The following is an 82841-nucleotide window of genomic DNA, read 5'->3' as shown; positions in this document are numbered from 1 at the left end:
TCATAGGTGAAGCTGCTGTTTCCGCGGGAATTGTCTCTGCACCTATGGTTATAGTCGTTGCGATTACAGGCGTCGCCTCTTTTACGATTCCACGGTATCCGGCAGCAATCGCGATGCGTATGCTTCGTTTTCCAATGATTCTGCTTGCCGGGACACTAGGGATGCTTGGAATTATGCTTGGGACCATCACAATAATTATCCACTTATGTACGCTTCATTCCTTTGGTGTACCGTATCTTAGACCAGTAGCTCCGTTAAAAAGTAGTGAGTTAGAGGATGTGCTTACACGTTCCCCATGGTGGAAGCTGAATCCAAGAACTCAATCAACAGGGGAATACAATAAATATCGACAATCCAATGGGCAGATGCCTGATCCGACTAGTAGGGGTAAAGAGTAGCAAATCTTTTATGTATTGAGGTGATACGGAATGATTGAAAAAGGAAGGATTAGCGCTTTGCAGATGGCCATCACGATCTATCCGACGATTATGGCAACGGCTATTCTCTTAGTGCCGGCCATTACGGGTAAATTCGCAAAACAAGACATGTGGTTATCGCCAATTTGGGCCTCTTTCGCGGGTTTTCTTTCTGTCTATATTGCACAACAATTGAATAGGCGCTATCCGGGGCAAACAGTCATCCAATATAGCGAGAGAATTTTAGGATGGATTCCAGGAAAAATTATCGGGTTTGTTTTCCTATTCTTTTATTTACATACAAATGGAATCGTATTAAGGGAGTACGGGGAATTTGTCGTTGGGAATTTTATGACAAAAACCCCAATGGTCGTTGTAATTGGAAGCATGGTACTAGTCTGTTCCTTTTCCATACACGGCGGACTTAAAGTAATAGCGAGAAGTGCAGAATTTCTTGTTCCGGTGGTTATTATATTGCTTCTAGTCATCGTTATATTACTTATCCCGGATTTAGAACCTAAGAATTTATATCCTGTCATGGAGAAAGGAATTATGCCTTCTCTGATGGGAGCTGTTGTTCCATCAAGTTGGTTTACCGAATTCTTTCTCATCTCTTTCTTACTCCCATTTTTAGATAAAAAAGAAAAAGGATTGAAATGGGGCATGATCTCGGTGTTTGCTGTGATGCTTACTATGGTGGTAACCAATTTGTTTTCTCTTTTTTTATTTGGCAACATTACAGCTACTTTTACTTATCCAGTCATGAGTGCTGCCCGGTATATAAACCTAGCCGATTTTCTCCAACACCTTGACTCTATAGTGATGGCGATTTAGGTCTCTGGTACGTTTATCAAAATTTCAGTCTTCTATTATGCCATTGTAATTGGTACTGCTCAATGGTTAAATTTATCTGATTACCGGCCAATCGTTTTTCCGCTTGGTTTCCTATTAGTTCTAGTCAGCATTTGGTCGGCCCCGAATTTACAGGAACTCACTCATTCATTGAGCACTACTTGGCCTTTTTATGCCATATTCATTCAAACGATTATACCAATTGTATTGTTGTTACTTGCTGTTCTGTGTAAAAAAACTTCTAAAAAGCCCAACTAATCAGCTGTGTGCCTGAAAGGGGAAAATGATGAATACTATTTCTTTAACGAAAGCAGTAAAACTAATGCTCACTTTTTCAATTTGTTCATCTACCCTCTTGCTTGCAGGCTGCTGGGATCGAGTAGAAATCAATAACATAGGAATTGTTTTGGCAGCAGGACTTGATAAAACAGCTGAGGATAAGATAGTGCTTTCTGTACAAATAGCTATTCCTGAAGCGATGGGAGGAGGACAAATGGGGGGTGGTCAAGGTGGAGGAGGTAAAACGATGATCGTTGAAAAAGCAACGGGTACTACAATTTTCGATGCCATGTCACTTCTTCAGGAAAAATTTTCCCGCCGTATTTTCTGGGGACATAACCAGGTAATCATCATAGGCGAAAAACTAGCTAAAGAAGGGATTCAGAAGCACATTGATTTTTTCGCACGTTCCCCAGATCCACCAATTAGGGCATATACATTTGTCACTGACGGTAAAGCCATAGATGTTTTGAAAGATAATCCTGATTTAGAGAAAAGTTCAGCAGAGTTTGCAAGAGACCTAGCAAACTTAAAAGTGGGAATGAGTGTAACCGTGAAAGACTTGTTGCAGATGTTAAGTAGCGAGGCGGGAGCGGCGGCACTTCCTTTGATAGAGGTAGGTCAGATAGGTGGTTTAAGTGTGAACGGGACGGCAGTTTTTAAAAAAGATAAAATGGTAGGGGTAATCGACGATAAAGTAACAAGGGGATTATTATGGGTAAGAAATGAAATCGAATTATCCGCCGTAACCGTTAAGCCAAAAGGTGCTAAAGACCATATTTCATTCAATCTCCTTCGTTCCCGTACGAAGCTAATTCCTAAAATTGAGAACGGAAACTGGAAAATGACGGTTAAAATTGTGACGGAAGATGATGTAGTGGATAACGAAACAAAATTAAATCTTATGAATCCAAGGATTGTGAAAAAGCTTGAAAGGCAATTAGAACAAGAAATTGAACAACGAATTCGAATAATGCTTGAACAACTTCAAAATGAGATGGAAACAGACATTTTGGGTTTTGCAGAGGCGTTTCACCGTCAATATCCAGATCAGTGGTCAAATGTAAAGGATCATTGGGGCGAGAAATTTCCAGAAATAGAGGTTGAAATCAAAAGTAAAGCTTATATAAGGAGACCAGGAATGTCTACTTCACCGCAAGGAGTACCGGAAAAAGAGGTGATAGGAAATTGAGGTGGGCATTTGTGTTCGGTATAACCGTAGTTGCTATTCTCATGACGCTATATGAATGGCAAAAAATGAATAAGAATCAGAAGAAGGAAAAAAGGGCCTTTGTGACATTGACCATGGCAGGATGGCTGCTAGCCGTCCTTCTCGTTTTCTTTCCGGATATGCCAGGACCTACTCACTTGATGGATATGATTTTTAAGCCCTTAGGCAAGCTTTTGGAAAAGTAATGTTAAAAGGGAGAAATAAATTTTGTTTGAAAGAGAGAATGGAAGCATATAAATGGACTACAAAAGTACCTGACTATCCAGAAATTCGAATGCTTGCTGTTGACAAGGACTGGAGAGGGAAGGGAATAGGGAGATCTTATAATGTAATCGAGCATCTGGAATGATATGCTCTCTTAAAAAGTGATTTATTTATATTGTTGGGGTTGAAATCTCGCTTCTTCAAAATTTATGGAACTTAATTCATCAGCATTTATTAGAATCAAACAAGCAATGCTACTTTGAGCAAAAATTTCCACCTGATCTCCAAACTAATGTAGTAATGTTGCTTCCAATTCTTTATCGCATCTAATGATTCCTAAAATATTTGTTTTTGAAAGCATATTCGCCCAGTTCAACAAGAGAATTGGATTGATTGACTGTCCGTCTTGGCTTTCTGCCGGCTGGTAGGTTAGTCGGCCTAAAGTTGTTTTACGATTCAGAGGCAAAGGGAAAAATAATAAAAAAGGAGCCAAAGCTCCTATCCATGATTTCGGGAGACACTAAGTGAGCTAAAGGGTGATAAGGATTCCACGTCCAGCTTAAGCTTCTACTATTCCATAAACCCTTCCACTAACTCATAACACCTCTCTTCTGTCACTCGTGCTTGTGTACTGACATATTCTAATGATGCCATCGTTCCACCTTCAAATTTCAAGGAATTCTCTTTTGCGACTTCATCTCGGTAGGTTAACCATTTACGTTGTTCTTCTCTTAAACTCTCGAATTTACTAGTGGACAGTTGGTTCTCAAGCGCCCCATAGATTTCATTTAATGCAGTATCCCACCTTTTGAAGGTTTCCCCCTTAGCCTGGGTCATTTCGACTTGTGTTCCAGTTTCTAATGCTTTATCAAATTCCGTTAAACCTTTTTGGATATTATTAAGTTTTTTCAAATATTTTTCCCTTTCACCTGCTGCTTTGTCGCTTTCCACTTTTACCGGCTCTGCTTTTTCTTTGTCCGTATTCGTGACTTCTTCCTTACCTGCAGTCACTTCACTATTCACAATTTCTGCATTGTCGATTGATTTTTTTTCTGTATCCACATCTTCTGCCTTTTCACTTATAGCGATGTTATTTTTCGGTATTTCTTCTATATTCACAGCTTCTTCCTTCTCACTTGCATTCGTACCGCTTTCCGCTGCTACTTCTTTTTTTGAGTTCATATCTTCTTTTTTATCCGTATCTTCTTCTCTGCCCAAATCTTCTTCTTTGCCCGTAGCTTTTTCTTTGTCCGTATCTTTTTCTTTATTTGCGGCCAATTCACTTTCCGCCTGATTGATATATTGTTCTGCTTCAACTTTTATTCCTTTTGCTAGTGTATCTCCTTTTAGAAGGTTCTTTGCTTTCGTTACAGCAACTTTCCAATCAGTACCGTCAATGGCTTCTTTCACTTGATTTAAAGCTTTGATATTTTCATACAGTGTTCTTGCCTCTTTATCTTCCGGCTTTTCCTCTAATGCTAATTCGAGAGACTTTAACGCTTTTTCATATTCCCCGTTTTCTATCTCTGAAGTTGCGTCTTTCATCGCGTTCGCATAGGCGCTAGTGCCACATCCCGCTAATAACAGAAAGATGGCGAACATTAATACTGCTAATTTCTTCATATATATTCCTCCCCATGTCTTTCCTTTTAGACCAATTCCTTTTCCATCCCATTCAATGGTAAGCGGACCATGACCGTCGTTCCCCTCCCATACTCACTTTGCACTTCTATCGTTCCCCCATGCTTCATCACAATATTTCGGGTAATGGCTAATCCAAGCCCTGTCCCCACTGATTTTTCATCCACTTTGTAAAAGGAATCCAATATATAATTTAATTTATCCTGCTGGACCCCAATGCCTTGATCTAGGATCTTCAGGACCACCATATCTCCCTGTAAGTATTGAAATATTTGAATGTCACTCCCACTTTTAGAAAACTTGATGGCGTTATCCAATAGATTGATTAACACTTGTCTGATCTTGTCGCCGTCCGCATTGATTAAAACAGGCATACACTCTAGCTTGATCTGTACGTTTTTCTCGGAAGCCTTTTTCTGGAGCTGGAATGAAACTTCCTTAATGAGCGTATCGAATTCCACCACGGTTCGAACAAATGTGACGCGGTTTGACTCATACCTGGAGAAGTCCAATAGGTCTTCGACTAGATTCATTAGGCGTTCCGATTCACTGTTAATCATCTGCAAGCCAAATTCTGTTTCTTCTTTCGACAAGCCATCCGGTAACCGCATTGTCTCGGCCCATCCCTTTATCCCCGTCAAAGGCGTACGAAGCTCATGGGAAATCGAAGAGATGAAATCATTTTTCATTCGTTCCGTTTTCACAATTTCTTCCGCCATATAATTCAGAGTTCTGGCCATTTCCCCAATTTCATAAGGGAAATCTTCTTTGATCCTTTGTTCGAAATGACCCTTTGACATTTCTTCTGTAACATGAATAATTTCATTGACCGGTTTTACAATGGAATCAGTCAGGTGAAGGCTAATAAGAAAGACAATGAGTGCAACACCTAAGCTAATCAATAATCCGTATTCAAGCAGACTTGTAATGACCTCCTGGACCAACGTCAACGAAGAGACATAACGGAGGATTCCCACGATTTGTCCATCTAAGATCAAAGGTGTGTAGACGGCCAAAACACTCTGTCCTAGTTCCTCTTTCTTGTAGATGGTTTTATATGAAAAGACATCAGGATCTAATTTGTAGCTTTGTTCTTCGTAGTAGCCTGTGGACGATTGTATAAGTTCACCATCCACATTTAATAGCTGCAATTCCGCTCCGTCATATTGATAGTTTTTAATCACCAGGTCGCTGTAATCCTCAAGACTCCCATAATGGAGTTCATTTCCCTTTTCCCAAAAAGGATCAACGGCTTTGACATGGTTTTGAAACGTATTGGCTATTCCTTGGTAATAGTATTTTGTCAACGCGACCCCAAACACCGCCATGACTAAGCTTAATGTCAAGATGATGATGATTGTGAAATAAAGGATGACTTTACGTTTCATGGTCTAACTCTTCCATAGATATCCATGTCCCCACTCTGTACATAAATAGAGAGGGGAAGAGGGATTGGACTCAATTTTCTGACGAATGCGTCGAATATTGACGTCGACTACTTTTAAATCGCCTACATAATTTTCTCCCCATACTTCATCTAACAACTCGTCCCTAGTATAGACCCGGTTCGGGTGAAACATTAAAAAATGGAGGATTGAGTATTCAGTTGGGGTGAGTTTGATCTCTTTTCCTGAGCAGACAAAGTTTTTGTTTCTTGAATCTAACTGAAACGGACCGGATACAAGCTGTTCAGTGTTTTCCAATGAAACTTGGTCGTTTAGGTTGATTCTCCGCAAGAGCGAGAACATTCTGGCTTCCAACTCCACCATACTGAAGGGCTTGAACAAGTAGTCATCGGCTCCTAACACTAGTCCCTCCACCTTGTCCTTCTCTTGCGTTCTTGCTGTCAGCATAATGATGCCCACCGTCTGATTTACCTTCCGGATCTCTTGACAGACTTCAAACCCGTCCATCCCCGGAAGCATGAGATCAAGTAAGACGATATCGAATGCTTCGCTTTGGAAGTACGCCAATGCCTCTTCTCCGGTTTCCGCTTCCCTGACATCATATCCTCTCTTTTTCAAATTCAAGCAGACAAAGCTGCGTATGGATAGCTCATCTTCAACAACAAGGATTCTATTCATTTTCTCCCTCCTTAAAACTCATTTTCTAGCAAATGGAACTGGTCAAAAGGAAAAGATTCCATTTCCTTACTATCCGTATAAAAAGTGGTATTCTTGGTTTCCTTCAAAACTATTTTTGAGGAATTTATGGATTCTTTATTGGCCCATTTCACCTCAAACACTAGCTGGTGGTTCGAAACCGATAATAATTGAATGCCATTCTTGATTTTTTTCACGGTAACTTTCCCATACCAGGCAGGAGGAATCTCTATGTAAAACCTACGTACGCGGTCGGTCAATCGTTCCTCAATCTTTTTTGAAGCTCCATCTATCGCATAAGTGGAGTAAAATTCGATAAAGGGGATGTCCCCGAAGGCAGCATCTTCCCAACCTTTTGGGATATACATCCCTCCCACTTCCGTTATTCCGTCTTGATTGATATCTTTGCTATACAGCATGTAATCTTTATAGGATTCATTCCCAACTGTCACGAATTCTCCATCATGATAGGCTACGATTTCCGTTAGCATGGAATGAACGCCAATTGTACTATCGATAAATAAAGCCCTTTTCCCATCTCTTAATTTCCCACTGACGATCTTCTCATGAAAGGCAAACGCATCTAGGCTTACGGCTGAGCGAGGCTTTAATGTTCCTTTTTCATAGTCCAGGAACTCTGCATTGAACCATTCTCTTCTTTCCCCAACGATAAGCAGGACATCCTTTTTTTCATCTCCATCGTAGTCGGCAATGTCTATTGCGTCGTAACTTCGATTGATGACGTTCTTTAATTCTGTCCTGTCCCATTGATAAATGAAGAGCTGCTTCTCCGTTTCGAATTCAGAGATTCCTAACCCAATGACCACTTCCTTTACTCCATCTTTATCCAGATCTTGAAGCCCAAAATAATCGAGCGTGTGATAGTCCGTTTCTATATTTGTAATCTCCGACCACTTCTCACCCTTTTCCTGGAGAACCAGTAAATGCACTTGTTTGCTTCCCTTTAAACTTTTGTATAGAATACATGCTTCTTGCTTTCCATCATTGTTGATATCTTCCAGATAAATGGACTGTTTCCTCACGCCTTGTTTTGGTGTCATAAACTCTGTACTGGATGGTAAAAGTTGATTTAATGTATTATTTAATGCAATTTGTTGCACATCTTGTGGATGAGGGGATTCAATTAACTCATTGGGAGATTTTCCAATGTCACAACCCGATAATAAAATTCCAACTGCAATATACATGCCTAACTTCCCTTTCCCTCTGTAATCCACGTATTACACTCCTATCTTCTAACCCCATGATTTTAAACAGAACTTTCGTTTGAACCACCTCATTATATAAATCCTTCTCTATGAAAGAGTTACAAAAAAGTTACAATATGAATTTATCAAACTTTGTAAGAAAAGATCACTTAAGTATTACTCTAGTGACCTTTATTGTCACCAGACGAGGTTTAGGAGATTTTTTTGTTAAGCTATCAGTCCTAAAGTTTACCACAACGCTAGCATACTATTAAAGAAGCCACGGAAAATTGAAGCTTTAGTCAACCATTTTTCCACTTCGTATTCTGTAACTTTTTTGTAACTACTTTACTAGTACCCCCTGTATATAATGGCGAAGTAGATAAGGAGCATCATCAAACAATAGTAGGAAAATAAAAAAAAGCAGGTGGAGAAATGTGCGGATTTGTAGGATGTTTATATAATGAGTCTAATACTCAGAATAAATTAAAAGAAGAAAAAATAGTGGAAATGAATGAAACCATCATGCATAGAGGCCCCGATGATGAAGGCTATTACTTCAATGAATATGTGAACTTTGGTTTTAGAAGATTAAGTATAATAGATGTTCCTAATGGCAGTCAGCCTCTTTCTTATGAAAATGATAGATATTGGATTGTATTTAATGGAGAAATATATAATTATGTCGAACTTAAAGCAGAATTGATTGACTGCGGACACACCTTCAACACGGATACCGATACCGAAGTGATCCTTGCACTTTATAGCCGAATAAAAGAGGAAACGGCTGGAAAATTACGCGGCATGTTTTCCTTTGTCATCTGGGACAAGCAAGAAGAGAGACTGTATGGGGCAAGGGATCAGTTTGGCATTAAGCCCTTCTTTTATAGTGAACAAAAGGATATAACTTATTTCGCTTCTGAAAAGAAATCATTATTAAAGGCTCTTGAAGACGACGAGTTGGATATTATTTCCTTGCAGCAGTTTCTAAGTTTTCAATACGTACCGGAGCCGAATACACTTACCAAGTCGATAAAAAAACTATCCCCTGGTCATTATTTCACGCAAAAGCCTGGAGAAAAGATGAAGATCCTCCCTTATTGGCAGCCTAAATTCCAGCCATCTCACCTGGAAGATTCCAAGCTGATAGAAGGAATTCAGGATGCATTAATCGAATCTGTAAATGTTCACATGAGAAGTGACGTACCTATTGGGGCCTTCCTTTCTGGAGGAATTGATTCGTCCTTTATCGTTTCTCTAGCTAAAGAATTGAATCCAAAGATTAAAACCTTTTCAGTTGGCTTTGAAAATAAAGGATACAGTGAAATTGATGTTGCCAAAGAAACCGCACATGTGCTGGATGTAGAAAATATATCCTATCTAATCAGTCCAGAAGAATTTAAAAAGGAGTTACCTAGAATCATTTGGCATATGGATGATCCACTAGCGGATCCTGCTGCCGTTCCTTTGTATTTCCTGTCCAGGGAAGCAAGAAAGCATGTGAAGGTCGCTCTTTCCGGAGAAGGAGCAGACGAATTATTTGGGGGATATAATATATATAGGGAACCCCAGTCATTACAGCCATTTTCCTATATACCGTCTCCCTTAAAAGCGCTATTAAAGGTTCTTGCTAATGGAATCCCTGATGGGGTCAGAGGTAAAAGCTTTATTGAGAGGGGCACCACACCCCTTCAAAAACGGTATATCGGCAATGCTAATATTTTTAATGAAAAAGAAAAGGAACTTTTATTGGTTCATTATCTATCTCAAGCAGGAAACGAAAAAGTAACGAATCTTCTATACTCAGATTCCATACTCTATGATGATGTCACAAAAATGCAATACATTGATGTTCAAACCTGGCTGAAGGGAGACATCTTATTAAAAGCAGATAAAATGTCGATGGCTAATTCGTTAGAAGTAAGAGTGCCTTTCCTGGACAAACATGTTTTTAATGTTGCCTCTAAACTAACCAGCCGACAAAAAATAAGAAATGGTCAAACTAAGTTCCTTCTACGGGAAGCAGCAAAGGGGATCGTTCCAAGACACGTATGGAATAGAAAGAAACTCGGTTTTCCAGTGCCTATTCGACACTGGCTGAGAAATGAGCTTTATGACTGGGCTATTCAGTTAATCCACGAGAGCCAAACAGATTACCTATTTAACAAGGAAAAAGTCCTTACATTACTTGCTGATCATGTTATGGAAAAGAGAGATAACAGTCGAAAGCTATGGTCCATCTTCACATTCATGATTTGGCATCAAATTTATGTAGAGAAAATATATCAGTTTGATAACTATATAGAATGCAAAGAAAAACGGACCCTTATGACAACTTAAAAGGAACGAGCTTCATTCTTACTAGAATTTTGCTAATTTTTAAACAAAACAAGGAATCAACCATGCTATCGATAGGAGAATTGCTGGTTCCTTGTTAGCCTACCTGAAACCTACTTATTCAAGGGCCAAAATATAGTCCGTCTAAAAGATGTGGGTTTATTAGACATACTTATCCAAAAACGGTCAAAATCGCACGGTAAAAGAAACTGATTTAAAGTAAAACCCTGCTCCTAATATAACTATGCATATTTCCCAATGTTTTTAATGGTGCAATCATCATTGCAGGCTTTTCTATGACAGCCTCACTTTTTTCAGTTACCATTTTACTTGTGACATTAGCTAAAGACGAGGATGCGATATGCTTCTCACCAAAACCACCACAACTTAAATGGAAGTTGTGGTGGTTTTGGTTAATCCCGGAATAAGTTCATAGAAAATTTATAAATAAATAAAAACAATTAGAGCTTATTTTCACTGGGGATTAGTAGGTTCTGAGTAAATTCAACAATCTCCTCTAGCTAATATTTGATAATAGGTCTTTCGAAAGAATCATAAGTGGTGCCTTCAAATGAAAGGCAAGGGTATGTTCCATGAAGGTTATGTGTATGGAGAAACGAAAGTCCTAACAGATGTAAATCAACTTGATTTTGAGACTACTGGAAAGACCGAAATTAGTAGAGGATGGAAGGATCTCTTTAATATTCCAATGAGCGATGAAAAAGAGTCGAAGATTGACGACACACAAGCCCTTCCAAGGCTCCAAAAAGATGAAAACGTAGAAGGGAGATGAAAGAAGGCGTTACAAGCCCTCCTAAACCTTATACAGAGGGACAACTCATTCCAATGATGAAAACATGCGGAAAAACCGTTGAGAATGAAGAAGAAATTTAAATTCTAAAAAAGATAGAGGGTCTTGATACAGAAGCAACCCGAAGTGGCATCATTGGCAGTCATTTAAAAACAGGAAAGCAAACTTATCCTTTGGTCGTTGATATTCAATTTTAAACAGGAGAATTTGCGAATAGAAATATAAACTTTGCTCCATATCTGAAACCGAGAGCTATGGTATTAATGCATTGATTTTGTGCAAAAATGCTTCACTTACTATTAATTTTTCTTCCACTAAACTGCCCCGATAGTTCAATAAGAAAAAGCTGCCTTAAAGAAAGCTCCTATCTTCAGCTAACGCACCCGTTAGTTCATTAAGACTTTTCGTAGAGTTGACACAAACTGTGACGTTAGATAATCCCTGAAATTACGTATTGTTTTTACTTTTAGTTACGAAACGAATAATGATAATGAATATAAATATCGTTACACCGAGCAAAAAAATCGGAAAGAACGCTGTATTGATGAAATGTCTATATATCCATGTATCATACATTAAATTCACCTCAGTTTTTATAAAAGTCCATACTTTATAAAGAGAAAACTACCTGCGACATAAAAGAGAAATACAAATATGTAAATTAAAAAAACTATTATCAGGATAGGGAGTCGTTTTATATTTTTCATCATTTTAATATTTTGGCTCTTACAATTGATGGTTATTCAAGAAACGAACTAATAGCTGACAGTACGAATAAACCAGGACACAAAAAAGTAACTATCCCGGCCAAAGATAGTTACTGATCCGAAAGGAAATATAAAATGTTCTAATTAAAGTATATGTTAGCAAAGGACAGGAGGTTCCGATAATTTAATGTCTATTCCAATAAACCATGACACAAAAAAAGCAACTATTCTAGGATAAAAAATAGTTGCTACTCTCCGAAAAGATAAAAGGATAAACCACATTATAAGTATATGTTGGCGAAGGACAGGTGGTTCCGATTAATAATTTTATGCCCCAATCCGAATACACTGTGCTTGTAGAACTATCCTGCCCCTGCTACATAAGAAAAAGCGATCCTTCTTATTGAAGAAACGCCACCTTTTAGCTGAACAAAGTTACGTTTTATAATTCAGCTTAATTTTTGCCCAACGAAAACCCATTAAACAACTTTCCACCATATGGTTCCAAGACCTTATTAACTAATTGCACAACTTTATTTTTGTCTTATATAAAACATCAAAGGCTTCAACAAAATGCTCAGCGAATTTCTGGTCATATTGTTTTAATGAACGTACTATCCATTTAGAAGTACCAATCCATTGAAGGTTTGTTCTTAAATAAAATTCGCTAACAAGTTCAGCTAATGTGTTAGCAATAAATATTTCTTCATCTCTATTTGTACAGCCTATTAAATCGTCTAGTGCATCAGTTATAAAATAACGCTTTGTTTTAATGGTTTCATCTGACCATTTCATTGGACCCTGCTCTAATACTCCTTTTGCCTCTTTTTTTATGGATTCCATTATTCTGTCATCTTTTAAAATAATTCCTTCTGAAACCATTCTGGGCATAGAAGGTCTTGCTCTTTCGTAATCACTTTCAAAAAAATGCTAATACGAGGTTAGATTATTTACAAAAACCTCTATAGCCCAACTAAAGGCAATTAATGACTCTCTGTAAGGTGAACTAAGGTTTTTATCAAAAACAACAATATCAAGGTCCGATGTTTCTGTTGCTTCACCTCGAACGACACTCCCAGCTAATAGAGCTCCTTGGCAATTTGGAAAATGCTTAAAGATAAACTATTGTGCTGCTTCAATTGGGGTTAACCTCTTAAAATCCTCCATTATCTTCACCTCTGAAGACGAATTTTCAGATACTATTTATTCATTTCGATTTTAAGACGAAGATACCTCTAAAGAGATGATCCTTCATCAATCGTTAGTTCATTACTGTTTTTTCCATAACCCACCTGAACAAGGAATAAAGCCACAAGTTTCATAAAAGATTTTATGTTTGGGATCATACGTTAAGGTAACAATTTCTAAACCATACCGTCCAGACTCTCTTAATAATTCTCTTACTAACTCCACACCAATTCCCATTTTTTGATAATCAGGATGAACAATAATGTCTTCCATATAACCATGTTCTAATCCCGTGCCTGCAACATAACCAAATGCTATAAGTTTATTATTTTCGTTTCTTACTCCAGCCCAAAAGTTACATCGTTTAAATAAGGTTGGAAAATCTTTGTCTCGTCTTCCCCATCCAACAAGTTCTCTTAATTCAGGTATTTCATGATTCAATATTGGCATGTTTATTATGACTTTATAATTCATAGTTCCCCTTTTCCTCATCTAAATTAGAATTCAAGGTACTAAATTCTATAGGATGAAGTCTAATTCCTTGTTGAACTAAACTGCCCCTTTAGTTGCATAACAAAAAGGTTGCTTCAGCAACCTCCCTTATTGAAGTAAGTAAAGTACCTGTTAGTTCAAGAATTATAAGCTCTTTTTATCGTGCCTTTGATGGCTTTTTTGCCATAATGAACGATAAAATTGCAAAACAAATTAAAAAGACAGAGAGAATCCCATAAGCCGCCCCTTCAAACCCCCTTATGTTTACGTAACCAATGTAAAATAGAATAATAGCAGCTATAACTGTTAAGACTCCTGGTACAATTCGCACAAATAGGGGAAGGTTTATTTTTTTAAACCACCACGTAACTAACAATATAATTACTCCAATCACAATAGCTACAAGAAATGGTACAAAAATCATTATTTGCCTCACCACCTTTTTATTGAATTAATGAAGTTTAATAAATGCTCTTTTAATCATTACTTTATATGTCTATTTAACTTTAGCATAACCACTGATAAATTGGGTGATGTTTCCATTTTATTGTTGGACAATCCTGCCCCGTTAGTGCCATAAGAAAAAGGCTGCCTCAGCAACCCCTGTTATTGAGCTAAAGCACCCGTTAGTTTAAGTACAGTCCTTCACAATCTGCTTCTTTTATCAACCCAAAAACATTGCAAAAATTAGTAAAACCTATTTCTATTTATTGCTTAATTTAGTTTATTAGATATGTTTTCCATAATATCAACGCTCATTGAACCACTATAATTATTCTGAACAAGTCCTTTACTGTCAATAAAAAAGGTAGTAGGAATATTAAATACTGGATAAAGTTCATTTACCTTATTCTTTGAGTCAAGAAGAATTGGGAATGTAATATGATTTTTTTTGACAAAACCTTTGACATCTGAATAAGTATCGATATTGACTGCCAAAATCACAACATCTTTACCCTGTTTTTTGTGAAATTTTTCGATTTCTGGCATTTCAACCTTGCAAGGTTTACACCAGGTTGCCCAAAAGTTCAGTATTACCTTTTTCCCTTTAAACTCAGAAAGTGTTACTGTTTCTCCAGATAGTGTCTTTAATTCAAAATCAGGGGCGATGGAACCCATTTTAAAACTCCTAAAATTGGCTGTTTCTTGACTCGTATTTTCGGGTTCTATCTTGTTTTCCATTGCTTTGACAATCGCTACTGTAAATAAAGTAATTAACAGAACTGCTGCAATCACTTTTTTCATCGTTAAGAACCCTCCTAATGGAATTAACGTTTAATTCAATTAAAACCCTGTAAAGCCTCTAAATATGTTATTTGTTAGAAATGAAGTAATAATAGTCATCCAATCAAAAAATAGAACAAAGCCCATAATAATTGTTAAATATCCACCAAATTGGACTATACTTCGATTGTATTTTTTGATCCACGCCGACCTGCCAATAAAGAATGACATAATAAAGAACGGAATAGAAAACCCAAGTATATAAGCAGTCATATATAATAAGCCCTGACCAGTATATAAACCAAGGGACATAACAGCACCTAATATTGGTCCTATGCAAGGAGTCCAGCCAGCTGCATATCCTAGTCCGATTAAAACAGATCCTAAATAACCTGATGGACGATTTTTAAATGATATTTTCTTATCAACCATCAAGAATTTTAGTTTTAAAAAACCTACAATAATCAAACCGAAAAATATTATTAAAATTGCAGCTAATTGCCTAATTAAGTCACTATACTGATAAAAAAGGCTATAAAGATAGGTTGTCGATAACCCTAAAACCACAAAAATAATAGAAAAACCAACCAAAAAGAATAAGGTATGTAGCATTGCTTTTTGATTAAATTTCTTTTTTTCATCTTTTAAGTCAGTAACTGAAACACCAGTAATATACGATAAAAATGCAGGATATAAGGGCAGACAACACGGTGATATAAAGGATAAAACTCCTGCACCAAAAGCAATAAAAACATTCAAGGAACTCATTTTTTTCTCCTAATCCTTTTTATCCTTATTTTAACACTTATGGTTAAATAACGTTATTCATTTAATGATGTCGTGTTAAACTAACCTGCCCCTTTAGTTTAAGTACATTTTTTCACAATCTCAATAGTGTAGAGCCTTTTTAGACACAATCCAATCACCTACAAAATAGAGGTCATAATGTCCATATGACTTGTACCGGAATGCTTATCGTTGTAAATACGCATTATCCTGATGCTCCCCCTATATAAGGTAATGAAGGTAGGTTGCTACTTATATCTAACTGATACAGCTGATACAGATAAGCTATTGATATGTATAGAGGTCCTTGGTGGTGCTCAGAGGTACAGTGATGGTGAATCATATGTTCTATCATTATGCTTCAATGAGTGAACCAGCAGTGACTGTGAGGTGCAGTCTGTTGTGTATCCCTACCAATGATAGATGATATGTCTAATGCGTTATGTCGTTATGCTTATGATGGTTGATGTATCATGCTATGAGTAAGCAAGGAGCATGACGTTATGATGATAGGTAGTTCAATCGATGATGGATACAACATAGAGAGCACAAGAAGAGAAGCATATCAAGCAGGTCAAGGTAAACAATGTTTACCCTCCATTGATAGAAGATTCAGTTACAAATCCGCAGGGATCCAAATGAGTTCGAGGAAAGACTTAAAGGTACGCCCTACCACTTTCATAAAAAATCACTTTTTTACCTATAATAACGTGTGAAGTGTCGTTCACACTACAGGACCCAAAACGCGGCTTGACCGTGAACTTTAAAAATCTAATCTTTACATTTTCAAAGGAAAAAACATATAAAAATATGTTATATTATGGAACAACAAAGAAGGAGGAATTGTTCAATGAAATACCATTATAATTTTATAATTGATGGAAAGCTCATCGAAGTTGAGGAAAGAAATTATGAACGTGCTGAGCAGCGTGCTAAAGAAATTCTGGCAGAAATGAATCAAATAAAAACCAAAAAATAAAAGTCTAATCGAGACTAAAAATCTTGGTTAGACTTTTATTTTTGCTTTTTTTAATTTCCCCCTGCTTCTATGGAGAATTTCACGAGTTTTTCTTTCATTTACAGGATTTTGTTCAATGATGAGTATACATCAGGGGTCACTGTTGCTACCTTAAAATTAGGTAATCATTATTCTGTTGGTGATTATGGGTTGAAAATCAGATATTGTGATGTAGGAGGAACAAAAGGTACTGTTTGGACAAGTGTAGATGCTTCATGTGAAGTTTCTGATTCAAAAGCTGAAAAAGTAGGTTATGATATGAATGCTGTAGGAACTTATAAATAAATGGTAAACTTAATAATGGCTATATAGTTCTTACTAGTTATCTCCAACTTACTTCTTTAAAGAAAACTAGTAAAGTTGCTCGTGTTTATCAAAGATACACATATAGAGATTAAATTTTTTTATGGGGTTGAATTAAAATGAATGTATCGTCTTCTTATTTTATATTTGGTTTAATAAACATGATTTTAATGATTGGAGCTATACCAGCTATCATATACGCTTTATATTTATTACGAAAAATTTCAAAAAAATAAAGTAAAAAAGGAAGAGGGACTTTTGTAGTTCCTCTTCCTTTTTTGTGCCTTTGTTTCTTCAGCAAATTACATTAAGAAAAATTTCAAAACATTTCCTATTATTGTAATTTTATTTCCGTAATCCCCCAACAAACAAGGTGTTAAAGGTACTTCGTAAAACGTATCAATGACGGTAAATTGAGAGCTCGTGTCGATGCTAATGATGCAGGTGTTACAGCATCTGCTATTACTAGTTGGTTCACTACTGTATATAACAAAGTAATATCTATGGGCTACCTTCGGGTAGATCTCTTTTTATTTGTCTTAATGAACTAATGCACCCGTTAGTTCATTAAGAAAATCAACAACATCCTTTAACAGAGGCATTCTTATAAAAGATTTTTACAGGTCCTTGGATTCTTCTTCTGCCAGAATCTCTCTCTTTTTCGTCACGGACCATAGTGTCTGTCCGATCACCATCGTAATCGCAAACATCACCGCGTAAAAACTACGTTGGTCTTCGTAGTAGTGCAGGTAATGGCCTTGCAAGGAATTCACCAGGCTTAACACCAATTCTCCTAGAAAATAATACACCAGGAACGAACCCAATACCTTGCATGCTGAGAACATGATTTTTCCCATTATGTCATCCCCCTTACGTTGGAATAAAAAGAACTCTTTGCCATTTTCACTATATTCCCTATAATACCTTTTATTAGAAAAAAAGAAGGGAGCTCTCCTTGTTCTTGAAAACTAACGAAAAATAATGTGATAGAGAATAAAATTACGATTTTATAATAGGAGGTGTCCAAGTTAATTCTATATCTGTGAAATAATCAACCGTGAGTATAATAAAATAGTAATTGTCTAAGATAGCCATTTTTATCATATCGCAAACGGGTCTTCTTCAACTAACCTGCCCCGAAAAGATGACAGGGTATCTTGTTGGAACCTAGGCAGTCCATGGCCGGGGGAATTCATTTTCCTTTTTTAAAGGAATCGAAATCATATTAAAGAAACTAATTTTAGATCTAGAACATTTGAAAGACATTAGCTAAAACTGAACAGGGATTTATGGTGTGAAGGTATTAAGTAATTCTGTTCGAAATATCGGAGGGAATTCACACCAGAATGTAGAATAGGTGAATTAAGAGTGATATCAGTGTGAAGGGAATGTGAATCATGAAAATTAAGGAAATATTGGACGACCTATTGATAACAGGAAATACCATAGCCAAGATTGCAAAAGAGAAAGTTCGTATTGGTGAGAAGAAGTTAAAAGAAGCTTTACACAATGCTGGATACGAGTATCGAAACTCTGGTCAAAAGGGCTGGTACTATATAGGTGAAGGGGAAGAACCTCTTTATACATCAGTGTTTGAGTTCATCAAATCAAATAATAGTCACCCTAAGGTGAAACAGATTACACCTATACGTGCATTCAACGTGAATCAAAGTTCACACGACACGAAAAAGGGTTCACATCCTATTCCCCTCAATGTGAATAGCGCACGAACTCAAGATAAAAGTTCGATTCACACGGAATTCACACCAGAAGAAAGAGCGATTCTTAGAGATTTAATAAGAGGATATGTTCTTAACGACCAGCAAGATAGTCATAACGATGACTTGTATCAAAGGGTAGTGACTTTAGAAAAAGGCAAAAAGGTACGGAAGACGATTGTCATAAATGAGGAGGTTGGTGCTTTGCTGGATAGCTTCGCAGACCAACAGAAATTCAATAAATCCGATCTTATTGAAATTGCTATCCTCGATTTGGTTAAAAAGTACAAATAAAAGCCCTTCTCCAATACATGCTGCTACTTTCTTAGAATACTTGGGGCATCGATGGTTTTCTTTTTCTTTATTCTACCTGATTTCAATAGAATTAGAAAAAGACAGCCGGGGATGGCTGCCTTTTCGGGTGAGGGAGGGAAGTAAAGATAGGTAAAGAAATTACTCGTGAGGTTCTAAAAAAGAACGGAAAAGGACCATATAACCAGAGAATAATAAAAGAAGAACTATTGAAAATCAAGTTTCTTTTTTATGTTTTTCGTATATTTATGTTATAATGTGGAATATATAAAAAAGACGAGATGCACTAACATCTCGCCTTAGTAACCAATCCAAAGTGGGTCGGTTGCTCCTAAATTTTGCGCTTTTTAGAAGGCCGCCCGTGCTTTTTGGACAGAGAACGGGTGGTTTTCTTTTGGACTTTTTTAGCAGGAAGCAAGCTAAATAAATAAACAACTGTCGAATTGGCAACTGTTTTAGCCACTTCCACTAGTACGTCTTTTAGAATATCCATTGCGGTCACCTCCCTTCACTCTTAGATATAAGAGATAGGGTTAGGGCAACCTCCCACCCGGCCAGTTACATACGGTAATTATACCATATTTATGTAGAAACGAGGCGGATGTTTGCTAAAACTTACATAATAATGGTTCATATACACACACATACTAATTCAATTACCAAGTCTCTAATAATATGAAATGTAGGTGTAAATGTAATAGGAAAACTCAAACAAACTTTTTTTAATGTCCAGTTAATTGACCAATGAACTCAACATCATCAACCTTCCATCCTTGCTCTTTCACAAAAATGAGCGAAGTTTTAACGATAACCGTGTCGGTTGCAGCCACATTGTTAAATTCCGTAGTGAGTTTAAATTCATTAAAAAATTCAGCTTCCGTTTTAGAGGTCTGATATTCAAATGGCTTCAGGCCCACCATGGACGACTTCACCGATTCTTCCGAATCTGGAAGTTCTGTTCCGGAAGGATGGGTCGCTTTGAATCCTTGATCGGTCATGAATGGTTCAACTTTTTTATACCGTTCGGCAGTAGTTTGATAGGTGAAAAAACTCTCCAGAAACTGGCGGTTCACCTTTAAAGCATCCGTGTTTTGGATGGAGGATAGGGACTGAATCTGCTCTTCATAGTTCCCCTGGTTGGCTCTGACTTCCTGTAGCTGTGAACGCAAACTGAAAACGTACATAATAATCAAAGCAGCAATGATGAATACTATCATTAAAAGCAAGGAATTTTTCTTTTGGGTTGGCTCCATGCCCTGCACCTCCATTTCTAGATCCGTCTAAAACCTAGGAAGGGATATAAGTTTTTCCATTCTTCAACGGACGAATAAGAAGTTCCACCACTGCTATTGGCATTGATAAATTGACCATTCCCCACATACATGCCAACGTGCGAAGCCCCTGGCTTATAGGTGGAGAAAAAAACGAAGTCACCCGGCTTTATATGTTCCTCTGAAACCGGCTTTGTTTTGTTGTACTGCGATTGAGCTGTCCCGTACATATCCACGCCGACCTGTGCAAAAGCATATTCCAACAGCCCACTGCAGTCAAACCCTCCTGCTGCTGGTGTCCTGCCTCCCCATACATAGGGTCTGCCGAGGTACTGTTTCATGATGTTATGAACTTCCTCTACATCAAAAGATTGCGAACCGTCCCCCATGACAACCACGCTTCCATTTCCAACCTTGTAATATTGCATGACATGGTCCACATAATTCACATCACCGTAACGGCCCCACCCTTCCCTAGCAGCCATCCTATGACTAAACTGGGTGGCTACTTCCTTGGAATAGCCTCCACGCTCCAATGCGTATCGGATAAATCCATCTCCAAAGTTGTAACTTTGCAAAGCTAGGTTTACATCACCTTTGGCTTGCTTCATCACTTCTGCAAAATTTTTCACGCCTACCTGAATGGAATACTCCGGGTCGGTAATGGCACCGGGTGGGAGCCCGATTGATTCGGAAGATTGCATCACATCCAATTCACGTCCACCTGATTCCTGTTGAATCATGGCTAGGATAATATTTACATATTCGCCAACTCCATTTTGTTCCGCATATTTCCGGATTAACGGCTCGTATCGCATGACTTCAGAAGACACCTGCGCTGTTCCCCCTTCCCCTTCAGACATACCTGATTCAAGCTGGTTCTCACCGCCCAAGCTGATTGAAGTGAACAAGGCAAATCCGAAGAGCGATGTAAGGAGGAGAAGGATGCCTGCAATGATCCAAGATAAAGGGTTTTTGAGAATGGCAATGGTTCCTGCGGCCTTTGCACCTTTCTTTAAAACGCCTTGCATAGGAACTCCTTTCTAAAAAGAGATTCTGACAAAACAATGAGTGTGTATGTTCACAAACATACCAGTCATGATAACTACTCACTTCTCTCAAATTTTCATTTTCGATCCTTTTTGGTCTCCTTGGCTTTGGGTTTCCTGCCCTCCGAACGTTTGACGGATACGGAAGGTGATAATTTAGCTTTTCTAGCATCAATCTTCTTTTGGATTTCCCATTGCGTTAGGTGTTTGACTGGTTCTCTTGAAGCTGCTGCTTCTTGTTTGCTTTCCATTTTTGTGGCTGGATTACGATGCGGAGAAGTTTGCTTTACAGGCTCATGTAATCCCTCTGTCCGTTGACTGGAAAGCTTAGGTTGTTCTGCCTTTCTAGTTGAATTGGGCGGGTTCGCACCCGGCTTCCTGGCTCCCGAAACTGTACGTTCAGAACTTCGTGAAGGGTGTCCACTAACTGGTCTCTATGCCTGTTGCCCCTTCACCCTTTTCACTTTTATAATCCTTTAAATCCACAATGGCTGCTCCTGCATTTCGTGAAGCTGATCGGTTGGCCATTCCTGTATTCAAACCCCTTGTTGTATGGATTGACCCTTTTCCGATTGCTTGTTGCCCTAGATTTCTCCCTACACCTGGTTTTTGAGGTGTATTCTCGCCAACCACTTTTCGGTGTTCTGACCTTCCACTGTTTACTATGGGTGGATGCGTAAAGGTCTTTCGGCCTGTACCTTCTTTTTTCGACTGATATTCTTCTAGACGCTTTTTATTTTGATGGCTTCTATAAGCTTTGGCGACCATTCTTTTGGCTCCCTTGAATCCTGTTTCACCAGCATCCCCCATCTTATCAAGTGTATTGGTTGTTGCTCTCTCGACAACTTGCTGACCTTGAATCATACCACCAGAAGCAACCTCAAAGATTTCGGAACGGTATTTGAACCACCCCCAAATGGTCATGCAGATAAGAAAGACAACAAAGACATACCCTTCTACACCATTCGTCACTTTTACTGATTCGTAAAGCAAGGTGACAAGTCCAGTAATGACGGCAATCAACAGGACTAATCCTGCTTTCAAAAGTAATACGCCCACAAGCTTCTTCCCGTGATTTAAGGCAGTTTCACTATAAGAAGGGATGACGGAAAGAACTAATGGAATGGCTGTGAAAATGACTAAAGCCAGGAACCATACCTGAAGCAAAAACTTAAAGATCCCTAATAACAAGATTGGAATGCTGAGTGCAATGGTGGAGAGAATTGTGACAATCAAGTATCCGAACCGTTCACCACTAAAACTGGCAGACATTTGTTTGTTATCAAAGTTGGAAACCTCATCACTGACAATAATCTTTCTTTGCTCTTTGCCTTCTTCAGTATGAGGCTTGATTTCCAAAAGTTTATTTACCCGGTTTGGATCCTCGTTTATTACATCAGATACTTTCGTTGAACCATAATTCAAGAGTAAATATGGACGCTTCACCATTAAGTTAAATAGTTGATTTTCCAACACCGCAGCTCCTTCTTTGGAATCATAGGCAGCGTTGCTGTCAAACTCATCAGAACTGACCAAAACGTTTGCAGAGCTTGCAATCCCTTCGAGCTCCGCCCCCCGATCATTCAGCCATTTAATGTTTCCCGTTGCATCTGAATAAAACCAAAAAGTAATAACCATGATAGACATGGCACCAAGGATTGATTTCACCGCATGGCCGACTTGTTGATTGACAAGGTAACGCCAGGCAGCTGTTCCCCCAACTAAAATGACAAACAAGGATAAAAACGTTCCAGACATGATCTCATAGATTCGTTTGCTCATAATTCCAGCTTCATCCACAATGCTGCTAATTAAATCAAAGGACATCAGCTGGTTAACTGAATATAAAGTAAAACTGGCAATCGTTTTATTAAATCCCCACATTCCTTGATTAATGGCATGTAACGCATTATCGCCAGCTTCCGTAATACCGTCACCGATATCTGCTTCCATCTGATAATGATAGAGAGGATATTCCTTACTTTCCAAAGTCACACGGCCCACTGTTTCCTCTTTTTTCGGAACAGTAGGGGCCGCATCTTCTGCATTGGACGACGTTGGCAGGAGAAGAACCAACAGCACTAAACAAAAGCCTAAGCCTTGTTTAAGGGTTTGCATCCAATCCCTCCTTATTTGCAGTTAATGCACGCTTCCCGGTCAAGCTTCTCTGATATATCTTCACGGACGATATCCAAACTTTCGCTGGTATCAACTTTCCATTCATCACCTTTTTTACGAAGGACAATATTATCCTCTACTGAATTTTCACCATTCGGATTTTTAAAATCGGTAAAAACATAATATCGTTCTAAATCTTCATCGAAATAGATTTCATAGCGAATATCTTCATACTTTATTCCGGACTCTTTTTGTTTTGTAGTTTTATGAATTTCATAAGAGCCTTCCTCATAAAGCAACTCTTGTTCACGATTATAATCCCGATCAAAATTTGCTTTTTCCCACTCGTAAGCTAGTTTCGAAATATCTTCAGAAGTTGCTGCGCTTTGATTACAACCGGTTAAAAGTGACATCAAAGCAATAAAAGAGATGAATATTCTTTTCACATGAACGCCTCCTCGGTCTCTGCTCTACCACGATCACTTTCTTTTGTATTGAAGGCGCTGATCCACTCATCAAACAAGACATCCGTCTGAATCTTGGCCGTTCGCCCGTACATATCCTCTATGATGCATTGGCCTTCCGAAAGGTTTTTCAGCATATCCCGGTTGGCCTTGTTATCTTCCATCCCAAGGAATTCAATGATGTTTCCAGCTTCCTCGGTTGTTTTCGCTTTAAAAGCAAACTTCGTGCCTATATTTTCTTTGATTTGCGGCTTGTTGTATTCATACGTGGACTGTGTGACGATATAAACGGCAGAACGTAAGGAACGTCCTGTACGGAGTAATTCATTGATTAGGCGATCCCCTGCACCCGTATTCATGAGCATCCATGCTTCCTCAAACACCGTCATCTTGACGACCGAATCATCGCGCGCGAATTTCGTTGCGAACTTGGCCAGTGGCTGCATGAGGGCAACGGCAATGTGTTCATCCCTCGTGGCCGCCCTTTCGCCTTCGTCCGGCAGGTTTAAGTTTTGAATCTGCAGGATATTCACTTGTTCATCAAGGCTGATTCCGACAACATCCCCTTCAGAAAACATCAGTTTTGCAACCCCGTTTGTTCCAATCTCATAAAGTAGATCTCCCACATTTTTAATGTCTTGATCATCGGCTGCCTGCAAATAACGTACGACTTTCAGAAGGCCAGGCTTCTCTTCCTGTTGAAGGACATGACGAACCCCTTTATAAATGGCCGTTTTTACATTCCTTTCATTCGATTGAAGCTCCGATAAGTATTCAAGCACGCTAACGGCTGCATCCTGCGCCTCCTCCCCTTCAAGGAAAGTAAGTGGATCAAGCTTTCCAGCATCCTTCTTCTCGCTTGATAGAGTGATATAGTTGAAACTCTCAATTAATTCTTGAAAGAAGGGGGCGGTACGCTTCATTTCAGGCGTAAGGGCTTGCTTGAACTTCTTTTCCACCTCGTCCTTCGGGTCTGTCATCAGGACCTTCGCTCCGAAAAAGACGGCATTTAATAAGATATCTTTTAGTAGATATGATTTCCCCATCCCTGTCGGTCCCGAGATGGTCACATGCGGAGAGGAATACTTGGATCCCTTTAAGCCTAGGTGGGCTAGGAACGGATGGTAAAAGACGAGAGAGGGAGAGCTTTCCATGCTTTCCCCATCATGCGATAAATTCTTGCCGAGATAGAACCCTACGGTATTTCCGATTTTTCGTGTAAGGGAGAAAAGGGATTCGGCAAAAGATTCAGGCGTGAGGATCTGCTCCCAATCCCCTGCTATAATCTTGGCTGCTGGTAACGATTGATGGAATAAAAGGAGTTGGTCGGCAAGTGGCTGCACCAGTTCAATTTGCTGATCCTTAAAATCTGATTTGAGCCTTCTGGCTCGTTTTCGGACTTCTTCTTTTGTTGGACCATATACAACAAAGTGGATGTGCGTTCTAAGAAGTGGTTTTCCTTGGTTTTTAATTTCATTTTCCAGTTCATGCAGGAGTTCACGTCCCGTATTGATTAAACTGTCATCATCCTCATTCGCTTCGATCAATTGAGCGTCCTGATCGCGAAATCTCTTTTTTATGGTATTGGTTTGGTTCTCATTCTCTTTTTTCCTTTTGTAAATGGTCCGCATATTGACTTCTACTGGGAAATGATAGGACTGAAAAAAGTAAGCCCACTCCTTATGGCTTAGATCAACAGGAAATTCTGAAACAGGAAGGAAAGCACACCATGATTCATCATCCAGTTGACTGATATGGAGATACCCGGCTTTCCCTGGATCGAGAATGCCTTCCGTAAGGCTGTAGACACTTCCGTCACCGTCAGGCTGTTTCTGGCCCCTTACGAACTGATGACGGATGATATAACGTAATTCCTTCTCTTTCACCCTGAAGGCCCCTAGATAATGATTCAAGGTCGTAAAGGCATCTTCCTCGGATTCCTCGAACATACTGGCTGTAAGGTCGTCCACCTCATGCCCTCCAAAACCGGCAAGCTTTTGCAAATAACGGTTCATGCTCTTAAAGGATGAAGTAAACGTGCGGATGATACTTTCATCCAGCTCCCTTTTCTTTAACTTCACGCCTACAAAAAATTTGTATTCAACGACATTTCTAGCTTCTTCACGCAAGATTTCTTTTGCCCGTTCCGCATAGTATTTTCCTGTTTCTGCATATTTTCCTTCATATTGTTGTTGCAGGCTTTCCATACGCTTATCAATATCCACAGGTATCGGCACGATTTTATAGTCAATTTCCTCAAAGGCAGCCATTTGCCAAGCGAGCCTTTGAAGTCGGTTCACCAGATGATTTTCCGCTTCCTGCTCATTCACGCCTACTGTATTCTCATGTACCCGATAATAAGACCAAGCCTCCATCTCATGCGTATAGATCACATTGTCTTTATAAGAATGAATCGGAAATTGGATCACGGGATCACCCCCTTATTGGAATCGCTCGTATGACTGTGCTTTCTTCATCTGTGGTTGGTAAACGGGTTTATGGCTGCTGTAACTAAATCGTTTAGTATACAAATATCGGAAGTACCCAATAAAGAAACGATCAAGTCGTTTACCATCCAATTTGCTTCGACAGATTGCGCCTGCGATCATCCAAGGCAACACGGCATAAAAAGCCAGCTGCAACGTCGTTGGAAGGACTCGGTTGATGCTCCCTCTGAAAAGAAAGAAGACACTGAAAAGCACGAGGGCAACCATGATTTGCCTAATCTCAATCCCTTTGGAAAAGACGAGGGATTTTTCATTTTTTCCAATTTTCCAAATTTTTAAGGGATATTTAAAGAATTTCCGGTAGCTATAAGCAGCTGACCTCATGAAAGCCCTCCACTTTTCACTTGATTCCAAATGGCATTGGCCATGCTTTCGAATTCACCCGGATTAGAGACAATCACATAGCAACGACCGCAAAGATGAAGCTAGAGAAGAACATGCCCCAACGTTGGGATATGAAAGCTCGAACAATCATGACAACCATAACAATGAACAAGACCGCTGCGACCTGGGACGACACGTAATCTGTAAGACCTGTAATATCTGGCATGAAAATCATCCTCCTTTAGTGTGTTTTAATTCATGAACATAAAATTTATTATTTTGCTTGCTCACAACAAGGGTAAACGGGTGTTTCGATTGTAGCCCCGTATTCGCCTCTTGTAAGAGGACCAGCGTCTTCACGATGTATTGCCCTTTTCTCTCCCCGTCATAGACCACAAAGCCTTCCAGGCCCTTATACTCGTATAGGTCTTTAAGAGATTCGGGGGTTTCCATGAGATACGACATTTCCTCAGTTGAATTCGTCGTATAAGAAGTGAAAAATTGTGTCGCGAACTGCTGAAGTTCACTCTCTACCTCAGTATTCTTGTCTGACTGATCGGTTTTATCGGCAATGGCCGTCAACCGAGTATCATTCGGAAGAGCTTGATAGTATGGCTGTTCCATTACGTTAAAGGAGTTCCCGTCTGTCCCAAGCCGAACGACAATCATTTGCTGTTTCTTGCCTAGCGATTCATCTTTCCTAGTGGTCTTTTCTTCTTTCACGACCTCTACTTTGCCGTTTTTGTTTTTCTTCTTCACTTCCACCTGTTCTTTTTTCTCGACGATCTTGAAAAGTTCATATTCTATACGATACACATAACTGGCCGCTGCTTCCGAAATATCTTTCACATCATATAAACTAGCACTCTTCAAAACTCGTTTCCCTTTAAACTCCGAAAGGTTTTCCAACTGTCCAACTTCTAACCCTTCTGCAAGAAAGCTTTGGAGTGCCTTGGATCGTTCTTCTCGCTTCTTTTCATCATCGGGTACGTTGATATAAGTTTCAATAAACTGTCTGGAATAATCTTCACCAGCCGGTGAATTGGCGAAACCCACTTCATTCAGGCTCGCGATTTGCGCCGCGGCTTTATCTTGGTATCCATTAACCTTCTCGTTCAGGAAGCCTGTCCGGGACCATGATAGAAAGGTCAAAAAGATCACCCCTAAAAGTACAACCCAAAATATAAAGCTAAAGATCATTCGTCCATTAAATCGCGACGACTTGAGTCGCCTATCATCTTTCATCACTTTCTTGCGCCCTCGGTCTGCATTGTTCTTCACCCCATGCTTGAGCGTATCAAGAAGCTTCATTTGGTGGAATCCCCCCTAATTCTAGTGCGTTTCGAACATAGACTCGTCGGAAATAGGTATCACCCATATTTTCTTCTACCATTTTACGATTGATGAAAATTTCACCGATTTGCAAATTCTTGATCTCGCTCGGATTCGCCTTGAACCGTTCTACATCCCGAACCGTCCCCATGGTTGCTTCATAACGGATACGGGGATATTTTTTTTCGATTTGCTGCGTGATTTCCTGGTCGGAATACGTACCAAAAACTTGGGCGATCCGTTCGGCGTCTTTGGAGGAATTGACACGGCCTGTTGCGATAATATTGCAGTTTGAAATGATTTGCTCCGTCATGATTGGGTCAATGGCATCAATATCAGACAACGTTTGGGTGGAGATAATGCATTCAAAGCCAGCAGAACGTGATTTATTGACGATATCAACGATCCTGCGGTCACCATAGGCAGAAAACTCATCATACACTCCAAAAATCGATTTACGCCCTTGGGCTTGTCTATAAGCTACCAAACTATTTACATCCAAAATGATCATTTTTCCAATCTTTTTAATGTATTCGGCATATCGGCTTCCTGAAATGCTGAAAATGACCACGTCGTTATGATCCGTAATTTTTTGAAGATCAATGCCGTTCTCCCTTTCTACAAATAAATGACCAAGATCGGATTCTAGGAGCTCACCCAGTTGCATTTTCAATCGTGTCAGGCATCCCTCCACAATTTCTTCCGGAAATTCGTCATCTAACACCTTTTTTATACGCTGCATGCCCTCTTCAAGCTTTGTGACGTATCGCTTCCGCTTTTCTACAACCATTTTTTTGACTGTTTCCTTCTTTGGTTCTGCATTGGCTATAAAACCGCTTAAATCGTCGTCCGTTGTAAAAGCCGACTGCCTTTCGACGATGACTTCTTCCTCTACTTCAACCTTGAACTCTTCTTCGATTTCTACTTGGCTGCTATGTTCCCTGAAAAATTCGCTCCTGTTTTTATAATTGGTTAATTCCACAATCGTCTTGATGTCCCTTGGAACCCCTGCCTCATCAATCAACTTGACGACCAATTGCAAATAACGGGAAGCAATATCGGTATAGTAAGCCCCATCCCCTTCATTCGAAAAGCTAAAAAGTGACATGAGCTTATCCCGTGTTTCGGTTGGGGTACCATTCTTGATCGGATTGTACGTGAGATCGTCCATTTCAGAAAATAGATACACCTTCCTGCCATAGGCTTCGCATAAGGCCTTAAATTCAAGCATCGACTTTCTTTCGCCCTTCCCATCCATGAAAATAACCGGTTTTTCCTGTTGCAAAGCCGCTTCCATTAGGGAGGCAATCAACGTAGTCTTTCCAGTACCGGTTCCTCCTGTTGCTAGCATGTGATAATTGAGTTCTTTTGAATGAAGCGTCACACGCTCTTTAAAATCGGAGTACCCGACAAACACTTCTTTGGACGGTTTATGTCGGTACTGTTTCTGCTTCTTATTCAAGAACTTCCCTCGTTTTTTGCGGAAAGCCTTATATTTCTGCTCTTCCTTTTGCCTCTTCACCTCACCAGATTTGGTGGTCACTCGCTTTTTCCAAAAGTATTTGGCGAAGATAAAAAATCCAAATGAGAAGAGAAAGGCTAAACCGAGTAAAACAAGATAGGAAGTACTGGTCACGGCAATGGTATCCCCCTGATTGAGGAATCTTTCCAAAACATCTGACATATAAGGAATGTTCATGTCTGAAATCAATCCAAAATAACTGAGGAGTCGCCCTGTTTGAAATTGCCAAAACAAAAGGATGACCCCGGCTACAAGGATAACGTAGGAGATCCAATCTCGCTTAAAGAGGGTAAGGATCGCAAAAATCAGCATTCCAAGCATGGCCGGAAGAAAAAACAAGACTCCAATTATGCCGATTAATCCATAAATCACTAGATCGCCAACGATCTGATCGGTTTCAGTCTGCTTCGGCTCTCCCTGACTTTCCATCGGTTCCAACCGGCAACACCTCTTCCCAACGTTCTTCCAAAATGATAGAAGGTACATTACGCACAGTAATCTTGCTGGCATTAATCAACCGCTGTTTGGCCTGATTGATCACATTATGAATTTTTACGTCATTCGCAAAATAGATCACCTGATCGTAGGAGTAAAGCTGATGGTCCTGTCGTCCACCGGAAAGCATGTCATCAAACATCTTAAACTTGTAATCATAACGCTTACGATCTTTCTTGTTCAATTCCAGCTCAACCCAAGTGGTTGTCACATTCCCATCTGTTCCTTTAAAAAAGAAAACGGCATCTGGTATGCGGTCTCGATTATCATTGTATGCCTTCAATTTACTTCGATTATCTCCTTCTCCTATCATAGAAAAACGAATTTCTCTCTCTGTCCGATATTTAAAGTCAACGGCCTGTTTTTCCGATTGTAGTTCGTAAAAAAGGATCAAGTCGGTAATAAGAAGATCATGCTGCATGGTGTAGATCGTTGCCTTATTTGGAACGGTTACATGGACATTCGTTAATTTCCTGGCCTCAATCGTTCCAAGATAAACCCCTACTTTATGTGCAATACGTTCATGCTTGACAAACTTTTGGCCTTCTAATTTTCGTAGCCTGCGATAAACACGGTGAATGTTCGGCTCCCTGAATTTCAACATGATTTGTTTGGCCGTCACCATACCATTCCTCAAAATAAACGATAAATACTCCAAATCTTTCTCTTTCAATGAAGTGTACTTTAGCAATACCAAAAATATCATCCTCTTCTAGAAAATATAGGAACCACTCTCCCTCTTGAAGTTTACCAAAATTGTTACTATTTTCATAAATAAAACCGCGAGTAAAACCACAAAAAAAATAAAAGATTGAAGTATTTTCAGGCCCAGCCAAAACACGACATCTAAGAAAAATCCATAACACAGTTATGCTCTTATTTAGTCAACAACCACAATAAGAATGGATTAAAAATGTATGTTTATACAATCCTTTAAAATAATATTACCCTTATTAAACCCTCTACATTAATCTCTCATTCCTACCATTTCTCCACTTTCTTATTCCTTTGACCTTGAACTAGATCTTGAACTTTTTTATTTTTGAACTTGGTATTTGACCTTGAACTAAATCACTTGAACTTAATTCATATCTCTTCAACTACCTAACTATCACTCCTCCCCATTATCTAAAATCTAACCTGACCACCCCAATCACACTTTGAATGCCTCCGCCTTTATTTGAGTAGCAGAAGACCTCGGCTATGTTTACGTAGTATGGGCGAGGTCTTCTGCAGGAAACGAGAATAAACAGGAGGTGTTCAGCCCTTGTGTGATTGGGGTGGTCGTCATTTTAGACCGCAAATAACAAAGAGATTCATTACCCCTCTATTTACGTATATGAATCTATATTATTTGCTATTTTTTTACTTATTTTCAGTCTACTAGACGTACATTTGTTTGGCAATGTTTGTAAAGATAATTGATTAAAAATTACCATATTATTGGGAAATCACTTGTGTATTATCGCCTACATGGAATTAAAATCTAATACTAAACTCACCTGCTCATGAAACAAAATAAGGACTTACGATGCCTAGTTTCGATTTCTTAACCAAAACAAATAAATATTACTGGAGATCTAAGATTAACAGATGAAGTCTCAAAAAAAACCATACTTAAATCACCCATATGTATAAAATATCGCATGAAAATAATAACTAACAGTTAACTAGACGTCTACTACTCTCCCCCCATAATGCTTTGATTACCCATTCAAACACCATTACATTCCCTAATAAAACAAGAATAATCATCAACTTTCACACCCTATCCCCTCGAAAAACAATAAGAATAAGGAGGAACAGTAATTGTTAAAGACCCCACAAGCAGGATACTATAGATATGTATTGGCAGACTGGCTTATTATTTTCAAGAGGTCATCTTATCCGGCGGAGAAGCTCCGGAACTATATATTATGTCCACTTCATGGCTAAACAATTCGGCCTCCAATGTGGGTATTGGAAGGGTTGCAGTAAATTGATTCGGATGGGGCAGCAATTCCGCAAACGTCAGCTGAGATTGGCGAATGCGATCCCTACGTAATAGCAACAAGTTTTGGAATAGCATGGAACGGCTTGCTAGTTTGGTGACTGCCCCGCGCCCTCGGCCAATCGTAAACTTTTTCAGTTTACTAGAGTGCTTGCAGACCTCTTTTAGCGTGGATAGGGGAATCCCAAAGGTTTCTGCAAGGTTTTTCAAAGAAGCCTCCAAAAACGGCTTTTCAGGGCTTGTATGGGTATCCAGGTAGGCAATGATGTCCTCTTCCCACTCCTTATAATGGGATCGCACTCGTTCTTCCCGAGGCTTTTTGAATTTATACCAGCCTTCCCTTCCCTTGAATTTAGCTTGTCCATCTGTCCAAAGCTCGAGTAAGCCTTCCACATATGTACGTTTTACCCCTTTATATTTTCCTGAATAAGCACTCTTCAGGATTCGTTCAAATTCTCTTTTCTTAAGGGGGTGTTCCAGGTTGCTGTTGAATTGATCCAGTTCATCATAGGCTTCCTCGATTGGCCGTTCACTCGCATAATTGGCAAGTGCAAGTGTCATGAGCGCATTATTGCGGCTGGAGCCGTAATGCCCCTTCTCGATGTGTGTAGCCCTAATAAGCGCACGATACCAGTCCGAAGATGTTTGATCGATTGCTGGTGCATTCTTGTTGTAGACCACACGCAGGAAGTTCCTATTCTCCTGTTCTTCATACTGTTTGGACCAGGTAAGCAATTGGCTTGTATTTGCAGGCTGGTCATAGAAATCCAGTACATTGTCTTCTCTTGGGATGCGGTAGAAGCCGAAAGGGATACATCCGGTATCGACCGGTACATACTTCTTAAGCGCTTTTCGAATATTTTCCGACAGGCGTTCGGCCACTCTTAAAGCCTTGTATTCTTGGTTTTTGTTTATATGAAAGGGAGTTTCCAGAACAAAGAAGACCTGGAATCCCCTTGGCGTTTCCAGCAGGAGATTTGGCCTTGGCAATCCCAATTCCTCACATCCAAGATAAAGAGCGTACAGATCCACATCCTTTGAATCTATATCAAGTCCTATAACATGGATTTGTTTTAGGTTTTCACGCTGATGCCCCTTGATGATGCGGTTTTTGAAATCATAGTATGTACCACCTCGGTAGGTATTGGGTGTCCAGTGTGACAGGTTTTGATACTTTTCCTGAAGCGTTTCGTAAGAGGTCACGACGTAGCCTTTTCCCTCCACAAGTTCGGCCTTGGATGGGGATACGAAGACCACACCTTTATGATTCTTAGATTCGCTCATAGCTTTCTCGTATGCAACCACCCTGCTTATAGGTTGGCGTGTACCCCTTCTTTTGTATAGAAGCAAGCCATCATGAGTCATAAATTGCATGATTTCTATGATTGAATGAAAGCCTCTTTTACGATTTTCTGCCAATGGAGTTCCCATGATTTGCACCTTCCTCCTAATACTTGAATACAAACAGCTAAAGTTAAAATAAATTGCCCCGATTTCCACTTCTTGCAATGAACTTTTTGTTGAATAAAGTATATCGAACTCGACTTTTGAAAAATCGTGCTCTCTAAGGGAAATGCACCAAAATTAAAAAGGCCCTTGAGGCTTAGAGCCCCAAGGGATAGAAAAAAAAATTAAATTTTTTTATTATGCAGGTTACGCTCGCTTTTTGCACCAAAAAGGCCAATAATGAACCAATTGTGCACATATATCAAATTGAATAGGTTACTGAAAAAACCAGTCATATTAAGCATCGTGAACGTAAAACCAAAAAATGTTCCAAACAGGTTACGCTCACCTTTATGGTCTTGTGGTGCACTTTTGGTATACAGGTTCCGCTCAATCTCTAAATATTCCTTCAAAAAGTGAGTGCAATTTTAAGGTGAAGAAAAAGAAAATCTTTGCTGAATAGTTGTTTAACCAACATTTATCCTTCCTACACAGGTTCCGCTCACTTTGTCTCCGAAAATATAGGTTTGGTGCATTTCTATCACGGGATAGTGCACAGGTTCCGCTCGAATTCATTGCATTGGTGCAAATTATACTCAATATGCCCCAAAAAGATTTCAAGGTGGCATTTTCTAAGAATTCATGGTCACTAAAAAATGTGCTACATATAGGGCATATGTGGTGCATTTCATCTATGAAATGGTACACAGGTTCCGCTCACATCTAGAATGATGGTGCATTTTGAAAGCTCAATTTGAAAGAAATCGTGCTAATAGTGAAGTGACTGACCATTCCTCCTTGTTTTAAAGAGTTTAGCTGTGCAGCATTCCTTATTATTGGAGGTATGGAAGGAATTAGACTGGAACTGGTGCATTTGCACCATTAATTCGAAACCTGTGTAGTAAATGGTGCATTTACTCTTCGAAATGTGGTCCACTCTTGATATAATGATAAAAAAGTGGTGCATTTTAGATGAAAAGGTTCTAATCTTTCCACCCAAGGATTCCCTGCAATAGAGAGGATGGGGTTGTTGTTGAGGTATCAGGACATACATGATCGTATGATTTTGAACTATGAGTTTCTTAAAATTTCTATTTTTGAAGAAACAAAGATTTTATTTGAAGATCGTCCTTATATTTTGGACAAATGGAGACAGGAAGCCTATCGTATGACGGAGGAAGAGATAAAAAATCAGGTTCCGGGCTTTACCATGGGACCAAGCTTCAGGGCCTTATTTTCCTTGTTCACTCAAACGTTATACTTCGAAAAACTTATAACAAAAGAAATGATAAAAAAGGCCGTGGAAAGTTATCAGGATACAATCAAGGTCATATTGGCCGGACATTTCATACACGAATTCCCGATGGACGAGATAAAACGCAGTGCGAACGAGGAGAAAATAAGTGAGGCCTTGAGCCGTCACTATATCTATTCAAGCATGGATATTGATTATCATTTAATGAGAGACATCGTGACAAAGAAAAAGGACTTTAAAAAAGGAGAGGCTGGTCTCTTGGCAACCGAGATTATAGACAACCGTGGACACGTTAGAGGATTAGCTGAAATACGGCCCCCAGAATCCCAGAATGCTGAGCTAGCCTCCGATCAGCAGGAAATGTGGCTTGAACTGATAGAATCCACTATAAACTCATTGGATGAAATGACCGCCGACCTCTTTGACTTAATTACATATTTATGGATGGTCTCGCCCAAGTCCATTGACGGGTATATTGAGTTTCATAGCAATGATGCCTTACAGCTTAGGAACCTGAAGAAACGGACTGCACAAGGACGGGAACTGGACTTCCGTGAGGAAGATCGCTTCAATATCATGAAACGGGTGGCTGCACTTTCAAGTATTTGGATCTCTCTGGGCAATCAACAGGTAAAGGTGATCAACACCCAGGATATTCAGGACAATGAACTTTATGAATTCAAGGATTTCCAGAGAATGTTCGAAATCGGAAAAATCCGTGTTGCTTATGATAAAAAAACCGGGGAAGCGAAAGGGATATATGCCGTACAGGTAAAGCCATCCCCTATTCTTACCCCTTATTTAGATGGACCAAATCGCACACTTGGCTTGTTGGATTTAAAAGTGTTTCAGTATAGCCACTACACACAGCGCGAACACAAGCGATTGACCCGTTACCTAAATCTACAGTGGAAAATCAGGACCATCAGAAGGTCCTTGCATCAACCGTTTAAGGTCTCTACCCTGTTGAAAATAATGGATATATCCAGTCGATATAACGGGGTGCAAAAAAGGGATAAGTTTGAAAACGTTTTGGATGAATTGCAAAAGGACAGCGTGATCAGTAGCTGGAGCTACACCGAAGAGATCGAGGAGGAACAAGTTGGAAAAAAAGGATGGTTTCAAGGCTATTGGACCAAATTGAATGTGCTTATTCTACCCACAGACATTGTCGTTAAAGAGAACCAGAAAAAAATGATGATTGATTCAAACCGCTTGGTGAATGAGGAAATTATTGAACGGATGAATCAGATAAGTCACGAAAATTCGATTTCAGAAGACCTTTTTTTCTCCCAGGACTTTTCACTAGATGAGTTGGCCCCTGCACTTGAAATGGAAGACTCATTTGAGGTTCCACCCAAAGTGACGTCCGTGATCACCAATAGCCTACCCAAAACAGAGCAGCAGGCGTTTCATTTTGGGCCGGAAAAGGAATTGGCGCTTTCTCCTGAGACGATGAGAGAGATGATGGACTCTCAAAATATGAGTATCCGGCAGACTGCTGAGGAAATCGGCATTTCCCACTCTACCTTTTCACGATACCTCAGAAAGGAAAATAAGCGTCAAAACAATAAGAACGATGAAAAAATGCTTAATTGGATAAAAGAAAAATCCAAACGACAAAACTCTAATTGATTAATCGTTAGAGTTTTGTCGTTTTGTTTACTTCCTACATCGGAACGGGGAATTTTCACTTGCATGCATTTTGCATTCAAATTTGACAGTTGCATACAAAAAGCATACAATTAGATTAGATTTCAATGAAAATAAATGAAACCGAGGAGGAATCTATTAAAAATGGGTAGATTTGTATCAGTTGATGTTGGTAATGATGCGGTGAAAGGATTCTTGGGAAGTATTGAAAATCGTGTATACATACCGAACGTCATTGCAGAAGTGCAAGATCGGGAAATTGTGGAGATGGAAAAAAACATATTGAATGGATTACATGTGGAGATTACTTCTTCCGCCTTGAAAAATAAAAACGGAAGTTTTGCTGTCGGAAAGTTAGCATCCAAGTATCCAAATAATGACGAATTAACGCCAGATCAAGATAAATCCGAGAGTGACCAACCTGTCATCATGCTATTGACAACCCTTGCTTATGATGCCGTGGAACAATTCCCTGAAGAAGATGGTGTAATTGAAGCCACTTATTATTTATCAACAGGATTGCCCCTGGATGAAACTAAACAAGGAAAAGCCAAAGACTTCCGAAAAAAGCTGAAAAACTCCCAACATGAAGTGAAATTCTTGAAAACCCCTTCCCTAGAAGGTAAAATTGTTCGGATTAAATTCGAACAAATCCTTGTGAATACGGAAGGATTCGCAGCGTTTGTGGATTTAACTACAAATGATGACGGTTCTACCAAAAACGAGGAACTCATGGGAAAAACAATACTCATCAACGATATTGGGGGCTTATCAACGGACTCGGCCATCATCACCGATGAAGCTGAAGTGGATAATGAATACAGCAATGGAATAAAAAGAGGTGTATCCACCTACTTGGATAACATTATCAAGAAAGTCTATTCCAAATACAAATACACCATTAAAAGTAGACGCACACTCGTAGAAATCATCACAAATGAACAGCCTGATGAACAATATCATATCTGGGTTAATGGGAATAGGGTCTCCATCAAGGATATCATAGATGAAGAATTATCCGTCTTGGCAAAAGAAGAATATAAATTAATTAAAGATATGTGGCGGAATGTTCCGGACATAAGACTGGCCTATCAAATTGGGGGCGGATCCTTGGTGTTAAAACCTTACTTGAATGCTCTGAATCAAGCCGACAAAAACTACCCTCTCCGTTTCGTTTCCGAAGATGACAGCGTATGGATGATTACACGAGCCTATTTTAAAATTTTGCTTATGTATTTACAAAGTAAAGGGATATCTACACAAAACGTGGCAGCTACAAAAGAGTGATATAAATCCATGGAACAATTTGAGCCTGGAAAAACCATCTCTTTTCGCTTACCCTCTGATACCCCTTTACATGTCAGTGAGTATTTAATAAGCAGGAAAAAGGAATTAGGCAGGAAATTCAGTAGTGAAATAGCTCCGATCTTTGTTAAGGCTGTTTCGCAAAAAGCCTTGGGGAATACAGATAGCGATCAAATCACCATTAGCTTGCCCGAAGGTTTGACAGCTGAACAAAAGGAATGGATGAACCACCCTAATACAAAAGCATTGATTGGTCAACTTCTTTATCAGGTAGTGACCAAGCCTACTAAAGCCTTTGAATTTAATCAGCCTCTAGAAAATAAGCAAGAAGAAAAAACCGCATTTAAAGCAAATGCAGCGATTCAAAAATTCGCACAAAAAACATTCTTAGATTTTGACGACGACGACTAACCCCATCCTTTGATGGGGTTTTTCCTGATATAGACAAAATCAGTCAAAATCAGAGAAAGGACATTGCTTATTGAAAGTCAAATACATATAGAGCACAAACAACTTGTATTCTCCAATTATTGTGTGACTCAAATGGTTAGAATGTTGCCTCTCCCCCAAAGTTGCAGCAAACGAAACTCTTTATAGACCATTTGTGTTCTGTAAGCTATATATAGTCTATAAATTTTAACAGGATTTAAGCTACAGATGGTGAGTTCAAGGCTCAATCTACCCCTGCTCCAAAACTGACTATAACTTCCTCCTTAAATAAAGGATAATAGAAAATGGCTATCTTATCATTCTTTTTTATTTTGTTATTCGTTACTAGTCTTGTATAATATTATTAGTAATGTGGTCCATTTGTATTTTATGTTCCACATATAAGCTATAATTTAGAGGCTACAACTACTCCATATATTAGCTAAATCTAGATAGGTAGTTTTCAAGTTTCAAAACAATGCATCTTATCTAACTAAAGAAAAGGAACTTATAGAGCACATATACTCTATAATCTACAAATGGTCTATAAACTATTGCTATATATAGCCTACATAAACTCGAATCCATAACTAGACCGTTTTTTTAATCATATTCTTTTTACTATTTAACTGTTACTTCAAATACAACAGTTACTACTGTAGACCATTTATGTTTTGTATTCTACATATAGACCATAATATGAGGCAATATCTACACCATATATTCCTTGTTCCTACCATAAGAAAAGAAACTTAGAGGGCACATATACTCTATATTCCATAAATGGTCTATAAAGGATCACCATATATGGCCTATATGAATCTGGAACCACAGTTAGATAATTTTATTAACCTTTTCTTTCATTTATTTAACTGCTACTTCAATTGTAAAAGTTGCTACTGTAGACCATTTGTGTTTTGTATTCTACATATAGACTATAATCCAGAGGCTACATTTCAATACTAAAAACCAATTTTCCAGGCAAGAGTTTTCGAGGCTACAATCAACGGTCATTTTCTTACTTAATTAGAAAAAGGATATAGAGCACGTATACTCTCTAATTCACAAATAATCTACATAAAAAGAGCAACTTATTATTCTTTCTATTACTACCGGTAAAACCGTTATATATGTAGACCATTTGTGCTTTGTGTTCTACATATAGTTCATTATTTAGAGACTTTTAATAAATAAGACGAAAAAAATAAATTTAGGGGGTTCAAAAATGTCAGAAGAAACCTTTTGGAAAATTAGCGATTTTGTAGAAACGTTAAAAACACATCTGAACAATCAAAATATACATATTAATACAGTGGACGGATGGTTTAAACGGTTAGAGAAAGAACGCCTCCATTATATAAATCGTACTCTAGAAACCAATGAAAAGGTGTACGATGAATTAGATTTAAAAATCGCAATGTTTATAAAGAAGAGAAGGGAAGAGAAGTGGGCCTTATCAGCGATTTCAAATGATCTCTCAAACTTTTTTGAGTTAAGACCATTCCCTGTAAAAAAAGAGAAACCTGCTCCATATGTAGACAATATGGAGACTTTGAAAAAACAGATAACAGATGAAGTAAAGAGAACCTTTGAAGAAATGGCTACCGCAAAGGTCGAAGAGTTGAAAAGCCAATATGAACAGTTACTGAACGGCTTGCCCAAACCACCATCTATAGAAGAAAGGAAGAACCAAAGCTTTCAAGCGATGGTAATCCAGAGAAAGATTGAAAGTTCACTGGAAGAGGAGGCGAACCAGGCATGGTCCAACTTGCCTGAGGATCAACGCCTTAAGAGGGTGGGTTTTTTTAGAAAGGACATAGATTTGGAGAAAAAGGATCAGTTTATCCGTACTTATATCAATGACCGTTTTGTGGAACGGTTGAAAAAAGAAATGGAACTTGATAAGTAATTAATGGATGGACATACTTCTATAAATAACCGTACATTTACGTTAAGAGTTCATTCCCGTTTTTTCATGTATGGATGAAATTGGAATACCCTTGAATCAATCACAATCATTAAGACCTTAATAAGGTCTTTTTTTATTATCATTTACACTTAAAGGGTTATCCCAGTCTTTTGCGTTCGTTACCCACCAAATCTAGCCATACGGTTTGCTAAGGGCTTTGAATATGAATTATAGAAGTGCTACTGTTACCTATCAATTAACTCGAGGATAGACTATAGTTCTTGTAGGAGAATAACGAGAGATTTAAGTAATTTCTGATTTTTTTATAAATAGTGAGTATATAAGAAGTTTACCTAATATAATCCGCGATGTAGTAAAAGATTATTTATTTGCACTAATAGATACACATTCAGTCAACAGGCATTAGCAGCAACCCAACAAGAATTAGCTTTAGCTCAACAACGACGTTTAGCCTGTCAACGAGCATTAGCTTTAGCTCAACAACAATTAGAAAAATGCCAGGCAGAATTAAGACAAAAAAGGGTTAACGAGAATTTGAAGGAGAATATGCGTTGTTTTAAATGTGGATGTAATCCTTGTGTATGTTGCAATCCTTGTGAATGTTGCTAGGAGAAAAACATTTTATAATGATTAATCCAATCCTTTTGTTAGACTAGATTTGTAAAAAAGTATATTACATGAATACTCTATACAAATAGTTAACATAAAGCCCCTTACTAGAAGTTCTAACACTAATAAAAAAGGTAATTCAGCTGAATTACCTTTTTTTACGTTAAAGAAATACCTTTAAAGAAGACGCCTATGGTTTCTTTGTTCACTTTCTGAAAAGTCGAGCAAAGAAGCCCTTTTTTTGTTTATCCAGGTTAGTATCCGGATTCTCGTTGGCTGCTGCTATTAATTGTTTAGCTTCCTTTGCTGCCCTATTGGATTCATCCAGTTCTTTATCGCGTTCTATACTTCACCTATTATTTGTTGGATACCTGAGATAACAAACTCTTTATTAAAAGTTTCTTGGTTATCCAGCTGTTCCTTCATTTGTTTATTTTCTTCCCTAAGTGCCGCCATTTCTTCACGTATGGCTTTTAAATGGATTCCTAAAAAGCAGAAAATTCGCGAGATTACTCTTCCCCTAAACTAATTGGCGTAAATTCTTTAACCCATTTATAAATGGTAACTTCTGATACGCCATATTCGCTGCTTAAATCTTTGACCGGATTACCCGAGTGATAAAGATCTACAATAGTCTTCTTGAATTCATTATTATATTTTATACCTGTATTCTTACGTTCCAAAACGGACATATCCTCTCAAAAATCATTGTAAGGACTTAACTAAAATGTGTCCATGAAACCATACTAACTCCAAGTTTTGTAGATATATTATGGTTTAACTTACTTAGCCTTTATATAAGCTTTATCAAAAGTTCTTATACTCATTTTTAATTAATTCTTATACTTTTTTACATTGACTGTAAAAAGTTACTATAATAAATTAAAAACATAAAATAGTTTTCGTAATATTCAATATACTTCTTTAGTTAATTCTTATACTTCTTTATATTGATATAAAAAAGTGAATATTTAAAATTTGTAAATAATCAAAAGGATGTGGTTTTATCTATTACATGTGAAGGGGTGAGGGTTAGGATGAATATGCCGCCGGGAACGAGGAAAGTTTTACAGGCAATTTGGAAGAGTAAAAAGCCAAATTCTAAAGCTGAAATAGTGCGGGCAACAGGTTTTAGTTTAGCGACGGTAACAGAACATGTCGAAACACTAGTTAGGAGTAACCTGATAATCGAAGTAGAGATGGGTAATTCTACTGGGGGAAGAAGACCAAGACTCTTAGCGTTCAACCATGAAGCTGGATACATAATTGGAATTGATTTGGAGTCAACCCATGTTCAGGTCGGAATAACAGATTTGAACTGTAGTGTTGTATCATCAAAAGCTAGTGATATAGACGTAGCAGCAGGACCTGCAGCAGTACTTGACCATATTAAAGAAATGATCTATTCCTTACTTGACGAAAGTAACATAGAGATTTCCAGAATCAAAGGAATTGGCATGGGAGTACCGGGACCGGTGGAATATAGCACTGGTTTGCCTGCATCACTTCCTATCATGCCAGGTTGGGATCGCTACCCAATTCTTCAGTTCTTGTCCCAACACTTTGATTGTGCATGCTATGTTGACAATAATGTCTATACGAGGGCACTCGGGGAGCGTACTGTTGAGGGAGTTTCCGGAATCAATAATCTGATTTTTCTGAAGATTGGGAACGGAATCGGCGCAGGAATTATATGCAATGGTCAGATTTATCGTGGATCTACTGAGTGTGCAGGTGATGTTGGGCACATAAACATTGGACAGGATTTGCTTTGTTATTGCGGGAATCGGGGTTGCTTAGAAACAATTGCTGGCGGTAGAGCGATTGTACGAAGAGCGGAGGAAATTGCTAGGAATGGCCAAAGTGAGATACTTGCAAAAATAATGGCGACCAAAGGGAAGATAAGCCTGGAGGATTTTAATCGTGCAGTACGAGAATCAGATCCAAGTGCTGTTGAACTAATCCGGGAATGTGGTTTTCAAATTGGAAATGTAATAGCTGGTCTCATTAATTTCTTTAATCCTTCTCTAGTTTGTATAGGGGGTAGAGTGTCTGAGGTTGGTGATGTACTTTTGGCATCTATAAGGCAAGCTATCTATCACCGTTCATTGCCATTGTCTACACGTAATCTAATAATACAGCCTTCAATATTGGGTGAAAAAGGTGGAATAATAGGCGCTGCGGTTTTAACAGTGGATAAAATAATCGACGATTCACTTAAGAAAACCAAAGAGGGTATCTTTTCTTTTTGAATATTTTAGGAGAAATATATAAAGATATCTAATTTAAAATATTTGTAAACGGTTGCATGGGTGTTGAATGGATTAATCTAAAGAAAAGGAGGCTGTCTTTTATGGAGGTTAAAGCAAATCTTCCCCTTCTTGAGATGCGAAATATATCAAAAAGCTATTCTGGAATTACAGTGCTCAATAACATCAACTTAAAGATTAATTCTGGTGAAATATTAGCGCTTGTAGGAGAGAATGGAGCTGGAAAATCCACATTAATTAAAATTCTTTCCGGTGCAATAAAGGCAAATGCAGGAAAGATTTTAATCAACGGGAATCAAGTGGAGTTTCATACTCCTCTTGATGCAGAAAAAAGTGAAATTGTAACCGTTTACCAGGAGTTTAATTTATTTCCCGATCTTTCGGTAACTGAAAACCTCTTTTTTAATAATTTTCATAAAACTAAAGGACGTATTAATTGGAGGGAATTACATAAAGAAGCCGAGAGATTCCTTGATGAATTCGGGGTACAACTTCCAGTAAAAAATCCTGTATCCACCCTTAGCATCGCACAAAAACAGATGCTAGAAATTGCCAAAGCACTTTACAGTAACGCACGCCTTATGATTTTGGATGAACCGACAGCAGTTTTAGGCGGAGATGATGTGGATCGGCTAATTACTATTGTGAAAGAGTTACAGAAACGTGGTATAGCGGTCATCTTCATTTCTCATAGATTAAATGAAATCTTCGGTTTAGCAGATCGGTACTTGGTTTTAAAAGACGGACAACAGATAGGTGACGGCCGCATTGAAGAGACGAATCCTGACGAATTAGTAGGGATGATGGTTGGACGTCATATAAGCACTGCTCCTCGCAATAAGATTAATTATGAAAAAGGGCATGTTGTACTGCAGGTTGAAGGCCTATCACGTAAAGGAGTCCTTCATGACATCAATTTCTCCCTCAATAAGGGAGAGGTGTTGGGTATCGCCGGTCTCAGAGGAGCCGGTAGGACTGAGTTGGTAAGAGCAATATTTGGGGCTGATCCTATAGATTCTGGCAAAGTGACTGTTAATGGTCGTCAAGTTAAAATTAACTCCCCTAGACAGGCAATTAACATTGGAATAGGTTTGGTCCCCGAAGATCGAGGAGGACAGGGGTTGTTTAAAAATCTTTCATGCTTACAAAATATCTTTATGGCGAGTAGTAAGATGAAAGTAATTAAAAACAAAAAGGAACAAATCATAGCAAAGAAACATGTAGAGTCATTAAAAATAAAGTTAGCCCATTTGGGGATATTAGTCGGAAGTTTATCAGGGGGAAATCAACAGAAGATCGTCCTCGCTAAATGGTTGGAGTCAGGTATTGATATTCTCCTTCTGGATGAGCCGACTAGGGGTGTTGATGTTGGAGCCAAAGCCCAAATTTATACCGTGGTTAGGGAACTCTGTGAGCAGGGAATGTCTGTCATTTTAATATCCTCAGAATTACCTGAAATTCTTGAAAATAGTCACCGCGTTCTAGTGATGTATAAAGGTCAAATTTCTGGTGAGATGGATCACGAGTCAGCCACTGAGGAAGAAATCATGAAATATGCCGTAGGAGGGACGAATAAGTGAAAAATGAAACTATTATAAATCCCACAGAATCTGTTGTTCAAACCTTGAAACCCGACAACAACAATGTCTTTAGGCGGTTATTTAAGCAATATGGAGTGACCCTCCTTCTTTTTATCGCTCTCCTTATATTTACAGCACTGTTAACACCGGAATTTTTCAATTTGCAAAATATAATCAATGTTGCTCGTCAGGCTTCCATCGTTGGAGTCGTTGCTATAGGGATGACATTTGTTATTTTAACAGGGGGAATCGATCTTTCGGTAGGGGCTATCGTTGCAGTTTCCGGGGTGTCTTTCGCATTGATGATAAACCAAGGTGTTGCGGTTCCACTAGCACTCTTAATCGTCATGTTAGTAGGTATTGTAATTGGAATAATCAATGGAATTGGTACCACTTTCTTTGGAATTCAACCCTTTATTATGACTCTTGCTACAATGGCCGTAGGTAATGGTGTCGCTTTACTTCTATCGAATGGTGCACCTCAGACTTTTACGACAAACAGCAAGATTGTAGATATGTTAGGTAATGGTGGAATCGGGTTAATTCCAGGCCCAGTGATTTTGTTCATATTGAGTGCTCTTGTTGCCTGGATGGTGTTACGATACTTATCTTTTGGTAGGTTTATATATGGAGTTGGAGGAAGTTTAGATGCCGCACGTCTGTCTGGAGTCAAAACTACTCGTATCTTACTAATGGTTTATGCCATCAGCGGTTTATGTGCTGCTGTTGGAGGATTAATAAATACATCAAGGCTTTTTGTTGGGCATCCGACTGCAGACAGTGCAATCATGCTAGATAGTATTGCAGCGGTTGTTATTGGCGGAACCAGTTTAATGGGTGGCAAGGGAGGAGTTGGAGGAACAGTACTTGGGGCATTATTGCTGGCCATGGTTGCAAATCTCTTGAATTTATTGGGAGTATCTCCATACAACCAACAGGTAGCGAAGGGACTAATAATCGTGGCCGCAGTTTTGTTTACGACTCCTGCGCTAAAGCAGCTGATTAAACAGCAATGGACAGGACTTTGATGTTTTAAAAACAAATTTGAGGGAGGACTGGTGTCTTAATAACACGTTTATAGCGGATCTAATCAGTAATGAAAAGGGGGGAACGTTAATGAAGTTTAGGAGAAAGGTGTCAATAATAGGTTTTTCAATGCTCATGCTTGTTACAGTGGCTTGCAGTAATAACTCTTCTGAAGAGGTTGTAAAGGTTTCGACTAAAGGGCCAATTGATTACGGTCTTTACTGCAATTCCGAGTGTGAAAGTGTATTGGAGCTAAAGGCTTCACGGGAATCTATTAAAGGAAAGGTAGGCATGGCCATAGCGTCCACTACATTTCCTTATGGTGTAGCTATTAAAACCCAATCTGAAGAAGCCGCCAAAAAATATTTTCCTAATATTGAATTATTAGTAGGCGATGGCCAAAATGATCCAGTTGCCCAAACTAAACTTGTGGATGATTTTATCTCTAAAGGAATTAAAGTTTTGATTATAAACGCCGTAGAGAAAGATGCTTTAGCCCCTGCGGTCAAACGAGCAACGGCTGCGGGAGTAAAAGTAATTGCCATTGACCGCACAGTCAACGCCCCAGTTCTTACGACAATAAAAGCAAATGATTTAGATTTGGGAATGAATGCGGGTAAGGACCTAGTGTCCCGCTTAAATGGGAAAGGAAATGTAGTTGAATTGCAAGGAAGCCCTTCAGCTTCGCCAACAATTGATAGACATAAAGGATTTATGGAAGCGCTTAAAGAGGCTCCTGGAATTAAAGTGATTGCGAGTCAAAGTGCTAACTATGATCAGGCGCAGGGACTGAAGGTGATGGAAGATCTATTGCAGCGGTACCCTAAAGGGAAGATTGATGCAGTATTTACACATGCGGATATTATGACTCTTGGTGCCATACAGGCAATAAAGGCAGCAGGCAGAGAAGATGAAATTAAAGTGATCAGCATAGATGGACAGCAGGCGGCATTTGATCAGATTACAAATGGTGTCATAGATTCTACTACTGTTTATCCGGTCATTACTCCTATGAGCATTATTGCAGCCGCAAAAGCGTTAGCCGGAGAGGAACTACCAGAGAAGATTAAATTAGACTCACCTGTTGTGACAAAAGAGAACGTGGAAAAATATAAAGGCACTACCTATTAAACTAGCAAATAAAAGGAGGAAGTTTATTATGACAATGAAACTATCATTTAACACTTGGCCTTACGCAAGTTTTCCAGTATGGTTACCCGCTTATCCGCTTGAGGAAGTAATTAAGAGGATTGCCGCTATCGGTTATGACGGAATTGAGATTGGAGCGGCCAGTCCACATGCTTATCCACCTACTTTGTCTACAGAAAGACGAATGAACATGAAAAAAATATTAGAACATTATGGGTTAGAGGTATCAAGCATGCTTCCAGCTCTAAGCGGAGGGCCTGGCCATAACGTAGCTTCTCCTATCCCTGAGGAGAGACGACATACTATTGAGCATTATAAACAAGTTATCGAGTTATGTGCTTATTGGGGAGGTAAAACCGTACTTTATATTCCTGGTTGGCAGGTTTTCGGTACTAGCCGAAAACAAGCATGGGAGTGGAGCCGAGAAGCTCTGAGCGAGATTTCAAAAACTGCATTGGATTATGATGTAACGATGGTTATAGAACCAACTCCATTTGATAGCAATCTAGTAGATCGTTGCGATGATGCTATTGAGTTGATGGAAGAGGTAAACAAACCGAATGTAAAACTTATGTTTGATACATTCCATGCTCTTCACCGTAAAGAAGTTTCAACCGATTACGTGTACAGCATGGGAGAGAATCTTCACCATATGCATATATCTGACAATGATCGATTAGCTCCTGGGCAAGGAAGAGGAGATTTCGTCTCTCTTATCTCTGCACTGAAGGACATCAATTATGACGGATACCTGGCTATGGAACTTGGTTTTGATCGCCGTGATATTGAGCCAGACTATGTGGCACGTCAAGCGTTTGAGTACCTCAAGCCATTGGTCGATGAGGCAAATAAAAGTTTATTGATCAAGTCTAAATAAGAGAGAGAGGCTGGAGCACTAGGTAATCAAGTCGTGTTCTAGCTACTCTTCCGTAAGTTAAACCAGATGATCAATGATTTACGTGAATTGCGACAGTAAATGAAATACAAACTTTTTGATTGTGGAATAAATACCTTAAATCTTGTTTAAGAAAGGGGCCAATACCATGAGTGTTGAAAAAGGATCTAGTGCTTCAGTGAGTGATAAAAAGTTGTATATAAGGCCAGATGATGTAGAAACAATGATGTTCGATTGGGGCTGTTTCAAACTGACATCCACTCCAGAGGTTACTGGAGCTGAAAGATTTAGTACAGGAATAGTCGTTGTTGATCCAGGTAAAGGGCATGAACGACATAATCATCCTGGTTCAGAGGAGATCATTTATATTGTCTCTGGTGAAGGTGAACAGATGGTTGAGGATGAGAATGGCAACCCAGTGATACAGAAGGTATCCGCTGGATGCACAGTATATGTTCCAGAAGGCAGGTATCACTACACCATCAATACAGGCTGGGAGCCAATGAAATCATTTGTTGTTTATTCACCAACTGGTCCCGAGGCGGAGTTGCGTGAGTTACCTGACTGCAGAATCGCTCCACCTGGTGAAATACCAAAGCGATAGGACAAGCAATGGAGGGATTTCGCATATGGCAACGATTGTAGTCTTAGGTACACTTGATACAAAGGGTAACGAACATAACTTTGTAAATCAGATTATTTGCACCAGAGGTTGTGAGGTAATTCTTGTTGATGTTGGTGTTCTAGGACAACCTCAGATTCCAGCTGATGTTACCAGAGTGCAAATTGCTAGTGCCGCCGGGACCGATATCGAGGAGATTATAAGCAAAAACGATCGTGGTATAGCCATGGAGGCAATGGCAGTCGGTGCAACAGAGGTAGTTCGTAAACTCTATACAGAAGGCCGTCTAGATGGAATTCTTGCATTGGGAGGGTCAGGTGGTTCTTCAATAGCAACTCAAGCGATGCGTGCACTACCGATTGGGGTGCCAAAGCTAATGGTTTCTACTGTCGCTTCAGGTGATACGAGGCCTTATGTAGGAGAATCGGATATCACTATGATGTATTCGGTGGTGGACATTGCCGGTATAAATTCTATATCAGAAAAGATACTTTTCAATGCTGCAGTCGCTATCACTGGAATGGCAACAGCGAGCAAAACCTACCGTCCAAAAAAACAAAATAAGCCATTGATCGCTATTACTATGTTTGGGGTTACAACGCCTTGTGTTTCAATAGCCAGTAAGTGGCTCGAAGAGAATGGATACGAGGTAGTAGTATTCTCCGCTAATGGTACCGGGGGGCGTGCGATGGAAGCACTTATGAGAGATGGCTTCATTAGTGCTTCCTTGGACGTCACTACGACTGAACTTGCTGATGAGTTGGTTGGCGGGGAGCTATCAGCGGGTCCAGAGAGGCTTGAAATGGCCGGACGTCTCGGTATCCCGCAGGTTATTTCGCTAGGCGCCCTAGATATGGTGAATTTCGGACCGGCATACACGGTACCCAGACATTTCCAAGGGCGGAAGATAAGTAAACATAACCCGAATGTTACTCTTATGCGTACTACAGTGGAAGAGTGCGCTCAATTGGGTCGAATAATTGGTCATAAAATAAACCAGGCAAAAGGACCAGTTAGTGTTTTTGTCCCGCTCAATGGCGTCTCTGCAATCTCAAAAAAAGGGGAGGTTTTCCATGATCCCGAAGCGGATCAGGCGTTAATCCAGAACCTTAAGGAGACACTCCATTCTCATATTGATTTGGTATTAATGGACTCAGATATTAACGATCCAGATTTTGCTGAGGCAATGGCGAGAAAGTTAAACCAGTTCTATAAAACTAAAATAAGAAAAGAAGAGGTGCTTAGACATGAGTAGAAAAGAAATATTGAAGCAATTAAAGGATCAAGTGGCAGCAGGAATACCAATTATTGGAGCCGGAGCAGGTACTGGGATTTCAGCAAAGTGTGCAGAAGCTGGCGGTGCGGATCTTCTTATCGTTTACAACTCTGGAAGATTTAGAATGGCGGGACGTAGTTCAATATCTGGTTTAATGCCTTATGGAGATGCAAACCAAATCGTAGTTGAAATGGCAAGTGAGGTCTTACCGGTAGTGAAGAATATACCTGTACTTGCAGGTGTTTGTGGTACGGACCCATTTAGATCGATGCCTAGTTTCCTTGAAGAGTTAAAAAAGATTGGCTTTAAAGGGGTGCAAAACTTTCCTACTGTAGGACTCTATGAGGGACGGTTGCGCCAAAACATGGAGGAAACGGGGCTTGGGTATGATCGGGAAGTAGAGATGATCAAAATAGCTCGTGACCTAGACCTATTAACAACACCCTATGTTTTCAATGAGCAAGAGGCACGTGCTATGGCCGAAGCAGGAGCTGATATCATAGTTGCCCATGTTGGTACGACGGTTAGTGGATTAACTGGAGCGCATAGTGTAATGACTCTTGATGAATCCGCCAACATCATTCAAGCCATGCACGATGCGGCAAAAGAAGTGAACCCAGATGTACTTGTAATCTGCCATGGTGGTCCTATTGCAGAGGTCCAGGACGTCGAATATATATTAGAACACACCACGGGCATTGATGGATTCTATGGCGCTTCTAGTATGGAGAGACTGCCGGTTGAAATAGCTATTACAGAAAATACACGACGATTTAAAGAACTTCCACTCTCAAAGGCAAGGGTTTGAGTTGGTAACTTAAGAAACGTCAAAATATGAATAAATGGGGAGAGATTGCTCTCCCCATTTCACTTTAAGAGAGTAGAGTTTAAAGGAGGGAAAGAAATGTACAAAAGCGATGAATTTCAAGTACTCATGTTTTTTAACAGGGACGAAGCAAGTACAATTGAAGCAATTGCCTCCCGGCTCATACCAAGTGACCTTGTAAGTCTTGGTGCAAAAGAAGCAGGGGCGGTCATGTTTATTGACCAATCACTCGCCGGTTTTTTTAAACATCTTCAAACATTTTACAGGCAGGGTTTGATGGAGCTCCAAAGGTACTGTGAAAAGAATCATGGTGACGCGTTCATCGCACTTACTGAGGAACAACAGGATCAGGTTCTTCGTGCTATTGAGGGATTTGTAGCTGAGGATCCCTTAAATTCCGGTGAAAGTTCAGACAGAAGGGGCAGTGTACTGGCACAATTCTTTGCTGTTGTATATGAGCATACAATGGAGGGGACCTTTGGTGACCCTCTATATGGAGGAAATCGTGATGCTATCGGTTGGAAGATGATTGGATTCCCGGGTGCACAATGGGGTTATACTCCGGAACAGATGAAATTAGGTTTCAATATTGATCAAATTAAGGTGAAAACTCTTACGGATATCCAAAGGGAACATAGACCAGTGATAACAGAGGTGGAATTATGACTCAACAAATAGATGCAATTGTAGTTGGTCTTGGTGCTTCAGGTGGACTCATAGCAACAGAATTGGCTCGAGCTGGTTTGAAGGTTGTTGGTCTTGAGAAGGGAGCATTCTACCAGGATGCAGATTTCTTAACAAAGTTTGATGAAATCCGTTACTATACTCGTAGTTCAATGGTCCCGCATATGGGTTCTGATCCCATTACATGGAGACCAAACGAAAACAAAAAGGGTGCCATTCTTCCGTGGGCTTCTAACAAAATGGGACTAGGTGATCCTTTCCAGACACCTCCATCTATAGGGACGGGAGGTGGCACTCGATCATGGGGTGGAGCTGCATTCCGATTTCGTGAAAAAGATTTTAGCATGCGTAGTACAATCATTGAAAGATTTTCTGAATCCGCGTTACCTGAGGATACAACAATTGTCGACTGGCCTATAGGTTATAAGGAGTTGGAGCCGTATTATGACCGAGTCGAGTGGGAACTAGGAGTTTCGGGTAAGGCGGGTAATATTAAAGGCGAAATTCAGCCTAATGGCAATCCTTTTGAATCAACTCGCGATAGAGGCTACCCAATGTCCCCTTTACCACGTGCAGCAGCGGATAACCTTTTTGTAGAAGCTTCTACTAAGTTAGGTTATCATCCATATCCTACTCCATCAGCCATTGCGACTGAAAATTATAAGGGTAGGTCGGCTTGTACCAATTGTGGATTTTGCCATGGGTATCACTGCCATGTTGGTGCTAAAGTATCTACTCATGATTTAGTTAAAACCGCAGCCATGGAGACTGATAATTTAGAAATCCGCCCTTATGTTCGAGTATTTCGAGTAAATAAGGATTCCACTGGTCGAGTGCGTGGAGTCTCCTACTATGATTCCGAAGGGAAAGTTGTTGATCTTGAAGCTGATATTGTCATCTTGGGCTGTTACGCTCTTGAGAATGCTAGATTACTTTTAGCCTCAGGAATTAATGAGAATGGTCATGTGGGTAAGCATTTGGCAATGCACAATTATGGTTGGTTTACTGGAATATTACCTGAGTGGACAAATCCATTTATGGGGTCGCTCCAATCAGGTAGTGTTCTAGACGATTTAACATCCGAGTTAATTCCTGAAAATGATGAGGGCGTTCTTTGGGGTTCTCCTATTAACACTTGGACTGGTGATATGCAACCGATGGAAATTATTCATAGTCTCCCACCTCATGTCCCTCGTTGGGGGAAGGGCTTTAAAGATTGGATGAGTGAAAATTACCGGAAACTTTTCAAGATGTACTCCCAGCATTCTTCCTTACCATCAAAACAATTCTACGTTGACCTTGATCCTAAAGTGAAGGATAAATTTGGTCAGCCAGCAATGAGAATTACCCATGATTGGACTGATAACGATCGCAAGACGGTGGAATATTTCATGAAGATCAAGCGAGAAATCGCACAGGAGATGGGGATGACCGATTGGTGGGAGGATTCACCAACACCTGCTTATCATATTTCTGTTCACGATACTGGTACTCACAGAATGGGATGGGATCCATCTTCATCAGTTGTCAATCCATTTGGAGAAGTACATGAGTGTAAAGGACTTTATGCAGTAGGTGGAGGGCAGTTCCCTACCCTCCCTTCATACAACCCGACAGAGACTATTATGGCATTAGCTTATTTGACCGCAGATCATCTTCTTGGACGAGGTCAATTGGAAGGGAAAAATACAAAAATAATAAATGCCCAAACTCACTTAGCATAATGTCTGTTATAGGACGCACATAAAAACCTCTTGTTTAACAAGAGGTTTTTATGAATCTAGAGATAGTACTAATATTTAAAAATAGTTCTTTACACTTTACACCGATTAAGGTCCTAAAATTCATTAATGGTTGATTAGGGAGAAGTTAAGGCCATTATTTATATCATAAAAAAGGTGATTTCCAAAGGGTAGAAATTAAATATTGCTGTCTTTTTGTGTATGATTTCAGTATTTTTATTAGTTTCATTATTAATAGCATTAGAGTGAGCGTATACGATAAGGGTTTTTGGAGGGGTTTAATGAAGATTTTAATTTCGCCAGATTCATTTAAAGGAAGTTTATCAGCAGAAAATGTCGCAAAGCACATTGAACGCGGTATTAAAAGTGTGAAAGATGATGCAGATACATTAAGAATACCAATGGCAGATGGTGGTGAGGGTACACTCGAAACACTGGTAACCGCAACAAATGGCAAAATTGAAAAAGTTCTAGTGAATGACCCGTTAGGAAGAAGGATTAACGGCCACTTTGGTATTATCGGGAACGAAAAAACGGCGGTTATTGAGTTAGCAGTCGCCTCTGGCCTGCCATTGTTAACATCAAAAGAATTAAACCCTGCAATTGCCTCAACATATGGAACAGGCCAATTGATTAAAGACGCTTTAGGGAAAGGAATTCGTTCTTTTATTATTTGTCTAGGAGGTAGTGCAACAAATGATGGAGGAACTGGAATTTTAAAAGCGCTCGGTTATCGCTTTTTAGACAAAGAACGAAATGAGTTAAAAAGTGGAGGACTAGCACTTAAAGACCTTTCAATTATTGATGACACTTACGTAGATGAACGAGTAAAAGAAGCGCATTTTCAAATTGCTTGTGATGTTAGTAATCCATTGATTGGTCCAAACGGGGCATCTCATGTATTCGGTCCACAGAAAGGTGCTTTACCGGAATTAGTAAATCAATTAGATGAGGCCCTTAGAGTATTTGCAGATGTTGTTTATAGAAAAACAGGCAGACGCATTCATAACTTAGAGGGGGGAGGAGCAGCCGGGGGAACAGCAGCAGGCCTGTATGCATTTTGTCAAACAGAAATGAGACCCGGAGTAGAACTCATGATAGAGACATTAAATCTATCAACCCTTTTTCACGAACAACAATTTGATCTTATTATAACCGGAGAAGGAAAATTGGATGAGCAAACCGCCTATGGGAAAGTGGTTTCAGGTATAACAAAACTATCGAAACAATATAAGGTCCCTATCATTGCAATAGCTGGAACCGTTGAAGGAGATATCACTCCTTTGCATGAATTAGGGTTAACTGCTGCGTTCAGTATAATAAACGGGCCAATGGATTTAGAAACAGCTTTTGCGGAAACTGGTAAATTGATTGAAAAAACAACCGAACAGTTATTTCGATTATTTATTAGAAAGGGAAAAAACAATATAGGAACAGATAATAGTTACTTGTACGTACCATAAAGGGCTTTTTTTCTTATATTATTTACCACAAGAGTCATTATGGTAACATAAGAGTTTGGGTATCTAAAAAGCACTTGTAGCCCTACCTTCCTTTAAGATCGGGTATACCGTCGTGGTCTTATCGAATGTTTCATTTCCTTTAATCATCTTGACTAATATATTTGCAACTGTTTGGCACGTGAGAAAAGGGAATCCGATTGTGGAATTCCCTTTTTTTATGGCAAGGCGGTAAGAGTAGCTGCCAGGTTGGCTCTATAAAGCTGTAAGTTAATCCAAATAGCAGTCCACATATGAGCGAGAGTACTTGAAGCTGTGACTCAGTCAGCATAAACCAGCTCCGATTGCGATATAAAGAAGTGTTTTAGCCACCTAAAATTGCAATATGGCCACTAAAAATTCATTTAGAGTTATGCTTAGTCTTACCGGGTTTAACTTTACGTTCCATACCCTAAGAAACCAGAACCTTCTTAAAAAAAGCGATATAAAAATCTATATCGCCTTCCATTTTATTGAGCATCCTTATATAACACATCTTCTGCCAGCGATCGGAATAGCTCTCCTATCAGTGAGTCTGAAAGGCTCTTATTGAAGAATATGAACTTACCCCTTCTTCTTTAGATCGGTGGATTCAACAGAGTGAAAACACAGGTTCTTTTAAGGAAAAAGACAACCGTTCTCCTGAAGAACAAGAACTTATTAAACTACGAAAAGAACTGAAACAGTTACAGATGGAGAATGATATTTTAAAGCAAGCAGCGCTGATACTAGGACGAAAGTAAATGTCATTAAGCGAAACAAAGACAAGATTTCTTCGGTAAGTTAGGAATGTAGGCTGTTTTTATCTGGAATATTTTAAACGTATCAAAGTTATATTTTAGAACTATAAAACACTTAACCTGTTATCATTTTTATTGAAAACGCTTTCTAAATAGGGGGATGATTGTATGTTAAGCACAAAAGCTGCTGTCACACATGGTAAAGGAGAGCCATTCAAAATCGAGGACATTACGATAGATGATCCAAAGGGTGGAGAGGTGCTCGTTCGCATACAGGCTTCTGGGATTTGTCATACTGATTTAATTGTTCGAGATCAATATTATCCTGTTCCTCTACCTGCTGTGTTGGGGCATGAGGGCTCAGGTATTGTTGAAAAGGTAGGAGTGGGAGTCAGCAGCGTTAAACCTGGTGATCATGTGGTTTTGTCGTATAGTTCTTGCGGTGATTGTTCAAATTGCCAAAGTGGCAATCCTTATGCCTGCAATCAGTTTTTTGAGCTAAACTTTACAGGTACTATGAAGGATGGATCTTGCAGATTGCACCAGGATGGAAGAGACGTTCATAATTTCTTTGGTCAATCTAGCTTTGCTAATTTTTCCATCGTCTCAGAAAGAAATGTAGTTAAAGTTCCAAAAGATGTTCCACTTGATTTATTAGGGCCATTAGGATGTGGGATTCAAACTGGGAGTGGAGCTGTCCTAAATAAATTAAAGCCTAAAGTGGGATCAAGTATCGTTATTTTTGGATGCGGTGCTGTAGGTTTAAGTGCTGTAATGGGGGCAAAGGTGGCAAGCTGTACAACGATTATTGCAATAGACATTAACGAAAATCGTTTGGAATTAGCCAAGGAACTTGGTGCCACTCACACCATTAATCCGAAAGATACAAATTCATTTGAAGAAATCAAAAAAATAACAGGAGACGGTGTGAATTATTCTATTGAAACCACTAGCCGTCCGGAAGTTTTACGTCAAGCTGTTGATTGTCTAGCTACTTTAGGACAAGCCGTAGTCATTGGTGCTCCACCGGTAGGGACTGAAGTGCATTTAGATGTAAATACCCTTTTATTTGAAAGATCAGTGGTTGGTGTTTTACTTGGATCGGCTGTTCCTCAAGTTTTCATCCCGAAATTAATTGAACTATATAAGCAAGGGAAATTTCCGTTTGATAAATTAATAAAATTTTATAGTTTTGAAGAAATCAACCAAGCGAGTGCAGATTCAGAATCAGGTTTGACAATTAAGCCAGTTCTAAAATTAGGTTGAATTTTGAGGGAGGAAAATGAAAATGACTGTTAAAACTTATAAATACTCTGAGTGGGTCAATAACCTAATTAATGGTAGCTGGCGAGAAGGCTCCAGTGAGAAAACTTGTACTGTTACGAATCCTTATAATAATGAAATCCTGACAGAATTGAAGTTTGCGAGTAAAAACGATATCCTTGAGGCATATGTGGCAGCTGAAGAGGCCCAAAAAAGTTGGGCAAAAGTTGCTCCTTACGAAAAAATTAGCATCCTTGAAAAAGCTGCTCAAATTATGCAAGATAAGAAAGAAGAACTAGTCCAACTTCTTATAGAAGAAACAGGAAGCTCTCATTTAAAAGCCAGCGTAGAAGTTGATTGCAGCATCGGTGATATAAAATTAGCTGCTACTTTTCCATTATTGTTAGGGGGATCGATTCGTCCATCCGCTATTCCAGGAAAAGAAAACAGAGTTTACCGTGAACCTGCAGGAGTTGTTGGCGCCATCACTCCTTGGAATTGGCCTTTACATTTAACAATGCGTGTCGTTGCACCTGCCATTGCAACTGGAAATAGCATCGTTGTGAAACCAGATCTGCAAACCCCTATTACTGGTGGTCTTATCATTGCCAAAATCTTTGAAGAAGCTGGGCTTCCAAAAGGAGTCATTAACGTGACTGTTGCCGATCTTGAAGAAATAGGTGACTCCTTCGTAGAACATCCAGTTCCAAGTGTCATTTCATTTACAGGTTCTACTGCTGCTGGAAGACATGTAGGCTCACTTGCAGTCAAGCATGTTAAAAAGCCTGCCTTGGAACTAGGAGGAAACAATGCTTTTATCATTTTAGATGATGCAAATTTAGACGAGGCTGTTTCAGCAGCAACGTTTGGTAAATTTATGCATTCAGGCCAAATTTGTATTGCGATTAATCGTATTATTGTAGATCGTAAATTATATGAACCATTTATTGAGAAATTTTTAGAAAAGGCTGCAACTGTCAAAGTTGGGGATCCGCGTGAAAGTGATACAATTATCGGCCCAATGATCAATCGAAAACAAGTAGATAGAGCATTGAGAATTATCGACAAAAGTGTTGCCCAAGGAGCAAAGTTAATTAAAAAAGGAAACGTCGAAGGTAATCTCATGGAGCCGTTTGTCCTTGTAGATGTAACAAATGATATGACAATCGCGCAAGATGAAGTGTTCGCTCCAGTAGCTTGTATTATTCCAGTAGATAATGAAGAAGAAGCCATTAACGTGGCAAATGACACTCCCTTTGGTTTAAGCGGTGCAGTATTTACAGGTTCACTTGAAAGAGGAATCGATGTCGCTAAACAGATTAAGACAGGCATGATTCATGTTAATGATCAAACAATCAATGTCGAGTCTAATGTTCCATTTGGCGGAGAGAAAAGTTCAGGTTTAGGCAGATATTGCGGTGAATGGGCATTCGAAGAATTTACAACTGTAAAATGGATATCCGTTCAAAAGGAACCTAGACAATATCCATTTTCTTAAGGTTCAGGTCAGCAAAGAGAGAACAATACTTTATATTTTGCTTCCTTCTTTTTCTTTATTAAAATAAAAGATGTCTGAACCATTCTCCATTCCATTAGAAGGATAAATTAAACCGGTTATTCATAATGCTGTTTATTAATTCACTGAAGCTTTCAAGCATATCAACCGTGAGTTTTTGATAGGTTTGGTTCAATACAACATAATGAATTTTATAAGCTCCCAAAAAAATCCTTTGCATTTAAGCGGAGGATTTTTTATTTTACGTAGTTCCCTTAGAGCCGATGTTTTGCTGTTAGCGAATTCTATAAGGGAAGGAACTGTTTCGGAATCACTTATTATGGAAATAATACTCTAGGTCAAAACAATTTAGCTATGGCCTTGTGATGGGAAGGATCGAATAAACAATTTTTATTCTTCATTACTTGTGAATCTTAGGAAGGAAACAAAAAGACTTAAATCCTCCCTTGTGTTATCCAATCATTATCTCCTTCAAATTTGAACTCTATTTATCTAGTTTCAAGAACTAATTTTTTAACGCAAAAATGTGTTTTGTATTGTGCATCAAAATAGGTAGGTAGCACGACGATCTTATATTTTCTTGAGAATGTAGCCTTAAATAATATGATTCATCAGTAAGATAGCATTGTTCCTTTATGTCATTTGATAGATGTTTTTCTTTTTATCATCTAGATGGGTTGATGCATTCCTAATATCTCTTACATTGGTGTCCAAAATTCATCAAAAATCTTTCAGAATATGACGAGTTTCTTCTATTATATATACTCACCAAACACATCTGGTTTCCACAAATGAATCGCATGGCGTTCTTTTTCAAAAACCTTCTCCAAATAAATCTCTGTAGTGGAAAGTTGCTCATGGCCCAGACTCTTCATAATCTGATAGACATCCACTCCATTTAAGTGAGAAATGATGGCAAAGGCATGCCTGAATGTATGAGGACCAATGGAAGAAGAACGAAACTTCAAAAAAGGCAATCCACTCTCCTTAATGGCTTTTGTTATGTATTGAGACAAATAAGAGGGGGAGTAGGCACGGCCAGTATTGGTCGTAAAGAGCGGGTCGTCTCCTTCTGCTGCATCTATATCGTCGAGCCCTCTAGCTGAACGGAACATGCGAATGCTATTCATCCCTTTTTCTTTCAATGGAATTTGCCTTCTTTTATTTCCTTTACCAATGACATCTAAAAAATACGTGCTGGTAATGGAATCATATTGAAGATCCTTGATTTGGAGTCTTGTAAACTCTTCATTACGCATGCCTGTCATCGTCAGGATATGAATGATCGAAAAAACGATGGGGTGGTTGATTTCCCTGAAGTAATCAAGTAGCTGAATGACTTCCTTCGGTCCCAAATCACGGTTCGGCCGATCATCCTTTCGGATATTGACCTTAAAGAAACCTTCATGAATGGGCTCCGTGATATAGCCTGATTCGAACAGGAATTTCAAAAAAGTCTTAATGATGGTTGTCTTTCTGGATAAGGTGGCAACGGAATACGCTCCTTTTGCTAAGACATAGGGGCTTTTTTCTGATAACCATTCCTGGTATCTTCGAATGTGCCGGCTAGATAAAGATTTAAAGAGAGAACCCTCCACAACTTGTCCCAAGTCGGCATTGATTTCAACCGAATAGGTGAGTAATTGTTCAATAAATCGAAGAAGTTCTCGCTCATAGGCTTGGACGGTGCGGGTGGATTTTTCGTGTTGCTGGTTTAAATGCTCTCGCCGTTGAAGAAACCACTGTAGCATGTCTACATCGCTAAAATCGGAAAAAGGATCTTTCCCATTTTTTTCTGTCGCATCTAATCGTTCTTGTAACGTGTGGATCGAAATGTCTGACAGACTTTTTTTCCATGCACTGCTCTGAATCTCTTTCGATTTATCTATCAGTTCATGCATACCTGTATCCCTCACTTTTATATTTCAACTATTAATAAGATAACGTATATATGTAGTACATACCTTTTAATAAATATTAATTACATTATAACAAACTCTAAAAGTTAAATAATTAAGAAAGACCTAAATAAATTCTATATTTATTTAGGTTTTTCATAATTAGTCTAAAATTAGATTGCAGAATTAGAATAATATTGTTTGATTCAAATATTACATCTATAATGGTTATATAATAAGATTTTGTAATTATACTTATTTAAACCAAAATTATATATTATTATGGATATAGGAAATTAATAATTAATCTCGAGGTATAGGAACATATAACAATAAAAGATAAAAGGTGAAGAGACGAATAATGAATAAACTAAACCATAAAAAAAACACGCAGGCTGCATCTTATGAAATGGGGGAAACAGTTTATGTTCTCCCAACATGTACGGAAGAAGAAGACCCAGAGAGTTTTTACTACTTTAAACAATTTGAAAAAAAAGAAGGCGTGATTTTGGAAGTGATCGAACACCCACGTCTCCAATATCGTGTGAAATTTGGCCAGGCGGAAGCTGTCTTGTATCATGAGGAATTGACGAATGGGAACCGGCGGGATGTTCCAATAACAATAACGGATAAACAAGAAGGATGGGAGGGGGATAAAGTGGAATGGTATACACAAAAAGAGGTAGCTGATTTATTAGGCGTATCCAAGGCAACAGTCTACCATTATGGAAAACAGAAGAAAATCACTAAAATTCTGGATCCCCATCGACTGCATAAAGAAGCACGTTATGAAAAAGCAGAAGTGGATCGATTAGTGTATGAAAAGCAATTTTTACCTACAGGTATGAGTCCAAATGATGTTGCAAAGAGATTAGGATTATCTGTACAAAGTGTTTATAAGTATATCCAAGGTGGTTCGATAAAAGCTAAGGCCGTCCCATATGGTGATGAAAGAATCACTTATGTAATTTCGGAAGCAGCCTATCAGGAAGCAGCGAAATCACTCAAACCAACTGAAACACAGCGACCTAAAAAATATGAATATTATGATTCAAAAAATGACATGGCTTTGTATCAAAGATTTCATTCGTCTAAAATACCCGAGGCACGTGTGGTTCGTAATGAAGAAAATGTATTTGGTTTCTACCTACCCAATATCCAAAAGTGGTTGACATATGAAGAAGGAATGAAAACTTATACTTTAAAGCCCTCATACTCGATCCACCAACCTACTTTGGATTATAAAGGCTATGTGGAGCTTCAGGTACCAAAAAACGAAGTGGTATTTTATCCCTTCATGGATTATTTATATAAAATTTGGGGAGTGGAAAACATTCGAGTAAGAGAACAAAATGAAACGGTCTTACTCTACGTTAGGGCAGGGGAAAAGCCGTTAATATCTGAGGTGTTTGGTATTGCTGATATCTTACCGTATTTAACCAATGGAGAAATGCATCATGAAGATGCTACTTTGATATTACGTAGTCCATATAGAAAAACTAGTTTTGAATTACCGATCGAATTGTTAGAAACAATTTCAGATTTAGCTGAACAAGATGGGATTAGTATCAGTAAATGGGTTGAACAAAAATTATCGTCGATAATAAAATAGCTATATAAGACTTTTGGTTCTGATGCAAAAACTTTAATAATGGCAAAATAATCTCTAAATCTTAGACATACCGTTCTATGCTAGGATTAAAAATGTTTCTAACAGCCAAACAAATAATCTGTGGAGTAGAGGTGATGCATATGCTGAAAAAAGGACAAGTTCAACAAGGGGTGAATTCTGTCCAAAGCAGATTGAATTCATACATAAATTATTTGGAGTAGCCTCATAATTCATAGATGAAATGGGTATTGAGATTCTATGTTTCAAAAAGGCTATATTTGCACCAGAACCCTTTGATGGTAGCTACATGTTTAAAGGACAATCTTAAATCCAGATAACCTAAGCTTTTCAAATGATTTAAACACATTATTTATCGGCGAAGACAGCGGCATGCATACGAACAACTTTGTGTGGGCATATGATGTAAATACAAAGAAATTGTCCCGAATTCTTTCCGTGCCTGCTGGAGCTGAAGCAACAGGATTAAGAGCAGTGGACAATGCCAATAATTCTCGTTATGTCTTAAGTAACTTCCAGCATCCTGGAGAAGATATTGCAGGCAAACAAATTAATGCAGTGGACAAGACGAAGCTGGCTGATGCGATGAAACAGGCGGTTGGCATTCAAGAAACTGGCGGTGTTGGCTATATCTCTGGCCTGCCTTCGGTTAGGGGTTATTCTTACAACGAACACGGTGAAAATAATCACCAAGATCGTGACGAATAAGAATCTCCTTGCTGAGACAGAATGAGTGAGGTTTGAACTAAAGGAGGTAGGGTTTTCCCTGGCTCCTTTATGCTGAATGCCGCACGGAGTTATCCATGAGGGTTTACTTTAAGAATAATGGGGGTCGTTTCTAAAGTGTTTTTTTACTTTTGAATCGACCTTTTTTATTAGTGTAAATAAAAAGGAAACTACTAGACTTTAACTTTTATAATATCTAATGCGTTGTATCCATAGCCCTTTCTGTTCCACATCGGTTCTAGCGGTTGTACATTACCCTTAGAATCAGTTGCTTTTGATATTATGGTGTATTCGACTTTTCCTTTAGATCTATTAGCTTTCAACTAAAAACCAACCATAAAAACAGAACTACTTAGTTGAACTGCTAAGTGCAATCAAATCCAAAGGGGAACGGACAGAAAGGGTATCGTGCGAAGAAGAACTCCTGATAAGCGTGTTACGGCCTATGCACCTTTGGCTTTTTTGTTGTTGTAATAAATATACAAACAAATGTTCCATACTGGGATTGCAGTACGCCAGAGTACTCGGGTTTGAGTACTCTAAAATTTTTTCCTTCATTAGAGCGAGATTCCTAAAGAAAATCCTTAAAGAAATATATAAATCTGAACTGTTCTTTTGTCAAATGCAAAAAAGGAAAAAAATAAAAAGACACCCTTCAAAAGAAGGATGACTTTTATATTTAGCAATTAGCCTTGGCTTTTATTGCTTTGAGATTTTTGGTTTTGTTGTTTCACTTGTTGAACGTTTGTTTCGCTTGCAAACTCAGTACCGTATTGTCCTTGACCTTGACCTTTTTTTTGCTGAGATTGCGCGTTTTGTTGTCTCACTTCTTGTACGTTAGTTTCACTTGCAAACTCAGTACCGTATTGTCCTTGACCTTGCTGAGATTGCGCGTTTTGTTGTCTTACTTGTTGTACGTTTGTACCTGCTTGTGTTTTATTGTTGTTGTTGTTAACCATTAATATCACCTCCACCATTATAAGATAACCATTTTCTTGGAGTGCTATCCTAAAAAAACCATTTAAATTTAACCAATTTTAAACAGTAAAGAAATTCCTCCATCTGCAATTACGGTTTGTCCGCGAATCATACTTGCTCCATCCGATATTAAAAATAATATGGTGTTCACCATATCTTCTACCTCATCCAACCTTCCTGCTGGAGTCTGTTCAGCCCCCTCAGCAAGCATTTCATCCCTGTTCGGGAAAGATTTATGCAAAGTCACTGCCAGCTTCCAGGTGATGCCCTATTAGACGGTATATGTATATTAGGGGGTGTCCTTCTGTTAACACAAGGTTTTACCAACATTACTGGTTTTCTCAAGCTGTTTCAACCAACCAGACGAGTCTTTAAATTTCTCATGATCAATGCTATTCAAAGGAAGCTTGGCAATATAAAAATCATAAAGTAGGGCTTTGTTGATGCCAGGCAACGTAATAGGTTCTAACCTGTCAGGGCGGGCCTGGACCACCAAAACCTAAATTTTTCTATTATGCATGATACACATTTTCATTATTTCTATTAATTGATCTGATGGTTTTCCATTATGGGGACAATATCCCTTCGTCAATGAGCCAGTTGAAAAACTCTCTTTAATCCCTTACATAGTTGAAAAGTAAGGGGAGACCGGATATCCTGTTTGGCATCTCTTTAACAATTTGTCTAATTTTTTTTCGTAATAATTGTGCTGCTTGGATATAGACAAACCAAACACCTCACAAGGATAGCAAAGATTCGCAATTTAGGAACCATATCAGAATCCTTCCAAAAAGAAATCGAGGAGTAAAAATCAATGTGGGCATATTATTAGAACAGTGTGTACTGGAGCTATTATTTCATTTTTCGAAATACCTCCTCTAATTTAAAAAAAATGTTGGAAGGAATTATCATTTTTATTTTATTGCTATTAGTTGGAATGAAGTTGAGTATTATAATAATCAAGAATATTACCATTCCCACTCCAATTATTACTGGCATTTAGCTACCTTTTATTTAGCCTTACAAAATGATAGAAGCATAGATGGTATCTTATGTTTTCATTACTACTCACTTACAAAAAGAGAAGACTAGAAAATCCTCTCTTTTTTCATTTAATCTTTTTCACGATAATTGGTTCTTCTCTCTCCCAGCAGTTTCGCAGCCTTTTTAGCCTTCTCTCGTTCAGGATTTGTATAGAGGGCAGCCGTTGTGGTTGAAGTATGACCGAGTTGAGTCATCAACAAATGGATATCTCCTGACTGCTCCATTAAGTTTGTCCCGTACGTATGCCTCAGTTTGTGTGGCGACATCGATTTATTGGACTTAAAGGCCTTCGTATATTTCTTTACTAGCGCCTCGATGGCGCGGTTGGAAAGAGGGGTCGCTCCATCATTCACCCGAGTCAAGAAAACATAGGCCGTATCATCGTTTGATCCCCTATAACGTTCCGTTCGCACAGCTAGGTAATCTTTTATGTCCTGCATGGAAGGAGGAGAGACTGCCACTACATCTTTTTTTCCACCCTTACGTAAAACGTGTATCTGTTTTTCCTCGAAATCCAAGTCTCGTAGCCTTAAATTAGATAACTCATTCACCCGGATGCCACTTCCTAAGAAGAGAGATAAGATCGCAAAATCACGTTCCTTGTCCCTTTTAAAATATATGAGTTTTCTGGACTTTTCAGGTAGCTCCTTTTCATAGTCATGCTTCACGAATTCAAGAAACCGGGCATCCTCATCATTGTGGAAAATCTTTGTTGATATTCTGGAAGCACGCGCCCCCAATGTTTCTTTCACTTTATTCACTTCAATTTTCAACATGACATTTCGATAGAAGTAAGGTTCGCCATCATCATTTTCTGTCTGTGTCGTTAAATATTTGAAAAGGGAACGTAGTGCTGAAATTTTCCGATTGACGGATACCTTTTCCGCTTTTTTTGTTTCCAGCTTATTGATGGGGATGTTTCTCCGTTCCAAAAATTTGATAAAGGATTGGGCTTCGATCAACTTCAACTTTTCCAGTACTGACAAGGGGATATCCTTAATATGCTCCTGCTCAGCAATGCCTTCAGCCATCAGCCACTCCAAAAATAATTTATAATCAAGAACGTAATTTAGGAGGGTGGAAGGGGACCGTGTATCCAATTTATTGTCAACATATTCAACGATGTAGAAAGGCATGAACTTAACCAGCTGTTCCAATTTCTGCTCATGGACTTGATGTTGTCTGGTATTGGCCATTGATTGACTCCTCTTTAAGTTTGTTTATGCGTAAAATTCAATTTTTACGAATAGTTGTTTACATAATAATATTATGTTCAAACTAATATACTAACATTATAGGTCCTGAACAGAAGGGTAGGACTGAAATAATTAACTTTTCACAGGAACTTTTACATACTCATATTTTTCTGGATTTTGAAGTTTATGATTTTCGATAGCAGCTTCAGCAGCATCTTTCGTGTCAAAAATTTTATCTACCTTGATTGTTTCTTTATTTGTATGGAGATCATAAACACGGATTTTGTAATTCATCATAAAACTCCTTTAATTAAAATTTGAGGACTTGTTTAGTATAGTCTGTAAAATCCTCAAGATGGTTCGCAACAATTTGCTGCAAAATGTCTAGATTCACCGTCTGGTAATCATGAACGGCTATGTTTCTGAAACCCACCATGGCCTTTAATCGTTTGACCGTATTTTCGTCAATAATTAAGGCCTCATGAAGCATATCAAAAGCATCCCTGCTGGTTTGGGGCAATCCTAATTTCCGTTCAGCTACAATATGCATAGCCAAGTCGATTGACGCTTCGCAGGCCCTTTGTATATTGAGGATGATGGAGTCTTGTTTGGTATAGTCCTTCAGGTTTTCTGGATTGTTTTCATATACAACCTTAACCCGGTTCATGCAGCGTTCTATCACACTGATTTTGTTCAATATCACATCATTCTTCATAGATGGTCCCACTTTCTCCAATTTTTTTTAAGATATTTTCGCGTTCCTCGTTCAATTTAGCGTACATGCTTAGTGCAGTCATTTGGAGGTTTTTAAGAAGAGTGTCATTCGCTGAATATATTATGGTACCGGTAGTATATATCTGGGCTTTAAATACCGTGGATGCTGTACGGATATTGACCAAATCCACCTCAATTTTCAGAATATCTGCCAATTCCTGTGCCAGCTGAAAAACTTCATATGTAGTAAGCGATTGATTCTCACAGTAGAATGCAATATCGATATCACTGTCTTTATGTGTAGATTTTTTGGCATAAGAACCAAAGATAATAATGAAAACGGGATCTATTTTTTTGATGAGAGTATCTTGAATGGTTTGAAACATCTCTGTATACATAAGACACGCTCCCTTAATTATGGATATGAAGATTATACCAAACATTCATTCTCATGTCCATTTATTCGTAAAACTGAAATTTTACGCATAAATTGACGTGGTATGTTATCAGTGATACTCTTTTCTAACCTCTTTTGTTATTATACTTTGAGCTGTAAGAGAACATTAGTATCAGTGTGTATCATTTATCTACAATGTATCAAAAGGATTATATGTTCCTTGTTATAATTTTCCATAGAACTTTCTATAAATAATAAAAACCTGTAGACAAATTAAATATAGACGGTTTTAATTTATATATTTTAACGAGGTCTATTTTAAAATATTCAATATAAATTGTATCTTTTGATAGCTTTTTTAGGCTATCCATAAAAGAAAGCCCTGAATTTATAGTAATCTTTAGCTAACATCACCAGTTAGTTAAATGTTCAGTGGTTGCTGGATGGTTCTGGTTTACACTAAACGTACTTATAGGAAGAAACCCCCGGGAATTTTGATTTCAGTGGGTTTCTTCCTTTTTTCTATTTTTGATTATGTAAAAGCTTATTTCTCATAAATAATAGGGACCAGTTCCATCCCCACCTTTTGGGCTGCAATATAGCGTCTGTAACCGTTCCTAAGGATCTTCGTATCCCTATTTATCGTAATGGGTTCATCTAAGCAGCCTGTCCGTTTAACATGATTTAAGACTTGTTGTGTTTTTTCAACACTCGGATGCGAATTTAAAAACTCTTCCGTTACAACAATTTGATTTAGTAAAATAAACTCCTCTATTTCATCTGGTTTCATTTTTATTTTCACCCCTATCTAAAGTCTAATTATATTCTTTATTCACCTGTTATAAGACCGATTTAATCAGAAATTCTCACTTTTGTCGTCCTAAGGCCCCCATTTGGCAACCTTCTTATGGCGCTAAACCAGCTAATAGGCTTAATGACAGGGTTCTTGCTCTAGACCGCAAAGTAAATGTGGAGAAATAATAAAATACTCCTTATCAGTTTATTTCTCCTAGTTTTCTTCGATTGATTACCCTATATAGAGAACCTTGAGATATTCCGGTTGCTGAGACTATCTCTTTTATAGAATATTCTTTACTGTCATACATCCGAAGTGCAACAGCAAGCTTTTCTGTATCTAGCTTGGGTCTACCTAATGTTTTTCCACGCTTTTTACTTGCTTCGAGTCCTTCCTTTACTCTCTCAGCAATAAGGTTTCTTTCTAATTCAGCAATTACGCACATCATTTGGAACATTGCTTTGCCTGTAGAGGTTCTTGTATCCATATTTTCCTTTAAAGAAATGAATTGCACTCCTGTCTCTTCGAACTGTTGAATAATGTTGAGGATATCCAATGTTTTACGTCCTAAACGGGAGATACTCTCCACTACAACTGTATCTCCATTCCTGATTACATCAAACAGTTGATGAAGTCCTTTTCGATCTTTAATAGTACCAGTAAACTTCTCTTTTACTATTTTTTCACAACCGTATTCATTAAGAACACTAATTTGACGATCTAAGTTTTGGTCAATAGTAGAAACACGTGCATAACCAATAATCATATATAACCTCCAGTAAACTTGTATATTTTCATTTTACTAGAGGTGCCTTTGTTGTAACGGTATTTGGTAATCTTTTTGGTAATTATTTTTGGTAATTGAAAATCTTAATAAAATCAAAGGCAAGTGAAGCAGTAATCAATCGTTACAAAAATACTGGTTTTTGGTAATCTAGTTGAGTAAAAAAAGTTGTTTAATTTAGTGTTTAAAATTTATGTGTGCTTGAAGGTGATTAAATTACCTCTCAAACACGTTAGTTATTCGAGAAAAGGGCCAGATTGTTGAAGAAGGAATGTAGTTAATTATGGTTTTACATATTGTTATTGAACTGATATGAACGAAAGTGTCAACCCATCACAAACAAATGGTTTTAGATGGTGTTTCATTTAATAATGAAAAGAGTTATTCCTTTTTCAACTTATAAATCAAATATCCTTTCGGAATTAGCCTTGTCAAGGGCGTACTTTCCCTTGATGAGCTGAAATGGATACAATCCTAAAAGTTGAAAAGGATAACCTTAAAAACTTGGCACGAAGGCAAAAACGTTGACGGTGGTATACAGTCTGATATGCGCCGGTTGGCTACCACATTTCATTCCATTCGTCACGGAGCTGCCTCTGACTAAAGGCGCACGTTCAGTTCTTCGAACCTAGTGCATAGTTCAACATGAGGGTTCTCCTTCCCGGGGTTTTGCCTCCGAGCCAAATCTTCAATTCTTCAATCACAAAATTGGTATAAGATAAAATCATGTATTACATAAGGTTTTACTCATAATCTAGTTAAGCAACTTTTGATTCACTTACATGTTTATTCTCAATAGCACAACCGATAGCCCATATAAATCCAAGCAACTCTCTAGCGACAGCAACAACAGCTACTTTGCCACCTCTTCCTTTAGCAGATATACGGTGATATTTCATATGCAGACGTTGCTGAGCTTTCCAAGCAATACGTTTCGCTTCAGGCTCTTGACCTTCTTGTCGTTTAAGTAATTCACCTTTAAGAGATGGTCGATGACATAAGACCAACAAACTTCTACTATTGAACGACGAACTTGAGAATTTCCTGTCTTCGTAATCGAACCTTGCCAACGATTTGATCCACTAGAGTATTCTTTAGGAACGAGTCCAGCATAATACAGTTGTTTTGGGCTAGAAAAGCGAGAAAACTGACCGATTTCAGCAACTAAAGTAACGGCAGTGACCTCAGCGACACTTCTCAGTTTGAAGGGCTTGAATTACGGGTGCATGTTCACTTTGAAGAGCTTCTTCATGGATTTGAGCTTCGATTCGTTTCATACGATCTTCAACTACATTGATTGCATGGAGATATTCTTGAAACACAATTCGTTGGGAAGTTCTTTCAAATGTTAATCGTTTTTAACCATTCACGATGTTTGACAGACCAATTTCGAACTCCCTGAGGAGGACGTATTTCATGGCGAAGTAAGAAGTGAACAAGTCTCTGACGAGAACTTTGTAAATCCTCACGAGCATCATGACGAGCACGAATTAAGTCTCTCAATGCTTCATGGTCTTCGTCTGGAACCCATACAGAAGTAAGCTCTCCAGCACGAAGTAGCTGAGCTAATCTTATTGAATCTCTTTTATCTGTTTTTACTCGATCGCCTGAACGCTTTGGGATAAGGGTAGGTGCTACAACCATACATTCAATGTCCATAGATAGAAGTAATCGGTAGATTCCGTATCCAGAGGATCCAGCTTCATAACATACTAATAGATTTTCAGGGTTGCCTAAACTCTTCATTAATTTACGATTGTTTTCTGGTTTATTTGGAATTGTACTGTTAAATCTAGGCTCTCCACGACCTGAATCAGCAATCGCAACAGTATCTTTAGAGGCGTCTAAACCAACAAATTTTTGTGCATCCTTCATAATAATTGGCTCCTTTTCGTGTGTAGCTCTACACTTGGTTTTTTATTTAGGTAGTACCATTATGACCAAGTGCAATCTACGTTAAGCGATGGGAGCCGTTTCGTTCATTATGACTATAGAGATAAGTTTAATATCAACCTCGGTGAGCCTTATCATAAGTAAATGAGGTTCTTCACAGGTAAATTCGTGAATAAACTTGGTACAATAAGACTTTCTCTACTATCTTTACTAACCAATACTATCTTTACTAATCAACTGCCCCAGTTCGTTTTATTTCTACCTTAATATTTGGTTTTAACTTTAATGTGGAATACTTTTCTCTTAAATCTTCCTCATTTAAACTGGAATATTTTCTTATACTTTTTATTTTTCTTCCAATGCCAATTGGATCGGTATTTAATTTTTTAAACTTCTCAAGAATATCCCCGAATTCTTTGTTTAGTTCTTCTTCAATTATTTGCTCCAATTTTTTTATTGATTCCTTATTTTTAAGAGTAACAGAAGGCTGTAATTCTATAGTTGAAACTAAAATAGATGCATTTAAATTAACCGACTCTTCCTGAGATAATTCAACATTTCCGCGGTACTTTATTGGGTGAATTGTAATATTAAATTTATCTCCTTTTTGCTTTTCGACTAGTTTTATTCCCTTTTCTTCTAATACCTCCGCAGGAATATTTAAAGTTATATCCCCCAAAAAAGCATTATGATTGGTGAATAATTTTATATACAGGGTTTTTTTCATGGAAATAGAACCAACCATTTTATCATCCCTAAATAATGCAACCCCATCTAAATAGGGTGCTACACCATTCTCATTCGATAGAATAGGTAAGGTAGGATCGATACCAATTTCATATAGTGTGGAAATAAAATCATGCAAGTTGGAGTTTATTAACATTTCCTTCTTTTCGTGCTTATCTAATAATTGATAAATATATGACCCCATTTCAGGGTATTCTTCATAGTTTTTATTATTAATTGTACTCTCAGCATTGTTTGTAATTGCCAAAAATACTAAAGATCCGATGCTACTATCTCGTTGCATTGTGTCTAGAAAAGATGAAATCCCAATCATTTCTGTCATATATTTATTAAATAAAATTGTCCTTAATTGTCCAGAGGTAATGTCGTGGCTTGTCTGTTGCTCTAACCTTTGTCTTATTTGTTTGCTTGTAGTTCCGACGGCAGAAATGGTTACACTCGTCTTTTCTTCTTTACGGTCGAATTGTAATAAGCTAATAGTGCCTTTGTATGTATCCTCTTCAAGTAAGTCAAAACCAATAATAGTTGAAATTCCTTGCCTTTCTAATATTTTTTCAGATGGTATACATGCAGTACAGAGAAAGAAACAAAGTAGAATAAGCCATATTTTCATTTTTTCAACTCCGTTTTAAACGTAAAAAGATTTTAGATTTGATGATTGAAATGAAATATAAGAATATCGGATAGATAAACCAAAGGTAAAAGCCAATTTCACCAACTTTATCAAAAAAAAGGTTGTTGTCTACTCTTTTTGTGACAAAAAAACTCATGATAAAAATGATTATTGAGATTACCCATATTCCATGTGTTAGTTTTAAATGAAATATTTGTTTAACTCCTTTGGAAGAAATGAATAAAGTTATACATAAATTTGGGAAAATAACTAATATCCATAATGCAACTGCTATAAATTCAAAGTGCTCAATAAATGGAAAACGGACAGCGCTTATCATACTGACAATAGGCCAGATCTGTTTTTCTAATTCTTTAGGGCTAAAAAATAATATGGAAATAACAGTTGCAATTAAAACAAGAAGGGTGGTAAACCAGATTGCTAATTGACTGAATAGAAGTAGTTTTTTTTTCTCCTTTATAAAAGGAAAAATAAAAAATAAAGTCTCAAAACCCAACATTGTAAAACTGCTTTTAAAAACTCCTTTCATCATTTCTGACGGAGTTGTCGACATTATGGGTAAAATTCTAGTTAAGTTTATGGAATCAAGTGGTTGATATATCACAAATAGCAGCCATATAGTCATTAAAAAGGATAAGAAGCATATCCCTGCAACTACTCTGAATCCACCTGATACTGCATAAATTGTTATTAATAATAGCGCTAAGGTGCCTACCCATTCATAAACTCCTTCATATCCCCATGTTAGGGACAATTCAACATAACTGATTATGATAGAGTAATGTACAGCAATAAAGTAAATGACAATTAAGGTATTGATGATACTTCCTATAAAGCGACCAAATAAATTTTCGTGTATTTCATAAAGATTACAGTTTCCATGTTTTTTAAGTATGCTAATAATAATCCAAGTGATAAGACTAATGAATAGACCAGATAGTAAAACTGAGATCCAAGCATCTTTCTTAGATTCAAGATAAATAATCCTAGGGACTCCAAGTATGCCCATACCAATTTGGGAAGTGTGTATGATAAAGAAAGCAATATAGGCATTTATAAAACTAATATTTGATTTCATTATCCACCTCAAAATTCATCTAAATCTTTTTCTGTTTTTTTAAATCTCCACCTTGTGCGAAATGTGTCTTTTGGATGAGTGACAACAGGACGTCTCTTATAAAAATGGTGTGGAAGACGTATTAAAAAGTACTTTAAATCCTTTATCCTAAACGGGTATAAAGGTGCAAGATAAGGTTTGTTTAATGATGTCAATTTTAACAAGTGGACCATCAGTACACAGACTCCGATAATAATCCCATTTATTCCCCAAATTCCTGCTAGAATAATGAAAGGAAATCTAACAATTCTTATAGCAGTCCCCATTTCATAAATAGGAGCCGTAAAGGCCCCTAATGCACTAAATGCCACGATAATAATTAAAATGTTGCTAGTTAAACCTGCCTCAACAGTTGCTTGGCCAATAACAATACCTCCAACAATCCCCATTGTTTGTCCTACTTTTGACGGAAGGCGTGCCCCAGCCTCTCTAAGTAATTCAATTAATAATTCCAATATAAGTGCTTCTAGCAAAGGTGGAAAAGGAACTTGTGAACGTGATTGCCCAATTATAAGTAACAATTTAGATGGAATTAGTTCAAAGTGAAATGTCATGGTTGCAACATAAAATGCTGTAAGAAAAAGTGAACCTGTCATAGCAAATAATCGTATAAATCTTATAAAAGTACTTAAGGACCATCTCAAATATATGTCTTCTGTTGATTCAAAAAATGAAAAAAAATTAGCAGGTCCAATAATAGCAATTGGACTTCCATCTATAAGAACACCAATCCGTCCGTTTAAAATAGAGTAGAGGAATCTATCGGGCAACTCTGTTAATATAAACTGTGGAAAAAATGAGTAATGATTATCTTCAAGACATTGTGCCAATACTGAACTGTCACTTATATTATCAGTTTTTATATTTTCAAACTTCTCCTTAAGTGTTTTAAGTGTGTCATCATCCGCTATATCTTTAAGATATATAATTCTTACTTGCTTCTTAACACGTTCTCCTATTTTTAATTCATCTGTACACAAATTAGAATCATTTAGATTTTGTCTTATAATCTTAATATTAGAAGATAATGATTCTGTAAACGATATTTTAGGACCGTATACCAATGATTCTGTTTCTGCTTTCTCAATAGATCTTTCAATTGGGTTGGCGCAATTTACCATAAATGCTTTACTTTCGTCTGATAAGTAAATATAAGCGAATCCATTTAAGAGGGAAGAGATAATCTCTTGTTCCTTATGGTTTTTCTTTACTTCGTTCATTGGTATGTTTTTCAATAAATAAGAGTAAGTTATGTTTTCTATTGGAAGTTGTTGAATGTATTTAATTACATACTCATTTAGAAACTCTTGTTTAATTAAATTTTTCATGAAAATAACTTCGAGACAATCTCCACCAACTTCAAGTGTTCTACACATTAAGTCTGGTGATTCGTTGAGGATGTATTTAATTTTTTCATAATTAGGGCAGTTATTTTTATTTAGATGGATTGTCATTTGAAACATATCCTTCAATAGATTTTTTTTTAGTATTTGAAGTAGGAATCATTTTATACTTGTTTTAACAAAGAAGTAAGGATTGAGAGTAATTTTAGGACCTTTGAATGTTTATTTATACTTAACAGAAAGAGATATCTGGGGGCTATAAACAGTGTGGAAACAGCATTAGTAGCTGTGTATTCTAAAGAGGGTGAATAAAAACCTCACTTAGATACAATACGGAGAACCGTATCATAAATAACGGTAAACTAAAAATCATTTTTGATGATAAGGATTGTTTTTGATTTTGTATAAAACTATAAGGTGAGCGATAATTTAAAAACAGGTGAACAGTTTTGACAGCTATTTTTCATATTTTTGTTATTCAACAAACGGGCGCTTTTCTGGAGTAAGGATTGCGCTCTTTTCGCATCTAAGTGTTCATTACAAAAGACCAGCTAATATCTTGACGGGATATTAGCTGGTTTTTGTCACCGATCAAAATGATCAAAACTACGACGCTTTCAACTTAATAGGTATTCGCTGATTCATATTGAGTTCAAAAGTTCCGTATGGATTGACATGATGATAAAATAAAGGTGTTAATCCCCTAAAATCTTCTGGAGTCATTTTCTCCAACCAATATTGGTTGTTGTCATAAAGTACTTCTTGTACCATTAAGGTATTCATATAGACTAAGCAATTTTGCAGCAATTGAAGTGATAAGGCAGACACCTCTTGATCTTCTATAGAATTGGAACGAATTTCACTTTTTTTTCCATAAAAAATATAGGTATTCACCGAGTTCCATTGTTCCACTGTATTTAATCCTTCATGGATCTCCCTGCGAATCTCTTCATAGTGTAAATAATCACATAAAAAGATCGTTTTAATCGCTTTCCCTAATTCACATAAAGCTAGATATGTTGAATGTTTTGTATCCTTAGTAAATCGCTTTAATATGGATTCGGCAGAAGCAGTACCCAAACGTAGAGCAGTTGCATACTTAATGATTTGTTCATACTGTTGTCGAATAGGATCCCCTTCCGGTATTCAGGAAACACTTGATCTAAAATGGTGTGAAACTGAAGTTTAGCTTCCACATACATATTCGTTACGATTTCCTGTTGTCTGGACAAATTCCGAAGGTCTAATAGCTGAATTCCTCTAATTTTATGAGGTTCTAAATCCTCTTTGTAATACAGCACACACAACTGGTACGCATCGATAGCGTCCGTTTTCACCTTCCGTATGCTGGACTTCTTTGCCTGATAAGAAATAATCGGATTTAGTAAGATATATGGAATCCCTTGTTCCTCCAGGTATTGAATAACAGGAGAATGGTAATGCCCTGTAGATTCTAAAATGACCATAGGCATTTCCCCTGTCACCTCTTCAATTTCTTTTAGAAATTCTAAAAAATGATCTAACTCCTCTTTGATATGCTTCATTGAAAAGCTCTTCCCATACGGTTTAGATTGATCTAAAAATGCCTGAACTTGGCTCTCTCCTTTTGCCACATCCAGACCAACAACTGGATTCATTGTTTTTTCCTCCTCTACTTACTAACCAGTACCCCTAGTCCTCCATGAAGTGTTATACGAGATCATAGTCCCAACCAGCCTCAATCATGTTTCTACAAGTAGGGGGCGGACAGTTTAGTTCACGGGATCAAGTCCCACGCACCCGTACGTCCTACCCTGGCTACTGATATAATAGATTCTATTAAAAAAGGTCAACCAGTAAAAACTGGCTAACCTTATAATACGAACGCACCCGTCAGCATAAAAATCCGTTTTATTTCTCATTATCTAAATCATCATCAAGAAAAGATGTTTTATCTTCTTTAATTCCATACCTATTTTCCAGGAATTTACCAATTATTGAACTATTAATTCCTTTCCTTACTGCTGTTTCGATAACTTTATATAGGGGTAGCACCAACCATTCATCATATTTCCTACGCTAAGGCTATAACCCTTGATAAATAAGGAGTTTCCCTTAAACGTTCATTATAGGGAGGTCGTAACAATACCCCTATGATAACGAAAAATAGGAAAATTTTAGTTCCCTTAATCAATCCCTAAATCAAATTCCCTTTTCATAAGGTTATTTACCTTTAAGGGAAAGACTTAAATTTAAAAAAAAACGCTATTCCACTATCATAAAATGGAAATTACTTGCTATCATATTAAAACAAGTAATTCTTAGAGACTTAGGTGTAAAACCACAAAAAGCCTTTACCTTTCTTGCAATGAAGGCATTATTGATTGGACGATCCTGATATACCTCTGATAAAGTTGAACTTAATATTAAAAAGGTCTTATTCTGTACGTTTCTTATATTCGATCTTTGTGTAATATACTCATTAATTAAAACCATTTCATCATTAGATAAATAAACAGGGGGTCTATCATTTATGTAAATCGCCTTCTGGTCAACTTTTATGTTACTTATTTTTATGTTTCTAATATGTGATGAAGATAACCCATGATATAAACATAGTGTAGTCAATAAACACTCTAAGGATTGTTCATAGTGGCTAATTTTTATTAATCTAGCCACTCTTACTTGCTCATCAAAGGTCAAAGGCTCGATAGTTGGAGGAAGCTCTCTAGATTTTATATCCAAGATTGGTATATGGGTTATTATTCTTTTTCTTTTGGCTAACTTGAAGAGAACTAATAAATCTTTCCTCACTATTTCACGATGCTTAGGTGTTAAAGATAAAAGAAATTCATGAACATCTTCTTGCTGAACAGTATCCCATGATTCTATATCCTTACAATTGATTTGAAACCATCGGACTAATCTAACAAAAATTTCTATGTCCGCCTTTACTGTTAATAGGGATAATGGCTTCCTCGCATTAAACTTCACTTGCCTATTCCTTAGTTCCATTTTTTCGTTGAAATATATCTCCAAGAGACGTATAAATCCTTTAGGGACTTGCTTTAAACCCTCTCTAATACTAGTGAGAATACCCTCATCTGCGTTAAGGCTTAAATAACCTTCCTTAATTAAAAAATTAAATAGACTTGATTTAACTCCCTTAGAATTAGGGATTTTTTCTAAAGTAGATATAAGCCATCCTTCATTAATATTTGAAGGCTTTAAAAGCTCATTTTCAGCTATTTGTAAAACCTGTAACACCTTACTAGTGTGCCTACAAATTGTTGTTATACTAATACCTAATTCTTTTAAAAAAAGAACATAGTTTTTAAATAATGTTACACTCCATGTTTTTGTGAAATTTTCTTTAAGAAAACCTTCAGTTTGTATTTTATCTACACGAGCTTTACCAAAACAATTTTGACGGACGGTTGCTTTTTTATTAATTTCTGTCGGATTTAGTTTTCGTCCACAAAATACGCAAGTAAAATTGTTCATCTTGTACCTATATTGGTGGAAGCTTATCTTCAGAAATGAACTCATTAACCGCCTTTGCCAACTTTTTATCCGTTGGTTTTTCAAGTCTTTTCACAGGTGTAGGAGTATGTTTCCATAAATCATTTGGAGTACATTCTAGTGCAGTACAAAGCGCATCCATTGTTTGGACCTTTACTTGCTTAGGCTCACCAGTTAATAATGCGCTTATTGAGGGGGGAGATAGTTTATAACCTGCTTTATCTTCCAATAGCCTACCCAATTCAGCACCAGACCATATTCCACTTTCAGCCATGACTTTTCTTAATCTCCATTCAATCACAATTCATTCACCCTTTTTATTAAAGTTTAATAATTGATTTCGCCACTTTTCCTGAGCCATCCTCACCCTTTTCTCCAAATGGTCTGAACCAGGATTAGAGTAATTAAATGTCGTAGCAACATCTGCGTGACCTAACAATTCCTTTAGTGTTAATAAGTCCACACCAAGTTCTGTCTGACGAGTTGCGAATGAATGACGTAATTGATGAGGACTAAAAATCTCTTCTTTAGTAAAACCCATCTTTTCTTGCCTTCTCGCTAAACTCTTTCGAGCTGTGTGTTTATTTAACCTAACTCCACCTTCTGATAAGAATAAAGGACCTGCAGTTTCGGTAGTGAAAAGGGGTCTGATCCTCTCTAAGTACCATTTTATGAGTATATCCACATCATCTAACATTGGTACCCATCTTCGCTTAAATCCTGACCCCATAGATCCTTTTCCAAAACGAACATGAATTTTACCCTTTTCCCCCAAGTCAAACCTACAGTCTTTTACATCCATCATTATTATTTCGTGTGTTCTTAAACCTGTTAATTCTAACATTCTAAAAAGGCTATAGTCTCTCGCTACAGTGGAGTATTTTCTAGCTGTTTTCATTTCTTCCTTCAACCCATTCCAAAATCTAGCAAGTAATTCAGGTTTTGGAGGTATTACCTGACCATTATGATCATCTTTTCTATGATAGTAACGGTTAAATTTATCTAATAAGTTAGGAACTTGTAATCTATACCTCTCCCAAATTTCATGACCATACCTTGTCTTTAAATACTCTAAAAATGTAGAGATAGTAGATTGATATTTTCTCCTAGTTGAATATGCTAGTCCTCTTCCGACCAATCCTAAATAAAACTTATCTGCATCGGACATTGTAACTTCCCATATGAACTTATTTGACACATCTAAGAATTCATTCAAGCATTTTGTTCCGAGAGCTATGGTATGCTCCGTATATCCTAGAACACGCTGTTGCTGTTCCCATAACCCCATTAACTTTGCTTGGTATTCTCTCGATTCTTCATATGTAGGATAGTATATTTCTTGTTTATTGCTGATTACAGATAAAAAAGGTTGCTTACCCATTTAATAACCTCACATTTTAGGTATTACCTAATATTTTTAGTTAACACCTAATATATCAGAAGATTAATAAAAAAGAAACATATCCTTTCTCCGGTGCTGATGGCTGACAATGATGGAAGCCGCGTTATTTAAAATAGCGCTTTTCATGTAGGGTAAGAACCCGGCGCCTTATTTAGTTTCCTAAGTAGGTTTCCAAGAACTTCCCTCCAAACCGTACGTACTCCTCTCAGAGTATACGGCTTTCCATTTATCAATCTAACTTCCCATTGTGTAAGTCATGATGGCATTTCACGCACATTGCAATGGTCTTGCGATTTCGCGCAATCATGATTTGTTCCCATCGTTTTTTGCCTTTTAGGTTCTTGAGTTTGTTGACATGATGCATTTCTAATGGAACATTTTCTGCACCACACCATTCACATTTTTCAGCTAAGAGGCGTTCAATGAGACTTGTTCTTCCACCAAATTGTACTGTGATCGGTTCTATATCAACCTCTTCGCTTTTAATCCTTGTATTTTTTTCCATTCTTTGTTCAATGAAATATACAATACGTTGCCCTTCCTTAGTTTTGTAACGAATACCAAAATTTCTGTTAGTGGAGAATTTATTAATGATTTTGCTAACGGTACTTTTGTATTTCTTTGCATATGTTTTTATCATGCTGTATTTCATTGTTTGGCGAAAGGATTGAAGGACATGTACATTACTAGCTAATCGATAATAATTGTACAGTCCTCTTATTTCGGCATTATATTGTCTTATTATTTCTAAGTCATCATTATGGATTAAATATATTCTGTGAATCGGTTTCCATTGATTATTTTCCCCTAGACTTAATGCACCTAGATTAATGAGTTTTTTGATGTATTTATCATGTGGTACGAGAAGCTTGGCTTGAAAATTGAATTTCCTTTTTTGAGTGCCGTTAGGCATTTTCATTGTTTGCCAATCTCTCGCTACTCTTATATCATATCCAAGAAACCTAGCATTCTTTTTGCTGTGCGTTATCAACGTTTTTTCTGCACTTAGTTCAAGTTTTAGTTTATCAGCTAGAAAAACAGTTAAATCTTGCTTTATTTTCTCTGCTTCTTCTTTACTTGCTATGACACCAATAAGGAAGTCATCTGCGTATCTCACATATTTCATTCTGCGGTAATTCGGGTCAAACAGGTCTTTACTGTCATATTTAATTAATTCTTTATATAGCTGTTTTACTTCATATGCTCTTTGTTTCCTTGTTTCATGATCCAATAGCGACCATTCTTTTTTGTTTTTCGCTTTTCTTTTTGCAATTTTCCCAGCAATATTATGATAGGTTTTGTTGTGTGTTCTCTTATCTCCTTTATTGAACTTAGTTGTATATTCATCTATATAACGGTCTAGTTCATTTAAGTAAATATTCGAGAGGATTGGGCTAATAATTCCACCTTGTGGAGTTCCACTAAATGTTTTATGGAAAACCCAATTTTCTACATAACCAGCACGTAAGAACTTCCAAATCAAGTTGATAAAATTTTCATCCTTGATTCTTTTTCTTAAGATATTGATAAGAATATGATGATCGATATTGTCAAAGAAACCTTTTATGTCACCTTCAATGAACCACCTGATGCCAGTAAAGGTGTTTTTAATTTGTTTAAGAGCAGTATGACAGCTTCTGTTTGGTCGAAATGCATGTGAGTTTTCAGAGAAATTAGGCTCATAGATACTTTCGAGAATTCTTCTAACTACTTCTTGAACTAATTTATCCTCAAAGGTTGGTAATCCTAAAGGTCTTAGTTTTCCATTCTTTTTTGGAATGTAAGTTCTTCTTGCAGGATTCGGTTGATAGGTTTGATTTCTAAGTTTTTCAATCAGAGCATTTACTCTTTTTAAACTCATTCCATCTATGGTATCTTCATTAATTCCTTTGGTGTTACTACCTTTATTAGGATAGATTTTGGCATATGCGTCTAGGAAGAATTCAATGTTATAGAGATTAAGATACAGTCGTTGGAAGAGATAATTTTCACCACTTGCTTTGGAAGTTAGACTGTTTAATACTACTTTCGGATTTCTCATAGAGCCTCTCGCTCCTTCCCAATTTTGTATTAAACTCGATAAACTACTCTCCTTCGCCATGTAATAGGCTTTCCCTACTTCGGACTACTACGAGAGTTCCGTTGCCTTATTGGATATTCAGACACAATTGTCATAGCCTTTGACCGGCTTTCCAACTTAGGCAATCCCCATTTAGACATTTAGAAACATAGCTTTTCATGGTTTCGGATGTGACTTTCGCTCGTTCCTTCCCTATAGAAGTTGGTCGAAATGGTATCACCTAAAGTATCTCGACGTTATTAAGATACCTTCCCTTTCGTTTAGCGTTTATAGTTACCTTCCGCTAAAGGTCCCCGTAGTCCCCCTTGAGCTATCATTCAGGCAATCCAGCTTTCATCCTTGTCCATGAATTTCATCTTGCCATTCAGTCGTGTCTTGGTAACTAGACAACTTATGGCTTTACCATCATGCTACACTCCCCGTTTGGTTTCCCTCTCGGATAAGATGGTTGATGATAGGGCGTAAATTGTGATAATTCCCTACTATTTTGCTAGAATAGATTTTCTAAATGCCCTTATGGGCGCACGACATCGCGCGGATGGACTACGCTTGCATTCAAGCTTCCTACATGCGCTCTATGAAGCCCAACAACCTGGTTTTTTGTATTGAGCATCATCACAAGAAAAACCTCTCTGTCCTCGTCTGCAATGCATGCAGCCGCCAATACGTGAGCCTCTTCAGGCGATTGAATTTTATAGTTCGCATACTGTTCTGTTACTTCTCTGATTTCCTGTTTGATTCGAACCACTTCAAAAATTGATGATAATTCCATTTCTAACACTCCCCTTTGTGCTTGTGATTTTATAGGTTACTTTTGCCAACGATTTTCAGTTTGTCGGCTGATCCTTTGTTTCTCCTAAAATATAATCGGATGCTTTTTGTGCTTGCGCTGAGGCTTGTATAACTAAACGGCTGTCCTCTTTTAAAGCTCTTAACCATGAATCAATATAACTTGCGCTATTTTCGATCGTGCTGTTATCAATTCCTGCCACGCCACACAACATGGCCGCGCCCATTTCAGCGACTAATTCTTCTTTCGAATACACTTCATCCCCAAACGCTACGGCATCACGCGTGATGCCTGGACGCGCTAAACGACTTTGATGTCCGGTACTGTGAATAAGTTCGTGAAACAAAGTGCAGTAGTATTCTTCCGGAACCTTAAAATCTTTCATCGGGGGACAATTGATTTTATCCCACGTTGGATAATAGACCGCTTTTCCTGAATGAAAGGTGTAATCGGGTGCATGGAAATACCCTTTAAAAACCTCTTCTGCTTTTTCAATGGGGTCATGTTCAAATGTTTCATGGCTTTTTTTTCTCTTTAATCCGGTACATTGTGTATTAATTTCCCAAACTCTATAATAGAAAGGTTTTCCAAATGTCTTTTTTTCCTTTGTTTCTTTGTCCTCTTTTTCTTTCCAAAGCCAATATACGATCATATGGGAATGTTTCATTTCCTCTTTTTTGATTCGCCCACCGGCTTCTAAAATCTGCTTTTTAGACGCATATTCACCGGGTTCAACGAGAAAATGATTGATTCCTCTATATGGCTTTTGTGTTTTCCAATTGACCGCGTTTGAATTTGACCAGGGCTTACGCCACGGGATGACTCCACTTTCTAATTTTTCAATGATTTTTTCTGTAATGATTTCATAAACGCTTTTAGCCATTTTCTTTTCCTCCTTTGATTTTTTAAGGGGTTTTGTTGTTGGGTTTTATGTTTTTCCCTTTTGGTTTCCGAAGCGATTCAGTTCCCCAAAGGGGGATTATTTTTCCCCTTTTGCAAGTAGAACGAAAAACACGCATAGGCAATCGGTCAAGGGTGCTCTTCGCACAAAAAGTTTTTTGATGTTGCATAGCGTTCGTAGTCAAAAAAGTTTTTTGCCCCTTGATCGATTGACTAGCCTTCTTAGCTTCTAGCCGGAAAGGTTCGGGTGTCCTACCGGCTGGAAGGTTAGAAGGCTTGCGCTGTTTTACGATTCGGAGGGCGAAAGGGAAAAATAATTAATAAAAGTAGCCGGATGGCTACTCTCCTTTGTTCTTTATTCTTTTACTCTCTTGATCTTAAAGGTCTTGATCTTCCGGTTTTCGGCTCGTTCGGTATGGCGGCTTGCCGTAAATGGAACAGGAACCTACGGAATGTAGGTGTAAGCCGTACAGACCGTGGTTATCGGGCCCTTTAATGCCGAAGCGACACGTACAGAATGACAGAAAGACGTTCTTCCTTTCTGATCAGTCTGTAGTGCCGCCGCCTGAAGTATGTTTTGAAAGCTCTTGATCTAAAAGCATGAAAAGCCCTTATTCCTGAAGGAAAAACACAGCCTTAAGGCTTGCTCGTTGGT

72 protein-coding genes and 8 pseudogenes are annotated in these 82841 nt (G+C 38.1%); 34 read left to right on the top strand and 46 right to left on the bottom strand.

Annotated features, from left to right (window positions below):
• From ABC374_RS28760 to ABC374_RS28740, 5 genes are all read left to right on the top strand, one after another.
• Positions 1–398, top strand: a 398-nt coding sequence (locus ABC374_RS28760) for a spore germination protein (RefSeq protein WP_413020731.1), incomplete at its 5' end; no start/stop codon positions are given.
• A gap of 30 nt (positions 399–428) precedes the next feature.
• Positions 429–1250, top strand: coding sequence for a GerAB/ArcD/ProY family transporter (locus tag ABC374_RS28755; RefSeq protein WP_413020730.1), 822 nt, complete (start codon positions 429–431; stop codon positions 1248–1250).
• 301 nt (positions 1251–1551) lie between these two features.
• On the top strand, positions 1552–2739 hold the full coding sequence (locus tag ABC374_RS28750; RefSeq protein ID WP_413020728.1) for a Ger(x)C family spore germination protein: 1188 nt from the start codon (positions 1552–1554) through the stop codon (positions 2737–2739).
• An 11-nt stretch (positions 2740–2750) separates the two neighbouring features.
• Complete coding sequence (locus tag ABC374_RS28745; RefSeq protein ID WP_413020727.1) at positions 2751–2963, top strand: hypothetical protein; 213 nt, start codon at positions 2751–2753, stop codon at positions 2961–2963.
• A 26-nt stretch (positions 2964–2989) separates the two neighbouring features.
• The gene (locus tag ABC374_RS28740) at positions 2990–3127 is read left to right on the top strand and encodes a GNAT family N-acetyltransferase (RefSeq protein ID WP_413020726.1); all 138 of its coding nucleotides are present in this window, start codon (positions 2990–2992) and stop codon (positions 3125–3127) included.
• A gap of 425 nt (positions 3128–3552) precedes the next feature.
• On the opposite strand, the gene ABC374_RS28735 is transcribed toward ABC374_RS28740, so the two are convergent.
• The 4 genes from ABC374_RS28735 to ABC374_RS28720 are packed head-to-tail and all read right to left on the bottom strand — an operon-like array spanning position 3553 to position 7963.
• On the bottom strand, positions 3553–4605 hold the full coding sequence (locus tag ABC374_RS28735; protein WP_336866922.1) for a lysozyme inhibitor LprI family protein: 1053 nt from the start codon (positions 4603–4605) through the stop codon (positions 3553–3555).
• A gap of 26 nt (positions 4606–4631) precedes the next feature.
• Complete coding sequence (locus tag ABC374_RS28730; RefSeq protein ID WP_336866924.1) at positions 4632–6011, bottom strand: sensor histidine kinase; 1380 nt, start codon at positions 6009–6011, stop codon at positions 4632–4634.
• Between the two features lie 3 nt (positions 6012–6014).
• Entirely contained in the window at positions 6015–6707 is a 693-nt protein-coding gene (locus ABC374_RS28725) for a response regulator transcription factor (protein WP_413020724.1), read from the bottom strand.
• Positions 6708–6718: 11 nt separating this feature from the next.
• Positions 6719–7963: a VCBS repeat-containing protein gene (locus tag ABC374_RS28720; protein WP_336866928.1), complete on the bottom strand. Its 1245-nt coding sequence runs from the start codon at positions 7961–7963 to the stop codon at positions 6719–6721.
• A 405-nt stretch (positions 7964–8368) separates the two neighbouring features.
• Here ABC374_RS28720 and asnB point away from each other — a divergent pair, with 405 nt between their 5' ends.
• From asnB to ABC374_RS28705, 3 genes and pseudogenes are all read left to right on the top strand, one after another.
• Entirely contained in the window at positions 8369–10273 is a 1905-nt protein-coding gene (gene asnB / locus ABC374_RS28715; protein WP_413020723.1) for an asparagine synthase (glutamine-hydrolyzing), read from the top strand.
• 239 nt (positions 10274–10512) lie between these two features.
• Positions 10513–10668, top strand: a pseudogene (locus ABC374_RS28710) (amino acid permease); the annotation flags it as partial.
• 173 nt (positions 10669–10841) lie between these two features.
• Positions 10842–11063 (top strand): hypothetical protein, encoded by a 222-nt coding sequence (locus tag ABC374_RS28705; protein ID WP_413020722.1) that lies wholly within the window; start codon positions 10842–10844, stop codon positions 11061–11063.
• Positions 11064–12242: 1179 nt separating this feature from the next.
• Here the strand turns inward: ABC374_RS28705 and ABC374_RS28700 are convergent.
• From ABC374_RS28700 to ABC374_RS28680, 5 genes and pseudogenes are all read right to left on the bottom strand, one after another.
• Positions 12243–12907 (bottom strand): annotated as a pseudogene (locus tag ABC374_RS28700) (nucleotidyltransferase domain-containing protein).
• Positions 12908–13057: 150 nt separating this feature from the next.
• On the bottom strand, positions 13058–13450 hold the full coding sequence (locus tag ABC374_RS28695) for a GNAT family N-acetyltransferase (protein WP_375564217.1): 393 nt from the start codon (positions 13448–13450) through the stop codon (positions 13058–13060).
• Positions 13451–13625: 175 nt separating this feature from the next.
• Positions 13626–13892 (bottom strand): YesK family protein, encoded by a 267-nt coding sequence (locus tag ABC374_RS28690; RefSeq protein ID WP_413020721.1) that lies wholly within the window; start codon positions 13890–13892, stop codon positions 13626–13628.
• Between the two features lie 290 nt (positions 13893–14182).
• Positions 14183–14713 (bottom strand): peroxiredoxin family protein, encoded by a 531-nt coding sequence (locus tag ABC374_RS28685; protein ID WP_411835240.1) that lies wholly within the window; start codon positions 14711–14713, stop codon positions 14183–14185.
• 39 nt (positions 14714–14752) lie between these two features.
• Positions 14753–15460 carry a cytochrome c biogenesis CcdA family protein gene (locus ABC374_RS28680; protein WP_413020719.1) on the bottom strand — a complete coding sequence of 236 codons (708 nt, stop codon included), beginning with the start codon at positions 15458–15460 and terminating at the stop codon, positions 14753–14755.
• Between the two features lie 521 nt (positions 15461–15981).
• Here ABC374_RS28680 and ABC374_RS28675 point away from each other — a divergent pair.
• From ABC374_RS28675 to ABC374_RS28665, 3 genes are all read left to right on the top strand, one after another.
• Positions 15982–16194 (top strand): hypothetical protein, encoded by a 213-nt coding sequence (locus ABC374_RS28675; protein WP_127776913.1) that lies wholly within the window; start codon positions 15982–15984, stop codon positions 16192–16194.
• Positions 16195–16328: 134 nt separating this feature from the next.
• Positions 16329–16457, top strand: a complete 129-nt coding sequence (locus ABC374_RS28670) for a hypothetical protein (RefSeq protein WP_413020718.1) — start codon at positions 16329–16331, stop codon at positions 16455–16457.
• Positions 16458–16565: 108 nt separating this feature from the next.
• Positions 16566–16781, top strand: coding sequence for a hypothetical protein (locus ABC374_RS28665; protein ID WP_413020717.1), 216 nt, complete (start codon positions 16566–16568; stop codon positions 16779–16781).
• Between the two features lie 635 nt (positions 16782–17416).
• Here the strand turns inward: ABC374_RS28665 and ABC374_RS28660 are convergent.
• Positions 17417–17656: a hypothetical protein gene (locus ABC374_RS28660; RefSeq protein ID WP_413020716.1), complete on the bottom strand. Its 240-nt coding sequence runs from the start codon at positions 17654–17656 to the stop codon at positions 17417–17419.
• 540 nt (positions 17657–18196) lie between these two features.
• On the opposite strand from ABC374_RS28660, the gene ABC374_RS28655 reads away from it, so the two are divergent.
• Entirely contained in the window at positions 18197–18811 is a 615-nt protein-coding gene (locus tag ABC374_RS28655; protein WP_413020715.1) for a hypothetical protein, read from the top strand.
• A 349-nt stretch (positions 18812–19160) separates the two neighbouring features.
• Here ABC374_RS28655 and ABC374_RS28650 read toward each other — a convergent pair whose 3' ends face one another.
• From ABC374_RS28650 to ABC374_RS28595, 12 genes are all read right to left on the bottom strand, one after another.
• Positions 19161–19322 carry a hypothetical protein gene (locus tag ABC374_RS28650; RefSeq protein ID WP_413020714.1) on the bottom strand — a complete coding sequence of 54 codons (162 nt, stop codon included), beginning with the start codon at positions 19320–19322 and terminating at the stop codon, positions 19161–19163.
• Positions 19323–19551: 229 nt separating this feature from the next.
• Positions 19552–20082 carry a hypothetical protein gene (locus tag ABC374_RS28645; protein WP_413020712.1) on the bottom strand — a complete coding sequence of 177 codons (531 nt, stop codon included), beginning with the start codon at positions 20080–20082 and terminating at the stop codon, positions 19552–19554.
• A gap of 17 nt (positions 20083–20099) precedes the next feature.
• A complete protein-coding gene (locus ABC374_RS28640; protein WP_413020711.1) occupies positions 20100–21131 on the bottom strand; it encodes a bifunctional lytic transglycosylase/C40 family peptidase in 1032 nt (343 codons plus the stop codon).
• Between the two features lie 441 nt (positions 21132–21572).
• Positions 21573–23267 carry a CD3337/EF1877 family mobilome membrane protein gene (locus ABC374_RS28635; protein ID WP_413020710.1) on the bottom strand — a complete coding sequence of 565 codons (1695 nt, stop codon included), beginning with the start codon at positions 23265–23267 and terminating at the stop codon, positions 21573–21575.
• Positions 23268–23278: 11 nt separating this feature from the next.
• A complete protein-coding gene (locus ABC374_RS28630) occupies positions 23279–23713 on the bottom strand; it encodes a hypothetical protein (protein WP_413020709.1) in 435 nt (144 codons plus the stop codon).
• A complete protein-coding gene (locus ABC374_RS28625) occupies positions 23710–26160 on the bottom strand; it encodes an ATP-binding protein (protein ID WP_413020708.1) in 2451 nt (816 codons plus the stop codon). Before ABC374_RS28625 ends, ABC374_RS28630 begins: the two co-directional genes overlap by 4 nt.
• Positions 26161–26172: 12 nt before the next feature.
• Positions 26173–26562, bottom strand: a complete 390-nt coding sequence (locus ABC374_RS28620) for a TcpE family conjugal transfer membrane protein (RefSeq protein ID WP_048883074.1) — start codon at positions 26560–26562, stop codon at positions 26173–26175.
• Between the two features lie 73 nt (positions 26563–26635).
• Complete coding sequence (locus ABC374_RS28615; protein WP_413020707.1) at positions 26636–26797, bottom strand: hypothetical protein; 162 nt, start codon at positions 26795–26797, stop codon at positions 26636–26638.
• Positions 26794–27873, bottom strand: coding sequence for a conjugal transfer protein (locus ABC374_RS28610; RefSeq protein ID WP_413020706.1), 1080 nt, complete (start codon positions 27871–27873; stop codon positions 26794–26796). The genes ABC374_RS28615 and ABC374_RS28610 overlap by 4 nt, the downstream gene beginning before the upstream one ends.
• Positions 27860–29845 (bottom strand): type IV secretion system DNA-binding domain-containing protein, encoded by a 1986-nt coding sequence (locus ABC374_RS28605; protein WP_413020734.1) that lies wholly within the window; start codon positions 29843–29845, stop codon positions 27860–27862. Before ABC374_RS28605 ends, ABC374_RS28610 begins: the two co-directional genes overlap by 14 nt.
• The gene (locus tag ABC374_RS28600; RefSeq protein WP_413020704.1) at positions 29814–30608 is read right to left on the bottom strand and encodes a hypothetical protein; all 795 of its coding nucleotides are present in this window, start codon (positions 30606–30608) and stop codon (positions 29814–29816) included. The genes ABC374_RS28605 and ABC374_RS28600 overlap by 32 nt, the downstream gene beginning before the upstream one ends.
• Positions 30609–31781: 1173 nt before the next feature.
• The gene (locus tag ABC374_RS28595; RefSeq protein ID WP_413020702.1) at positions 31782–33332 is read right to left on the bottom strand and encodes a primase C-terminal domain-containing protein; all 1551 of its coding nucleotides are present in this window, start codon (positions 33330–33332) and stop codon (positions 31782–31784) included.
• Positions 33333–34377: 1045 nt separating this feature from the next.
• Between ABC374_RS28595 and ABC374_RS28590 the strand changes: the two genes are divergently transcribed.
• The 4 genes from ABC374_RS28590 (at position 34378) to ABC374_RS28575 (ending at position 39898) form a co-directional block, all read left to right on the top strand.
• The gene (locus ABC374_RS28590) at positions 34378–36237 is read left to right on the top strand and encodes a hypothetical protein (protein ID WP_413020701.1); all 1860 of its coding nucleotides are present in this window, start codon (positions 34378–34380) and stop codon (positions 36235–36237) included.
• A 162-nt stretch (positions 36238–36399) separates the two neighbouring features.
• Entirely contained in the window at positions 36400–37542 is a 1143-nt protein-coding gene (locus tag ABC374_RS28585; protein WP_413020700.1) for an Alp7A family actin-like protein, read from the top strand.
• A gap of 9 nt (positions 37543–37551) precedes the next feature.
• A complete protein-coding gene (locus tag ABC374_RS28580; protein WP_387550800.1) occupies positions 37552–37971 on the top strand; it encodes a hypothetical protein in 420 nt (139 codons plus the stop codon).
• A gap of 1243 nt (positions 37972–39214) precedes the next feature.
• Positions 39215–39898: a MerR family transcriptional regulator gene (locus ABC374_RS28575; protein WP_413020699.1), complete on the top strand. Its 684-nt coding sequence runs from the start codon at positions 39215–39217 to the stop codon at positions 39896–39898.
• An 835-nt stretch (positions 39899–40733) separates the two neighbouring features.
• Here the strand turns inward: ABC374_RS28575 and ABC374_RS28825 are convergent.
• Together ABC374_RS28825 and ABC374_RS28570 are read right to left on the bottom strand one after the other, a co-directional pair.
• On the bottom strand, positions 40734–40874 hold the full coding sequence (locus ABC374_RS28825) for a DUF3967 domain-containing protein (protein ID WP_488199294.1): 141 nt from the start codon (positions 40872–40874) through the stop codon (positions 40734–40736).
• 163 nt (positions 40875–41037) lie between these two features.
• Entirely contained in the window at positions 41038–41211 is a 174-nt protein-coding gene (locus ABC374_RS28570; RefSeq protein ID WP_413020697.1) for a transposase, read from the bottom strand.
• Positions 41212–41565: 354 nt separating this feature from the next.
• Between ABC374_RS28570 and ABC374_RS28565 the strand changes: the two genes are divergently transcribed.
• The 14 genes and pseudogenes from ABC374_RS28565 (at position 41566) to ABC374_RS28500 (ending at position 57598) form a co-directional block, all read left to right on the top strand.
• Positions 41566–42780 (top strand): ROK family transcriptional regulator, encoded by a 1215-nt coding sequence (locus tag ABC374_RS28565; protein ID WP_413020696.1) that lies wholly within the window; start codon positions 41566–41568, stop codon positions 42778–42780.
• 101 nt (positions 42781–42881) lie between these two features.
• Entirely contained in the window at positions 42882–44378 is a 1497-nt protein-coding gene (locus ABC374_RS28560) for a sugar ABC transporter ATP-binding protein (protein ID WP_413020694.1), read from the top strand.
• Positions 44379–44539: 161 nt separating this feature from the next.
• Positions 44540–45406 (top strand): ABC transporter permease, encoded by an 867-nt coding sequence (locus ABC374_RS28555; protein WP_387550811.1) that lies wholly within the window; start codon positions 44540–44542, stop codon positions 45404–45406.
• Between the two features lie 88 nt (positions 45407–45494).
• Positions 45495–46535: a substrate-binding domain-containing protein gene (locus tag ABC374_RS28550; protein ID WP_387511663.1), complete on the top strand. Its 1041-nt coding sequence runs from the start codon at positions 45495–45497 to the stop codon at positions 46533–46535.
• Between the two features lie 28 nt (positions 46536–46563).
• Complete coding sequence (locus ABC374_RS28545) at positions 46564–47430, top strand: sugar phosphate isomerase/epimerase family protein (RefSeq protein ID WP_387511665.1); 867 nt, start codon at positions 46564–46566, stop codon at positions 47428–47430.
• Between the two features lie 166 nt (positions 47431–47596).
• Positions 47597–48052 (top strand): cupin domain-containing protein, encoded by a 456-nt coding sequence (locus ABC374_RS28540; protein ID WP_413020692.1) that lies wholly within the window; start codon positions 47597–47599, stop codon positions 48050–48052.
• Positions 48000–49325 carry a Tm-1-like ATP-binding domain-containing protein gene (locus tag ABC374_RS28535; protein ID WP_413020690.1) on the top strand — a complete coding sequence of 442 codons (1326 nt, stop codon included), beginning with the start codon at positions 48000–48002 and terminating at the stop codon, positions 49323–49325. The genes ABC374_RS28540 and ABC374_RS28535 overlap by 53 nt, the downstream gene beginning before the upstream one ends.
• Positions 49318–50154, top strand: a complete 837-nt coding sequence (locus ABC374_RS28530; protein WP_387511671.1) for a phosphoenolpyruvate hydrolase family protein — start codon at positions 49318–49320, stop codon at positions 50152–50154. Before ABC374_RS28535 ends, ABC374_RS28530 begins: the two co-directional genes overlap by 8 nt.
• 96 nt (positions 50155–50250) lie before the next feature.
• Positions 50251–50838: a gluconate 2-dehydrogenase subunit 3 family protein gene (locus tag ABC374_RS28525; protein WP_413020688.1), complete on the top strand. Its 588-nt coding sequence runs from the start codon at positions 50251–50253 to the stop codon at positions 50836–50838.
• Entirely contained in the window at positions 50835–52580 is a 1746-nt protein-coding gene (locus ABC374_RS28520) for a GMC family oxidoreductase (RefSeq protein WP_413020686.1), read from the top strand. Before ABC374_RS28525 ends, ABC374_RS28520 begins: the two co-directional genes overlap by 4 nt.
• A gap of 299 nt (positions 52581–52879) precedes the next feature.
• Positions 52880–54061: a glycerate kinase gene (locus ABC374_RS28515; protein ID WP_413020684.1), complete on the top strand. Its 1182-nt coding sequence runs from the start codon at positions 52880–52882 to the stop codon at positions 54059–54061.
• Between the two features lie 641 nt (positions 54062–54702).
• Positions 54703–54872 (top strand): annotated as a pseudogene (locus ABC374_RS28510) (transposase); the annotation flags it as partial.
• Between the two features lie 133 nt (positions 54873–55005).
• Positions 55006–56103 carry an NAD(P)-dependent alcohol dehydrogenase gene (locus tag ABC374_RS28505; RefSeq protein ID WP_331263060.1) on the top strand — a complete coding sequence of 366 codons (1098 nt, stop codon included), beginning with the start codon at positions 55006–55008 and terminating at the stop codon, positions 56101–56103.
• A gap of 22 nt (positions 56104–56125) precedes the next feature.
• Positions 56126–57598, top strand: coding sequence for an aldehyde dehydrogenase family protein (locus tag ABC374_RS28500; RefSeq protein ID WP_063596994.1), 1473 nt, complete (start codon positions 56126–56128; stop codon positions 57596–57598).
• A 773-nt stretch (positions 57599–58371) separates the two neighbouring features.
• Here the strand turns inward: ABC374_RS28500 and ABC374_RS28495 are convergent.
• Positions 58372–59517, bottom strand: coding sequence for a tyrosine-type recombinase/integrase (locus ABC374_RS28495; RefSeq protein ID WP_413020682.1), 1146 nt, complete (start codon positions 59515–59517; stop codon positions 58372–58374).
• Between the two features lie 358 nt (positions 59518–59875).
• Here ABC374_RS28495 and ABC374_RS28490 point away from each other — a divergent pair, with 358 nt between their 5' ends.
• The 3 genes and pseudogenes from ABC374_RS28490 to ABC374_RS28485 all read left to right on the top strand — a co-directional run.
• Entirely contained in the window at positions 59876–61126 is a 1251-nt protein-coding gene (locus tag ABC374_RS28490) for a helix-turn-helix domain-containing protein (protein WP_413020680.1), read from the top strand.
• Positions 61127–61197: 71 nt separating this feature from the next.
• Positions 61198–61355, top strand: a pseudogene (locus tag ABC374_RS28775) (IS6 family transposase); the annotation flags it as partial.
• Positions 61356–61447: 92 nt separating this feature from the next.
• Positions 61448–61852 (top strand): annotated as a pseudogene (locus ABC374_RS28485) (alkaline phosphatase); the annotation flags it as partial.
• 704 nt (positions 61853–62556) lie between these two features.
• Here the strand turns inward: ABC374_RS28485 and ABC374_RS28480 are convergent.
• Together ABC374_RS28480 and ABC374_RS28475 are read right to left on the bottom strand one after the other, a co-directional pair.
• Positions 62557–62829: a gamma-type small acid-soluble spore protein gene (locus tag ABC374_RS28480; RefSeq protein WP_413020678.1), complete on the bottom strand. Its 273-nt coding sequence runs from the start codon at positions 62827–62829 to the stop codon at positions 62557–62559.
• Positions 62830–62897: 68 nt separating this feature from the next.
• Positions 62898–63083 (bottom strand): annotated as a pseudogene (locus ABC374_RS28475) (SDR family oxidoreductase); the annotation flags it as partial.
• Here ABC374_RS28475 and ABC374_RS28470 point away from each other — a divergent pair.
• A complete protein-coding gene (locus ABC374_RS28470) occupies positions 63084–63281 on the top strand; it encodes an FxsA family protein (RefSeq protein WP_413020676.1) in 198 nt (65 codons plus the stop codon). It abuts the pseudogene before it with no gap.
• Between the two features lie 679 nt (positions 63282–63960).
• Here the strand turns inward: ABC374_RS28470 and xerS are convergent.
• The 19 genes and pseudogenes from xerS to ABC374_RS28375 all read right to left on the bottom strand — a co-directional run bounded on the left by xerS (position 63961) and on the right by ABC374_RS28375 (position 82169).
• A complete protein-coding gene (xerS, locus tag ABC374_RS28465) occupies positions 63961–65088 on the bottom strand; it encodes a tyrosine recombinase XerS (RefSeq protein ID WP_413020674.1) in 1128 nt (375 codons plus the stop codon).
• Positions 65089–65220: 132 nt separating this feature from the next.
• Entirely contained in the window at positions 65221–65385 is a 165-nt protein-coding gene (locus ABC374_RS28460; protein ID WP_413020672.1) for a hypothetical protein, read from the bottom strand.
• Between the two features lie 13 nt (positions 65386–65398).
• Positions 65399–65803, bottom strand: coding sequence for a type VII toxin-antitoxin system HepT family RNase toxin (hepT, locus tag ABC374_RS28455; RefSeq protein WP_413020671.1), 405 nt, complete (start codon positions 65801–65803; stop codon positions 65399–65401).
• A complete protein-coding gene (gene mntA / locus ABC374_RS28450; protein ID WP_214792803.1) occupies positions 65793–66200 on the bottom strand; it encodes a type VII toxin-antitoxin system MntA family adenylyltransferase antitoxin in 408 nt (135 codons plus the stop codon). Before mntA ends, hepT begins: the two co-directional genes overlap by 11 nt.
• A 543-nt stretch (positions 66201–66743) precedes the next feature.
• Positions 66744–66989: a ParB N-terminal domain-containing protein gene (locus ABC374_RS28445; RefSeq protein WP_413020670.1), complete on the bottom strand. Its 246-nt coding sequence runs from the start codon at positions 66987–66989 to the stop codon at positions 66744–66746.
• Positions 66990–67194: 205 nt separating this feature from the next.
• Entirely contained in the window at positions 67195–67761 is a 567-nt protein-coding gene (locus ABC374_RS28440) for a recombinase family protein (RefSeq protein WP_048687004.1), read from the bottom strand.
• 913 nt (positions 67762–68674) lie between these two features.
• Positions 68675–68935, bottom strand: a complete 261-nt coding sequence (locus ABC374_RS28435) for a transposase (RefSeq protein WP_237766673.1) — start codon at positions 68933–68935, stop codon at positions 68675–68677.
• Between the two features lie 185 nt (positions 68936–69120).
• Positions 69121–69654, bottom strand: a complete 534-nt coding sequence (locus ABC374_RS28430) for an IS110 family transposase (RefSeq protein ID WP_413020668.1) — start codon at positions 69652–69654, stop codon at positions 69121–69123.
• A 247-nt stretch (positions 69655–69901) separates the two neighbouring features.
• The gene (locus ABC374_RS28425; RefSeq protein WP_413020667.1) at positions 69902–71032 is read right to left on the bottom strand and encodes a Ger(x)C family spore germination protein; all 1131 of its coding nucleotides are present in this window, start codon (positions 71030–71032) and stop codon (positions 69902–69904) included.
• Positions 71033–71036: 4 nt separating this feature from the next.
• Positions 71037–72131 (bottom strand): GerAB/ArcD/ProY family transporter, encoded by a 1095-nt coding sequence (locus tag ABC374_RS28420; RefSeq protein ID WP_413020666.1) that lies wholly within the window; start codon positions 72129–72131, stop codon positions 71037–71039.
• 8 nt (positions 72132–72139) lie between these two features.
• Positions 72140–73624, bottom strand: a complete 1485-nt coding sequence (locus tag ABC374_RS28415; RefSeq protein WP_413020665.1) for a spore germination protein — start codon at positions 73622–73624, stop codon at positions 72140–72142.
• A gap of 495 nt (positions 73625–74119) precedes the next feature.
• A pseudogene (locus ABC374_RS28410) lies at positions 74120–74647 on the bottom strand (Tn3 family transposase); the annotation flags it as partial.
• Positions 74635–75150: pseudogene (locus tag ABC374_RS28405) on the bottom strand (IS110 family transposase); the annotation flags it as partial. The pseudogenes ABC374_RS28410 and ABC374_RS28405, both read right to left, overlap by 13 nt.
• Positions 75151–75757: 607 nt before the next feature.
• Positions 75758–76996 carry a site-specific integrase gene (locus ABC374_RS28400; protein ID WP_413020664.1) on the bottom strand — a complete coding sequence of 413 codons (1239 nt, stop codon included), beginning with the start codon at positions 76994–76996 and terminating at the stop codon, positions 75758–75760.
• A 7-nt stretch (positions 76997–77003) separates the two neighbouring features.
• Positions 77004–77315, bottom strand: coding sequence for a helix-turn-helix domain-containing protein (locus ABC374_RS28395; RefSeq protein ID WP_413020662.1), 312 nt, complete (start codon positions 77313–77315; stop codon positions 77004–77006).
• A gap of 3 nt (positions 77316–77318) precedes the next feature.
• On the bottom strand, positions 77319–78395 hold the full coding sequence (locus ABC374_RS28390; RefSeq protein ID WP_413020661.1) for a tyrosine-type recombinase/integrase: 1077 nt from the start codon (positions 78393–78395) through the stop codon (positions 77319–77321).
• Positions 78396–78645: 250 nt separating this feature from the next.
• Positions 78646–80457, bottom strand: a complete 1812-nt coding sequence (locus ABC374_RS28385; RefSeq protein WP_413020660.1) for a reverse transcriptase domain-containing protein — start codon at positions 80455–80457, stop codon at positions 78646–78648.
• A 553-nt stretch (positions 80458–81010) separates the two neighbouring features.
• Positions 81011–81268 carry a JAB domain-containing protein gene (locus tag ABC374_RS28380; protein ID WP_413020659.1) on the bottom strand — a complete coding sequence of 86 codons (258 nt, stop codon included), beginning with the start codon at positions 81266–81268 and terminating at the stop codon, positions 81011–81013.
• Between the two features lie 55 nt (positions 81269–81323).
• On the bottom strand, positions 81324–82169 hold the full coding sequence (locus ABC374_RS28375; RefSeq protein WP_413020658.1) for an ArdC family protein: 846 nt from the start codon (positions 82167–82169) through the stop codon (positions 81324–81326).
• Positions 82170–82841: the final 672 nt, after the last annotated feature.

It is taken from the genome of Peribacillus phoenicis, from assembly GCF_047238085.1.
Taxonomy (GTDB): domain Bacteria; phylum Bacillota; class Bacilli; order Bacillales; family DSM-1321; genus Peribacillus.
The sequence above is the reverse complement of the archived record's forward strand: the minus strand, read 5'-3'. Positions and strand labels throughout refer to the sequence as shown.

What these genes read in the sequence shown, in the direction of transcription:
- ABC374_RS28755 (WP_413020730.1), top strand. Translation starts at nt 429, where the DNA reads ATGATTGAAAAAGGAAGGATTAGCGCTTTGCAGATGGCCATCACGATC.
- ABC374_RS28750 (WP_413020728.1), top strand. Translation starts at nt 1,552, where the DNA reads ATGATGAATACTATTTCTTTAACGAAAGCAGTAAAACTAATGCTCACT.
- ABC374_RS28735 (WP_336866922.1), bottom strand. Translation starts at nt 4,605, where the DNA reads ATGAAGAAATTAGCAGTATTAATGTTCGCCATCTTTCTGTTATTAGCG.
- ABC374_RS28730 (WP_336866924.1), bottom strand. Translation starts at nt 6,011, where the DNA reads ATGAAACGTAAAGTCATCCTTTATTTCACAATCATCATCATCTTGACA.
- ABC374_RS28725 (WP_413020724.1), bottom strand. Translation starts at nt 6,707, where the DNA reads ATGAATAGAATCCTTGTTGTTGAAGATGAGCTATCCATACGCAGCTTT.
- asnB (WP_413020723.1), top strand. Translation starts at nt 8,369, where the DNA reads ATGTGCGGATTTGTAGGATGTTTATATAATGAGTCTAATACTCAGAAT.
- ABC374_RS28705 (WP_413020722.1), top strand. Translation starts at nt 10,842, where the DNA reads ATGAAAGGCAAGGGTATGTTCCATGAAGGTTATGTGTATGGAGAAACG.
- ABC374_RS28695 (WP_375564217.1), bottom strand. Translation starts at nt 13,450, where the DNA reads ATGAATTATAAAGTCATAATAAACATGCCAATATTGAATCATGAAATA.
- ABC374_RS28690 (WP_413020721.1), bottom strand. Translation starts at nt 13,892, where the DNA reads ATGATTTTTGTACCATTTCTTGTAGCTATTGTGATTGGAGTAATTATA.
- ABC374_RS28685 (WP_411835240.1), bottom strand. Translation starts at nt 14,713, where the DNA reads ATGAAAAAAGTGATTGCAGCAGTTCTGTTAATTACTTTATTTACAGTA.
- ABC374_RS28680 (WP_413020719.1), bottom strand. Translation starts at nt 15,460, where the DNA reads ATGAGTTCCTTGAATGTTTTTATTGCTTTTGGTGCAGGAGTTTTATCC.
- ABC374_RS28675 (WP_127776913.1), top strand. Translation starts at nt 15,982, where the DNA reads ATGATGATAGGTAGTTCAATCGATGATGGATACAACATAGAGAGCACA.
- ABC374_RS28670 (WP_413020718.1), top strand. Translation starts at nt 16,329, where the DNA reads ATGAAATACCATTATAATTTTATAATTGATGGAAAGCTCATCGAAGTT.
- ABC374_RS28660 (WP_413020716.1), bottom strand. Translation starts at nt 17,656, where the DNA reads ATGGGAAAAATCATGTTCTCAGCATGCAAGGTATTGGGTTCGTTCCTG.
- ABC374_RS28655 (WP_413020715.1), top strand. Translation starts at nt 18,197, where the DNA reads ATGAAAATTAAGGAAATATTGGACGACCTATTGATAACAGGAAATACC.
- ABC374_RS28650 (WP_413020714.1), bottom strand. Translation starts at nt 19,322, where the DNA reads ATGGATATTCTAAAAGACGTACTAGTGGAAGTGGCTAAAACAGTTGCC.
- ABC374_RS28645 (WP_413020712.1), bottom strand. Translation starts at nt 20,082, where the DNA reads ATGGAGCCAACCCAAAAGAAAAATTCCTTGCTTTTAATGATAGTATTC.
- ABC374_RS28640 (WP_413020711.1), bottom strand. Translation starts at nt 21,131, where the DNA reads ATGCAAGGCGTTTTAAAGAAAGGTGCAAAGGCCGCAGGAACCATTGCC.
- ABC374_RS28635 (WP_413020710.1), bottom strand. Translation starts at nt 23,267, where the DNA reads ATGCAAACCCTTAAACAAGGCTTAGGCTTTTGTTTAGTGCTGTTGGTT.
- ABC374_RS28620 (WP_048883074.1), bottom strand. Translation starts at nt 26,562, where the DNA reads ATGAGGTCAGCTGCTTATAGCTACCGGAAATTCTTTAAATATCCCTTA.
- ABC374_RS28615 (WP_413020707.1), bottom strand. Translation starts at nt 26,797, where the DNA reads ATGATTTTCATGCCAGATATTACAGGTCTTACAGATTACGTGTCGTCC.
- ABC374_RS28610 (WP_413020706.1), bottom strand. Translation starts at nt 27,873, where the DNA reads ATGAAGCTTCTTGATACGCTCAAGCATGGGGTGAAGAACAATGCAGAC.
- ABC374_RS28605 (WP_413020734.1), bottom strand. Translation starts at nt 29,845, where the DNA reads ATGGAAAGTCAGGGAGAGCCGAAGCAGACTGAAACCGATCAGATCGTT.
- ABC374_RS28595 (WP_413020702.1), bottom strand. Translation starts at nt 33,332, where the DNA reads ATGGGAACTCCATTGGCAGAAAATCGTAAAAGAGGCTTTCATTCAATC.
- ABC374_RS28585 (WP_413020700.1), top strand. Translation starts at nt 36,400, where the DNA reads ATGGGTAGATTTGTATCAGTTGATGTTGGTAATGATGCGGTGAAAGGA.
- ABC374_RS28580 (WP_387550800.1), top strand. Translation starts at nt 37,552, where the DNA reads ATGGAACAATTTGAGCCTGGAAAAACCATCTCTTTTCGCTTACCCTCT.
- ABC374_RS28575 (WP_413020699.1), top strand. Translation starts at nt 39,215, where the DNA reads ATGTCAGAAGAAACCTTTTGGAAAATTAGCGATTTTGTAGAAACGTTA.
- ABC374_RS28565 (WP_413020696.1), top strand. Translation starts at nt 41,566, where the DNA reads ATGAATATGCCGCCGGGAACGAGGAAAGTTTTACAGGCAATTTGGAAG.
- ABC374_RS28560 (WP_413020694.1), top strand. Translation starts at nt 42,882, where the DNA reads ATGGAGGTTAAAGCAAATCTTCCCCTTCTTGAGATGCGAAATATATCA.
- ABC374_RS28550 (WP_387511663.1), top strand. Translation starts at nt 45,495, where the DNA reads ATGAAGTTTAGGAGAAAGGTGTCAATAATAGGTTTTTCAATGCTCATG.
- ABC374_RS28545 (WP_387511665.1), top strand. Translation starts at nt 46,564, where the DNA reads ATGACAATGAAACTATCATTTAACACTTGGCCTTACGCAAGTTTTCCA.
- ABC374_RS28540 (WP_413020692.1), top strand. Translation starts at nt 47,597, where the DNA reads ATGAGTGTTGAAAAAGGATCTAGTGCTTCAGTGAGTGATAAAAAGTTG.
- ABC374_RS28530 (WP_387511671.1), top strand. Translation starts at nt 49,318, where the DNA reads ATGAGTAGAAAAGAAATATTGAAGCAATTAAAGGATCAAGTGGCAGCA.
- ABC374_RS28525 (WP_413020688.1), top strand. Translation starts at nt 50,251, where the DNA reads ATGTACAAAAGCGATGAATTTCAAGTACTCATGTTTTTTAACAGGGAC.
- ABC374_RS28520 (WP_413020686.1), top strand. Translation starts at nt 50,835, where the DNA reads ATGACTCAACAAATAGATGCAATTGTAGTTGGTCTTGGTGCTTCAGGT.
- ABC374_RS28515 (WP_413020684.1), top strand. Translation starts at nt 52,880, where the DNA reads ATGAAGATTTTAATTTCGCCAGATTCATTTAAAGGAAGTTTATCAGCA.
- ABC374_RS28505 (WP_331263060.1), top strand. Translation starts at nt 55,006, where the DNA reads ATGTTAAGCACAAAAGCTGCTGTCACACATGGTAAAGGAGAGCCATTC.
- ABC374_RS28500 (WP_063596994.1), top strand. Translation starts at nt 56,126, where the DNA reads ATGACTGTTAAAACTTATAAATACTCTGAGTGGGTCAATAACCTAATT.
- ABC374_RS28495 (WP_413020682.1), bottom strand. Translation starts at nt 59,517, where the DNA reads ATGCATGAACTGATAGATAAATCGAAAGAGATTCAGAGCAGTGCATGG.
- ABC374_RS28490 (WP_413020680.1), top strand. Translation starts at nt 59,876, where the DNA reads ATGAATAAACTAAACCATAAAAAAAACACGCAGGCTGCATCTTATGAA.
- ABC374_RS28480 (WP_413020678.1), bottom strand. Translation starts at nt 62,829, where the DNA reads ATGGTTAACAACAACAACAATAAAACACAAGCAGGTACAAACGTACAA.
- ABC374_RS28470 (WP_413020676.1), top strand. Translation starts at nt 63,084, where the DNA reads ATGCAAAGTCACTGCCAGCTTCCAGGTGATGCCCTATTAGACGGTATA.
- xerS (WP_413020674.1), bottom strand. Translation starts at nt 65,088, where the DNA reads ATGGCCAATACCAGACAACATCAAGTCCATGAGCAGAAATTGGAACAG.
- ABC374_RS28460 (WP_413020672.1), bottom strand. Translation starts at nt 65,385, where the DNA reads ATGATGAATTACAAAATCCGTGTTTATGATCTCCATACAAATAAAGAA.
- hepT (WP_413020671.1), bottom strand. Translation starts at nt 65,803, where the DNA reads ATGAAGAATGATGTGATATTGAACAAAATCAGTGTGATAGAACGCTGC.
- mntA (WP_214792803.1), bottom strand. Translation starts at nt 66,200, where the DNA reads ATGTATACAGAGATGTTTCAAACCATTCAAGATACTCTCATCAAAAAA.
- ABC374_RS28445 (WP_413020670.1), bottom strand. Translation starts at nt 66,989, where the DNA reads ATGAAACCAGATGAAATAGAGGAGTTTATTTTACTAAATCAAATTGTT.
- ABC374_RS28440 (WP_048687004.1), bottom strand. Translation starts at nt 67,761, where the DNA reads ATGATTATTGGTTATGCACGTGTTTCTACTATTGACCAAAACTTAGAT.
- ABC374_RS28430 (WP_413020668.1), bottom strand. Translation starts at nt 69,654, where the DNA reads ATGAAGGATGCACAAAAATTTGTTGGTTTAGACGCCTCTAAAGATACT.
- ABC374_RS28425 (WP_413020667.1), bottom strand. Translation starts at nt 71,032, where the DNA reads ATGAAAATATGGCTTATTCTACTTTGTTTCTTTCTCTGTACTGCATGT.
- ABC374_RS28420 (WP_413020666.1), bottom strand. Translation starts at nt 72,131, where the DNA reads ATGAAATCAAATATTAGTTTTATAAATGCCTATATTGCTTTCTTTATC.
- ABC374_RS28415 (WP_413020665.1), bottom strand. Translation starts at nt 73,624, where the DNA reads ATGACAATCCATCTAAATAAAAATAACTGCCCTAATTATGAAAAAATT.
- ABC374_RS28400 (WP_413020664.1), bottom strand. Translation starts at nt 76,996, where the DNA reads ATGAACAATTTTACTTGCGTATTTTGTGGACGAAAACTAAATCCGACA.
- ABC374_RS28390 (WP_413020661.1), bottom strand. Translation starts at nt 78,395, where the DNA reads ATGGGTAAGCAACCTTTTTTATCTGTAATCAGCAATAAACAAGAAATA.
- ABC374_RS28385 (WP_413020660.1), bottom strand. Translation starts at nt 80,457, where the DNA reads ATGAGAAATCCGAAAGTAGTATTAAACAGTCTAACTTCCAAAGCAAGT.
- ABC374_RS28380 (WP_413020659.1), bottom strand. Translation starts at nt 81,268, where the DNA reads ATGGAATTATCATCAATTTTTGAAGTGGTTCGAATCAAACAGGAAATC.
- ABC374_RS28375 (WP_413020658.1), bottom strand. Translation starts at nt 82,169, where the DNA reads ATGGCTAAAAGCGTTTATGAAATCATTACAGAAAAAATCATTGAAAAA.